We start from the raw sequence: 113,065 nt of genomic DNA, 5'->3' as shown, positions 1-113,065 counted from the left end.
ACGCAATGCGTGGAGACTCGCGATATCAGATAAGGGGTGGTGGGCATTGTCGAAAACGCCTCAACTTCATCAAGCGTTACCTGATAGTCGATTTACTGAACAAGGATTATACTCACTGCTAGGTGGGGATGAAGCATTAAAAATATATTCGAAACCGCCGTATGCGACCCACGCTTGTACGGTGGTGTGAGAGGACGGAGGCCGTGAGGTCTCCTCCTACTCGATTAGAAAACGCTCGGATTATCCCCGGAGCCTCGATGAGCTCGATTTCCTTCCTTATTAAGTAAATTACGCTGTGGTGCATTGGCCGCGCTTAGCCTGAGTACCTTTCTCAAGACGAGCGGGAGGGGTGTAAGGGGCGATCATGATGTAAACGCCTACCTTATCAGTTTGTTACCTCTTGCCTGTGTGTTGTTTCTTTATTTGTATTCCTCTTGTTGTCGCCCTTAGCGTGGTGAAGGCCATTATCCTTATTGCGTCCTTGCGGGGTTGATTACCTCCCCAGTGGCAGCTGTATTGCCTTGTTCATAATCTTGAAAAGCTGCAAAAGACGATATATTAAGCAGGGCAACCCCCCAATTACCTGAAATTCTCCTCAAAAACCAGCCTGAAACTCCCCATAAAAACGCCAAATCTTGATGATTTTCATCACAGCAGAAAATGACTAAATAATTGAGTTAAAACGAGAACTCAGCTATGGTTTGGTACATCACAAAAATATATTTTAAAACGAGTGACTTTACAGGCTTGTTTGCAGGCCTTCCATTCAACAAGAACACAATTAAAGGAAAACAAGTTATGGAATACACGAAGAGATTACTTGGCGCACCCGTTTGGGCGGCGCTGAGTAGCGCGTCGGTGGATAGTTCTAGAGAGTTAATTTCGTCGATAAGAACACTCAGCGCGAAAAGGTTACTGGTCATCGTAGCTATCGGTTGGGCGCTCTGCATGCAGGTCGCTCAGGCGAGCTCATCTCAGAAGCCGGAAGCGGTTGCCGAACGGGCTTACCTCTATGGGCTTCAGCAGGCGATCTTTTATGGCCAGCGCTGGATTTATACCCAGAATGATGCCGAGACGAATGACATCTATTCGGGGTTGAACCGATTCTTCTGGGTGCGCAAGCAGATCACCCCGGACTTCCCCGTCGTCACGCCTAATGCGACAACACTATACGGAACCGGGTTTCTGGACATGCGAGACGGCCCGGTTGTTATTGAGGTGCCCGAAATCACCGATCGCTATTTCAGCGTCCAGATCATGGACCAATATGGCATCTTCCGGATGATCGTCGGCTCGCCCTTCAACGGCACCAAGGCTCGAAAATACATCCTGATCCCGCCGGACTTTGCAGGCGAGGTGCCTGCTGATTTCCCGACCACGGACATCGTACAGTGGCCATCGAAAACGGCATATGGCGTTGTCCGGATGGCGGTGATGACCGGTGCGGAAGCAGAGATCAAGAAAATCAATGCTTATCAGGACCAAGTCACGATGACCCCGATGGCCGATTGGCTTGCAAACGGCCACAAGGGGGTTGCTCAGGCAGATCGGGACATCGTGCCGGGTGATTATGTGATTCCCGCCGGGTTGCCGGACTATGCAGTGGGTCAGGTCGACAAGCAGACAGCCGAGCAGTACTTCACGCTGCTGCACACCATCCTGAACGATCCCACCATGCCGGTGCTGGAGGATTCGCTGCTCGAAGCTGAGATGCTCGATCAACTCAAGTCGATCGGCATCGGCAGCGGGCTTGCCTTCGACTGGTCAAAGCTGACGTCTGAGAAACGGGCCGCACTTGAGGCCGGGTTCAAGGCCGGCTTCGAAAGCGTCCGCACGACGCTGAAGACGAACCTGATCAATATGAACGGATGGGGAGTTGTGCGCAATGCCGGCGGGTTTGAGACCCGGTGGATGGACCGGGCCATAATCGCCGACGCGGCGTGGGCAGCGCCAGACAAGAACATCTCGCACGGCGGAGCATTTCTCTTCACTGATGCCGATGGCAAGCCGCTGTCGGGCGCCAACAAATACACCATGACGTTCGACATGAACGATCTGCCGCCGGTGACTCAGTTCTGGTCAATCCCGATCTACGACGCCAACGGCTATTTCGTCGCCAACGAAATCAACCGCTACACCGTCAACAGTTTCATGCTGGCCGCCGGCGACCTGATGACGACCGATGGGAAACTGGTTATTTACATTCAACACGAGAAGCCCAGCGATCCGGATCAACTGAAGAACTGGCTGCCGGCTCCTGCGCAAGGGTTTCGGTTCACAACGCGTTACTATGGGCCATATGCACCTCTGACCAACGGTACATACAACATGCCGAAGGTCGTGAAGGTGAAATAAGATCAGGGCAACCGCCCAACGGTTTCATGTTTGCTCTGCTTAGAGCAAGCATGACACCACAAAGAAGGCACGAGCATAAAAATTTGCAACGTACCATCCTTACCGGCCTGCGGCTGAAGCCGGGCGTTAGCTGACTGAATTTATAGTATTTCATCTATTGTTTTACAATTTTGGATGACCAAGGGAAATACAACCATGAAGAAGTTCAACCCACTTACATTGTTTTTTACATCTGCTGTGCTGGCTTTATCAGCCTTGTCGACGGTTCAGGCTGAAGTATCGTCAGAAACACTGAAATCTATCTCGATTCCTGACAGGATCGAGACATCAATCGGCACCCTCGATTTTTTCGATGGCGTCCCTTCCGACACCACGATCAATAAAGTATATGACAACCTCGACCGCACTCGCGCCCTTGGTGTCTATCTGGACAATATGGGCGGCGTTTCAATCAACTCCGTTCTTGACGGTCTTGCAGCAGCGGGTGCCAATGCGACCAACAAGGTGGCCTTGTTCGAGCAACTAATGGACTCCCAGACGCTGGTGCTCACTGCCAACACGTCGACACTTTACGCCTACTCAGGAACAAACCTCGATAAAGACGGACCAACCGTTATTGAAGTGCCGCCGGGCATGCTTGGCTTCCTTGATGATGGCTGGCAGAGATTTGTTGGTAATATTGGCGTAACCGGCCCAGACAAAGGAAAAGGCGGTAAGTATCTTGTATTACCTCCTGGTTATGACGGCAAAATACCTGAAGGGTATTTCTTGCTAAAACCTAGAACGTACCGGAATTTCCTGTTCCTTCGAGGCTCAATTAAAGACGGTGTAAAACCAGCTGTTGCGAACATTAAATCTGGACTCAAAATTTATCCTCTCAAGGACGCAGCAAAACCCGCAGCGACTGAATTCGTTAATATGTCCCAAAAAGCATTTAATACTGTTTTCCCGAATGATATACGTTATTTTGAAATTCTTAATGACATGATTCAACGCGAGCCTATCGATGCGATTGGGCCTGAAGTGCGTGGGGCGATTGCCTCCATTGGTATTGTAAAGGGCAAACCTTTCAAGCCAAATGCACGAATGAAAAAACTATTAGTTGAATCAGCTGCGCTAGGTAATGCAACGTCGCGTGTTATTACGGTACAGCCTCGCTTTGATGGCGTAGCCATTTACCCTGATAGTGACAGCGGCTGGACCATGGCTTATGCGAATAAAAATACTTCGTTCGAAGATAATGGCAAAATGAATTTAGATGCACGAACGTTGTTTTACTTCAACGCTGGCGGAGTAACGCCTGCCATGGCAGTCACTAAAGCGGGCGCAGGCTCTGATTATGCATTAGCTTTTCTAGATTCAACAAAAAAAGCCTTCGATGGTGCTAAAACTTACAAGCTTCATCTTCCGCCGAACGTACCCGTGAACAACTTTTGGGCCATTACGCTTTATGACACTCAAACGCGTTCACAGCTTCAAACCAGTCAGCCTTTCCCTACTGTTGGCAGTTTAACTGATGGCGTGAAGAAAAATGCAGATGGTTCATACGATGTATTTTTCGGCCCTAGCGCACCCAAAGGTAAGGAAGGTAATTGGTTAGCAACAGTTCCTAATAAAAGCTGGTTCATGATTTTAAGAATGTACGGCCCACTTGAACCATGGATTAACAAGACTTGGCGACCAAGTGAGATCGAACTGGTTGAATAACCCTGTCAACTAACAAGTAAAAAACACTCGGACGCAGCAAAGCTGCGGCGGTGTTTGAGGCCTTAGTGCGTCAAGCGAAGCTTGATGCATCGTCCCTGTCGGGTAAGGTCTAACTCACCACCCGTATTGGACTCTGCTCGTATTCACTGTTAGTTATGGGAGGTTTTTTATACTATTTGATAATAGCAGTCTCTGCTAGCGGTATCGCGGTAACTATTAGCAATCAGAAGAAAGCAATGGCTTGGTTTGTATATACCCAATCAAGTTGAAGATGCATGTTTCAGAGCGCCACCGTGTTTTCAATACTAGGCACGCTCATGCAGGAAACGCACCTTTTAAATTAGCGTAACAACGCCCTTGATTTTAAATCAGGGAAACACGGTGGCTTTCCCAAAGGGCAATTTTTACAGGCGTTTATGCCGCGTTATTGATGTTGATAAGGGGAAAGCCATTACCTGCTCAATGCCTTGCCTAAACGCCTGTAAACGCTTGCTGAAATCAAGCAGCTCTAGGTTGATTGGGTATATATAGGAAGTTTTTTCTTTGCTTGTATAGGGTTTATTATTGGGGTACTGGTTCTTTTTGGCTTTCTTGGTGCAAACTTGAATGGATCGCAATCAATATTGATGGGGCTAGGTATTTTGGTCTTCTTTGCTTTACCGTTCACTTTGAATGCCTTTTTCACGAAAATTAGATACTTCCCAAAAAAATTAAGGACGCAAGTGCGGAGTATTGAGCGCTTACGGTAACAGGGGCAAGTGCGCAGTTTCTCGATGCCCAACAGCTGTTGCAGTAAACTTTTCGAAGGCATCAAAGTCAAACGGTCAAACAAGCTCAACACTTGGATGCCCAAACGGAAACGCAAACTGACGGGATACCGAAATCACCTTGACCTGCCAGACAATAGCAGCCTAGATAGACAATACCCAAGTTACCTCAAGATGCTTGTTCAGCGAGAATTTGTAGGCTGTTAGGCGCGACGCTGATTTGAGGCATAGTTATTCTACGTTGAAAATCTGCAACAAAGCATAACAGCCTACAAAACTCGCCCTTTGGGAGCCGCTCATTATGTTCATTTTTTCGTTAAAAAGCCTCGCAATGGACTCAGTCCGTAGGTCACCATTACTTCGTCTTTTTGCCTCAAACTAAACAGAATGAGCGGCTCTGAATCCTGCATCTTGAGGTATCTTGGGTATATAACCCGAATCTTAGATAAGCGAAATAGTATGCTTTCCTGCAAAAACGCTGTGAATACTTCCCTATACGCTTTGCGTTTTCATCCCTGAAAACGAAATTTTGCCGTAAAACATACTTTATCTTTCTGCGATAGGCTTAAACAGAACTGAGGTTATATACAATTATGTGCTGCACAGTTTGTATTAATGGTTGAATAGGCGAAGTGGCAGGCGCAGTTACAATTGTAGTAATTTCAAGTACGATTATTCATAAAGCTAAAAAATCCGTACTTTCTCCGTACAATTTTTACTTTGGTTGTTTAAATCTTATACTCGGGTTAATTACGGAAATGCTCCGTACGAATGGAGGTTTTATGACTACTGCAAGACTTGATATTCGTTTGGATGAGGAAATCAAAGCTAAGGCTGAGAAAGCGTCAGCTTTACTTGGTTTAAAAAGCTTAACGGAATATGTTGTTCGTTTAATGGACGAAGATTCAACTCAGGTGATTTCTGAACATGAAAGTATCACTGTTGAAGCAAATGTATTCGACCAATTCATGGCCGCTTGTGAAGAGGCTAAGGCTCCGAATAAAGCATTACTTGAAGCAGCTGCATTTACTAAAAGTGGTGAGTTTAAGTGAGTTATTCCAAAACTTTCAAAGAATTGGATAAATCACAGCACGATAGAGTGTCATTTGACTGCGGTGAAAAAGAGTTAAATGATTTTATTCAAACTCAAGCTGCTAAACATATGCAAGCAGGTATTAGCCGCACAATGGTTTTGCCTGCTTCTGTGCCTTTACCAAATCAAAAATATCCAATCTGTTCATTGCGCCAAGTTTGATTAGCCGTGATACGTTGCCACAAGCGATAGCTAAAAAATTACCACGTTATCCAGTTCCTGTTTTCCTTTTAGCTCAACTTGCGGTTCATAAATAATTTCATGGCAGTGGGCTAGGTAAAGTTAGCTTAATCAAAGCTCTCGAATATCTTTGGGAAATTAACTCTCACATGAGAGCTTATGCCATTGTTGTTGATTGTTTAACTGAAAAAGCTGAGTCATTCTACGCAAAATATGGTTTCGAGGCTCTTTGTGAAATCAATGGCCGAGTAAGAATGTTCATTCCAATGAAAACAGTCGGCCAATTATTCACTTAGACGTAAAAGTGAATATAACAACGGACTATGGCATCAATAGTTTATCCTAGGCTTTATCGCTTCTACATAGCACTTTTACCGACGACGTTGTCGCCAAGCCACCACAAAAAACACCACGCCACCAATCAAACCTGAATATAAACAAAACTGATGTAAGGCTTGGTTACTGAGTAGGTTTAACAGTGGGTTGGTGAGGCTAATGGGGAAAAACGGCTCAACATCGTGATGCATGATGGCGTCGAGTACTACGTGGCTGGCACAGCCAATGGCGGCACTGAAAAAAGCGACGGGCCAGCTTATTTTTGTCGGCATAAATCGGTCTAGCTCGAGCCATCTCAAGCCCCATTCTGACAGATGTTTACCGCTGAGGGTCGCAACAACGGTGAGCAAGCTGGCGCCAACAAAGGTATGACTAAAACCATGTAAATGCCCCTCACCAGTGATCATCACTATCAAGGGTTGTATGTCCATGATGATTTGCGCCCAGCCAAATACCATTAAACTAAAGCTGCCTTGCAGTAGCGCTTTAATAGCGATGCCGGGTCCCATGTGAAAAGGCGTAAAGGGCATAGGGTTTCCTTAATTAATATCAGTTTTGCTTAAGTCCACCACAATCGGATAAAGTATGTTTTTACTGAAAAATTTCGTTTTCAGGGATGAAAACGCAAAGCGTATAGGGATATATTCACCGCGTTTTTGCAGGAAAAACATACTATTAACTCATCAAGCACTTGGGTTGCTTATTAAGCGTCTTATTGCTCCAGCGTCTGAGCCAATTGTTCGATGTCTTGTGCTATTAAGTCTAAGCTTTGCTGCCAAAAATCGGCTTGGCGAATATCCATGCCTAAATGTTTTTGCACTAGGTCTTCGGCGGTCATGGCGCCGGTATCGGCCAGTAGCGCCTTATAATCCGCGTAAAACTCATTGCCTTTGGCAGCACGCTGGGCATAAACCCCTTTGCTGAATAGGTAACCAAACAGGTAAGGGTAATTATAAAAACTCACCGAGCCAATGCTAAAGTGTAGTTTGCTGGCCCAAAACATCGGGTTGGTTTCGTCCATGGCATCGCCATACCAATCGGCCCAGGTATCAGACATTAGTTGGCTTAGTTGCGCTGGCGAAAGTTCACCTTGGCTGCGTTGGGTGTAAAAGGCCTGTTCAAATTCAAAGCGCACGGGAATGTTATTTAATAGGGCCAGTGCTGATTGCGCTTCTTCCCATAACATTTGTAATTTAGCCTGCTTATTAGTGGCTTGCTCCATTAATGCTGATCGCACTACGTTTTCGGCAAAAATAGAGGCGGTTTCTGCCAAGGTCATTGGGTAGTTTGCTAAAGTACGCGGTTGGTCCTTAAGCACCCAGTTATGAAACGCATGGCCGAGCTCGTGGGCGAGGGTGATCACATCTGACATGCTGTTGCCCCATGTCATAAACACCAATGGGGTACGACTATTTGCAAATTGGGTACAGTAAGCGCCCATGCGTTTATTCGGAGCAGGAGCTGCGTCGATTAACTGGTTTTCTACCATGTAGTCAACAAACTCGGCCATTTCTGGGTCGATCCCTGTAAAAGCTTGTTTAATGATGGTGATGGCTTGTTCGAAGCTGTATTGCTCTGCAATTTCAGCTTCTGATGCGGGCATCGCGGCTTGCTCTTGCCAAGGTTTCAGGCAGGTTTGACCATAACATTGCGCCATTAATTTACCCGCGCGTTGGCCTAAGGCACGATTGTTTTTCGTCACGCTGATCATGGTGTTTAAGGTTTGCGCTTCAATGCGGCTGTCAAACAAGGAGGGGTCTAAAAAATGCACTGGCGCTTGGCCTTTACTCACGGCAACGTCGCTGCGCTTGGCGTATTCCGTTAAGCGATCGCCTGCTAAGGCATTTAAGATGGCGGCAAAACTTTGCTGATGCTGAGTCATTGCTTGATTAATGGCGCGCCAAGCAGCTTCGTGGCGCAAGGTATCGCTGCCGTACAAAATGCTGGCGGCTTGGGATAAGCCCATGGTTTCTTGGCTATTATCTGGCAAGGTTAAGGTGACTTGAATGCTGCCTGTGAGGTTGTCGTATAAACGTGACCAAGCGTTGCGGCCATTGACTTGCATGGCGCTGAGCAATTGCTCTTCTTTTACACTGAGTGAGGTGGCGCTTTTTAAACGTTCGCGCTGATAAGCAAAAGCAAAATGCGTCAAGTTGCCGGTTTGTTCATTACCTGCTAGCACTTGCGCTAGTTGCTCTTCACTACCGTGGATCAGTGCGTGTTGAATAGGGCTAAATTGCTGCTGCAGCTGAGAATAGAGACCGTCCATTTTCACATCTAAGGCTTTGGCTGGCTCGTTACTGGCATCCACAGAGGTAATGCAATTAGCAAAGCTAGATAAGGTATGCAGCGTAACGCCGATGGCCTGCGCTTTAACTAAGGCTTGTTGTAGGTGTTCAATATTGCTTGGGTCTAACTGGGCTAAGGCGGTAATGCCTTGTTCAATTGCCGCAATGTCGCGATTGATCTGGGGATCAGTTAGGCCGTTATAAGCAAGGGATAGGTTCCACGTTGGCGCAGTGATAGAAGTTGGCGCGGTCATAAAATGCCTCAAATCAAATAAATACGGTGAGTTAATATTTTGATATGAACACAAAGCTGTCAAGGTTGACAAGTTATCGAGGATAAAAACAAAAAGGCCAATATTAGATTGGCCTTTGGGTATCACTTGGTAAGCTTTTTAGGGGTGATTTACACCTTGAACGTAGCCACTAAGGTATCAAGGCGATGAGATAACTCGGTGAGCTCTGAGCTTGCCTTCGCCGCTGCTTGCGCTGTGTTCGCGGTGCGGTGAGTAATATCATTGATGTCATTGACATTGCGATTGATATCTTCAACCACGGTAGACTGCTCTTCGGTGGCTGCCGCCACTTGCATGTTCATGTCACTGATCAACGCAATGCGCTCACTAATGCTGATCAGAGAGTCACTGACAGCATCGACTGAGCTGACACCTTCATGAGAGCGACTTAAGCTTAATTCGGTGGCTTTAACGGCCTTAGCCGCTTCACTTTGTAATTTGTCGATCATGGCTTGCACTTCATCTGTGCTTGATGCGGTACGTGATGCGAGGTTTCGTACTTCATCTGCTACTACGGCAAAGCCGCGACCCGCTTCACCGGCACGGGCTGCTTCTATGGCTGCATTAAGTGCTAGCAGGTTGGTTTGCTCTGAGATTGCTCGGATCACATCTAAAATAGTGCCAATAGATTTAGTGTGATGGGCAAGAGATTCGATCACTTTCCCCACATCAGAGACGTCGTTAGACAAGTTACTAATTGTTGCTTTGGCTTGATCCGACAGTTGCTGACCATCACTTGCTTGGCTGTCAGCGTCTCTTGCCTCAATGGCGGCATTTGCTGCATTGCTGGCAATTTCATTAACGGTGGCGCCCATTTCATTAATCGCAGTGGCCACCATGACGGTACGGTCTTTTTGCAGCTCACTGTCATTTAAAGTTTGTTGGGCTTGGTTGGCAACATCACTGGCTGAGTTGTTAAGTAACTTGCTGGTACTGGCTACTTCAATCATTGATTGTTGAATTTTTTCGATAAAGCTATTAAAGCCACTGGCCAGTTGGGCAATTTCATCGTTACCGTTAACGGGTAAGCGCTGGCGTAAATCACCGCCACCGGCACCGATGTCTTGTAGCATATTAGCCACTTGAGCGATGGGTTTACTGACCGAATTCGCTAATACGGCTGCTAGCGCAATAAACACAGCGGCAATCAGTAGGGTCCAAATTAGGATTTGATAGGCTGATTGATCGAGCATGGCAAAAATTTCATTCGCCGGCACAAAAGCAACCAAATACCAATCCATCGTTGGAATGTAACTGCTTGAAACTAGCATATCCACGCCGTTCACTTTGGTTTCAATGATGTTGAAATCATCTGGTCTCAGCAAGCTTTGCGTGTTGGCGTTAGGGTATAGTTGAGCAAGACTCTGACCACTTGCTTGGCTGTCTTGATAGTGAATTTGTACATCACCTTTAGCATCCACCAAGAATACGCGACCCGATTTTTCGATGGTGAATCGTTGCAGTAAGTTCACCATGTCATCAAGGGATTTAGCTAAACCGACTAAGGCGCGGCCATTGGGTTGTTGGTAGTTAATGAATAATTTTACTTCGCCACTGGCTTCGGTAAAGACATTGAGCATGCGCTCTTCACGGCTGTCGCGATAGTCATAAAACCAGCTATCTTGTTGCTTGTCTAATAAGCGTAAAAAACCCGACTGGGTGTAATAAGCGCCCGTTTCTTTGTCGGCATAAGAGGTTTGTACTAGACCATATTGCTGTTGTAATGCCACTAGCTGCTCGATTACCAGCGGCGTTTGCTCTTCGGGGCGACCATTGTTGAGCCAATCTTGCAACATAGGGTCGTTGGCTAACTGCTCGGCGGCATTCATTAATCCGGTGATCTCATGATCGACTTGATCGCGAATTTGCATGGTAATACTGGGCATTTCTGAATTGAGCATGCGTTGCTGAACCACTTCCTTAGCGCTTCTTTGGCTCAGTAAACCAACGAGAGCGGTGGACAGCAAAATAGCAATGACAACCGTCATTAATATTTTTTGTTTGATGCTAACATTATTCAGTTTCATTTAGGTACCCTAAGGGAGTAGATAATATATTGAAGAGTATAATAGCGCAGCTTGCTGTGTTTGCTAGTTTATTGTTCTTTGATTTAATCTAGGATTATGTATATATAACTATAATCTTATGCATAGATTATTAATTGATGGTTGTCACTAGGCTAATTTGAAAGCCAGAGAATGGTTAACACCTGGACTTATATTCTAAAAAATAGAATATTTTAGCTTAATTTTAGCGCTATTATTCTAGATAGTGAAGTTATAAAGTTGGTGCATAGTCGTTTCAGGATATCAACAAAAGGGCGCCAACCATGAAAAAAGCATTACTATTACAATCAAGTATTTTAGGTGAACACTCACAATCTTCGCTGTTAGTAGCGCATTTAGCGGCGCGCTGGCAGGCACAAGGTGTGCAGGTAACGCTACGTGATTTAGCCGCAGACCCCATTCCCGTGTTAGATGGGGCCATTGCTACAGCATTACGCGGTGGTGATAATTTAGATGCACACCAAGCTCAGGCCGTGGCGTTATCAAATCAGCTGGTTGAAGAGTTGATGCGGCACGATACGTTAGTGCTTGCCGCGCCAATGTATAATTTTAGTATTCCGACCCAGTTGAAAAATTGGTTCGATTTTATTGCCCGTGCTGGTGTGACATTTGCCTACACTGAGAAAGGGCCGCAAGGGCTGGTTAAGGGTAAAAAAGCGATTGTGATCACAACGCGCGGTGGCGCCCACAAAGACAGTCATCATGATCATGTGACGCCTTATTTGAAAACGGTGCTGGGTTTTATTGGCATTACTGAAGTGGAAGTCGTTTACGCAGAGGCGCTTGCGATGGGGCCTGAAAGTGCAGAGCAGGGAATTGCCCTAGCTAAGCAACAGTTAAACGAGATTGCCGCGTAAGAGTTTAATAAGGCGAGTTAACAAAAATTGTTATCTCGCCTAGTGCAATACTAGCCGTCTTTCATTGTTACCCAAAGTGCATGCACCACACCCGGGAAAAATACCAATAAACACAGCACTATGTTGATCAGCAGATCAACACCTACACCTTTTTTCAAAAATACCGCAATCGGTGGTAATAATAACGACAAGATAATTAGTAGTAACTTGTTATCCATTTCTCTTTCTCTCCATTCAGTAATGTCTGAGCCAGTGTATAGGCTATATCAAATAAATGACATCTGTTAGGCTAGTCCAATGTAGATTTTGTTGCGTATAAACGCGTTAGCGAGTTATTTAAACCAACTTTAGATCATTGATGATTATTCAAATAATACAGGCTTGATGTAGCGCTAATGAAAACCAACCTCATAGAAACGGAGTAAGTAGATACAATGGAAACAATACTGATCACTGGTGCTAACCGCGGTATTGGTTTGGCCCTGACTGAAGCGTGTTTAAATAAAGGTTATGCGGTACTGGCCACTTACCGTGATGAAGGTAGCTGCGGGGCATTAAAGGCGCTAGGCGGGGATCATGCTGAGTTAAGTTTGATGACATTATCCCTTGATGATGAAGCGTCAATTCTAGCCTTTGCTAAGGGTTTACGGGGCCGCAAAATTGATGTGCTGATCAACAATGCGGGCGTAATGGGACCGGTTAATCAATCACTGACGGACATGGACAGTGCGGGTTGGTTAAATGCCTTTGCTATTAACACCATCGCACCTTTCACTCTAAGTCGATTGCTGTTAGATAATTTGAGCCTCGCTGAACGGCCTCGTATTGTGACTGTTTCAAGTCAAATGGGCTCGCTTAACCGCGTGAGTAAGGGCGCATTTGCTTATCGTAGCTCTAAGGCGGCGGTGAATAAAGTGATGCAAGTGATGGCGCTAGAGCTCCAAGAGCAGGGCATTATTGTGTGTCCAGTGCACCCTGGTTGGGTACAAACCGATATGGGCGGCAGCGAAGCCGAGATTACCTCGGAGGAAAGCGCGGCCGGGATCCTTGAATTAGTAGAAAAGCTGCAACCTGAGCACTCAGGGCGTTTTTGGACCTGGCAAGGAGAAGAACATCCTTGGTAATGGTTGTTAAAATAGAGGGCGCGCCGACTTGGCTGCGCCTTATTTGACTTTAGTAACCTGATTATTCGAATAGATAGTAATAACCATAAGCGACCACAAAAGCGGGAATAGCAGAATAAAAAGTGGCGACCAGTGCCGCTTTGGGTGCTAGCGCTAAGGCCGGAAATAACGCATCACCATCGTTTGATATGCCATTGGCAATTTGACTTGAAAGGGGCACCGCGCCGCTGATGTATAAACTCGACACCAAGATTTGCGGCCCGCAACCGGGTAATAAGCCAATGATTAATCCCATTAATGGCATCCACGGCCCCCAGCCAGTGAGAAACTCAGAAAGATTAACGTCTGCGAAATGAATTGTTAACTCAAAGCTGAGTAGCGCCACAATAACCCAAGCACTAACAAAGTGGGTATCTTGTGCAACTTTTTCCATTGGATGTATGCAAGTTTGTTTATCACTCTCAGCGACGGTGGATTGATAGTCACAGGTTTTTTTAGTTAATGCCCATAAGCTTAATGTGAGAAGCGACAATATTGCGCCAACCCATTCAATGCTATTACTCGGCAATGACAGTAACTGATTGATGTTGATTTGAAACGAGCCGAGCGCGGCAATGATGACGGCCGGAATCATAATTACTTGCCAAAAACGACCTTGTAAGTTGATGGCACGACTGATATTTGACGTGACATTTTTCCCCTTTGTGGCGTTTGCTAATTGGGCTGAGTTTATCGTTGGCCGCAAAAAATCGTCGCTGTGGAGCAAGTTAATGAGCATTCCAGATAGTATGCCAACCACAACACCCAGTATGATCATAAACAGCCCTATTTGGGGCTTACTTGCCAGTAGTAAAAAAGCCGCGTCGCCCATAGTGGCGGTTAATACCGCGACCATGGCTGAAAAGCCTACCTTACGCTGAATAAATTGGGTGGTGACGATGATAGCGCCGCCGCAGCCCGGCAGTGCGCCCATCAATGCGGCGAAAAATACTTGGTTTTGGCGTGAGCGCCGAAATAACTGGCTGAGTTTGCCGGTGTGATTAAATAGCCCAGACAAATAATGATAAAGGGTGAGAGTGAAAGCGACATAGCAAGATACCGCCCAAAAAGCATCGGCAAGGGTTGCTACGATGGTCGTTCGCAAATCGTCTTGGAGTAATAATGTGACCAGCAAAACTGGAAGTAGTAAGCGTTTATGAGAAAGGGTAAATTGTTTTAAAGAAAAATGCGTTACAGTGTCGGTAGCGAAAAGTTGCATTGAATCTGTCTCATAATGGATGATGAATATCATTATATGCAAATGATAACTATTATCAATTGGTTTTTTGAGACGGCTTTGCATTCGGGCTATTAGTTTGATATTTACTGCCAGCCTATGCCAAGGTTTTATCTTAACTGCTTTATGGAATTCACTATGTTTAATCATCACACTCAATATGTAGACGAAACATTTGATCAACTGATATCGCCAGATAGTTATCATTCATTGACGTTTGAAGACTGCAGTTTTGAGCGATGTGATTTCTCAGAGGCGAGTTTTAATCGCTGTCAGTTTATTCGATGTAACTTTTTACAATGTAATTTGAGTAATATCTCGATATTGGGTTGTCAGTTTAATCAGGTCAGTTTTGCGGCTTGTAAAATGCTAGGCATTGATTGGACTCAAGTACTGTGGCTTGACTATGTGTTTGATCAGACAGTGTCTTTTAAATCATGTTTGGTATCTGATAGTACCTTCTTCGGCTTAAGTCTTGATGAGCTAACGCTGAAAGATTGTAAGGCGCATCGGGTTGATTTTCGAGAGGGGAGCTTTTGCCGTGCTGATTTTAGCGGGTCAGATTTTCATGGCAGTCAATTTGGTCAAACAAATTTAACCCAAGCTAACTTTGTTGGAGCAGAAAACTACCATATGGATATTACCCATAATCGCTTACATAAAGCTAAATTTAGCCGCTATGAAGCAATCTGTTTATTGTCTCATTTGGACATTGAGTTGGTGGATTAGTCGCACCATGACATCGATAAACTTGTTGTGGGGCTAACAATTAATCATGTTAAATCATGAAGATCTTCACGTTGTTGGGGCATAACTCTTGGGTTATCTTGACCATCGGGTATGATAAAAATTAGTTGCGAACACGGATGTAGATGAAGACTTCATGGCTGGTTTATTTGATGATGAGTATGTCCAATACGCAGCGCGTCAGCTGCTTAAAGGTCATGAGGTTAATTTGTCGGCTAAGCGGTTGTCCGAGTTAAAAGGATTATTGACTGATAACCACTTTACCCTATCAAAAGGCCAGCGATTTTGGCTTAATCCACAAGGCAAAGAATACATCAGAAGGCAATTAGCACAGGCCAAGCCTATTTGTGCTCCCGATCCGGAACTGGATATTCAACAACTCAACATTCACCTTCCCGCTCAAGTTAACCAGCATGTACTACAAGCATTATTGAAAAAGGATGCAAAAAAGCCATTAGATGAAGCCGATCGTCAACGGTTAGTCGAAGCTGATATTAGTGTCACCAAAGATGAAACGTTACGCCTTCGTTCGGCCCATGGCTTTAGTTTATATCTTCAGCAGGGCAGCTTACTCGATTTATCTGGTGTTTTTGCGCTGTCGAATGAATGTATTTTACCGGAGCGCTTATTGAGCACGGTGACAAAACTGCTGCCTGGTGAGGTGTCTTTTACCCATGTGATCACAGTTGAAAACTTAGGCGCATTTATTGAAATAGAATTAAAGCCGCAATGTTTATTTATTTATGCCCCTGGCAATAACACGCGATTAGCGGAATTATTAGTGGGAATGTTACCCGCTAATATTAGTTGGGTGCATTTTGGCGACTTAGATCAAGCAGGTATCGATATAGGCTTACGCATGGCTGCCAACTTAGCCCGCCCATACAAGCCGTTATTGCCGAGAAATTTACATGACATAGCGGCACGTTATGGTAGACCTGTTGAGAGTAACCAGCCTGCTCTGGAGAAAAGTAAAAGAGGTAAGGTACCTTGGCAAATAGCTAAGTTAAATCCTGAACTTGCGGCGCGCTTGGCGCCGCTAATTGAACAAAATTTGTGGCTAGAGCAAGAGGTAATAGTGATGTGTTTGTGAAAGAAAGGGGATTACCACTTCTTTTTTGGTTGAAACAGCACATCGAGCTCGTCCACTTCTTTTTCTTGACGTTCTTTTAAGTCTGTATCACTGGCTGTTTTAAGCTGTGAATTCATTTCCGCTTTCATCGCTTCCATCTGTTCAAGCTTAGATTGTAAGTAAGCATCACGGTCTGGTACGCCAGACAAAGTAGTAATGGCTTTGTCTAATAATTGTTTTACGGTACCAAATTGCCTATTCATTTTTGCCGTTTGCGCGCGCGCGATAGCATTCTCAAGATTAATTTTCAGCTGCATTAATTCTAAGCGGCGGTTTTCCATGACATAAACAGGGGTTTCAACTTTACCTTTCGAGTGCTCAGAGCGAACAATGGCACGTATTTTTTTGATCACTTGTAGCATTAATAGCGCTTGCTTGTCGTTATCTGGTGAACGATATGAGTCAGTTGGCGGCGCTTGGTAATTTTGCTGAATATTACTAATTTGCCCGGTAATATCATTTAATCTTTGTTTGACTTGGCCCAGTGTTGGATCAACCTGAGCGATGGCTTGCAAGGCGTTATAAACGCGTTGGTGTAAAATTAACAACAGCTCTTTGCTGAAGGGTAAGCGCGATGCTTGTAATAGCATCTCATCGGTTTCTTCGATTACCGCTTTTTGTTTGACGATGGTCGCGCGTTTTTCCGCTTCCATCTTTTGTCGATATTGCTGGAGGACGTTGTAACCTATGATTACAAACAGAAGTACACCGGCTAGAATTAATATTAATGGAAGAACCATAGTATCCTCAGGTCGAGATTAAAATGCGAATCGCCGAATATTTGAAATATTACAGTCATATATCTTATCAGGGTAAGGTTAGCATAAACTGACTACCGCCTAACTCACCGCCATTTTTCAAGGAAATGTGACCTGTATTGTTTTTTATCTCGTGGGCGGCGGCGATTTTTTTCGCAAAAAACAGGCCTAAGCCAGTTCTGCCACGCGTTACATCAAAATCAGCCAACGTGTTTTCACCTATCTTAAGCATTTCATCGGGATAACCTTGGCCATTATCTTCAACCAAAATCTCTAATTTCATGTTATGAATTTTGGCAGAGACGCGAACTTTATCTTTAGTATAGCGCAGCGCATTGACGAGAATATCGTTGATTAAGTAGGCGATTAGCTCGCCATCAAAATACCAGGAGAGATCGGGGTCAACATTCAGGGATATGTCGACATTTTTATTTTGGTAAAAAGTTTGATTGCGGCCTACTTGCTCTTCCAAAATATCGTAGACAAAGTGCTCGGCGATATTTATAGGCAGTTGTTCGCGCTCGTACCGGTAGAGTGCCAAAATTTGCATTAAACCACTATTCAAACGTGATGCTTCATAATGCAGCGTCGCAATTTGCTGACGTTTTTCTGGCGGGTCATTTTCGCTGTCTGCAGACAGGGTTTCAATGGATTGCAGCAACATAAATAATGAATTTTTCATGTCGTGTACAGCTGTTGCCAATACTGCTGCAAAATCTAAATTATCGTTTTGGGACATAAAAATTCCATAAAATTAATCCAAATCAATTAGTTTCAGCTTACCTTTTGCCATTAATGGGGTAAAGTAAAACCGTTTTTTCCTTATTCTGTTAAAATTTAGCAGAAGATGATCATTTTTATATGGTGAAATAATGAAACTGCAGCAGCTCAGATATATTGTCGAAGTGCTCAATCATAGTTTAAATGTTTCCGCGACCGCAGAAAGTCTGTACACCTCGCAACCCGGCATCAGTAAACAAGTGCGCATGTTAGAGGACGAACTCGGAGTGCAAATATTTGAGCGCAGTGGTAAACACCTTACTCAAGTAACACCTGCGGGTAAGGATATCATTCGGATCGCTTCTGAAATATTAGGCAAAGTTGAAAGTATAAAATCCGTTGCTAGTCAGCACACTCACCCTGATGAAGGGACCTTAAATATTTCAACTACCCACACCCAAGCGCGTTATGCGTTGCCTGATGTCATTAAAGGGTTTATTAAACGCTACCCTAAAGTGTCACTTCATATGCATCAAGGTACACCGTCGCAAATTAGTGAGGCGGTGGCGAAGGGTACGGCTGATTTTGCGATTGCCACCGAAGCCCTGCACTTGTATCACGATTTGGTGATGCTGCCTTGCTATCACTGGAATCGCAGTGTTGTGGTGCCACGCAATCATCCTTTGGCCGATAAAAAACGCATTACGGTTGAAGACGTTGCTCAGTATTCTCTGGTTACTTATGTGTTTGGTTTTACCGGCCGCTCTGAGCTCGATGCGGCTTTTAACGCAGCGGGGCTTGAGCCGAAAATTGTGTTTACTGCCACCGACGCAGACGTGATCAAAACGTATGTTCGTTTAGGTATTGGCGTGGGAGTGATTGCCACTATGGCGATTGATAAACATCAAGACAATGATCTAGTTGCCCTTGATGCCAGCCACTTGTTTGATTCCAGTACCACTAGTATTGGTTTTAGAAAAGGCACTTTCCTGCGCGGTTACATGTATGATTTTATGGAACGTTTCGCGCCGCATTTAACGCGCGATGTGGTTGATAAAGCGATTATGTTGAAGAGTAATATTGAGGTTGAGAATATGTTTAAGGATATCGAGTTACCCCTTAAATAAAGGTTGTTTTAAGTGGTGATTAACTCAAGTGGCGGTATAAATTATCCAATATCGCCGCAGTTGCCCCCCAAATTAAGCGTTGCTGATAGCGAATAAAAACTAAGTCATGTGGTTTATTTGCTAATGTCATTTGGCAATGATGTTTCTGTTTCACCTGATTTAAGGGCATAAAGAATATGTCTTTAACTTCATTTGGATCGGCAGTCAATGTAAAACCAGACTGCAATTGAGCCAAAATTGGCGTGACGGTAAACCCGCTGCCAGTGTGAAACGTAGGTAGGGTGCCTATCACTTTGACATACTCAGGTGTTAAGCCGACCTCTTCCTCACTTTCCCGTAGAGCTGTGTGAACTAATGAGGTATCCGTTGGTTCTACTTTGCCGCCGGGGAAGGAGATTTGCCCCTTGTGATGGCGCAGGTGTAAGGCTCGCTGAGTCAGTAACACTTGCCATTGGTGCTGATGTTGATGCAAGCCCACTAGCACGGCTGCAGAGCGGCCATGTGGTGCTTGGTGTCCATGGGGAAGAGCTTGTTGTAGCGCAAAACGATGAAATATATGGCGCACCTCATTTTCCTCCTATATCACTCGGGCTCAGTTATTACAGGGTCAGTAAGGGTAATATCTTCGCCACTTTATCAAAGGTTTCTTGATATTCTGCCGCGGCCTCTGAGTCTGCCACTAAGCCCCCGCCGGCCCAACAATAAAGCTGGTTTTGATAGCAAACCACAGTGCGAATAGCGATGTTGGTATCCATATTACCGTCTGCACTAATATAGCCCAAGCTACCACAATAATAACTGCGACGATGAGGCTCTAATTCTTCAATTACCTCCATCGCACGTATTTTTGGCGCGCCAGTAATAGAGCCACCTGGAAAGCATGCTCTAAGTAAGTCTTCTGCTTCATAGTGTGCTGCTAGCTCACCGGTTACCGTGCTCACTAAATGATGTACGGCGGGGTAGCTTTCTATGGCGAACAGTTGTGGCACCGCGACACTGCCTGGGCGACACACTCTGCCAATATCATTGCGCAATAGATCGACTATCATCAGGTTTTCAGCCCGATCTTTCTCTGCCGTAGCCAAAGCGTGCTTCATGGCGATATCCGCCTGTGGCTCAGCCATACGTGGACGAGTGCCTTTAATGGGTTTTGTTTCGACCTTGTTGCCTTCGAGCTTTAAAAAGCGCTCCGGAGAAATAGATAAAACGCATCCTTGGGGTAGGCGCATAAAACAAGAAAACGGTGCTTGATTGGCCTGCACTAATGTTTGATAGGCTTGATATTCATCACCTTGATATTGAGCATTAAAGCGTTGTGCTAGATTGACCTGATAACAGTCGCCACTTTGTAGGTAACGCTGTACCTGCTCAAATTTTGCCTGATATTGGCGTTGGCTCATGTTGGATTGCCAATCAGATTCAAGAGCGAACGGTACTGTATTTGCTTTATTAACGGTTAATTGATGCAACCAAGCTAAGCGCTGTTCAATAATCTGTGTTGCCTTTGGTCCATTAGCCACCAGATGAACTTGTTGTATTTGATGGTCGATAATTAAGGCCCAATCATAGAGACCAACCGCCATGTCAGGTAAGGGCAAATCATGCTCTGCTTGGCTTGGCATTTGCTCAAATTGACGGCCCAAATCATAGCTAAAACAGCCCATGGCACCGCCCTTAAAAGGCAATTCTGTTAGCGGGAGGGCGTCATCAATTAAGCAACAAGGCTGGCCTAAATCTTGGCTAAATAATTTTTTGCGCCAATGCTGCACTATCGCTAATGGGTCTTGATTGGTGGTTAGCCGCTGCTGCTGATAAGTGACTTGGCTGGTTTCACCATAAGTCTCAATGTAAGCAATGGGCTGTGCGCTAATAATTTGGTAACGATTATGTTGGCTAAGTGGCGGTTGGCCGCCCAAAATAATGGACCAAGGTTGTTGAGATAGCACGTTTTTTATGCGATTTAACGCAGACTCAGAGAAAGATAAGTTTTTTTTAACAACTAACGACATCTTTTTTCAAACCATACCAGAGTTTTTAACACACTTGCTGGATGCAAGGTTCGCGCAAGAGTATCATAAGGGGTATAACAATAAAGCTAATTATGCTCCTAGGTTGGAGCAAGGAACAGTGAGGCAACGTCGATGTCAGTGATAAAAAAAGAACACCTAATTGAAAGTGTAGCGGATGCACTGCAGTTTATTTCTTATTACCACCCGCTGGATTTTATTCAAGCGTTAGAAAAGGCATATAACAAAGAAGAAAGCCAAGCGGCTAAAGATGCGATGGCGCAAATTCTCATCAATTCGCGCATGTCGGCTGAAGGTCGCCGGCCAATATGTCAAGACACCGGCATAGTGACTGCATTTGTTAAAATTGGTATGAACGTGCAATGGGACAGTGATTTAACCGTACAGCAAATGATTGATGAAGGTATCCGCCGTGCCTACAACAATGCTGACAATCCATTGCGCGCTTCCATTGTGGCCGATCCTGCTGGCGCACGTAAAAACACCAAAGACAACACCCCAGGCGTGGTACACATTGAAATGGTGCCGGGCGATAAAGTGGAAGTAATGGTCGCGGCTAAGGGGGGCGGCTCAGAAAACAAATCGAAAATGGTCATGCTCAATCCCTCCGATGATGTCGCGGCTTGGGTTGAAAAAACCGTACCGCTGATGGGCGCAGGTTGGTGTCCACCGGGTATGTTAGGTATTGGCATTGGTGGCACAGCAGAAAAAGCAGCGGTAATGGCAAAAGAGTCGTTAATGGATCCAGTTGATATTCATGAGCTTCGTGAGCGCGGTGCGCAAACCACAGATGAAAAGCTACGTCTAGATATCATGGATAGAGTGAATAACCTTGGCATTGGCGCACAAGGCTTAGGTGGCTTGACGACTGTTCTTGATATTAAAATCAAAAGTTGCCCAACTCACGCCGCCTCTAAGCCGGTGGTGATGATCCCAAACTGTGCCGCCACGCGTCATACGCATTTTACCCTTGATGGCAGCGGTCCTGCGGAACTTAAACCGCCACGTTTAGAAGACTGGCCTGAGGTAACATTTGAGGTGGGCGAGAATGCTCGTCGGGTTAACGTAGATACGTTAACCAAAGCCGAAATGCAAGAATGGAAGATGGGGGAGACAGTGTTACTGTCAGGCAAAATCCTTACTGGCCGTGACGCTGCCCATAAGCGTATTAAAGAATTGATGGAGTCGGGTAAAGGCTTACCTGAAGGAGTTGATTTCAATGGTCGCTTCATTTACTACGTTGGCCCCGTTGATGCGGTAGGCGAAGAGGTAGTTGGTCCAGCAGGTCCAACCACGTCAACGCGGATGGATAAGTTTACGGACTTCATGCTTGAAGAAACGGGTTTAATGGGCATGATAGGTAAAGCAGAGCGTGGTCCAGCAACAGTTGAATCAATCAAAAAACACCAAGCTGTGTATTTAATGGCGGTTGGCGGCGCTGCATATTTAGTCGCTAAGGCGATTAAGCGTTCTCGTGTTGTTGCGTTTGAAGATTTAGGCATGGAAGCTATTTATGAATTTGAAGTTGAAGATATGCCAGTAACGGTTGCTGTGGATTCCAGCGGCGCTAATGCCCATGAGCAAGGCCCGGCAATTTGGCGTGCTAATATTGCTGATGCAAACGCATTAAAGTAGCCTAAAGAAGAATAGTTATGCAAAAAGCCGGCGGAAGTCGGCTTTTTTGGTCGTTCAATACGATTTTACATTGTGTATTATTGTTATTGGTTTGTTACTAACATTTTATTTTTCAGTTTTTTTGCCTGAAAAATAAAAAAAAGCAGTCAAATTACACCAAAATGTGACTTTCTACTTTGTTCGGAATTGGCGCAATGGTATAACGGGACTGCAACTTTTAGTCAATTTTATTGAGGGATTACAATGTTTGAGAAGGTCGTTGAAGCTGCTGCAGATCCAATTCTTGGTTTAACTGAAGCGTTTAAAAAAGATGAGCGCGCAGAAAAAATTAACCTAGGTGTAGGTATTTACAAAAATGAAGATGGCCAAACGCCAATTCTAGAAACAGTTAAGAAAGCTGAAGCGCGCCTATTAGCTTCAGAAACGACTAAAAGTTACTTAAGCATTGAAGGTAATGCCGCTTACGGTAAAGCGGTACAAGCACTGCTTTTTGGTAAGGACAGCGATATTGTCGTTAATCACCGAGCATTTACTGCACAAGCACCAGGTGGTACCGGTGCACTACGTACTGCGGCAGATTTCGCGGTTAAGCACTTACCATCAAACAAAATTTGGGTAAGTAACCCAACTTGGGCTAACCACGGTAATGTGTTTAAAACAGCTGGCTTAGAAGTAGTCACTTATGATTACTACAACGCTGAAACGCGCGATTTAGATTTTGCTGCCATGCTCGCGTCACTAGAAACTGCGCAAGCGGGGGATTTAGTGTTATTCCACGGTTGTTGTCATAACCCAACGGGTATTGATCCAACGGCTGAGCAGTGGGAAATTTTAGCTAAGCTGTGTGCGGTTAAAGGTTTACTGCCATTATTCGATTTTGCTTACCAAGGTTTCGCTAAGGGCGTTGAAGAAGATGCGCAGGGTTTACGTATTTTCGCGCAGTACAATCAAGAGCTATTGATTGCGAACTCTTTCTCGAAAAACTTTGGTTTATACAACGAGCGCGTGGGTGCGGTAACGTTAGTTGCAGCGACTACGCAAGTGGCTGAAGTGGCCTTCAGTCAAGTTAAGAGCGGTATTCGTGCTAACTATTCAAACCCGCCAGCACACGGCGCGGCTGTGGTAACTGAAATACTTAATGACCCTGAGCTTTACGCGTTATGGGATAAAGAAGTTGCTGAAATGCGCGACCGCATTCAAGAAATGCGTACCTTGTTTGTGCAAACGTTAAAAGACAAAGGCGTGCAAGGCGATTACAGCTTTATTGAGCGCCAAAATGGCATGTTCTCTTTCTCTGGTTTAACGCCTGAGCAAGTGGCGACATTAAAAGATGTTCACGGCATTTATATTGTTGGCTCTGGCCGTATCTCAGTTGCCGGTATGACCAAATCAAATATGGATGCATTGTGTGAAGGCATCGCTAAGGTGGTTTAATTCACCTTAGTACGAAAATTAAACGCTGCTAAATGCAGCGTTTTTTTTGCCTGATGTTTGCCAGAGTGAAGCGTTAAAGTAATGTAAACGTAAATATATGTAATCGGGGTGTAAATAACATTAGCATTCGTCTACGTTAATTCCGTTAATTACGTTAACCTAAGCGGGGGTGAGGCTTTAAAAGTCAGCTGAATCAACCATGTAGACTTTGTGAAACATTAAGAAATACAATGCTTTAATCTTGAGTTCTTTAGACTAGGTGACAGCTATCACAGTATCTAAGAACAGAGCCCTTGAATGCCTATTCGCGCTTTGTTTCGGTGATACAATGTGGTAAAAAACACGGCGTTAGAAAAGGATTTTTTCACAGGGAAGCTATCAGGTTGTTGGGCCTTGTGAATATCAGCTTTCATTTATTATTGAAAAGTTGTTATCTCACGGTGTTTTGATTTAAACACGAATTAAAAGCAACCATTATGATACAAAGTGATTTTTAACTTTTAGTTTTATTTTTTTGCGAGTATCACATTTTGGTATTTTGGAAGCACCAAAGTACGCAACATAAGTAAGGATGGATAATAAATGAAATACGGTTTTTTTGATGATGCAAATCGAGAGTACGTGATCACGCGTCCGGATACACCGGCACCGTGGACGAACTACTTAGGTACGGAAAAGTTCTGTACTGTTATCTCTCACAATGCTGGCGGTTACTCTTTCTACAATTCTCCTGAGTACAACCGTGTTACTAAATTCCGTCCAAACGCGTCATTTGACCGCCCAGGACATTACGTTTACTTACGTGATGATGAAACAGGTGATTACTGGTCTATCTCATGGCAGCCAGTAGCGAAAAGCCTAGACGAAGCGAAGTATGAAGTTCGCCACGGTCTTTCTTATTCAAAATTCAAATGTGAATATAACGGCATCACAGCGACTAAAACATTATTCGTACCAAAAGGCGAAGATGCAGAAGTATGGGATGTGGTTATTGAAAATACGGGCGATAAGCCACGTACTATTTCAGCTTTCTCTTTTGTTGAGTTCTCTTTCTCTCATATTCAGTCAGACAACCAAAACCATCAGATGTCTTTGTACTCTGCAGGTACGGCTTACACTGAAGGTGTGATTGAATACGACCTATACTACAACACTAATGATTTCGAAGGTTTCTACTACCTAGCATCAACGTTTAGCCCTGACTCATACGATGGTCAACGTGATAACTTCCTAGGTGCATACCGTGATGAAGCTAACCCAATTGCGGTTGAAAACGGTAAATGTTCTAACACAGTTAAAACTTGTTACAACCACTGTGGATCTCTGCACAAGCAGTTCGTTATCCAACCTGGTGAGAAAGTACGTTTTGCCTTTATTCTTGGTATCGGTAAAGGTAACGGCGATCGTCTACGTGAGAAATACCAAGACCTAGCCAATGTTGACGCAGCTTTCCAAGGTATTCTTGATCACTGGGAAGAGCGTTGTAGCAAGTTCCAAGTTCAGTCACCAAATGCTGGTCTTAACTCAATGATCAATGCTTGGACCTTATACCAAGCTGAAACTTGTGTGGTTTGGTCACGTTTTGCTTCTTTCATTGAAGTCGGTGGTCGTACTGGTTTGGGTTACCGTGATACTGCGCAAGACGCTATCTCAGTACCACATGCTAACCCGAAAATGACACGTAAGCGTCTTGTTGACTTATTACGTGGTCAAGTTAAAGAAGGTTACGGCCTACACTTATTCGATCCAGATTGGTTCGATCCAGAAAAAGCGGACGTTAAACCATCTAAATCACCAACGGTAGTACCTACACCGTCTGATGATGACAAAATTCACGGCATCGAAGATACGTGTTCTGATGACCACTTATGGATCGTACCTACAATTTGTAAATACGTAATGGAATCTGGCGAAGAAAGCTTCTTCGACGAGCAAATTCCTTACGCAAACGGTGGCACAGCGTCTGTTTACGACCATATGAAAGCAGCGTTAGACTTCTCTGCTGAATATGTTGGCCAAACGGGTATCTGTAAAGGCCTTCGCGCCGACTGGAACGACTGTCTAAACCTAGGCGGTGGTGAGTCAGCCATGGTTTCTTTCCTTCATTACTGGGCATTACAAGAGTTTATCGACCTTGCTAAATACCTAGGTAAAGAAGATGACGTTGCTAAGTACACTGCAATGGCAGAAGGCGTACAAAAAGCCTGTGAAGAGCACCTATGGGACGAAGAGGGTGGCTGGTACATCCGTGGTCTAACTAAAGACGGTGACAAAATTGGTACTGCGCAACAAGCTGAAGGTCGCGTTCACTTAGAGTCAAACACACTGGCTGTTCTTTCAGGTGCGGTTTCGCAAGAGCGCGGTGAAAAAGCGATGGATGCGGTTGATGAGAACTTATACTCAGAATACGGCTTACACCTAAATTCACCTTCGTTCTCAACGCCAAACGATGACATCGGTTTCGTTACACGCGTTTATCAAGGCGTTAAAGAAAACGGTGCAATCTTCTCACATCCAAACCCATGGGCTTGGGTAGCGGAAGCGAAATTAGGTCGTGGTGACCGTGCGATGAAGTTCTACGATGCACTAAACCCATACAACCAAAATGAGAATATGGACAAACGTGTTGTTGAACCATACTCATATGTACAATTCATCATGGGTCGTGATCATGAAGATCATGGTCGTGCTAACCACCCATGGTTAACAGGTACTTCTGGTTGGGCTTACTTTGCGGTAACTAACTTTATTCTGGGTGTGCGTTTAAGCTTTGAAGGCCTAATTGTTGACCCATGTGTACCAACTAACTGGCCTGGATTTGAAGTACAACGCGAATGGCGCGGTGCTAAGTTCAACATTAAAGTTGAAAATCCAAATGGCGTAAGTAAAGGTGTGGCATCTGTAACACTTAACGGTGTTGCCGTTGAAGGTGCGATTCCTGTTCAAGCGCAAGGCAGCGTGAACGAAGTTGTTGTGGTAATGGGCTAAGCCTCAGCCTCAATCATAATGTGATTTTTAAGGGGCGGGCAGTAATGCAGCGCCCCTTTTTTGTTTTTATTTTTTAGAGTGTAGGGAAAGTAATGATTAAATTTGGAACAGGCGGCTGGCGTGCATTTATTGGTGAAGAGTTCACTAAAGACAATGTACGTTTAGTTGGCCAAGCACTATCTAATATTATTAATACAGAAAATGCAGCGGGTAATGGTTTTGTCGTTGGTTTTGACCGTCGTTTTATCTCGAAAAAAGCGGCGACTTGGCTAACGGAAGTGCTTGCTGGTAACGGTATTACCGTTAGTTTCATCGATAAATATGTACCGACTCCGATCGTGATGTTTAAGTGTCGTGACATGGGTTGTCAATATTCAGCCTGTATTACTGCATCCCATAACCCAGCCGATTACAACGGTATTAAAGTGTTCATTGAAGGCGGTCGCGATGCAGATGAAGTGATCACCCAAAAAATTGAAGCGCAAATTGACAACTTAACCTTAGTCGATGTGAAATCATTGGATATGGAAGTCGCGATTGCTGACGGCAAAGTATTGGTTATTAATCCAATGAATGAGTTTGTTGACTCAATTTTGAATTACTTAGACGTTGAATCAATCAAAAAAGCGAACCTAAAAGTTTTGATTGACCCTATGTTCGGTGTAGCAAAAAATGCACTGCAAACGGTATTGATTTCAGCTCGTTGTGAAGTTGACGTGATCAACGATGGTGAAAACCCAGGTTTCGGTGGCTTAATGCCAAGCCCAAGTGCTGCCACGTTATATCGTCTAAAGCACCTTGTTGCTCATGAAGGTTACGACATTGGTATTGGTACTGATGGCGATGCTGACCGTTTAGGTATCATTGATGAGAAAGGTAACTTTATTCATCCAAATGAAGTGCTGTTGCTGTTGTATTACTACTTACTTGAATACAAAGGCCTTAAAGGCTCTGTGGTTCGTAATATCGCAACCACACATCTACTGGACAAAATTGCAGCGGACCACGGTGAGAAAAGCTTCGAAGTACCAGTGGGCTTTAAACACATTAGCTCACAAATGGAAGCTGACGATTCCCTTATCGGCGGTGAAAGCTCGGGCGGCCTGACTATTCGCGGCCATATCAAAGGTAAAGATGGCGTATTTGCTTCTAGCCTATTAGTTGAAATGATCTGTGTAACAGGTAAAAAACTAGGTGAGTTGCTGCAAGAGATTTACGCTAAGTACGGCTACGCTTACACTGCGGAAGGTGATTGTACGTTCAAACCTTCGGCTAAAGAAGCGCTATACAAGCGTATTTATGAAGACAAAGAGCTGCCAGAGTTTGCTTACGAAATCGAAAAAGTAAGTTATGAAGACGGCGCGAAAGTATACTTCAAAAATGGTGGTTGGGTGATCGCACGTTTCTCTGGTACTGAGCCTTTACTGCGTATCTTTGCTGAAATGGAAGACCAGCCAACGGCAGAAGCTGTGGTTGCGCAAGTAAAAGCATTTTTAAATGTTTAATCGTTAACATTGTCAAAAAGCTCCGTAAGGGGCTTTTTTTTTAACCAAAACGGCCTAAAAAGTCATATTTGTTTTGGTAATTTGCGATAATGGCGAACAGTTAAACAGATGATTTGTAAATAACTTGGTATAATATTGGCGCTTTTACAACATAGAGTATAAGAATTTTGGGCATGATGGACAGAATCAATCGAAGTTTAACGTTTATTGCTGAGCAACCCTTTCTGATCAGTTACATCAGTGATATACAGTTTTTGTATCAGGCTGCTGAGTTCAGGAAGTGCATTCTCGCTTCGATCGCTAATGCCAAGCATCGTATTTATTTGACTGCTTTATATCTGGAAGATGATGAAGCAGGACAGGAAATTTGGCACGCACTGAATCAAGCGAAACAAAATAATCCAGCATTAGAAGTGGTGGTGCTTGTTGATTATCATCGTGCTCAACGTGGTCTCATTGGCCAAGCTGCGGACTCAACCAATGCAACTTTTTATCAGAAATTTGCGCAAACCTATCACAGTGACTTTAATATTTACGGCATCCCAGTTAAAAGCCGTGAGCTATTTGGTGTGTTGCATTTAAAAGGATTTGTGTTTGACGACCAAGTACTTTATAGCGGCGCCAGCTTAAATAACATCTATTTGAATAAGAAAGACCGTTACCGCTACGATCGTTATTGTCTTATTAAGCACAATGAATTGGCAGATAGTTTTGTTAACTATATCGACAATCTCATCAAGGGTGACTATGCGGTCGTACCGTTAAATATTGCGCCGATCCCCACTTTAACTGAGATGAAAGGGCAACATAAGCAGCTACGCCGCCATTTGAAAAGGGCGCAATATCAATATTCTGGACATGTATTACCGAAGAAACCCGAGCCGGATTGCATTGGTATTGCACCATTAGCAGGTTTTGGCGCTCGCGGTAATAAATTAAACCAAATGATCCGCCATATTTTTCATAGCACTCGACGTGAATTAATTTTATTTACGCCTTATTTTAATTTTCCTGCGGCGTTGTCGCGTGATATTGCCGCTATGTTAAGACGTGGGGTGAGTATCACATTAGTGGTTGGCGACAAAACCGCCAATGACTTTTATATTCCGCCATCAGAGCCGTTTAAAACCATTGCCGGCTTGCCATATTTATATGAAGTTAATCTGCGTAAATTTGCCAAACGACATAACAAATACATTGATCAAGGCAGTCTTAATATTCATTTATGGCGCCATGAAACCAACAGTTTTCATCTCAAGGGGATTTATTCAGACAGCCAAACCATGTTGCTGACAGGTAATAATCTTAACCCTAGGGCATGGCGGCTAGATTTGGAAAATGGTCTGTTACTGCAAGATAAAAGCGGTGCTTTAGCCGATATGCAAGAAAAAGAGTTGGCGCTAATTTTAGCTAACACCACCAGAATTAACCATTATAAACAAATAGAAACCTTAGAAGATTATCCTCAGCAGGTGCAAAGGCTGCTGAGCAGAATGCGGGTATTTCGTGCTGATAATATGGTTAAGCGCATTCTTTAAATGCGCTTACGGCCTAAGCTAAGGTATTAGCTAACTTAGGCTGCGTCAGTCACAGGAACATTTTTGTCGTTACTGGGCTTAACTAACCACAGGTAACTTGTAATAGAGAGCACTGCGCAGACAAACATTCCTCCTGCCATCGAATCGGCATTATTACTATGAAACAGGCTGACAATGGCACCGGCCACTGCGCCCATACCAAATCTAAGGGTACCCGTTAGGGCGGTTGCTGTTCCTGCCATGTCACTGAACTCGTTTAAGATTCCAGCCATACCATTTGAGCCTATTAAAGACATGACGCCAACAAAGCTCACCACCGCAGCAACGATGAACAAGCGACTATCCACATTAAATAGCATAATGAATAACATCATTAATGCGGCAAAACCTAGCAGGCTTAAGCCAAGTTGCAACATGAATACATAACCTTTACTTTCAACAAAGCGGCCGTTTGACCAAGTCAAAATCATCATAAATACAATATTCAAACCAAAGTAGTAACCGTATTGTTCAGTGGGAATGCCAAGAAACTCAATATAAACATAGGGAGAAGTCGTTAAAAAAATAAACATACCCGAAAAAGAAAAGCCACTGGTTAGGATAAAACCTAATACTCTGCGATGCTTGAGTACTTTTATGTAATTACGTGCCACACTGCCAAGTCGTAATGGGATCCGGTTTTCCTTAGGCAAGGTTTCTGGAATATATACCATAACCGCTATTGCAGTGAGTAAGCCTGCGGTTGACAGTAAATAGAAAATCGCGCGCCAGTCAGCAATGAGCAGAATTTGGCCTCCCAGTAAAGGGGCCACTAGCGGGGCTATCGTCATGATTAAGATCACAAACGACATCACTTTAGAAAAAGCATCCTTAGCAAACATATCGCGCAATAAAGCGCTGACAATAACCGCACCGGCACCGCCACCAATGGCTTGAATAAACCGTAATATCATCAGTGTGGTAATGTCTTGCGCAAAATACACCAAGGCATTACTGACGACAAAAATGAATAAGCCAGATAGCAGTACTTTTTTACGACCCAAGCTGTCGGAGAGGGGACCGTATATCATTTGGCCAATCGCAAAACCAACCAAAAATACACTTAATGTTAGCTGTACCAAACTGATTCTGGTGTCTAATGCTTGGGTTATGCTTGGGATCGCTGGGAGATACATATCAACTGCAAGAGGGGTCAGTCCAGACAAAGATCCTAGGATAATAAGCAGTAACAGGCTTGGCTTAGTTGGATTCATGGGTAATTGCCAAATAAAATAGTGGGTTAAATAAGGTATTAGATAATTGTTGTGAAGTCCATCAAACTATTACATAACCAAGATGAAATTACATTATGATTGCTATAGGGCTTAACCATTGGTGATGGAATTATATTTGGTACTAATTTTACGCTCACTATTAAGCCTTTATGGCATTTGTAGTAATATTTGTGAAATAACTTAGAACAAATTGAGAGCGCCTTGATGAGATTGATTAACATATTTTTTGCTAGTATTTTTATGCTGTTCCTTGCTGCATGCTCACCTGAAGTTGGCTCAGAGCAATGGTGCCAGCAAATTAAAGAGAAATCAGCCGGTGACATAAGCGCAAATGAAGCCACCGACTACGCCAAGCACTGTGTATTTAAATGATCATTAAGCAAGCAGAGTTTGAGCAGGCCATTTGGACCTGGTTAGAGCAAGTGGTCATAGGTTTAAATCTATGCCCTTTTGCCAACAAGCCGCACCGAAATAAGCAAATTCAAGTACTATTGAGTGATGCCAAGAGTCCTGAACAATTTTTAGATGATTTAGCGCACGCATTTGGATTGCTTGATAGCACTGACGCTAAGGTGTTAGATACCGTATTATTTGCCACCCCAAATCTGTTTGCAGATTTTATGGATTTTAATGATGCACTTGATTGGGCTGATGCCTTATTAGCCGAGCAAGACTGGTATGGGGTTTATCAGATTGCCAGTTTTCATCCCGATTATCAGTTTGCAGGTACTGCCCCTGATGATGATGAGAATTTAACCAATCGCGCCCCTTACCCTATATTTCACCTGATCAGGGAAGAGAGCATGAATCGAGCATTGGATAGCTATCCGGAGCATGATCAGATCCCTGAACGTAATATTGCGCGTGTTAGCGCATTAACAGACACCGAAAAGAAACACCTTTTTTCATATTTATATAAGGATTAAACGATGAAAAGTATCATGCTGGCAGTTACCGGCGTTTTAGCAGTAGCAGCACTTTCAGCTTGTTCTAAAGCGCCAGCAGGTGACAAGTATGTCTGCCAGGATAAGGTGGAGTTTTATATTGATATCAATTCAGACAAAACTGCAACTTTGCACTTCAATGGTGCTAACAAAACCTTGGCATCGGTGCCTGCTGGCTCTGGCGAAAAATACGTCAGTGACGAGCATATGTTTTGGGCTCATCAAAATGAGGCCATGCTCGGCGAGGGACAAAATTTGCACAAACAATGCATCAAGCAAGGCTAAACGTGATGTTAGAGAGTGCGAACTAAGCATATGCATGCAGTAAAGTGCATAAAAATACCAAAAAAATTAATAAATATTCAAACAAAACGACTTTCATATTTATAGTTTATGTTTCTGAACATAAGTGTTTTTAAGGTTTAATGTTCCAGTTTTATACAAAAAACCAGTTGTATGTTCTTATTTTGTTTGCTGGCTCGCGCTTGAGTTAGCATTTTAAACTGCAAAATTGGCTTAATTTATTATTTCTAGCTTGAGCCAATTCTAGCGATCATTTAATATTGCGATTTTCAGCTGATCCACCGAAATGATGGGTAAGATTTTAATACTATTATCAACGGTTGATTTGCGTGGTAACGCAAAGTGAAGAGTGGTAAGGGAAGCAATGAATAGAACGATGTATGAAAAGATATGGGATAGTCATTTAGTTCACGAGCCAGAAGGCGGTACGCCTCTGTTGTACGTTGACAGACAACTCATGCACGAAGTAACCAGCCCACAAGCCTTTGAAGGCATGAAGCTGAAAAATCGTAAAATCCGTAACCCACATAGTGTACTTGCTACCATGGATCACTGTGTGCCAACAACAAAAGCTGGCCGTGCTACGCTTGTGGATCCGATTGCGAAAAAGCAAATCGAAACCATGGCTGCTAACTGTGATGAGCACGGTTTGAACCTTTACGATATGGAAAGCCCAAATAACGGCGTAATCCATATTGTTGTTCCTGAGCATGGCTTTGTTCATCCAGGGATGGTGGCATGTTGTGGCGATAGTCATACTGCGACCCACGGTGCCTTCGGTGCATTGGCATTTGGTATTGGTACTTCTGAAGTAGAACACGTTATGGCGACACAAACGCTGCAACAGAAGAAATCTAAAACCATGCAAGTCAAAGTGGATGGCAAGCTAACCAAATTTGCAACCGCTAAAGATATAGCACTGGCGGTAATCGGCAAAATAGGCACAGCTGGTGGTACTGGTTATGTTATCGAGTTTGCTGGTGAAGCGGTTCGTAACCTAACCATGGAAGGGCGCATGACCCTTTGTAACATGGCGATTGAAGGTGGTGCTCGTGCAGGCTTGATCGCGCCAGATCAAACGACATTTGATTACCTTGAAGGCAAAGAGTTTGCGCCTAAAGGTGATGATTGGGATGCGGCTGTTACCTACTGGAAATCTCTAGTTTCTGACGAAGGCGCAACATTTGATGCTGTGGTTGAACTTGATGCTGCTGAAATTGCACCACAAGTGACCTGGGGTACGTCACCTGAACAAGTAATTAATGTTAATGCGCCAATTCCTGGCCCAGATGACTTTGATGACAAAATCAAAAAACAAGCCGCTGAATCAGCGCTTAAATACATGGGCTTAGAAGCAGGCCAATCGTTAACAGATGTAAAATTAGACATCATCTTTATCGGCTCTTGTACCAACGGTCGTATTGAAGATTTCCGCGCCGCTGCTGAGTTGTTAAAAGGTAAAAAAGTGGCGCCAGGCATTCAAGCCATCGCGGTACCAGGCTCTTACTTAGTGAAGAATCAAGCGGAAGCCGAAGGCCTAGACAAAATTTTTGTTGAAGCTGGTTGGGAATGGCGTGAGCCAAGCTGTTCAATGTGTTTAGCGATGAATGGTGACCAATTAGCACCAGGACAACGCAGTGCGTCTACATCAAACCGTAACTTTGAAGGTCGCCAAGGTAAAGGAGGTCGCACACACCTACTTTCACCGGCCATGGCCGCAGCTGCTTCTGTAGCGGGTACGTTTGTTGATATTCGTGATTGGGCTTAATCCTTAATCGCCTCACTAAGTTGTTTGGAGTTATAAATGCAACCATATAAAAAACACACTAGTATTGCGGCATTAATGGATCGCAGTAACGTAGATACAGACCAAATCATTCCAAAGCAATTCCTGAAAAAGGTTGAGCGTACTGGATTTGGTATCCACTTGTTTCACGATTGGCGTTATTTGGATGACGGCATTACGCCAAATCCAGATTTTGAACTGAACAAGCCTGCTTTTAAAGGCGCTAAAATTTTAGTCGCTGGTGACAACTTCGGTTGTGGTTCATCTCGTGAGCATGCGCCTTGGGCAATTGAAGATTACGGTTTTAACACGGTTATCTCAACTAGCTTTGCAGATATCTTTTTCAGTAACTGCTTCAAAAACGGCATCATTCCAATCAAGGTAACGCCAGCTGAATTAGATGCCTTAATGGCTGAAATCAGTGGCAATGAAGGTGTTGAGTTCACTGTTGATTTAGAAGAAGAAAAGCTGACTACGCCGGGTGGCATTGTGATCAATATAGAAGTTGATCCGTTTCGCAAGCAAAGTCTGCTAGAAGGCCTAGACGACATTGCTTGGTCACTTAAGCATGAAGATAAAATTACAGCTTTCGAAGAAAAGCATAAACAACAACTGCCTTGGTTGTGGAAATAAGTTACGCGCTTATGCAACCATAGTTGATTAAGGGCGCGGCATTCGCTGCGCCTTTTTTACACCCAACGTTAGGTGTAATCTTTTACGTGAAACAAGGACCGTGCCGCATGGGACAATCAAACCGCCGTGTACTCTTAATGGACACCACCCTTCGTGATGGTGAGCAAACCCAATCTGTCTCCTTTCCTCCGACTGAAAAAGTCAGTATTGCTAAAGCGCTGTTACAAAAGCTGAAGATTGACCGTCTTGAAGTCGCTTCTGCTCGCGTATCTGACGGTGAAAAAGAAGCGGTTAAAAAGCTAAATGAATGGGCTAAAACTGAAGGTTTAGTTGATCGCATTGAAGTATTGGGTTTTGTGGATCACACCTTGAGCGTAGATTGGATCACCGATACTGGTGGTCAAGTGCTCAATTTGTTAGCCAAAGGCAGTTTGAAACATTGCAGTGAGCAACTTAAGAAATCCCTTGATCAGCATGTTGCCGATATAAAGCAAACCGTTGACTATGCCTTAAGCCAAGGCTTACGGGTGAATATTTATCTCGAAGATTGGTCTAACGGTTATAAAGATAGCCCGCAGTATGTTTATGACATGGTGACAAAGCTAGTTGATAGTGGCATTGAACACTTTATGCTGCCTGATACCTTAGGCGTGATGTCGCCAGATGAGGTATTCGATAGCTTGTCAGATATGCTAACTCGCTTCCCCGACACCAAGTTTGATTTTCACCCACACAATGATTATGGCTTAGCTACTGCTAATGCTATGTTTGCGGTTAAAGCGGGTATCAGCTCTATTCATTGTACTGTTAATTGTTTAGGTGAGCGTGCCGGTAATGCTTCTCTGGCTGAAGTAGCGGTTGTATTAAAAGATAAACTGGGCTTAGAAGTGGGCATTGATGAAGGTCAGATCCATCATATTAGTCAGTTAGTGGAAAACTTTTCCGGTAAACGCATTGCAGATAACACACCGATTGTTGGCGCTGATGTATTTACCCAGACCAGTGGCATTCACGCCGACGGGGATAAGAAGGGCGGCCTATACATGTCAGCCTTAACCCCGGAGCGCTTTAACCGTGAGCGCAGCTATGCGCTGGGTAAAATGAGTGGCAAAGCGTCGCTGGCGAAAAACCTAGAAGCGATGGACATTGAACTCAGTGAAGAGCAGCAAAAAATGCTGCTCAAACGCATTGTTAAACTAGGCGATCAAAAGGCCAGCATTACACCAGAAGACTTACCGTTTTTAGTGGCAGATTTGCTCGAGCGTAAAGATTATAACCACGTTCAGTTGCTTAATTGTTCGATTACCTCTGGGATGGACCTAGAGTCTGTTGTTAGCATTCGGGTATCGGTTAATGGCAGCATTCGTAAATCAGCAGGCAGTGGTAATGGTGGTTTTGACGCCTTCATCAGTGCCATGAAGCAAGTGTTAAATGAACAAGAGCAATTTGATTTTCCTGAATTGTTAGATTACGAATTGCGTATTCCACCAGGCGGACAAACCAGCGCCTTAACCGAGTGTATTGTCACTTGGCAAGACGAAGGCAAGATATTACGCACCCGTGGGGTTAACACCAACCAAGTCTTGGCGGGGATTGGCGCAACGTTACGAATGATAAATATTAAGTTGCACAGTAAACAAACCTCAGACGTTTAAGTACTGGTGAGCCACCACGACTTTCGTTAAAATCGCCTACGGGCGATTTTTTATTTGGAAATGCGATGACTACCTATAATTTGGCACTGCTACCTGCCGACGAAAAACAAGCGATAGAGTTGGATAAACAAGCTGCATACGATGTTTGGAAGGTGAGAAACGGTCAAGAGCCGGAATTTTATCTGGAGCAACAAAAAGCTAAAATGAACGACCCTGAACAATTAAACAGCTACCTGCAAGCTGTTGACCTATATAAAACATTAATTTAATAAAACCCCAAATATAACCCCTTGAGGATCTATGAATTTAATTGAATTGGGCGAAATGACAGACTGCGAATATGACGCAGAGCATCAATGCCAACAAAATGCTTACCCTAAGTTTGATCGCTTAGTACATTGCAGCGTCAGCCAAGATGAGCCAGTAGACGCATGGCAACTGCACGGTATTCACTATGCCGATGAAGAAGAAGTGGCAATGGGCGAAGCAGAAGCCGTTGGTGAGATCATTTACCACAGCATGATTTTAGTTAACTTTTGCCCATTTTGCGGCGCGCAGCTAAAAGTGGAGTAGCGATCCTTACTTGTTTTGTACCAGCTGACTTAATAAGCAGGCCAAGTGTTCAATTTTACGATTAGACAGTTGCCTATAGTCAAAGTAAGGGCAGACAATGAGTTTGTTTTGCATATCAATGGCAAATTGTTCATCCAGCCACACTAAATTGGCCTCCATTTTACCTGATTTGAGTAATTCCTTGGCGTAGGTTTTGCCACAAATAATGTGCAACACAGCGCTGTCTTTACTTAATGTTGGCGGGCTAAATAACAATGCGGTAGCACTGCCTCGTTGCAGTAAATACTGCTCTCGATATGCCTGCCACGATGGAGCGGCGCAAGAAAATTTAAACTGATCAGCGTCAAGGGCGTATAAAAGCTTGGCATAGACATTGAACACCTTGCGCCATCCATTGCCACACTCCAAGCCAATATGTTGTATTTCACCAGTGCTCATTGGTTTGACGTGATCCAACTCTCGATACGCCACCATGACAGGCTTGTTCTCAATATAAACTGCAAAACTAAAATCGGTGCAGCCCAAGCCAACGTCGCTCATTTTTCCTCCATAACCCTTACTACAGCAAGTTAATGATGAAGCAGTAGCTAACCAGATTCAATCAACTTAGATGGTTAACCCGAGTTATGGATAAGCAAAATAGTATATTTTGCCTGCAAAAACGCGATAAATAGACCCAAACAAGGCCTAAATTGAAAACGAAATTTTGCAGTAAAAACATACTTTATCCGCTCGTAATAAGCTTAAGCAAAACAGAGGTTAGTTAGCACGATAAAATCCTTTTTAACTGCGTAAGGTTGCTTCGCGAAATGAATTTCAATGTGAGAATGTGATTTTATCTTGTGATCAACTCAGCGTTCATGATGAATACTTCTTATTTATGCTAAAAAGGTAACCCTAAGTAAGGTTCGATCTGTTAAATACGATTACGCTTATTTTCTACTCATTTACATCTTCAATTTAAAGGATTTTTGAGATGCGATTAATTCGCTTGTTGCTTGTTTTTATCACCTTGTGCAGTTGTTTATTTAACCTTGCTCAGGCTGCCAATGGTTCAGCCCTTATGCCTAGCTGGCAGCAATGGGTGCAACAAAGGCATCCTGACCTCGACTGTCCGTGGTTGATGTCAGTAAATAGACAACGCGTATGTAACTGGCCCGCGCAATTTAAAGCTGAGTTAACGGGCAAGGGAATGCGATTTGAAATGACAATTGAAGTGTTTTCTCGTGTCGGAGAGGTACGCTTGCCCGGTAATCAATCTCATTGGCCGAGCCAAGTAACGGTCGATCAGCAACCTGCTGTGGTGATTGATAAAAAGGGCAAGCCTTATATACAGTTAAAGCAAGGTCGTCACCTGATCAAAGGTCAATATTTCTGGTCGCGCTTGCCCTCCGGTGTTGAGCTACCAGATGACTTAGCCTTGATCAGTGTGGTAGAAAATGGCCAGAAAGTGCCAACCAGCATCATCAACAACCAGCTGATTTTCGCACAAAAGCCAGCGGTGACTGAAAATGCCAAAGATACTTTGCGCGTAGAGGTGTACCGGATGTTAACAGATGATGTGCCAATGCGGTTAACCACTCAGATAAAACTGTTCGTCAGTGGTAAGCCACGTGAAGTTGAAATCGGACAAGTGTCATGGGATAACATTAACACCCTTCAATTAGCATCAAGTTTACCAGCGCGATTAGAAGAAAATGGCATGCTAAGGGTACAAGTTAAACCTGGTATTCATGACATTACCTTGCATAGCCGTGTGGTTGGTAATATCACGGCGTTTCAAACCAATAAGCAATCCACGGTTTGGCCTGACAATGAATATGTTAGTTTTACCAGCGATCCTCGTTGGCGCGAAGTCTCGCTGACGGGGGCAACAAGTGTTGATACATCCTTAGTGGATATTCCTTCGCAGTGGAAAAATTTGCCGACTTACCGATTGCAACCAAATCAAACATTACAGATCACTAGTAAAGACTCGATGGTGAATCTGCAGCACAACAACACCATTAATATAAGTCGTGAAATTTGGCTCGCCTTTAATGGTCAAAGTGCAGTGGTCAAAGATTTAGTGCGCGGTGAAATGAATCAAGGCTGGCGGCTTAATGCCGATAGTGAGATGCAAGCTGGGCGAGCCTTAGTCAATGGTCAGGCGGTACTAATCACCGATCTTGATGGGCAGCAAGGGGTCGAAGTGCGCAGCCCACAGATCAACCTTGAAGCAGTTAGTTCCATTAAAGATGTTCACCATTTTAATGCGGTTGGCTGGCAAAGTGACGTGACGGATTTTAGAGCCAGTATTCATTTACCTCCGGGTTGGCGCGCACTCCACGCCAGTGGTGTTGACGGGGTTGAGGGCACTTGGATCCAGCAATGGAATTTATGGGACATATTCTGGCTGATGATCCTGATTGCAGTAGCAAACAAGTTATTGGGTGTGAAAGGAGCAATCTTGATGGCGTTGACGTTAATATTGAGTTTTCATGAAGATAAAGCGCCTAATGCATGGTGGGCAATATTGCTGTTGTTGATTGGCTTAATTTCACTGCCGATAGGAAAATATAAAGTGTGGGTGTCGCGAGTAGCCTTAATACCTGTTTTCATTTTGGCCCTTAGCGTTATTGTATTTAGTGTGTCATCACTGCGTTTGGCGCTGTATCCCAGTTTAGAGCATTCTGGCACGGGTTCTTATTCCACAAGTGCTTTGCTCGAACATGAGTCTGTTGGCGTTGCGCACTTTGATGAAATAGAGCCATTACAAGAGCTACAACAAAAAAGTGCTAGCCCGATGGCGGTAGAACAGCAAGCAATCAGCCGTGAAGTCGATAAGTTGCAACGTCACGAACAGCAAACAAGTAATGATGGAGTTAAGGTGAGATCGCTCTATCAAGTAGGCGAAAATGACCGCGTGCAAACGGGGCCAGGAGTGCCGACTTGGCGGTGGAACCGTTTTGATATTCAAGCCACGGGGATGGTGACGGCTGCACAGAAAATTGATGTGATTTACTCCTCTCCTTGGATGACGGCGCTATGGCGGGTGCTGAACGTATTATTGCTTAGCGCCATGGCGCTAGTGGTCGTGACTAAATTAGTTAACGTTGCCCGATTTAAATCATTAGCCGATGAACACGTAAACAAGCCTAACGATATGACTAAGCCAACAAGTTCAATGGCTTCGGTTGCATTGGTTATCGTGTTAGGCCTCTCTGGTGGGCTCATAAGTCAGCCAAGCCAAGCACAAGAATTTCCGCCAGAGTATTTACTGACGGAATATGAGGCTAGGTTGTTGGCTGCGCCAGATTGCTTGCCTCACTGTGTGTCTTTAGACCAAGGGCATTTGCAGATAAGTGATGGGCAATTACGCTTATCGTTCACTGTCATTGCCAGTGAGCGTGTGGCTATTGCGCTGCCAACAGCTGGCAATACATGGCAAGCTGAAACAATCACGCTTGATAATCAAGAGGCGGTATTGCGTAAATATCAAGGTCGCCAGCTTATTTATGTCGCTAAGGGTCAGCATCAGGTCTCACTGCAAGGGCCGATTATAAATGATGAGATGGCAATCAGTTTACCTTTAGCTATTCATAATTTTACCACTTACACACCGGATTGGTTGGTTGATGGTATACGTGATGGCGTGGTGCTGAAAAACAATATCGGGTTAGTGTCTAAGCAGGCCATGGCGGTTGAAAACAATGATACTTTGGCGCCATTGCCAGTGAAATCATACGCCATTGTTCACCGACAAATTAGTTTAGGCAATCAGTGGCAAGTAGAAACCCACGTTGAAAAGATATCTCCGTTGGGGGAATCGGCTACGTTTACCGTCGCTTTATTACCGGGTGAGCAAGTGCTTTCATCAGGCCATCGTGTGAATGATGATGGCTCAGTCACCATACAAATCCCTAAAGGCCAACGCAATTATGTTTGGCATTCTGCTTTACCAATAACGCCATCAATTAGCTTGCAGGCTGCTAAAAGCAGCGCATATTCCGAGCGTTGGCGTGTTATCCCGTCCTCGATTTGGCATGTTAGCTTCAGTGGCATCGCAGCGGTGAAGCCTGATGGCGCAGCCGCTCAATTGCAACCACAATGGAAACCTTGGGCGGGTGAGCAATTAGACATTCAAGTGCAGCGCCCGGCAGGTATTGCCGGTAGCGTATTTACCACAGAAAAAGCCACCTTGTCGCAAGTGGCAGGTAAGAATAGTCAGACGGTGACCCTTAAGCTTAATGTTCGCGCCAGCCAAGGAATAGATTACCAGATAGATCTTGCTAATGACGCTAACATTACGGCTTTAATGCATGATGGTCAGGGCCTGAGTATCAATAGTGCTTCGAGTGTGGTCGTGCCATTGCATCCCGGTGAGCAGGACATTGAGCTTAAGTTTCAATTACCACGTGCGTTAACATGGGCGGAAACCAGCGCGGAAATTCAACTACCGGGCAAGGTCTCTAATATCGATATTGAGTTTGAGTTGCCCCGGGATCGTTGGTTACTCTTTCTCAACGGCCCTTCGTTAGGGGCATCTATGTTGTACTGGGGCATGTTATGTGTAGTGGTATTAGGGGGATTAGCCTTGCCTTTGCTCGCGAGAAAATTGCGTTTAACATTACCGGTGAATACCATGGCTTGGATTTTAGTCGGACTGGGCTTTTCAACCGTGAGCAGTTATGGCGTCGTGATATTTGCACTGTTTTTTTTCGCGATGGCTTATCGCAACCAGTTTATAACGCCTAACAAGCTGGCGCATTGGCAGTTTAACATGCTACAAGTAGGGCTTTTGCTTCTGACCTTGATTTGTCTAATCTCTTTGCTGTTGGTTATTCCTGTTGGATTATTAGCAACTCCCGATATGCAAGTGGTGGGTAATGGTAGTAGTTCGTATTTATTTAACTTCTTTCAAGACCATGTCACATCCGGCGCGTTACCTTCAGTGCAGGTTTATAGTTTACCACTTTGGGTTTATCGTGTGATGATGTTGCTATGGTCACTATGGATAGCCACCCAATTGATAAAATGGGGCAAGTGGTGGTTTGTGAGTTATACCCAAGGCGGCGCTTGGTTGGCAACCGCGCCGATGCTGTCAGCAATAGTCAATCAAGAAAATAGTACTATTCCCAGTGATAAGTCAGAAAAATAGCATAGCCAATAGATAAGAAAAAGCCGGCCATAAATGGCCGGCAAACGCTTAGATTGCAGTCTTTTGCGTTAAAACTAAAGTTGTTTTTCTAAACGCTTCGCACGCTTAGACGGTGCTGGGTGACTTGAAGTAATACTGTCCACGTCGCCAAGGCTGGCAAGTTTTTTAAAGCTGCTGATCAATGCTTCGCGTTTGTAGCCATGTTTTTTCATGAACTTAAATGAGTAATCATCCGAGCCTAACTCATCCGATTGAGAAAATTGCGCTTTCATCACTTCATCGGCTAAATCGACCAGTTGTGATTTGGCGAGCTTACCAGCCATACCACCTTGAGAGGCTACGCCTTTACGCGCGGCACTGGCGGCATAAGCTTTTTGAAATTGAGTCTTGGTATGCTGCAATTTAACGTGGCCAATTTCATGACCGATCACACCAATCAGCTCTTCATCAGTCATCATGTCCATCAAACCAGAGTAAACACGGATACTGCCATCGGGGAGGGCGAAGGCATTTACATTCTCATCTTCATACACTTTAAAGTTTAGGTTTAAGCCGTCTTCTTTTAAGTGCTTTTTTGTCAACTTGGCTAAGCGTTTGCTGTATTGTGAGCTAGCTGGCGATACTTTGTTTTGTTCATCATAGGCGGTGGCAGAGTCACGTCCCATCGCCACAATTTCTTCATCAGATAAGGTGACTGCTTTACCTGCATCTTTGGCGGCATCAATTAGGCCAGTATTTAATTCGAAGGCAAGGGCTGGTGCTGAGCTAATGGCTAAGCTTAATAATGAATAAGTAAAGAATTTACGCATGATGTTTCACTCATCTTAAAAATTTAGCCAACATTAACAGCGATGTAACACCTGCGCAATATTTCATATGATAATAACTTTATATACCTTTCAATTTAATGATAAAAAACTGAAGCATTACCATTGGTTTAATCTTATCTGTCAAAAACTCCTCACTTTAATGTAGAATTTGCCACATTATTAAACTAACTGATTAACCTAGCCATGTATCATGTTATGGCTAGGTATTTAATTAAGGGAACACTATGAAAAAGCTTTGGCAATATACTGGCGCCTTGCCGTATTTGTTTGCTGTTTTTTTGAATTCATTTGTCGATTTAGGGCATAAGATCATCATTCAAAATACGGTGTTTAAGGTTTACGATGGCCAACAGCAAATTATTCTAACAGCCATTGTTAATGCACTGATTTTGCTTCCCTTTATTCTATTACTTTCGCCCGCGGGCTTTCTATCAGACCGCCACCCTAAAAATAAGGTGATGCGCGGGGCTGCTTGGGCTGCAGTCGCTTTAACCATTGGCATCACGGTTTGCTATTATCTTGGCTTATTCTGGCCTGCGTTTGCCATGACATTCTTACTAGCGGTGCAATCAGCACTGTATTCTCCAGCCAAATTCGGCTATATCAAACCCTTGTTTGGTAAAGAGCGATTAGCGCAGGCTAACGGTATCGTGCAGGCGGTATCTATTGTCGCTATTTTAGCGGGTACTTTGGTGTATTCGCTGTTATTTGAAATCTTTTACCAGCCTGACGCGACCACACCTGAAGCTATTTTATTACTCATTGCGCCATTAGGTTGGATTTTAATCGCCAATGCCTTGATTGAACTAGTGATGGTTTATCGCCTACCACAGTTAGAATCTGACGACCAAACACGCGATTTCGATTGGTCTGCTTATCGCAGTGGTCGCTTGATGCGACAAAGTTTAAGCCCGTTGCAAGATCGCATGGTGATCCGCTTATCTATTATTGGTCTGGCGATGTTTTGGGCGATAGGTCAAATGTTGCTTGCTGCATTTCCCGCCTATGCCAAAGCGTATTTTGACGTGACCAATACCTTAGTGATCCAGGGCACCATTGCGACGACTGGGGTTGGTATTGCACTGGGCTCATGGCTGGCTGGTCGTTGGTCTAAGTCTCATATTGAAACTGGATTAGTCCCGATAGGTGCGGTGGGTATTTCTCTGGCGCTGTGGGCCTTGCCTTACATGGACTCTTCTTTAACCCAAGCGCTATGTTTCCTTGTGGTAGGCACCATGGGGGGGATTTTTATTGTGCCACTGAATGCCTTGATTCAGTTCCATGCCGGTGAGCATGAAATGGGCCGCGTATTAGCGGTGAATAACTGGGTACAAAATGTGGCAATGGCGAGCTTTTTGCTGATCACTGCAGGCGCCGCAGTTTATGGTTTAGACAGTAAGTTTTTACTTGGTTTTACTGCGGTCGTCGCCGTTATTGGCGGCGCATATACTATTTTTAAATTGCCACAAAGTTTACTACGAATCTTAGTGCGCTGGGTGTTATCTCGGCGTTATGAAATATCCGTTCAGGGCATTAAAAATATTCCAGGTGAAGGTGGGGTATTACTGCTTGGTAATCACATTAGTTGGATCGATTGGGCCATTTTGCAAATTGCCTGTCCACGTCCGATTCGTTTTGTGATGCTTAAAGCGATTTACCAGCGCTGGTATTTAAAATGGTTTTTCGATTTAGTCGGGTGTGTGCCCATTGAATCAGGCGCATCAAGTGTTAAATCGTTAAAAATTATTGCTGAACTCCTTGATGCCGGTGAAGCGGTGGCTTTATTCCCAGAAGGAACCATTAGTCGTACTGGCCACTTAGCCGAGTTTAGACGCGGTTACGAAAAAGCCTGTGAAGCTTGTGAAACTGAAATAAAAATTGTGCCATTTTATTTGCGTGGTCTTTGGGGCAGTCAATTCAGCCGTTCGTCTGAGCGATTAAAGCGCACCAGTGCCCAAGGTATGTCGCGTGATTTAATTGTGGCGTTTGGTCCGGCATTAGGCAAAGACACGCCGGTTGATGTGCTTAAACGTCGCGTGTTTGATTTATCGGTGCATTCTTGGCAAAGCCACGTTGAAACCTTACCCAGCATTGCTAGCGCTTGGGTCAGTAGCGTGAAACGAGTCAAAAATAATACTTCATTAACCGACAGCATCAGTGGTGATGTGTCGGCATACAAAGCGTTAACCGGGGCCATTTGTATGTCGCGGCGAATGAAGAAACAAATTGTTGGTCAAAACGTGGGTATTTTAATGCCTACCAGTGTCGGTGGCGTGCTGGCAAATATGGCGGCCTTATTGCGCGGTAAAACCTTAGTTAACTTAAACTACACCGCCAGTAGTGACGCGTTAATGGCGGGCCTTGCTCAAGCAAGCGTAAGCACGGTTTACACTGCGAAACGTTTTTTGAAGCAGCTGGAAAAACGTGGCATTGATTTAGCCCCTGTGCTGGAAGGCAAAGATGTGATTTACCTTGAAGAGCTTAATCAAGGGATCAGTGTTCGTGAAAAAGCGTTGACCTTATTGTCTGTGCGTTTGTTCCCGGCTTGGTTGCTGCGGTTGCTGTATTGTAAAAGTGTCAAATCTGATGCGACGGCGGCCATATTGTTTTCAAGTGGCAGTGAAGGCACACCCAAAGGCGTGATGCTGAGCCATAAGAACATTATGGCGAATCTTAAACAGATTTCAGATGTGCTTAACACCCAAGAAAGCGATGTGGTAATGGCGTCATTGCCGTTATTCCATGCCTTTGGTTTGACGGTGACACAATTTATGCCGTTGGTTGAAGGCTTGCCGATGGTGTGTCATAGCGACCCAACGGATGCCCTTGGCATCGGAAAGGCCGTGGCGAAACATAATGCGACTATTATGTGTGGCACTTCTACATTCTTGCGTATCTACAGTAAGAGTAAGAAGCTTCATCCGTTAATGTTTAGTTCATTACGCTTAGTGGTGGCGGGCGCAGAGCGCCTTAACCCTGAGGTTAGGCAAAGTTTTGAGCTTAAGTTTAATCGCCCTATTTTAGAAGGTTACGGCACTACCGAAACAACCCCTGTGGCCAGTGTGAACTTACCGGATCAATTGGATACCCAGTGGTGGCAAGTGCAAATAGGTGGCAAAGTTGGCACTGTTGGCATGCCGTTACCGGGTACCAGTTTTAAAGTGGTTGACCCGAACGATTATACCGAGTTGCCGACCGGGGAGGCCGGAATGATTTTGATAGGCGGTGCACAAGTGATGCAAGGCTATCTTAACAATCCGGATAAAACCGCTGAGGTTATCAAAGAAATCGATGGTGCTCGCTGGTATGTGACGGGAGATAAAGGGCAAATCGACAAAGATGGCTTCTTAACCATCATCGACAGGTATTCACGTTTTGCGAAACTAGGCGGTGAAATGGTGAGCTTAGGCGCCCTTGAGCAAGCCGTTGCTGTCCATTTGGCGCCCGATCAGCAAATTGTTGCAGTCGCATTGAGTGATGAGAAAAAGGGCGAGAAAATTGTCTTACTGTATGAAGGTGAACTCGCTACTGATCAGGTTCGAAAGGCGATGCTAGAGGCGGGTATCAACCCGCTGATGATCCCATCCAGTTGGATTGCGGTTGAACAAGTGCCAAAACTGGGCTCAGGAAAAACCGACTTTAGCCAAGCTAAGGCCTTAGCAATGGCAAACTAATCCTCCGGGAGTGCTTCAAAGATTGAGTTAATAAAGCCCATGGTGTTTACACTGTGGGCTTTTTACAATTTTGCACAGTTGTTTATCCCCAATCAACCTATGATGTTGACAGCTAATTGAAAGAAAACGCGGGATAAAAAAATGCAACGCTATTTTATTGGCGTAAGGTACCAATAAAATGAACGTTGCAATTTGCGGTGTAGATGGCGCTTTAACTCTTGACTGACTAACAACAGTGCATTAACCAAACTAACGAGCTCCACTCTTTTTCTTATTATTCGCGTGGGCGCATAACACAAAGATTAAATCCGACATGGATTGAAATCAATTTTATGTTGGATAAAGCGTTAACTGTCACCGTTTTTCTCATCACAACTGTGAGCTAGCTAACGAAGCCTGCGAAATAAATGGTTGAGCAGCTAGGAAGTGGGCGGTTTTTTAATCGCAATAGCGTGCTCGAGTTTCTGTAACGTATCAAAACCGCTATAGAGACGAATAGCTGCGGTGATAAAGCAAAGAGCGGCGAAACTATAGGCAATAGCAGCGAAATGCTGTGGCAGTAAGCAGCAAACTACAAACAGTAAAATAGTCTCAGTGCCTTCAGTGATGCCACCGATGTAATAAAAGCCTTTATTGGGGTATGTAATATTAGCTAACTGATGTTTTTGCGCAAAAATGGCAAAGCCTAAAAACGTTGCCCCAGTGGCCATAAAACTGAGGATCAGCGTTGTCGCTGCAATACTGTTTTCGCTTGGGCTGGCAAGAGCAAACCCCAACACAACTGCTGAGTAAAAGATAAAATCGCAGCTGATGTCTAAGAAAGCGCCTGCACTGGTTGCGCCGTGACGCCTTGCCAGTGCGCCATCTAAGCCGTCGGCAATACGGTTTAAGGCGATAAAAAACAAAGCGATTAGGTAATACTGAAATGCTAGTAAGGGAACCGCAATTAAGCCGAGTATAAATCCGATTAAAGAGACTTGATTCGCGCTTAATCCTGCTTTATCCAGCTGGCTAGCGCTCCACTTAGTGATGGGGTTAACGAGCTTTAGCGCATATTTATCTAGCATTAAACTAATCATCCTTTGTTAAGTGGATAGCCATGTTGTCCGTTTAAGCACGATTTGGTGATGATGCCTTGTGCTGTTGCTATAATCTTCAAGTTGGTAACAGTCAACACTCCCACGAGGTAGTGTTGACTGTTAAGCAAGCTAGTAAACTTTAACGACTAGGCCTTTTAAATAAAAGCCTTCAGGATAATTCGTTTTGACGGGATGGTCGCCTGCTTGTGACATTCGCTCTATAATGTAGGCATCTTTTCCTGCGTCCACTGCAGCATCTGCCACTACCTTTTGAAACAGTTCACCCGAGATCAAGCCAGAGCACGAAAACGTCAGTAATGTACCCCCTGCGTTGAGCAGTTGCATGGCGATCATATTAATGTCTTTGTAACCCCGGCACGCTTTAACTACTTGTGATTTGTTTTCGGCGAACTTCGGCGGATCGAGAATAATGGTATCGAAGGTCCGACCTTCATTACGATAACGACGCAGCAGAGAAAATACGTCTTCATTAATAAATTCGGCTTTTGATAAATCCAGCTGATTAAGCTGGGCATTTTCTTTGGCGGTAGCCAGCGCAAGATCGGAGACATCGACGTTTTGCACGTGTTTAGCACCGCCTTTTAATGCATAAACACCAAAGGTGCCGGTGTAACAGAAGCAATTGAGTACGGTTTTGTCTTTGACGTATTTTGCTGCGATGGCGCGATTATCCCGTTGATCTAAGTAAAAACCCGTTTTATGACCATTAACAATATCCACCTTGATTTTAACGCCATTATTCTCGCTGATGATAATATCACCTTCGGGCATAGTGCCAGCGAGTAAGCCTTGAGTCAGGGCTAAGCCTTCTTTTTTTCTCACCGCTACGTCTGAGCGCTCATAGACGGCGCAGTCTGGATAAAGCGCTTGCAAAGCACCCACTATTGCTGGTTTTTGAAATTCAGCGCCGGCCGACAGCAGTTGGCAAACCATGACAGCGTTATAGCGATCGATAGTAATGCCGGGCAAACCATCCGCTTCTCCCGCAATGAGGCGGTAGCCAGTGAGGCCTTTTTCGGCAATCAAATCATCGCGTAATGTTTGTGCTTGTTTGATTTTGTTGGTGAAAAAAGCTAAGTCGATGGACTCATTTTGATCAAAACTCCACACCCTTGCGCGAATTTGTGAGCTATCAGACCAAGCTGCTTTTGCTAGCCAGTTGCCATGGGCATCAACTATGTCTACAGTTTCACCTGACAGGGCTTTTCCTTGGGTAGATTTAATCGCGCCAGAGAAAATCCATGGGTGACGGCGCAATAACGATTTTTCTTTGCCTTTGGCAAGGGTAACAGTAAGGGACATAGTTGGGGCCTTGAAAAAATTTGCCCAATTCTACGACTTGGCAGGCATTTTTAATAGGCAAAAGAGCAATAAACTGTGGCCAAGGTGCAGGAAAAATGTTCCTTAATTGCATAAACTAAGTAAAACAGGAGGAGTGATATGTCTAAAATTGGTGTCCATGTGGTGGTATCAGGTACGGTGCAAGAGGTTGGCTTTCGTTTTTTTACTGTCCGTGAAGCAGAGCGTTTAGGCATTGTTGGGCATGTACGGAATTTGGAATCTGGTGAGGTTGATATTGAAGCATTTGGTGAGCCTGAAGCGATTAAAAACTTTTTGGCATTTTTAGAGCATGGCCCTAAAACCGCCATGGTTGAGCATTTAGTGGCCAAAGAAATTCCGGTTAAACACCTTATTTCTTTTACCTCAAGTTAAAAAGCCAGCGATCATACGCTGGCTTTTATTGGTTTAGTATAAGTAACTAAGCCTTATTTTTTACATGATGCGCATGCCCGGTTGAGCACCGTCATCTGGGCTAAGAATGTAGATTTCTTCTCCGCCAGGGCCTGCTGCTAGTACCATGCCTTCAGAAACACCAAATTTCATTTTACGTGGTGCTAAGTTTGCCACCATCACCGTCAGCTTGCCTTCTAACTGCTCTGGCTCGTAAGCGGATTTAATGCCGGCAAATACTTGGCGTGTCTCACCCCCTAAATCTAAGGTAAGTTTAAGCAGTTTTTTCGCTTCTTTTAGACTTTCAGCTTTAACGATGCGCGCAACACGCAAGTCGACTTTAGCAAAATCATCAAAGCTGATTTCTTCTGCTATTGGCTCTTTGTCTAGTTCAGACTGCGCAGCTTGTTGTGCTTTTTTAGCCGCCGCGGCTTTGGCTTCATTCGCCGCTTCAAAACTGGCTCTTTCTTCGGCAATCATGGCTTCAACCTGCTTAGGATCAACACGTTGGAATAGTGCCTTGAATGGGCTGATTTGATGCGCAGTAAGGGGCGTTTGAATACCATCCCAAGTTAACACTTCATTCAAAAAGCCTTCAGAGCGTGCAGCAAGCTCAGGCATAACCGGTTTCAAATAACCCATTAAAATGCGGAATAAGTTAATGCCAACTGAACATACAGCTTGCACTTGCGCTTCTGCGCCTTCTTGCTTGGCTAATACCCACGGCGCTTTTTCATCAACGTAACGGTTAGCGACATCGGCTAAGGTCATAATTTCACGAATAGCTTTACTAAACTCACGCGTTTCGTAAGCGTTAGCAATCACTTCTGCTTTATCAGCAAACTGCTTGTATAACTCAGGCTCAGCAAACTCTGCGGCTAACATGCCATCGAATTTCTTGCTGACAAAGCCGGCATTACGTGACGCTAAGTTAACTAGCTTGTTGACCACATCTGAGTTTACACGTTGCACAAAGTCATCAAGGTTTAAGTCTAAATCATCCACGCGACTGGAAAGCTTGGCGGTGTAGTAATAGCGTAAGCATTCAGGCTCAAGGTGCTTCAGATAGGTTGCAGCATTAATGAAAGTGCCTTTTGATTTAGACATTTTCTCGCCATTAACCGTGACATAACCATGCACGTTAACAGCGGTTGGTTTGCGAAAGCCTGCGCCCTCAAGCATGCCTGGCCAGAATAGGCAGTGGAAGTTAACGATGTCTTTACCAATGAAGTGGTAAAGCTCTGCATCGCTTTTCGCGCTCCAATACTCATCAAAGTTAAGGCCATCAGTACGATCACATAGATTCTTGAATGAGCCCATGTAGCCGATAGGTGCATCTAGCCAAACGTAGAAAAATTTGCCTGCAGCGCCGGGGATCTCAAAACCAAAGTAGGGCGCATCACGGGTGATATCCCACTGTTTTAAGCCGGTTTCAAACCATTCTTCTAATTTATTTGCTACTTCCCCTTGTACCGCGTCTGAGCGTACCCAGCCTTTTAGCATGTCGGTAAACTGTGGTAAGTCAAAGAAGAAGTGCTCGGTGTCTTTCATCACCGGGGTGGCACCAGAAACGGTCGAGCGGGGGTCGATTAGCTCGGTAGAGCCGTAGGTTGCGCCACAAGAGTCACAGTTATCGCCATATTGATCTGGCGCTTTACATTTAGGGCAAATGCCGCGCACAAAACGTTCTGGCAAAAACATTTCTTTCTCGGGATCATATAACTGAGAAATCGTGCGGCTGCTAATGTAGCCTTTGCCTTTAAGCTGCTCATAGATGTAGCCAGATAGTTCACGGTTTTCTTCACTATGAGTGCTGTGATAGTTGTCAAAGCTGATGTTAAAACCGGCGAAGTCACGTTGATGATCTTCACTTACTAGGGCAATCATGGCTTCAGGCTCAATTCCAAGCTCTTGCGCTTTTAGCATCACTGGCGTGCCATGGGCATCGTCGGCACAAATAAAGTGAACTTGGTTGTCACGCATTCGTTGGTAACGAACCCACACATCGGCTTGGATGTGCTCTAACATGTGACCTAAATGAATTGAGCCGTTTGCATAAGGCAAGGCGCAGGTAACTAAAATTTTGCGTGCTTGATTCGCCATAATATCCGTACTAACTTCCAGTGATTAATCTGATCTGAATGTTACCTAATAGAGCCTATAAATCCCAGTGATGACATGAAAATAGCGGGATTTTTGCTACACTGGCGCAAATTTCCAGCGAAGTGATCAAAATGAACGGTAAATTAGATAAAGCTATTGCGGTTTTAGCTGCCTCGGGTGGCAACGATCTTATTCAAACCTTGCAATCTCGAGGTGCTTTTAAATTGCACGACGGCGTATTAACGTTGCGATTGCCGTTTTATGCGCCAGCATGGTTTAACAGCTTACAAGCCAAAACTCAGGTAAAATTGGCCGCCCTTGGCATAACCTTACATTGCACCAGTCAGGTAGCTACCTTGCAGTCAAATATTGCCAACCCCATTGCGGGTATTAAAAATGTGCTGGTGGTTGCGTCTGGAAAAGGCGGTGTCGGTAAGTCGACGGTGTCGGTGAATTTGGCGTTGGCGCTCGCTGCTAAAGGGGCCAAGGTGGGTATTTTAGATGCCGATATTTATGGCCCTTCGATGCCACTGATGTTGGGTCAGTCTGATGCACGCCCAGAAAGTCATGACGGCAAAACGATGTTGCCTATTAAAGCCCATGGCGTGGTTGCCAATAGCATCGGTTTTTTGGTGGATAAAAACGATGCCACCGTTTGGCGCGGCCCGATGGCCAGTAAAGCATTAGCGCAAATTTTGCGAGAAACCCAGTGGGGTGAACTCGATTATCTCGTTGTGGATATGCCACCGGGGACCGGCGATATTCAACTGACCATGGCGCAACAAGTGCCCGTTACCTCGGCACTGATAGTGACTACGCCGCAGAATGTGGCACTGGCTGACGCGACCAAAGGCATTAATATGTTTGCAAAAGTTAACGTGCCAGTAGTGGGATTAGTCGAAAACATGAGTATGCATGTGTGTAGTCAATGTGGCCATGAAGAAGCCATTTTCGATCAAGGCGGCGGCGTTAAGCTTGCCGATGCCCATAACAGCGAATGTTTAGCGCAATTACCGCTGCACCGACAATATCGTGAAGATACCGACGCAGGTACGCCAACGGTGACCAAATCCGTTGATTCGCCACTGAGCCAAGCTTATCTCGAATTAGCGGAGAAAGTCGCTATTAAACTATACGTAGATTGCCCGTTAGGCGTGCAGACAATTCCAATTGTTTCAGTGAATTAATATCTATACCCAAGACACCTCAAGATGCGGGATTCAGAGCCGCTCATTATGTTCAGTTTGAGGCAAAAAGCTGAAGCAATGGTCAGCCCTTTCGATGCTTTTTAACGAAAAAATGAACATAATGAGCGACTCCCAAAGGGCGAGTTTTGTAGGCTGTTATGCTTTGTTGCTGATTTTTAACGTAGAATAACTATGTCTCAAATCAGCGTCGCGCCTAACAGCCTACAAATTCTCGCTGAACAAGCATCTTGAGGTAACTTGGGTATATGTGGGGCGAGGAGGGTTAAATAGCAGTAGAAGCTGCTTTAAACTTGACTTGCCCCAAACAGATCTAACTTTCTATAATAAAGAGAAATTTTTTATTACCTTAACCATATAATGAGCTCCCATGTCTAGTCATCAAAATGAAGCCGTTGTTATTGCCATTGCTGGTGCGTCAGCCTCAGGTAAAAGCCTAATAGCGCAAACTATTTATCGAAAATTAAGAAAAGACTTTAGCTCACAAGAAATAGGCGTGATCTCAGAGGACAGATACTATCGAGATCAAACTCATTTGCCGATGGAGGAGCGGGTGTTAACCAATTATGATCACCCTAATGCCATGGAGCATGAATTATTGGTTAAGCATTTGACCGCGCTCAAAGCGGGCCATGCCGTTGAACTGCCTAATTATTCCTATACCGAGCATACGCGTATGGCAGAAACGACAGAGTTTAAGCCAAAAAAAGTCATCATCCTTGAAGGTATTCTATTATTGAATGTACCGGAATTACGTGAATTGATGCACACCAGTGTGTTTATGGATACGCCACTGGATATTTGCCTCATTCGCCGTTTGAAAAGAGACGTTGCCGAGCGAGGACGATCAATGGAATCCGTGTTGGCACAGTATCAAGCAACAGTGCGGCCAATGTTTATGCAATTCATTGAACCATCGAAACAATATGCTGATATCATAGTGCCTCGCGGCGGTAAAAATGTGATTGCTATTGATTTATTAACAGCTCGTATCCGCCAATTTTTGAAAAATTAATAAGCGTCATCTTTGCACTTAGATTCTTGCCCACATTGGTGGGCGTTTTAAGAGGAGTGTCAGAGGGCGGTTAACTGCTTTCAATTCAACTAGCTAGATTGAAAAGGACCATCATGAAAAAACTCCTCTATGCCTTCGTGGCCATCGTACTCTTGATTATCATTTCTATCGTTACCATCACCAGTTTAGTTGACACCGACCGGGTTAAAGCGATGCTGTCTGAACAGGTTAAGTCGGCCACTGGCGCCGATTTAGTGGTGTCAGGCGATCTGTCGTGGCGGTTTTTCCCCAGTTTAGGCTTTACCTTGGGACAAACTGAACTGCGTAACGTTGCCGGTTATTCGGAGCAAAACTTGGTTGAGTTCAAAAGTGCGAGCATGGACTTGGCGGTTAAACCTTTGTTCGATAGAAAAATCCAAGTAGGCCAAGTGACGTTATCGGGCGTCAAAATTAATATTTTGACCAAAGCCAATGGTGAAACGAATTTAGATGAATTTAGCCAAGGCATCACTAAGCAAAATGAAAAAAAACCCGTTAAAAAGCAGCCAGAAGAGACAACAGAGTCGACTGTAAAGCCTGATTTTATTATCAGTGTTGCCGGGATCAACATCGAGCAGGGCCAGCTTTTATTGCGTGATGAAGCCAGTAAAAAGCAGCAGCTAGTATCAAATATCGACTTTAGTACTTCAGACATTGCGTTAGAAAAAGCGATCCCTGTAACGGCTTCAGCTGACTATGCGGCACAAGGCTTGGTGGCAAGATTTGAAAGTAGTTTTAACCTACAAGTTAACGCTAAGCTTGATGTATTGGATATCACTACCATGAAAACCAAGGCGGAGTTAGCAGGAGACGCCATTCCAAGTGGTGAGCAGACTTTTCTAGTGGATGCTGATATGCGCTATGAGCTAAATAAGAATTTAGCCACCATCAGCCAACTCAGGTTAAACGCTTTTGCGCATGAGTTAACTGGTAGTGCGTCGCTGCAGCAGGCTAAGATCCCAAGAATACGTTTTAATCTTTCGGCTAAGCAACTTGATGTTGATAATTTGCTTACGCAATTTACTACCTCAGATAAGCCTGCAGCAGCGCAGCCTACGGTCACTGAAAAAAGTGCTGCTGGTAATGATCAAGGCAAGTCGCAAGCATCAACAGATCTGTCAATTTTGTCCGCGATTGATTTATTGGGCGATTTATCCATCGGTAAAGTGTTGGTGTCAAATGCGCAAATTGAACAGGTTAAGATGAAAGCTAAAATTAGCCAAGGCATCGCGCAGTTGTCTGGTATTCAAGCGCAGCTTTATCAAGGCCAACTCAATGGCAATCTAACCCTTAATGGTAAAACCAAAGTACCCACGTTTAAGGTGCAACAAAATTTGACCGGAGTGCAAGTGCGACCATTAATGACGGCGGTTGCAGAAATGGACAAATTGGCGGGCGCGATGAATGCTAGTATTAATCTCACTGGTACAGGACTAACGGATCCTCAAATCAGAAAAAGTCTGGCCGGAGAAGCCAAGCTTAAGTTTACTGACGGCGCGTTGCACGGCATTAATATTGCGCAAATGGTGCGTAAAGGTAAAGCGCAATTAAAAGGGCAAAGTGTTGATGACGTTGCGGAAAAGAAAACAGATTTTTCCGCGCTAACAGGCAGCTTTCAAATTGCTCAAGGGGTCGCTCGCACGCAAGATATTAAAATGGATTCGCCGGCACTACGAGTGAACGGTAAAGGTCAAACTAACTTGATCAATGAAAGCTTGAACTTTCTTGTTGATGTTGCTGTGGTAGGCACGTTGAAAGGGCAAGGCGGTAAGTCAGAAGATGAGTTGACTGGCATTAAGGTGCCATTAAAAATAACAGGCTCTTGGCAAGCGCCGGCTTTTGCATTAGACATGGAAGCATTACTTAAGCAAGAGATGAAGCAGCATGGCGACAAATTAAAAGAAAAGCTTGATCAAGCTATCGATGAAAAAATTAAAGATGAAGGTACGAAAGAATTACTGAAAAAATTGCCACTTAAAGGCTTGTTTGACTAATACGTGAGGCATTCATGATTAAAAAAATCTTAGTCGTTTGTTTAGGCAATATATGCCGCTCGCCAACAGGCGAAGCGGTGTTACGGCATAAGGCAAAACAGCGAGGGTTAGATTTGATTATTGACTCTGCGGGAACGATTGCGGCACATGCGGGTGAAGGCCCAGATAGTCGCAGTGTGATTGCTGGTGAAGGGAGGGGATATCAGTTTACTGGCATTTACTCGCGTAAGATCACCGCGAACGATTTTACAGATTTTGATCTGATCCTTGCTGCGGATAAGCAAAATTTAAGAGACTTAAAAGCCATTTGTCCGGTTCAGCATCAGCAAAAACTAGTCTTGTTTTTAAGTTATGCCAACGGTGATGAAGCAGAAATCCCTGATCCTTATTACGGCGGAGCCGGGGGCTTTAACAAGGTGATTGATTTGATTGAGCAAGCCAGTGATAGCTTGCTTGATCAGCTGCGGCTTGCTACTTCGCAAACGGTAGTGAGCTAATAAGTTCAATAGCTTACTGCTGCAAAAATTGAGTGCACTTAATAACACCAAGCCAGCCAATAAGGCAGGCTTGGTGTTATAAAATTAAAACGAAGTGCGTCGGTATTGGCGATATTCAGGTCGCCAAAATTGATTTACAAGCTCTTGATCTAATACTTCTTCTGCAACAGGCAAAGCTAACCCATCCTCAATGGCTTGCATGGCAACCGCCTTAGCAATTTTTTTACTAACGGTTTGAATTTCTGCTAACGGTGGCAATAACCCATCCGTTTCTTGGTAAGCCATTGACGCATCCGCTAATGCTTGACTGGCCGCCATTAGCATATTGTCACTGATCGACTTAGCTGCAACCGCCAATACACCTAAACCAATGCCGGGGAAAATATAGCTGTTATTACATTGCGATATTTCGATGGTTTGTTCTTGGTATACCACCGGCGGGAACGGACTGCCCGTCGCTACGATTGCTTTACCTTGGCTCCAGTTAATAATATCAGATGGCGTGCCCTCAACGCGTGAGGTGGGATTGGATAAAGGTAAAACAATCGGTTGCGGTGTGTTAATACAAAGTTGTTCAATGATTTCTTGTGTAAATAGGCCCGGCTGACCACTGACGCCGATTAATACGGTGATCTTGCCTTGCTCCACTACTTGCTGTAATCCTAATGGCGCAGGGGTCGACCAGTTAGCAATCCGAGTTTGCGCTTGTACTAAAGGCTGTTGGAAGCCTTGTAGATTAGGCATGTCATCCGTTAATAGACCATATCTATCTACCATAAATACTTGCGACCTTGCTTGTTGTTCAGAGATCCCTTCACGTTGCATTTGTTTTACTATGTGCTCGGCGATGCCACAACCTGCTGAGCCTGCGCCAAGAAAGGCGATGTTTTGCTCACTGAGCTTTTGTCCTTTGTTTTGGCATGCGGCAATTAAGGTGCCGACTGACACTGCCGCAGTGCCTTGAATATCATCGTTAAAACAACATAACTGGTTACGGTATTTTTGCAGCAATGGGGTGGCGTTAGCTTGCGCAAAATCTTCAAATTGCAATAACACTTCTGGCCAGCGACGTTTCACAGCTTGAATAAACTCGTCAACAAATTCTGCGTATTGTTCACCATCAATGCGTGGATTACGCCAGCCCATATACATAGGGTCGCCGAGCAATTGCGTATTGTTGGTGCCGACATCCAGTACGATGGGCAAACAATAAGCGGGGCTAATGCCACCACAAGCAGTGTATAGCGCTAGTTTTCCGATCGGAATGCCCATACCACCAATGCCTTGGTCGCCAAGACCTAAGATCCGCTCGCCATCCGTTACGACGATCACTTTTACATTTTGCTTGGTCGCATTTTGCAGCATATCGTCTATCTTGTCGCGCTCAGGGTAAGAGATGAATAGACCCCGTTTACGGCGATAAATTTTTGAAAACTTCTGACATGCAAGACCAACAGTGGGGGTATAAATCAGCGGCATGATCTCTTCAAGATGATGATCAATGAGACGATGAAACAGGGTTTCATTGGTATCTTGAATGTTGCGTAAATAAATGTGCTTGTCTAAGTCGGATTTAAAAGACGAAAACTGTTGATATGCTCTGGCTGCTTGCTCTTCAATAGTCTCAATATTATGTGGCAATAAGCCGGTTAAATTAAAACTGTCGCGCTCTTCTTGAGAGAATGCACTGCCTTTATTGAGTAAAGATGTTTCCAACAATGCAGGGCCAGCAAAGGGAATGTATAACGGGCGTTGAAATGGCATAGATAGGGCTCAAAGTAATGAATAAAAGAGGTCTGTCACTTGGTTATTTATTGTGCCGAATAACCAAGCATTTACAACCGCTAATTGTATAAATTGAGGGCGCTAGCATGGCGCATGCTAGCGGTGCTAATTTTTTCTGCCAAATTGGCTTAACGTTGCCTTGAGTATGTCGATATCAATGGGTTTGGCAATGTGCGCACTGAAACCAACTTCTATCGCATATATCTTCTCGTCTTGCATCACATCTGCTGTTAGCGCAACAATAGGCAAATTTAAAAATTCTAGGTTCTGACGGATAACTTTTGTCGCCTCATAGCCATCTAATATAGGCATTTGGCAGTCCATCAGTACGATATCAAAGGCCCGCTGTTTGACAGCATCGACGGCTTGCTGGCCATCGGACACAATCACTGGCTCAATACCCATATTGTTGAGCATGCCTTTGATGACCATTTGATTGACTAAGTTATCCTCAGCAACAAGCACGGCTAAGTGCGCTAGGGACGCAGACCGCGTTTGAACAACATTACCTAAAGACTGCGGTTCACAAGTCGCTAAGGGTAGCGTTAAGCAAAAGCAGGTACCCTTACCAACATCACTTTTGATGTTAAGTTGCCCATGCATTAACTCGGTTAAGCGCTTGCTGATGGCTAAGCCTAACCCGGTACCGCCAAAGCGACGAGATGTCGATGAGTCTGCTTGTGTAAAGGCTTCAAATAAGTGAATTTGCTGTTCTTGGGATATGCCAATACCACTGTCTTTGACACAAATTGTCAGTGCTGATGGATGGTTTTGGTAGGGCGTCAACTTGGCAGATAATTCAATGTATCCTTGGTTGGTAAATTTAAACGCATTAGAGCACAGGTTCATTAATATTTGCTCTATTCGCAATGGGTCTCCGATAAACCACTGCTCAGTTGTAACATGATTAATGACGTCCCAGGTTAATGTCTTATTGATGGCATTAGGTTCAAACAGTGTCGATATTCGCGATAAAATTGCCTGTAAATCAAAAGGTATGGATTCGAGCTCAAGTTTATCGGCTTCAATTTTAGCAATATCTAAGATGTCGTTAACAATACTAAGTAAGGCAGTAGAGGATTTTTGTGTTTTAACGAGATAGACTTTGATTTCTTCTTTATCATCACTTAATTCGGCCAATTGGGTAAAACCTATTACGGCATTCAACGGGGTGCGAATTTCGTGACTCATATGAGCAAGAAAACGACTTTTCGCCTGATTGGCGTTATCTGAGTCTTGTTTGGCTTTTTCTAATTCAAATGTGCGTGCTTTCACCATTAAATCAAGACTATGCCGACGATTATTCATCAATAAAAGTAATAACATGACAAAGGCAATGATGATCAGCTGTATCACTAACAGAAGTTGTGACCATTGGTTTTGGTACTGTTGAATAAAGCTAGATTTTATTGCCAAATTAAGATGCCAGGTTTGTCCTGCCACATTAAAGATAATGACATGTGGCAGGGGGGAATCGACAAGGTTGAAGGCTGGCCCTTCGTTATGCTCAATAAAAGGCTCATCTGCATCTTTTTCATAAAGTTGATAATTAAAGATCGACGAGTGAGTCTCATTAAAGGCATGCTCGATCATCGGTTGAACCAAGAACACACCAGTCGCATAACCATTGGGCGCGTGGCTATCATCACTTGAATTGTGCTGGTAAACAGGCGCGAATAATAAATAGCCGGGCTCAGGGTTAACAGACTGAACCAGTTGAATAATTGGTGTGGCAATCGGGCGATAAGGCAATAAATCACTATTGAGAACCGACTTACGAGCAGGATTTGAGTAAACATTGAAGCCTATGGCTGCTTCATTCCCCTGCTCTGGGTAAATTAATCCTATTACGACTATCGGATCATCAGGTTGCAGTGGTTCGCCGTAAATGTTGATATCCCGTTTATAGTAACTGCTGATTCGTTGTTCTATTTCAGCTTTACTTGAAGAGGGCACCAAGAGATTCCAAGATAGCGCCTTAATACCTGGTTGTTGTTCGAAGAGCTTACTGGCAAACCGATTAAATTCATGATGGCTGATATGATCCGTATTTTGCAAGTAACTGGATAGGGTTTGTATTGTCGCTAAACTGTTGTTGAACTGTCGATATAAGCTGTTTTCAAGTACCCGAATTTCTTTTTTAGCTAGCATATAAGCACTTTGCTGGCTGTTGTGGACAAAAAACAAAGTGGTAAATGAAGCAGAAATAAACAGCACGGTGGCAGCCAGTAAGATCAAGCTGCGTGACTTTTTAGTTTGACTATCAAGACGATTTAAATGCAGTAAAGAAAGCAGCAAAGGGGTGGCGATCAATACGCCCAACGAATCACCTAACCACCAGTTTAAAACGTTACGCCAATGATTAGAAAAATCATAATTAGGGCTAAATAAGCTCAGCGCATAAACGCCAATATTACTAGAAATAAGATTTGTCAGTAGGCCGACAATCACGATAAAGGCAATTACTTTAACATCAGAGCGGCAGTTAAGCGGGCTACCAATCCAATAAATGAGTAAGCTGGAGCCGACCAGAGCTTGTAGTGTTGCCCCCGATGCGATCATGCCCACTTCAAGCATTAAATCGATAGTGACGTCTGATAGCGCAAGTGGAAAGTGGCTATACAGATTAAAACTCATTGATGCGATAAAGACGGCAGGTAGAAACCGCCAACGCCAAACATAACAGCCATATAAGGCAATACCAGCGGGCAACCAAACAGGCACGACTTGTGACTGAGAAAAGAAATCCGCAAGTAATACGCCACAGAAGAAATAACTCAGGCAAAGGGCGAGGTATAGTACAATATTGCGCGAATAGATAGAGATGGAAACCAATTCAGGCCCCTCATTTTGATGAAAAATAGCAACAATTCAATCAATGATAGATGAGAAAAGTGCATAAAGCATGTAGGTAACCATATATTTTAATAGAGAAAAGTGTTTGGAGTGATAAATGAATATTTGGGTTGATGCTGATGCTTGTCCGGTGGTAATTAAAGAGATAATTTTTCGTGCCGCGCAAAGAGCTTGTCTTCATACTACCTTGGTGGCTAATGCTAATATGGCAACCCCCCCTTCACCGTATTTGCATACTCTGCGTGTTGCTTCAGGTTTTGATGTGGCAGATGACGAAATCGTTGAGCGTGTTAATAAGGGCGATATTGTGATCACGGCAGATATTCCGTTGGCAGATGAAGTGATTAGTAAAGGTGCTTGGGTACTTAGCCCTCGAGGAGAGTTGCTTACGAAAGAGAATATTCGCCAACGCTTAAATATACGCGACTTTATGGACACATTGCGAAGTAGCGGGGTGCAGTCGGGCGGACCGGCGCCGTTAAATAATAAAGATAAAATGACTTTCGCTAACGGGCTAGATAAATTGATTAGCCAGTATCAGAGAGGCAAGAAATAAGCTTGAAGTGCTTTTGAGAGTTCGGAAGTTAAAAAGCGCTCAGATGTATAAATACCTGAGCGCGAGCTAGATTAGCCTAAGCTATCGGTCATGACTTTATAATTTGGATCTTCAATCATATTTACCTCTACTAGATCACCAGCACGGGTGAGTAACTGACGACATTCTGGGCTTAAGTGCTTAAGGTGCAATGTTTTACCTTGATTGATGTAGCGCTCGGCGAGGGTATCAATCGCTTCTAGTGCGGAGTGGTCTACCACGCGAGAACCAGCAAAATCGATGATCACATCTTTCGGATCATTTTTCACATCAAACAGTGCTAAGAAGTGACTTACTGAGCCAAAAAACAGTGGGCCATGTAGTTGGTAAACTTTATGTTCCGTATCAGGTTGTGAGCTATCAGCATAGATGTGTTTCGCGTGTTGCCAAGCAAACACCAACGCTGACACAATTACGCCAACAAATACCGCGATAGCCAAGTCGGTTAATACTGTCACAACGGTGACTAGTACAATTACAAAGGCATCGTGCTTTGGCACTTTACGCATCACTTTAAAAGAAGCCCATTCAAAAGTGCCTAATACCACAATGAACATCACGCCGACTAAGGCGGCCAGCGGCACTACTTCAATTACACTTGACGCAAACAGGATAAAGGCAAGTAAACCTAACGCAGCTGTAATACCTGATAAACGGCCACGACCACCGGAATTAATGTTGATCATCGACTGACCGATCATGGCACAACCGCCCATGCCGCCAAACACGCCATTTGTCATGTTCGCAACACCTTGCGCCACACATTCTTTGTTGCTGTTGCCGTGGGTATCTGTCATTTCATCGATCACAGTTAATGTGAGTAAGGATTCAATTAACCCCACCGCCGCTAAGATCAGTGAATAGGGCAATATGATTTGTAAGGTTTCCCAAGATAACGGCACCTCTGGTAATGCGAAACTCGGCAATGAACCTTGTACAGTTGCATTGATATCACCTGTCATGTTGATCAGGTAATCTTGTACGTTACGGGTATCTAGGTCTAAACCAATAGCAATTAATGTGACTGAGGTAATGGCCACCAGTGATGAAGGCACCGCCGTGGTGAGCTTAGGTAAGAAATGAATAATGGCCATAGTAAGGATAATCAGAGCGATCATAATACTGAGCTGTTCAGTCGCTAGCCATTGGTAGATGTTGTCGCCATTTTCATCGACGCCAATTTTTTCTTTAAATTGACCAAACTGGGCCAAGAAAATAACAATTGCTAAGCCATTAACAAAGCCAATCATCACCGAATGCGGGACAATGCGGATAAATTTACCGAGGCGAAATATGCCTGCTAAAATTTGCAGCAAGCCAGTCAACAAAACCGCAGCAAATAGATATTGAACGCCGTGGCTAGCAACGAGTGACACCATCACCACAGCCATTGCGCCAGTAGCACCGGAAATCATTCCAGGTCGACCGCCAAAAACCGCAGTAATTAACCCCACCATAAAGGCAGCATAAAGGCCAATCATCGGGTCGACACCAGCGACAAAGGCAAAAGCTACCGCCTCAGGGACAAGGGCGAGGGCAACGGTAAGGCCAGACAAAACGTCGTTTTTCACGCTGACCTTAGTAAATTTGGGAAACTCAAACATGCTGTAAATCTTCTTTTTCTGAGGGTGAGGTTAATTTCATATCAACCAGATTTTAGATGAAAAAAGACCGCCTAATGCGGTCTTTTTAGTTTTACGTTAACAGCGCATCTTATGACTGCTGTGGTCGACTCATCTCGCTACTCGCACTGCTTGAAGCATTTATGCTGCCAGCTTGCTTAACGGATTTTGTAATAGACGCTCGATTAGCGGCAATACGCGTTTCTACTTTAGCTGCATTCGAAGGTGCAAAGTTTGGCTTAGTCATACCTGATGTGGCGTGGCCTTTGGCTAAGATAACAGGCCTAACGGGTGCAGTTTTTGCTACTGGCGCCGCTGTTGGCTCGGTTTCGGTGACAACAGGAGCGACTGTCTCTTCTACGATAGGAGCAGGCGTTGCTACTGCAACCGGTTGCTCTTGGCTATCTTGAGCGACAGGCTCAGGTGTAACGTCAACGTTAGCGTTGCTTGCTGTCGTTACTTTCTCTGCGACGGCCTGAGCAATAGGCTGTTGTGTTGAAACGGCTGGTGTCGATTCAACATCCGCAATTTCAACAGACTTAGCTTCAACCGCTTTAGCTTCAACGGGTGCTTGTTGATCCTGTTCCGTTTGCTCAGGGTAACGAGAAACAACTGGGTCATCTGTTGTGGTAACAACGGGTGTATCGGTACTTGCTTCAGCTTGCTCTGCTTGTTCACGTTGGTCACTAAAGCGTTTACGACGGTAGTTACCAGTACGAAGATGGCGAGGTGTACGACGAGAGCGCTTACCTTCATCTTCTGTTTTTTCTACCTCGGTTGTTTCCGTTGCAGATTCAACGACCGCTTGTGATGAAGTGTCATGTGATACCTCTTCACCACTTTGCGGTGCTTCTACTGCTGGTGCTTCTGTATTAACAGCTTCATTGGCAGTTTCAGCTGCTTGTTCTGTAACCGACGTTTTAGCAGCTAGCGCTTGATCTTCTATCTGCTTTTTCTTAATCGGTTTACGACGTGGTTTTTTCTCTGGTTGCGTTGTCGTTTGTACCGCCTCAACATTCACTTGCTCGGTCGAGGTCTCAGCTGTATCAGAGGATTCTTGTTTCACACGTACTTTCTTACGCATGTTACGGCGTTGACGACGCTCAGCAACCACTTGCTCTTTGCCTTCAGGGCGCTCTTGGCGTTGACGCTGTGGCTTGTCTTGACGTTCGGCTTTAGCTTGTTGTGCTTGGTTTTCGCTATCAACCTGTTCAGTCTTCGCCTTAGCACGACGCTTTGGACGTTCGCTTCGTTCTGTGCGCTCGTTATTACCGCGCTCAGCATTATTACGCTCAGAGGTGTTACGCTCTGAGGAACTTTCATTGCGGCGGCCACGACGACGTGAGTCGTTGTTACGGCGTGAGCGTTGTGGTTTATCTTCTTGTTGTGCTTTATTTTCTTTTGTCGGTGCTTGCTCTTCTACCGCAGGCTCTGCGGGTGCAAAGAAATCACCAACGGTTTTGCATAAACGGCTAAATAATGAAGGCGCTTGAGGCACAACTTTAGCAGCAGTTGCAACTGGCTTAGCTGCGACGCTTGTTGGCTCATTGTTGGTTACAAAGCCGTGCACAGCGGGCTCTTCAGTTGAGCGATGCGAGCTGATTTGACCCGGTTGATATACTTCAGCGGTGCGCTCTAAACTGTTGTAATCAATCACTTCAACTTCATCGTTCTTACGCAAACGAGAAACTTCAAAGTGTGGGGATTGCAGGTTTTCATTTGGAATAATGTATACTTCAACATTGTGGCGTTTTTCAATTTTGGCCACCGCGCGACGTTTTTCATTCAGCAAATAAGCTGCTACGGCAACAGGCACCATGGCTTGAATTTGTACTGTGTTTTCTTTAATCGCTTCTTCTTCAATCAGGCGAAGAATGGCCAGAGCCAGTGATTCATTATCACGAATGGTGCCTTGGCCATTACAGCGAGGACAAACGTGAGAAGCGGATTCACCTAATGACGGACGCAGGCGTTGGCGCGACATTTCCATCAAACCAAAGCGTGAGATACGACCAAGTTGTACGCGAGCACGGTCTTGACGTACTGCGTCGCGCATGCGGTTTTCAACTTCACGTTGATGGCGCACTGGTGACATATCAATAAAGTCGATCACCACTAAACCACCTAAGTCACGTAGACGTAATTGACGGGCAATTTCGTCTGCAGCTTCAAGGTTGGTATTCAGCGCCGTTTCTTCAATATCTCCGCCGCGGGTAGAGCGCGCTGAGTTAATATCAATTGACGTTAAGGCTTCGGTTGGGTCAATAACAATTGAGCCACCTGAAGGTAAGCGCACTTCACGTTGGAAAGCAGATTGAATTTGGCTTTCTACTTGGTAGTGAGTGAACATCGGTGACTCTAACTGATAGAATTTCACGCGACTTAAAAAGTCAGGGCGAACCATGGCAATGTGCTGTTTAGCTAGTTCATAAGTCTTCGCGTGGTCAATCAGAATCTCGCCAATATCACGTCGTAGATAGTCACGGATTGCACGTACAATGACGTTTGATTCACGGTGTAATAGACAAGGCGCGGCGCGTTTATCTGACTCTTCAGTAATGTGTGACCAGTGGTTGATCAACATTTTCAAATCATGCTCAAGTTCTTCAGCTGATTTGCCAACACCTGCTGTGCGCACAATTAAACCCATGCCATCAGGCAGGGTGATATTGCTTAGCGCTTCTTTTAGTTGAGTGCGTTCATCGCCTTCAATGCGGCGAGAAATCCCCCCTGCACGAGGGTTATTTGGCATTAATACCAAATATGAACCCGCTAAGCTGATAAAAGTAGTAAGCGCAGCGCCTTTATTGCCGCGCTCTTCTTTATCAACTTGAATGATGACTTCTTGGTTTTCTTTTAATACTTCACGAATATTAGGACGACCTTTGTAAGAGTAGTCTTTTGGGAAGTAATTTTTGGCAATTTCTTTTAGTGGAAGGAAACCATGACGTTCTGCACCATATTCAACGAATGCTGCTTCTAAACTCGGTTCAATGCGGGTGATTTTACCTTTATAGATGTTGGCTTTCTTTTGATCGTGTCCAGGGCTTTCTATATCTAAATCATACAAAGTTTGCCCATCAACTAGGGCAACGCGCAACTCTTCTGCTTGAGTTGCGTTAATTAACATTCTTTTCATCTTTTACTCTATTAAATTCGGTGTCATAAATCATCGCACCCTTTGGCTGCTTGGCCCCGGGTCGTTAGCATGGATGCAACCTCACGGTTGGAATGCATGGGGCGCTGTTTCGGCGACATAAAACCTTTTGACTGTTTTATAGTGGTTTTATGCTGTTTTGCCTAGCAGGCTCGTTCTCTTCTCGGAATGCGACGCTGTTACAGCTGTTTCATTACTACTTAAAATTCTTTCAGCCTGTATTTTTTTTGATTTTTACCGTTTTGGCGGGAAAAACCTGCTGATTATCCCACTTTTTTAGTGTTTTTAGCAAGGTATTATTTCTATTTGATCTGGCTGCGCTTCTGGTAGAATGCGCGCCATGAATGAATTATATAAAACAGTCCAGTTCCTTGACATCGATGATGAATATCAAGGCCAGCGGATAGACAATTTTCTTATTGCGCGTTTAAAGGGTGTGCCAAAAAGCTTGGTATACCGCATTGTGCGCAAGGGAGAAGTGCGAGTAAACAAAAAGCGGGTTAAACCAGAATATAAACTGCTAGTGGGTGACGTGGTACGAGTGCCCCCGCTACGTGTTGCTGAAGCTGATGCGCCGCCTTCTGTTAAACTAAACAAAGTAGCTGCATTAGAATCACAAATCTTATTTGAAGATGATTGGCTGATTGTACTGAATAAACCTTCCGGTTTAGCGGTTCATGGCGGTAGCGGTTTAAGCTTTGGTGTGATTGAAGGGTTACGAGCGCTACGGCCACAGTGTCGTTTTCTTGAGTTAGTGCATCGGATCGACCGCGATACCTCAGGTTGCTTATTAATTGCTAAAAAGCGCAGTGCTTTGCGCTCATTACATGAGCAGTTGCGCAATAAAACTATGCGTAAGCGTTATCATGCATTAGTGCAAGGGTCTTGGCCAAAATCTATTCGTGTTGTCACTGAGCCACTGTTGAAAAAGGCAGAGCAGTCTTTGGTGCAGGTGCACCCCGAAGGCAAGGCGAGTGAGACGCGGTTTAAAATTTTGCAGCGTTATCAGAACTGCACCTTAGTTGAAGCAAGCCCAGTAACAGGACGAACTCATCAAATTCGTGTGCACACGGCTTGCAATAGTCACCCGATTGCCGGTGATGATAAATACGGTGATGATGTGTTTGCCGCAGAGATGAAAAAACAAGGATTAACAAGGTTGTTCTTACATGCTGCTCAGCTGGATTTTTTTCATCCTGGTATTGAGCAGACCATGACGGTAGAAGCGCCATTGAGCCCTGAATTGGTCGCTGTGTTAGGTCAGTTAAAAAGAGCTTAATAGTGTAAGCTCTTTTTAATATCTTTTAACTGCTGGCTAAGGAAATTAAATCACTCTTAGCCCAGCTTCATCTAATATCTCTATTAATGAAATAAGCGGTAAGCCAATTAAGCTATTTGGGTCTCTTCCTTCGAGCTTATCGAATAAACTAATGCCAAACCCTTCACTTTTAAAGCTGCCAGCGCAGTCATAAGGCTGTTCGGCCGTCAAATAATGGTCGATCATTTCATCGGTCAATTGACGAAAGTGGACAATGTAAGGTTCCACTAGGGAGGTTACTTGCTGGGTCTCACTGTCGATCACCGCAAGACCAGTATAAAAAGTGACTTTATTTCCACTGGCCGCTTTTAATTGGGCAAACGCATTTTCATAGTTACCCGGTTTGCCAAGAATGTCGCCATGACTAACACAGACCTGATCTGAGCCGATGATAATGGCATTGGTGTGCTGTTTAGCGATGACCTGCGCTTTTGCGATGGCTAAACGTTCGACAAGCTCTAATGCGGTTTCATCAGCTAGGGGGGTTTCATCGGTATCTGGTTTAGCAGTAGAAAAAGGAAGATTTAACTTTTCCAGTAACGCTTTTCGGTATGGTGACGTTGAAGCCAAAATAAGTTTTTTGTTCATTTTAGAATCATTCTGTTAGGGAGTTTTAGGCTATTGTATTTTAACCTGTGCGTAGAAAGCGAGAATAAGCGGAAAAAAGAGGTTTTTCCTTTGACTCTATTTCACCGAATCTATATTATGCGCGCCTTATGCAAAGACTTAAGATTCAAATTAGCGTTGACCCTGTTCGCGCTGCTCAAAAAAAACTGGATATTCAGGGCATTGTTCCTGCAGCCAACTTGAGTAGACTTGCAGAATCAACAAAAGGTATTTGCAATGATATTGAAACAAACTTGAGTTTCGATTTCGATCTGCAGAAGCTTCCTACTATTCGTGGGACGGCCGAAGTAGACGTAATACTTGAGTGTCAGAGGTGCTCAGACGCATTTCAGTATACTTGTAAAGCCGAGTTTTTATACACACCTGTGCGCTTCGGTGCAGAGGATACCGATTTACCTAGCGCTTATGATGTCATTGAACGTGATGAAGAAGGTGAAATAAACCTTCATCAGCTTGTAGAAGATGAATTGATTCTTAACCTGCCATTGATTGCTATGCATGATGTTGCAGATTGTGGACTCAAGGAATTTGACACCTCATTCGGTGAGATTGTAGAAGAAGAGCGCGTTAACCCATTTGCAGTTTTAGAATCTCTAAAACGCAAAAGTAAGTAAGGAGTCAGCCATGGCTGTTCAAAAGAGCAAAAAATCTCGTTCTAAGCGCGGTATGCGTCGTTCACATGATGCACTAGTACCTACACAACTTTCTGTAGATGCTACTTCTGGTGAGTTACACCTACGTCACCATGTAACTGCTGACGGTTACTACCGTGGCCAAAAAGTAGTTAACCTGTAAGGTTATCTGCATTGCACGATCTTACGATCGCGCTAGATGCCATGGGGGGCGACTTCGGCCCCCAGGTTTCGGTGCCTGCAGCTCAGCAGGCACTAAATTTATTCCCTCAATTGCATATTATTTTAGTTGGTAATCAAGCTGAAATAGACCCTCTGATCAAACACTGTCAGCTGTCTCAACACCCAAGACTTAGAGTTATTCATGCGAGTGAAACTGTCGCGATGAATGACAAGCCATTGCTTGCCCTGCGTGGCTTGAAAGACTCGTCTATGCGTGTTGCGCTTAATTTGGTGAAGTCAGGTGATGCTCAAGCGTGTGTTAGCAGTGGCAACACCGGTGCGTTGATGGCGTTATCGAAAACCATATTAAAGGTTTTACCGGGTATTGACAGGCCAGCACTCATTACGGCTTTGCCTAATGTGCAAGGTGGACATACTTACTTATTGGATTTAGGTGCAAATATCAGCTGTGATGCGGATACCTTATTTCAATTTGCGTTAATGGGTTCAGTACTTTCTGAAAAAGTCGAAGGACAGGCTTTTCCAAAAATTGCTTTACTCAATGTTGGCGAAGAAGAAACTAAGGGTAATGATCAAGTAAAACGTGCCGCGCAATTACTATCAGCTTGTTCACAAATTAATTACACTGGTTTTATTGAAGGTCATGATTTGTTCAGTGGTAAGGCCGATGTCATCGTCGCTGATGGTTTTGTCGGCAATGTCACCCTAAAAACGTGTGAAGGGTTAGCAAAACTCTTTAAACAACAACTGATTTCGAGTATAAATCAAAATTGGTTCACCCGCTGTGTTGGGTTTTTGTTAAAACCCTCTCTAAAGCCACAACTGGCTCATATGAATCCAGATCTGTATAATGGCGCGAGTTTAATAGGCCTCCGGGGCATCGTAATAAAAAGCCATGGCAGTGCGCAAAGCAAGGCTTTTTTAAATGCAATTAAAGCTGCCATCAAAGAAATTGAACGACAGGTCCCGGCGCAAATAACGGATAAATTAGAAGCAGTACTACTAGAAAGAGATTCTTAATTCCTTATGTATACAAAAATTATTGGAACCGGAAGTTATTTGCCAACGTCTGTTCGCACTAACGAAGATTTAGAAAAAATGGTTGAAACCAGTGATGAGTGGATCACTGCTCGCACCGGGATTAAAGAACGTCGTATTGCCAATGATCAAGAAACAGTGGCATACATGGCTTATAAAGCGGGCGAGCAAGCCTTAGATGCGGCAAGTATTCCAGCCAGTGATGTTGAATTAATCATTTTAGCGACCACGTCTGCCAATAATGCCTTTCCTGCTGCGGCTTGTGAAGTGCAGGCCTTATTAGGTTTAACCAACATTCCCGCTTTTGATCTTGGCGCGGCTTGTGCTGGCTTTACCTACGCATTAAGTGTTGCGGATAACTTTATTCGCAGCGGCATGTATAAAACAGTATTAGTGATTGGTGCTGACGCTCTCTCGCACACTTGCGATCCTGAAGATCGTGGCACCATCATCTTATTTGGTGACGGTGCGGGGGCTGCTGTTGCACAAGCCAGTGAAGAGCAAGGGATCCTCTCTACGCAAATTAATGCAGATGGCCGTTTTGGTGATTTGTTAAAATTGCCAAACCCTAAACGTGGCTTATCAGGCAGCGAGCTTGAGTCGTACATGTTTATGAAAGGTAACGATGTATTTAAGGTTGCGGTAACCAAGCTAAGTGAGCTGGTGACGCAAACGTTAGAAGCGAATAATATCGATAAGTCTGAGTTAGATTGGCTGGTGCCGCATCAAGCTAACTTTAGAATCATCAATGCGACGGCAAAAAAACTAAATATGCCACTAGAGCGTGTGATTTTAACATTAGAGAAACACGGTAATACCTCAGCAGCCTCGGTGCCTATCGCATTAGATGAAGGGGTGCGTGATGGCCGTATTAAAGCGGGCGATTTAGTCTTATTAGAAGCCTTTGGCGGTGGTTTTGCCTGGGGCTCAGCACTGATTCGAATGTAGTAAGGAATAATAATGACAACATTTACACTTGCATTTCCTGGTCAAGGCTCACAAAGCGTGGGTATGTTGGCGGAGCTGGCAGCAGAATTCGCTACGGTTGAAGCAACATTTGCACAGGCCAGTGAAGTTTTAGGTTACGATCTTTGGCAGCTAGTGCAACAAGGTCCGGTCGAAGAATTAAACAAAACCTTCAAAACGCAGCCTGCTTTGCTAGCTGCATCAGTGGCTATTTGGCGAGTATGGCAAGAACAAGGCGGCTTAGCACCTGTTGTTATGGCCGGTCACAGTTTGGGTGAATACTCTGCGTTAGTATGTGCCGGGGTGATTGACTTTAAAGACGCGATCAAATTAGTGGAATTGCGCGGTCAATTGATGCAACAAGCCGTGCCGGAAGGCATTGGCGCGATGGCGGCCGTTATTGGCCTTGATGATCAATCGATTGCTGATGCTTGTGCGCAAGGCGCTCAAGATGAAGTGGTTTCGCCAGTCAACTTTAATTCACCGGGCCAAGTGGTGATCGCTGGTAATAAAGCAGCGGTAGAGCGTGCAGGCGTATTATGTAAAGAAGCGGGCGCAAAACGTGTACTGCCTTTACCTGTGAGCGTGCCATCGCATTGCGCATTAATGAAGCCAGCGGCGGATGAGCTTGCTAAGGCATTAAAAAATATTCAATTTAACACGCCTGTCATACCTGTGATTAATAATGTTGATGTGGCTCAAGAAACTAACCCTGAAACGATTAAAGATGCACTTGTGCGTCAGCTTTATTTACCGGTACGTTGGACTGAAGTCGTAGAGACGATGGCGAAGCTTGATGTCACCCTAGAAATCGAGGCCGGTCCGGGTAAAGTATTATCAGGTTTGGTCAAAAGAATTAATAAAACCATCGCAGCACAAGCGATAAATGATGTTGCTGGCTTGAATGAAGCCTTAGCAGCGACGAACGAGGGATAAATGATGAACTTTGAAGGCAAAATCGTACTGGTAACAGGGGCGAGCCGCGGTATTGGCCGTTCAGTTGCAGAAAGTTTTGTAGCTAAAGGTGCCACAGTAATAGGAACTGCCACTAGCGCAAATGGCGCAGCTGCTATTAGTGAATACTTAGGAGAAAACGGTAAAGGCCTAGAGCTTAATGTGACCGACTCCGCTTCAATTGAGCAGTTATTTGTAGATATTAAAGCAAGTTATGGCGATATAGATGTGTTGGTGAACAACGCTGGAATTACTCGCGATAATTTGATGATGCGCATGAAAGATGATGAGTGGCAAGATATAATCGACACTAACTTAACGTCTGTATTCCGCCTTAGTAAAGCAGTACTACGTGCCATGATGAAAAAACGCCATGGTCGTATTATTAGCATCGGCTCAGTGGTGGGTACGATGGGCAATGCGGGCCAGGCGAACTACGCAGCGGCGAAAGCCGGTGTTATTGGCTTTACCAAGTCACTTGCTCGCGAAGTCGCGTCACGCGGTATTACCGTGAATGCAATTGCGCCAGGATTTATTGAAACTGACATGACTAAAGCCCTTAATGATGAACAAAGAGCGGCAATTTTAGGTCAAGTTCCAGCGGGTCGTTTAGGCGATCCGAAAGAGATTGCGGAAACTGTATGCTTTTTAGCGTCTGACAGTGCTGCATATATCACCGGCGAAACGTTACATGTTAACGGCGGGATGTATATGGTTTGATGCCATATTGTTACCGAGATGTGCTTTCGGCCCATTTTTTCGATAAAAATCACGAAAAAATTGGTTAGACCAGTCATCTCGGGGTTGAAACTTTCGAGCGATGGAATACACTATCGCGACTAACGCAATTAGCGTATTTTCTAAAGGAAAAAATTGATCATGAGTAATATTGAAGAACGCGTAAAAAAGATCATCATTGAGCAACTTGGTGTTAAAGAAGAAGAAGTGAAAAACGAATCTTCTTTCGTAGATGACTTAGGCGCAGATTCACTAGATACAGTTGAACTTGTTATGGCTCTTGAAGAAGAATTCGATACAGAGATCCCAGACGAAGAAGCTGAAAAAATTACTACAGTTCAAGCAGCTATCGATTACGTAGTGAACAACGCAGAATAATTGCAGCTTAACTTAAACAGTTAATTTTATGGGGCGGTCTTTTGACCGCCTTTTATTTATCTACTTATTTTATCTACCATCCGGAGATTTTGACGTGTCAAAGCGCAGAGTAGTTGTGACTGGTATGGGAATGTTATCCCCTGTCGGTAATTCAGTTGACGATTCTTGGCAAGCCTTGTTAGCGGGTAAAAGTGGTATCTCAAATATCGATCATTTTGATACCGAGGCTTATTCAACTAAATTCGCCGGCTTGATCCGAGACTTAAACGTTGAAGATTACATGAGCCGTAAAGATGCTCGTAAAATGGATTTATTTATCCAATACGGTGTCATTGCGGCCGAGCAAGCCTTCCAAGATAGCCAACTAGAAGTGAATGAGCAAAACGCTCGTAGAATTGGTGTGGCGATTGGTTCTGGAATAGGTGGTCTTGGTTTAATTGAGTCGAACGCTATTAATCTACAAAAATCGGGTCCACGTAAAATTAGCCCATTTTTTGTCCCTTCGACCATTATCAATATGGTATCAGGCCATGTCTCAATCAATAAAGGCTTGAAAGGGCCGAACATTGCTGTGACCACTGCTTGTACCACTGGCTCTCACTGTATTGGTTTAGCTGCGCGCATGATCCAATATGGCGACGCAGATGTGATGTTAGCAGGCGGCGCGGAAAAAGCCTCAACAGAACTAGGCATGGGCGGTTTTGGTGCGGCGAAAGCACTTTCTACTCGTAATGATGACCCGACTAAAGCCAGTCGCCCTTGGGATCAAGACCGTGATGGTTTTGTATTGGGAGACGGTGCTGGTGTTATCGTGTTAGAAGAATACGAGCATGCAGTAGCACGCGGCGCAAAAATTTACGCTGAATTAGTTGGCTTTGGTATGAGCGGTGACGCTTACCACATGACGTCGCCTCCATCTGACGGTGAAGGTGCGGCGGCTGCGATGCAAAATGCCATTGAAGATGCCAAGATTGAAGCAAACCAAATTGGTTACATCAATGCTCACGGTACTTCAACCCCAGCGGGTGACATTGCCGAAACGCAGGCGGTTAAGTCTGTGTTTGGTGAGCACGCTCAATCAGTGCTAGTGAGTTCAACTAAATCGATGACCGGTCACCTATTGGGTGCGGCCGGTGCAATTGAAGCGATCATCACGGTATTAGCATTGCGCGATCAAATCGCGCCACCAACCATCAACCTAGAAAATCCTTCAGAGGGCTGTGATTTAGACTACGTTGTTGACGGTGCGCGTAAAGCTAACCTTGAGTATGCTTTATCAAATTCGTTTGGTTTTGGTGGCACGAACGGCTCACTCATCTTTAAACGCGTTTAATGCCATAAAGTGTATTTTCTGGTATAAAGCCTGATAATTATTTATCAGGCTTTTTTGTATTTATTATGATGCTAATTAACGGCGAGCCTAATCGTCAAATTTCGCCTGCTGATAGAGGCCTAGCTTACGGTGATGGTTTTTTTACCACCGCTAAAGTGGTACGAGGCAAAGTTGAGTTTTGGCGTGATCATGTCGAACGCTTGATGCTGGCGAGTAAAAAGTTTGCTATTGAGCTGCCAAGCTTGCTGACTTTATTTAGCGAAGTGCAAACGGCGATAGCTGGAGTTGAGTTAGGTTGCTTAAAAATTCTGATCACTCGCGGTGAAGGAGGCAGAGGTTACAGCGGGGCGGGTTGTGAAAACCCGACGCGAATTATCTCTGTAACGCCATGGCCTGCCCAGTACCAACTATGGCAGCGTTCAGGTATTGCACTTGCTCCTTGCCAATATCAACTTGGCTTAAACCCTCAGCTTGCTGGCTACAAAACATTGAATCGGCTCGACCAAGTGTTGATTAAACAAGAGCTTGAATCTCTCGATGTAGATGATGTGATTGTTTGTGATATCAATGGCTATGTTGTTGAGTCCAGTGCTGCTAACGTATTCTGGTTCGAACAGGGAACTCTTTATACGCCTGACTTATCTCAAGCCGGTGTCAATGGCGTGATGCGTAAGCAAGTGTTGCGCTGTGCTGAGCAACTTGAAATACCGGTTAATATTGTAAAGTTCAAACTTGATCAATTGGCTCAAGTGGATAGCATGTTCATCACCAACACGTTAATGGGTCTAGTACCTATCAAGCAATTTCAACAACGTGTCCTAACGGATTTCTCCTTAGTACAAAGACTTCAACAAGAAATAAAAGATGATTAAAAAAATATTTTTGCTGTTTCTCTTTTTATTACTGATTTGTGCAGCCGCCATTAGCTTTTTGTGGCATCAGCTACAAACGTATCGAACCACGCCTGTAGTGAAAGAGGACACGGTATTTACTGTCCCTAGTGGCAGTCATTTTCGTCAGTTAGAGTCGAAATTGGTGTCCGCAGGTGTTATACAACCTAGCCCTTATTATGTTTGGTTAGGGCGCTTATACCCTGAGTTAACGCCATTGAAAAGTGGCACCTATCACCTTGAAGCCAATTGGACAATCGAGCAGGTGTTGCGGCAATTTGTGAAGGGGAAAGAGTATCAGTTCAAACTGACGCTCATTGAAGGCAGTACCTTCAAACAATGGAAGCAGCAAATTGAACAAGTTAAGGGGGTTACCTTAACAGGTGTGCTTGATGATGAAGCGGCTCTAGCGAAAAAACTTGGCCTATCGAGCACTAAGCTGGAAGGTTTTTTACAACCGCAAACCTATTTGTTTCCTTACCATGCGACAGATTTAGAAGTGATAGAGCGCGCTTATGCCGCGCAACAAAAAGATTTAGATGAGGCATGGCAAAACCGAGCCAAAGACTTACCTTTGAAAACCCCTTATGAGGCGCTTATTTTGGCGTCTATTATCGAGAAAGAAAGTGGTCATGCTCCTGAGCGTAAAACGATCGCATCGGTGTTTATCAACCGACTAAATGCCAATATGCGCTTACAAACCGACCCGACAGTGATCTATGGTATGGGCGATCGCTATGATGGCAATATTAGACGAAAAGATTTGCGAGAAGCAACGCCTTACAATACCTACGTCATTGACGGACTGCCACCGACACCGATTGCGATGCCGGGAAAAGATGCCATTAATGCTGCTTTAAACCCGGCGAACACGCCTTATTATTACTTTGTGAGCATGGGCAACGGTGAGCATTATTTTTCGAAAAATCTGGCTGAACATAATCGTGCGGTTAGAAAATACATATTGAAAAAGTGAACTTATGAAAAGCGGCAAATTTATTGTTATTGAAGGACTCGAAGGCGCAGGTAAAAGTAGCGCTGTCGCAGGCGTTAAAGCTTGGCTTAGCGCCAATGGTGTGCAAGAAATTGTATGTACACGTGAGCCGGGTGGAACGCCATTAGCGGAAAAGATGCGTAGCATTGTTAAGGACAATACCGACGAAATCTTGAGTGACAAAGCTGAATTATTGTTGATGTATGCCGCCCGGGTACAACTGGTTGAAACCGTGATTAAACCTGCTTTAGCGCGTGGTGCTTACGTCATCGGCGATCGCCATGATTTATCTTCGCAGGCATATCAAGGCGGTGGCCGAGGCATCGATCTGACGTTGATCCAGCAAATTAAAGGGGCGGTACTAGCAGGTTTTCATCCTGATCTGACCTTGTATATGGACATTGACCCGGTGCTAGGCTTGCAGCGGGCCAGTGCCCGAGGTGAGTTAGATCGCATTGAGCAGCAAGCCATCGACTTTTTTCAGCGCACCAGAGCGACGTACTTAAGCTTAGTCGCACAAGACCCCCATGCTTACGTCATTGATGCCAGCCAAACCTTGTCTGAAGTGGCCACGCAAATCGATCAGCAACTCACAGAGCTCGCGGAGCAAATATTGTGATCTATCCTTGGCTTGATGGTTTATCACAGCAACTGTTTATCCAAGCGGACAAAGGCAAGCTGCATCATGCCTTATTGGTTTCTGGTATTGCAGGCCTAGGTAAGCATGATTTAGCTAAGCATCTTGCGCAACGTTTATTGTGCACACAACCTCATCACAACGGCAGTTGCGGCGTTTGTCATAGTTGCCAATTGTTTTTGGTTGGTAACCACCCTGACTTTCATCAAATTAATGAAACCGAAAAACGGCTGATTAGCATTGATACCGTGCGCCAACTTAATAAGGTTGTTGCCGAGCGCGCGCAACAAGGTATCGCAAAAGTCGTGGTGTTTGACAACGCTGAAAGTTTTAACGAGTCATCAGCCAATGCCTTATTAAAAACCTTGGAAGAGCCGACCGATAACAGTTATTTTATTTTACTTTGTGAAAGTGTCGGCCGATTAATGCCAACAATCACCAGTCGCTGTCAGAAAATTATGCTCCATGCGCCTGTTGATTGTCTGCCATGGCTAGCACAACAAGGATATAGTGACGTGCCTTCAGGCCTAATTCAGCTTTACCAAGGTGCGCCATTAGCGATACTAGAGGCAATGAAACAAGAAAATGCCACCGAATACGAGCAAATTGCCGTCGAGTTCGAGCGATTTATCCAAGGCCAATGTACCAGTTTCCAGCTCGCCGACTTTATTAACCAAGATCTCGATAGGCGAATGGATTGGTTTTATTACTTGCTGCACGACATGCAAAAAGTGCAGTTAGGGGTAGCGGGCAATAAACTCATTTTTAGCAAATTCGAAGCATTATTAGTACGCTGCAGTGAACGATGGTCTGCCGTTACGGGCTACCATCTTGCACAAGCTTGGCTAAACCTTAAACAGCAATTTGTCTCTCATTCAGGTTTGAAAAAAGACCTGTTGCTCAGCCAATACTTTATTGACTTAAAAAATAAGCCCGGAGGTTAGTGTGCTTGTTGATTCCCATTGTCATCTCGACAAATTAGACTACGAAAATAAACACCTTAATGTTGCCGATGTGATAGCGAAAGCCAAACAACGTGGTGTTAGCCACATGCTCGCAGTCGCGGTCGAGTTAGGTGAGTTTGAAGCCTTGGAGTCTTTGGTTGCGCCGTTTGATAATGTTTTTCTGTCTTGCGGAATTCATCCACTCCATCAGAATTCAGATCAAGATGAAGCCAAATTATTGCGTTATTGCCAACAGGACAATGTGGTCGCTGTGGGTGAAACGGGCCTCGACTATTTTTATTCCCCCGATGATAAAGCGCAGCAACAAGCCTGTTTTCGTCGCCACATTCGTGTCGCTAGGAAGGTGAATAAGCCGTTGATTATTCATACGCGCGACGCACGAGAAGATACCTTAGCCATCTTACAACAGGAAGGAGAAGGTCAAGTCACTGGTGTATTACATTGCTTTACGGAATCACTAGCCATGGCGAAGGCTGCAATTGAAATGGGTTTTTATGTTTCAATTTCAGGTATTGTTACCTTTAAAACCGCCAATGAGCTACGAGAAGTGGTTCAAGCGCTCCCCTTAGATAGATTGCTAGTAGAAACGGATTCTCCCTACCTAGCGCCAGTGCCTTATCGCGGCGAACAAAATCAGCCCGCTCATACGCGCGCAGTCGCAGAATTTGTAGCGCAATTAAAAGGGGTTACGCTGGACGAATTAGCGCAGCAAACCACGGCTAACTTTTTTCGCCTGTTTAACACCGCAGCCCCTGTTGAGTAATCAACAACTGATGAGGTAAATGGATTAACATGCTTTACTTCTTTGGCTTACTTGCGGTATTTGTTTTTTCCGCAACTGGCGTGTTAGCCGCCAGTAAAAAGCGGGTTGATTTAGTCAGCGTATTACTGACTGGGATGATCACTGCTCTTGGGGGCGGTACACTGCGTGATTTATTGATAGGCCAACCAGTGTTTTGGCTTGTTGATGAAACGTATCTGTGGGTTGCCTTACTTGGATCGTTGATTACCTTCATAAGCGAGCCGGTTATGCGTAAGCGCTACCACTGGGTGTTGTACTTAGATGGTTTAGGTATCGCGCTGTTTGCGGTTCAAGCCATCGATAAAGTGCAAGGTGTCGGATATTCTGCGGTGGTGGCGGTATTAATGTCAGTGATCACCGCGATCATGGGCGGGGTAATGCGCGATGTAATGACCGGCCATACTACCTTACTATCTACCAAAGAGTTATATGCAACACCCGTTTTAGTAGGCAGTATTTGTTACGTGCTGTTAAAAGAAACTAGCTTGGCCCCGGGGCTACCTGGAACGATTGGCTTTTTAGTTGTCGCGTGTTTTCGGTTTATTGCGATCCGATTTAATATCAGTTATCCAGAGCGCTTTATGATCGGCCCAAGGTAAAAAAGGGCTCGGGACAATTCCTACGTACCCGAGCTAGGGGAAGTAAACGATGATATGACTAAAATATTAGTATAAAAAACTAGATCTGCGAGCCTAAAAGTCAAAAAGATGGTAATCCCGTACTAACTCTCTTGGATAACTATTCTTAATTCTATTGTTAACCCATTTCCCTAAGCCGATGGGGGCGCCGCGGTAAAGCAAGATCACCTCACCTTTGCCTAGTACTTGATCTAAGTGGATATCCCGGCCCATATAGTATTCTTTACATTGAGCCGCACTTAGCTCAAAGGTATTTTTATCAGCGACTTGTCCGATCACTAGGGCTAATTCGTGGGTAATCCGAAAACTCTTCTTAATCGCTTCGGCTAGTTTAATGCCCACGCGGTCATATTTCATCTTGCCTTTAATGCCAGAGAAGGCTTTTGGGAAAAGCCAGTACTCGGCCTCGCGTATGCAAACATCACCGTTGAGTTGGTCGGCGGTGACGCCAAATTGACTACTCAGATAATTGAAAAAGTTTTCGGTTTTTTCCTTGGTTGCAAAGCTAAATGGAAATTTGCCGCGATGGCGATTTTTTTCGTCAGGCTGAGCGGATTCAAGTTTTCTAAAGCCAGCGACAAAGAAGCCTTCACTGTCGAACACTTGTGGCCAAACATGCAGATAGCCTTGCGGGGTTGCCACGCTTGCTGCTTCAGGGAATAAATCCGTAAGGGGCAGTACCGCAACGGCATCGCCGAAAGTTTCTAGCAGGTGTTGGCACACCTCTTGGTTTTCGGTTTCGTTTAGGGTGCAGGTTGAATAGATCAACGTACCGCCGGGTTTGAGGGCATAAAAAGCACTTTCTATGAGCGCTTTTTGGGTATTTGCGATATCTGTGACCGAGCTTTCGCTCCAGTTCTTCATCGCATTGTCATCTTTACGCACGGCGCCTTCACCTGAGCAAGGCGCGTCTAATAAAATGGCATCGACACTTTCTGTCAGCCAGCTACCAAACACGCGTGCGTCAAAGTGGGTAAGGGCGGTATTTTTAATGCCACAGCGCATTAGGTTACTGTGTAACACTTTAACTCGGCTAGAAGAAAACTCATTGGCAATCAACAAGCCTTGGTTATTCATCAATGCTGCTATTTGCGTGGTTTTAGAGCCGGGGGCCGCCGCTGCGTCAAGTACGATAGGGTCTACTATCTCTGATTGCCACAAGTGAAACAGCGCGGTCACAGGCATCATCGAACTTGCTTCTTGAATATAAAACAGTCCCGCTAAATGCTCAGCGGTGTTGCCAAGGGGGATAGATTCATCCTCTCTGATAAGCCAAAAGCCATGATCACACCAAGGAATAGGGCTGAGCTGCCATTGGTGCTCTAATGCGCGTTGTTTAAATGCGTCAACACTAATTTTTAATGTGTTAACCCGAATGCTTCTGCGCAATGGCTGGTTACAAATCGCAATAAAGTCATCCATGGATAACGTATTAGGCATGATTTGGGCCATGCAGGATAAAAAAGCATCGGGTAAGTAAATTTGATTCGCCACTGGTCGCCCCTTATAAATAGAGGCGACATATTAACATGATTAACGCGGGATCTTAGGCTGCCAATCAAGCCATTTCTCTTTAAATTCTTGCTCAAGGGTAAATCGTTGCCCGGTTTTGGCTTTAACTTTAATTTTACCGTCGGGGGTAGCAAAAGAGATACCGCCGCGAATAATTGCTTCAAGGGACTCGGCTTTCAAGCTAGCGCCGGTAATGCCAACATCCATGTTGAACCCAGAAGCTTGCCAAAAAACAGTATTCGCCCTGACCAAATGTTGATATGGGGGCTCAATATTGATACTGATCTCAACTGCGTCGCCCGCGCTGGCCACTGCAAATTCAGTTACTTCACCGACTTGTACTTGTCTGAAATATACTGGACTGCCTAAGCTAAGGGAGCCGGCTCTTGGCGCGGTTAAGGTTAGACTTAATCCTTTTTGTTCACGTGATATTAACGGTGCTTGCTGACCCGCAGTGAAACTCGTTTGCATTTTACCTGAGCCGGGGAGCGCCTCAATGTAGGGGCCTGCTAGTACTGTGTCTAAGTTTTCAGCTCCGGCTAACGACACTTTGGCATTAACCAACCAATATTGACTGCCTTGGCGCCGAAAACGCTCGGCAAACCCCTGTTTTATTTTGACTCTGGCTTGTACGTTGTCATTTCTTTCATTTAATGCAAGGCTTTCTACTTCGCCAATGACAATACCTTTATAGCGAACTTGGGTGCCTGATTTAACATTATCAGCCCTCGAAAAGCTGAGATAAATGTTGTAATTAACTTCTGTCGCATGTTCAAAGCTTGAATAAAGAGGAAAATGTCCGTCTACTCTTGGGGTTGGTGTGGTTTTATTGTCGAAGGCTATTCCGCCCGCAGCAATCGCCAGCAGTGAATCGGTTTTTATTTCGAGGCCAGAAAGGCCACCTTTAATATCGATGCCACTGACATCCCAGAAAAAACTATTTTTATTGATTAAATGTCGATATTGGCCTGATATCTCAAGTTCAATCGCCACTTTACCTTGCGGGGTTAAATCGTAATGGCTGACTTCGCCTACAGGAAGTTTACGGTAATAAACGGGCGAGCCCAACGTTACTGAGCTCATCTTATTACTGATGACGGTTACCTTAAGGGGTTTGGCAAATGCGGCACTGCCTAGCTCTGCCAAGGCACGGTCGGGATAAAGGCGATACTGGGAAGCAGGTTTTCCCTTAGCTTTATTGTCTGGATTATATAAGCTAATGCCGCCTTTAAGCAGGCTAGGTAAAGGCTCGGCATTAAGTTCCATACCTTTCAATGACGCTTTAAGAGAGAGCCCGCCCGTTTTATAAAAGCGGGTGTTACCAGCAATAAGGTGTTGAAAACTAGGCTCTATAGTTAAAGATATGGCCACGCCATCAGCTTGTTTGTTGAGGGTAATACTATGCACTTGACCCACAGGTACACGGCGGTAATAGACGTCATCGCCTTGCTCGACACCACTGGCATCCTCGGCAAAGAGCGCTACGTGTGTCGCCGTATCCGAGACATCCTTATTATCCGACACAGTAAAGGTACGCATCGGGTTACCATTGGCCGGGGCAAAGGCAATAAAATCACCGCGGACTAAATTACTTAAGTTTTTAACTCCAGATAAACTTAGTTCGGCTTTTTCGGTCCAGAATCGAGTGTTTTCACTGAGCTGCTCTCTAAACATCGGCTCAATCACGGCATTTGCCACAAATAAGTCTTGCTCTTTACTTAATTCTATTTGGGTGATCTTACCGGCTTTAAATCCTTTATATACGATAGGGGTGCCGACATTGATACCATCAATGGACGTTAATTTGAGTTGGATTTTTGCGCCACGACCAGCAGCTTCTATATCGTCATAAAATTTGAATAAGAAATTTGATGGTGCTTTATTTCCTTCTATGGGAGAGTCAAACGCGATGGCGCCAGAAATAATGGAGGCCAAACTTTCGGTATTAACTTTAATACCCGACAGAGAAAAGTCTGCATTAATGCCGCTGACATTCCAAAAGCGAGAGTTCTGTTTCACTAAGTCGGCGTATTTTACATCAATACTAAGCTGTATTTCGACTTCTTGAGCGTCACGTACCAAGCGGAAATTATAAACTTCGCCGACCTGAATTTTTTTATAATAAACCGGTGAGCCAATAGACACACTGCCCATATCTTGCGCCAGTAATTTAACGGTGAGCCCCCGTTCAGGTTTACTTAGTGGTTGCTCATCGGCAGCAATAAAGTTATTGGCTGGCGCCCCTACACCGGGGCGCATGTTAATGTAACTACCAGTAAATAAGGTATCTAGACCGGATATTCCGCTTAAGGAGGCTTTTGCGGAGACCAGCCAAAATTGTGTATCTGATTTGAGCATGTGGGCGGCTTGATGTTCAATTTCAGCAATCACGTATACCCCTGAAATATCCTCATCCAGTTTTATATCCGTTACTTTACCAATATCGACACCTTGGTACTTAATACGCGTTTTGCCCACTAAAATCCCATTGGCATTTTCAAAATGAATGCGAATTTCAGAAGCGGCATTAGACAGATGTTGAAATAATAGCCAGCCACCGAGCAGTAAGGCTAAAAAAGGTAAAAACCAAATAGCCGACAGATTTCGTTTATTGCTGACTACGGGTGTTGCCGGCTCAATTTGTCCAGTCATTATCTTTTTCCAAATCCCACATTAATCGTGTATCAAAACTTTTTGCCGCTAACAGGGTCAATATTACTACCGATGCAAATGCCGTTGCGCCGGGACCCGGCACAATAACCAATAACTGGCCTTTATCGATAACCGCCACCATAATCGAAATAACAAAAAGGTCCAGCATAGACCAACGGCCGACCCAATCAATAAACTTAAACATAATAAAGCGCATTCTGTGGCTCATGTTTAATTTCAATTGCAGTGAAATTAAAATAAACCCCATGCCGAGGATTTTAGCCAAAGGCACCACAATTGATGCGACAAAAACAATGATGGCAATCCCTGGGCTGCCACTTTCAACTAACGTTATTACGCCCGACAAGATGGTATCGGGTGTTTCCTTTCCTTGACTAATGAGTACGGTAATAGGCATAAAATTAGCAGGAATAATAAAAATACAAGCCGTAAGTAAAAATGCCCAAGTTTTCTGCAGACTATTTGTTTGTCTGAAGGTTAAAAGTGCATTGCACCTTGGGCATCGGCTATTTTTTTGAAAAGAGCACACCAGCGCGCATTCACTGCAACGTACTAATCCGGCATCCTTAGCTGACTGCATCAATGGGTACCCTTTGCCAGTAACTATTTGAATCGTAATAAGACAATACTAGGCTGTTAATGATCATTAATAAACAAAAACAAACTAACCCAACACCTAATTCAATGTCTGCCAGATCAACAAGTTTAATTAACGCCACAAGAAAAGAGACTAAGTACACTTCAAGCATGGACCAATGAGTGAGGTAATCGACCCACTTTAAGAGCTGCTTTAACCATCGAGTCTGAAGATTGAAACTGATAACAAAACTTGCACAGCAAAGGGATAACAACATTAAAAAGGGGGCAATCGTTGAACAAAAAAAGATTAAGAATGCAACAAAGTAGTTACCTTCATGAAATATTTTTAGTGTAGCTTGGCTTAAACTCGCGGTTTCGGTGCTGCCTACCATGGTCATGGATAATAGTGGATATAGGTTGGCGGGGAAGAGCAGAATTAAGGCTGTTAAGGTTAGTGCTAGCATACTCATTGGAGAGCAGCTGGAATTGAAATATAAACGGCTACCACAGCGTGGGCAGGTGGCGATTTGACCTAATTGTAGCCTTTGTTTAACCTGTAATAAATCACAATGCTCACACGCAACTAAAGTTTCGTTATATTTATTCATTGCCATAACAGTCACATCCTTTGCCCAAAGTATATCGAAACTGTGAGCAATAAACGAATTAAATGGTTGGCGATAAATAAAGATAATGATACTGTATAAAAAAACAGTTAATGGAGAAAACCTGTGGCCGTTGTCATTAAGTATATTGTTGAACGAAATGGTGAAGAAAAGATGACCTTTACGAGCAAAAAAGAAGCTGATGCCTACGATAAAATGCTTGATACTGCTGATCAATTGTCAGATTTTCTTGCCACTGGGCCGGTTGCACTCGACGATGCTCAACTCGAAGAGTTAGGCCTCTTTTTAGCAGCGAATAAAAATGATGTGATGAATGTCTTAAAAGGCGGTAAGGCGGTTAGTGAAAAAAAGCCTAAAGCTAGCCCGGCTAAAAAGTTACAGTTAGCTGATGATCCTGCGGCATAGTCACTTTTAGTTATCTAATGAATGGCCTAACGACCTATCTTGGTAGATAGCATATTGCGCTCTACCCGCTGTTTTTGCTTGGTATAGTGCTTGATCAGCATGTGATAGAAAGTCGCTACAATCAATTGGTGCTTCAGCTAGATAACTAAATATTCCCACACTGACTGAAACAAAGTGCTCTGGTCCAATACCCAAATGCGGGATCGCGAGCTCCCGCACAAGGTGATTAATGCGATTGGCGACCTTAATTGCACCGGTTTGGTCGGTACTTGGCAATATAATGCAAAACTCTTCACCGCCATAACGACTAACAGAGTCAGTTGGGCGTTTGCATGCTTGGCTTAGTGCTTGAGCAATCCTTTTTAAGCAGTCATCACCATCAAGGTGGCCGTAATAATCGTTAAACTTTTTGAAATGATCGACATCAATTAGTAAAACGCTCACTGCTAGTCTGTCACGAAAAGCCCGAGTAAGCTCAAGCGGTAAGACTTGATCTAAATAGCGGCGATTGGCTATCCCTGTTAAGCCATCACTTAAGCTTAATTTTTTTAATTCAATGTTGGCCTGTTCCAGTTGCGTGGTAGTGTCAATTAATTGTGTACGCATTTTGGCAATGCGATCCATTGCTTGTAGTTTTGCGCTAAGCACTAAGGGATCCACGGGTTTGGTTAAATAATCATCCCCCCCGGCGTTAATTCCCTCAACTAAATCTTCGGGACTGGTTTTACCACTGAGGAAAATTATCGGTACCCAAGGCTCTTCAGAGGCTCGGATCCGTTTGGCAACCTCGTAGCCATCAATGCCTGGCATCATCACATCGAGTAAAATTAAATCGGGTTGCTCAGTTAAAAATGTTTGTATCCCTTCCTCACCAGAAGACACGATGATTAACTCATGAGCGTTATGATCTAAAAAAGAGTTGATCACCATTTGTTCAATTTTAGAATCATCAATTAATAGAATTTTCATAAATGTTAGCGATCGACTCGAAATAAATTGATTGTATGCAAAAACGGTTCATTATGTGGGGGTAATATGTATTAGCTACATATGGATGTATCGGAGTGAGAGCTTGCTCTCACTCGTTATGTTCGCTTAGGCTTCTTAGAGGAAAAAAGTAAGGCTAATAAAACGAAAAATAACCGCTAATAATAGAAAAATAACGCCTGAGCGAATGAATTTGTATTCAGCCACACTAAGATCATCTACTTGATTAAAAAATATTTTAACCGGGGCAAGGTAATCCGATTTTCTGCGGCTATAAGTAAAGCAGCCAATGAGTACCAAAGCTACGCCAAATAAAAGCGCAACAGGCTCAGCTATTGTTAAGATTTCAGTCCACATAATATCTCCTTTTTAAACATGTTAAATTAGTACCCTATGCTTGGCCATTAGCGGAAAGTCTAAACAAAAAAAGAGCCATAGGCTCTTTTTAATCATTAATAATAGCGAGCTACAAGATTATTTTTTGTAAGCATCATTGTGTACGCCAGCTGCACGACCAGAAGGGTCGGCATTGTTTTGGAATGACTCATCCCAAAGCAGAGCTTCTGGTGTAGAACAAGCAACCGACTTACCATGAGGCACACATTGTGCTGCAGACTCAAGAGGGAAGTGCTCTTCAAAGATACTGCGATAGTAGTAAGCTTCTTTAGTATCTGGCGTATTGATTGGGAATCTAAATTCCGCACTGGCTAATTGTTGATCGGTTACTTGAGTGGCAATGAACTCTTTTAAGCTGTCAATCCAGTTGTAGCCAACACCGTCAGAGAACTGTTCTTTTTGACGCCATAATACTTCATCTAATAGCTTGCCATCAAAGGCTTCGCGTAGAATGTTTTTCTCGATACGGCCATCTTTGATCATTTTAAGCTCTGGGTTGGTGCGCATTGCAACATCCATGAACTCTTTATCTAAGAAAGGTACGCGCGCTTCAATTCCCCATGCAGCCATGGATTTGTTGGCACGTAGGCAGTCGAACATATGCAGCTTATCGAGTTTACGGTTAAGCTCTTCGTGGAATTCTTGTGCGTTTGGCGCCTTATGGAAATACAAGTAGCCGCCAAAAATTTCATCAGCCCCTTCACCTGACAACACCATTTTAATCCCCATGGCTTTGATCTTACGTGCCATTAGGTACATTGGGGTGGATGCACGTATTGTTGTTACATCATAGGTTTCTAAGTGGTAGATCACTTCACGTAGCGCATCGATACCGTTTTGTACCGTAAAGATGATAGGGTGGTGAATAGTACCAATCGAATCCGCCACTTTTTGTGCAGCTGCAAGATCGGGTGAGCCTTCAAGACCCACAGAAAAAGAGTGCAGTTGTGGCCACCAAGCAGCAGACTTATCATCATCTTCAACGCGCTGTTTAGCAAAGCGTTGAGTGATTGCAGAAATCACAGATGAATCTAAACCGCCTGATAACAGTACGCCGTAAGGGACATCACACATTAGTTGACGTTTTACCGATTCTTCTAATGCTTGGCCAATTTCTGCCGCGCTGCCACCATTGTCTTTAACCCCTTCATAGGTCATCCAATCACGTTGATAATAACGTGTCAGTTTACCATCTTCGCTATCAAGGTAGTGTCCTGGTGGAAATTCTTGCACTTTTGCACAAACTGGCGTTAATGCTTTCATTTCAGAGGCAACGTAAAAGTTACCGTGTACGTCCCAGCCCATGTAAAGCGGAATAATACCGATGTGATCGCGACCGATCAGGTATTTGTCTTTTTTCTCATCGTATAGGCAGAATGCGAAGATACCATTAAGGTCGTCTAAAAATGCGTTACCTTTTTCTTCGTATAAACCAAGAATAACTTCACAGTCAGACTTAGTTTTAAACTGGTAGCCACAAGTGAGCTTAGCTGCTAAGTCTTTATGGTTATAAATTTCACCGTTCACTGCGAGAATGTGTGTGTTGTCTTGGTTATACAAAGGCTGCGCACCTGTATTAACGTCAACAATAGACAAACGTTCGTGCACTAAAATCGCTTTGTCACTGGCGTAAACACCTGACCAATCAGGGCCTCTATGACGGAGCAGTTTAGACATTTGAATCGCTTGCTCACGCAGCGCAACCGCATCACTTTTGATGTCGAGAATACCGAAAATCGAACACATAGACTTCCCTTCTTATCAGTCTTTGAGCCTGATAAAAAAATCAGGCTCGGTTACTACATATTTGCATCGAGCAAAGAAAATTGACACAGATAATGCCACTTTATTGCCAGTTATATTTTTAATTCATGGTTTTAACAAATATCCAACACAAAGTCACTGCCCAATTAAGCAAGCAATGACACAGTGCAACAGATTTAAATATTGAGTCGGCTGGCTACAGGTGTAGACATATTCTGCATTTCGCTGCAAACATGGCGCGCAAACCCTGCACCCGCTTCGTCGTACATATTAAATACCGCATTAACGCCTAAGCCTTTTAATTCTTCAATATCTTCGGCAAAGCGGGCAATGGCCGCAATTTTCATACTGCAGTTACGATTGCGTAACTGAATAGCAGCATAGTGGTTACCATTATGATCTGGCATCGCTAATAGGATGAGATTAATTTGGTCGGTGATCTCTAACTTGTTCCAAAAGTCTGAGTCCATAGCGTCACCGGTAATGACGCGTCTACCTAATTCACGGTGCTTAACTGTTTTCTCATGGCTATTGTCTATGCCTAAAACGGTGTCGCCAAACACTTCTTTTAGCTCATCATACGCACCGGTTCCAATACGGCCCATGCCCATGACTAAGACTTTTGCGTCACCAACACGGATCGGTCTATCTTCAACATGTAAGCGCAAATGCTGAAAACGCTTTAACCGAGGAGACAGTTTTTGATAAATAGCATCACTGCTTTTATTCAGTACCGATGCCAAGATAAAACTAAAGGACAGGGCAATGGCCGTCACAATAAGCCAATCGTTGCTTAGCCAGCCTTTGCTAGCCGCTAACGCTGCAACAATTAAGCCGAATTCACTGTAGTTAGCGAGGGAAAACGAGCCGAGTAACGAGGTGCGCGCTCGTAACTTAAATAGATTGAAACAAAAGAAATATAAAATGGTTTTTAACGGTAATAGCAACACGAGTAACGCAGCAATAATCAAATGATCGCCAGTAGGTAGACCGTTTAAGCCAATGTTTAAAAAGAAACAGACTAAGAACAGCTCTTTTAAATTGAATAATGACTTGGCCATGCCACCAGCACTAGGATGCGCGGCAACGAGCATGCCAGCGATGAGTGCGCCCAAGTCGGCTTTCATTCCTACCATTTCAAACAGGCCCGCGCCAATAACGAGGGCAAGGAAAAAACCGTATAATACAAGTAGCTCACCGTGGCCTACTTTATCCATTACCTTAAACAGTAAAGGGCGTAGAAAGGGTAATAATAGCAAGCCTAAGGCATAGTATTCGGGTAATTTTCCGGTAGAAAACGTTAAAAACAGTACAGCAAAAATATCTTGCATGATCAGTACACCAATGGCGATACGACCATAAAGGGAGTTCATTTCACTTTTTTCTTCGAGTATTTTTACTGCAAATACAGTACTGGAAAAGCTCAACGCAAACGCGACAATGAAAAAGCCATTACTGTCTAAGCTTTCTACTAAGCCGAGTCCCAGGAATTTCAATAAAAACAGCGCGCCAGCAAAAAACAATACTGAGCCAGTGATATGTAAGGATGCCGCGCCCCACACCTCACTTTTAAACAAGGTACGTATATCAAGCTTAAGGCCAATAGAAAATAACAGCAGTGTCACACCAAGGTCAGCAATGGTAGAGAGGCCTTCAGAAGACTCAAACCCCATGGCATTAAGCACAAAGCCAGCTAATAAAAAGCCGACCATAGGGGGCAAGCCAATAGCATTTATTGCCATACCACTAGCAAAGGCGATTCCGATAAGGGTAATTAGAGTACTGGGTTCCATGATAATTATATTTCTTATGTTGTGGTGTTCAGAGTTTTGATAAAGCGATAATCAATACCTGCATTATCGCTTTGAGTCAATAGAATAGCACTATGGCAATGGATTCGACTTATAAAAAATCGATGTCTTGAATCGAGTTAACAATGTGGTTTGGTTTAAATGGCACGTTATCAATATCGGCTCGGCTGCTGACACCAGAGAGCACCAAAATTGTCTCGAGGCCGGCTTGAAAGCCCATTAAGATATCCGTGCGCAGGTTATCGCCAATGATACAAGTGTCTTGAGAATGTGCGCCAATTTTATTTAAGGCTGCGCGGATGATCCAAGTGCTCGGCTTACCCACATAAAAGGGCTCTTTACCTGTCATGCGCTCAATTGGGGCACATAACGCGCCACATGCTGGACTCATGCTCGGGCCATGGGTGTCTGGATTGGTAGCAATAAATCGTGCACCATCAGCAACAAAGCGGGCCGCCTTTTGGATCATGCTCCAGTTATAGCTAGTGGTTTCGCCAACGATGACAAAATCAGGGTCAATGTCCGTAATCGTAAAGCCTGCTTTATACAGCTCGTGAGTGAGGGCGCCTTCGCCAATCACAAAGGCTTTATTTCCTTCTTGACGCTCCATAAAGGCGGCTGTTGCCATGGCGGAGGTATAGAAGTATTCGGGGGGCACATTAATACCAGCTGATTTAAACCGATTGTGCAGATCATTTTCGGTCATGGCTGGATAGTTAGTTAAAATAACCAGCTTATTGCCTTGTTCAATGATTCGATGAATAAATGTATCGGCACCAGGGATCAAAGAATTGTTATGAAGTAAAACGCCGTCGATATCGCAAATAATGCTTTTTTGCATGCTCTGTTCCATGATGAAATAAATACTAATTAATAGTAACCAGTTAAAAATATTATGTATAGATACAATTGCCTGTGTTCAACTTTTGCTAGAAGAGCAAGTTACATGGCTGATTCTAAGTTCAGAATAAGCATGATAAAGGGAATAAAATGAATACTAATGAATATGAATCAGTACTGACATATTGGTTCGGTGACTTAAGGGATGGCTTATCGGACGCCCTCCATCGAAATCGCTGGTTTCAAGGTGGCGAGTCAGTTGATGCTGAAATAAAAGCAAAATTTGCTGCACTGCATCAAGGCATCGTTGCTGGCGAATATGCGCATTGGCTAAAACAAGACTTAGGCATCTTAGCGACAGTGATCGTATTGGACCAGTTTAGCCGCACCCTGTTTCGTGGCAGCAAAACAGCATTTGCCTATGACGGACAAGCGTTAGCGCTGGCCAAAGAGGCGGTGGCGCGTGGCATTGATTTGCGTTTGCCGTTAGATTATCGACTTTTCCTATATTTGCCTTACGAACATTCGGAAAACATGCAAGATCAAGAGCAATGTCTTGCCCTTATGCAAGGAATGCTTGAAGACGCTCACTCCCTTGAGGCGCAGCAGTTAGTGCAACAGTACCTGCAATTTGCAGAGGACCATTATGCTATTATTCGCAGGTTTGGCCGTTATCCACATCGAAATGCGGTGTTAGGAAGACCTTCGAGGCAAATTGAGGTACGCTATTTGGCAGATGAGCCAGCTCGTTTTGGCCAGTGAACCTTTTTATCTCTCATTAATTAACAAGGATGTTAAAGTTGAAACAGTTTTCAAAAGTAATTAAATCTATTTTTATCAGTGGTCTATTTTTTGTAAGTTCAGCACATGCCAGCGACTCAGGACTTGATGAGTTTTATGCGCAGCCAGCCAATCAAGCCGCTTACAAAAAAGCGGTTAAGGCGGGTGCATTAGTGAAAGCACGACAGTTTTTTGTCAATACTTGTCAAGATGCCAAAACAAAAGGTGTTGAGCAAAACTTAGACTGTTCTTGTGTAAAAGAGCAAATTGGCAAAATATCCGATAAAGCGTTTTTTTACGAAACCATTCAATCCTATCATGAGTTTCAAGCACGCGCGCAATTGCAAGGTGATGCTGAGAAGCTTAAGGCGCTGAAAGTCGAGCAAAGTAAGCGTCAAAGTTTGACCAAGCAATTAGGCAAAGCGTGTGGCTAGTCGTTCGGTTTGACTATATCGGGGTGGAGATAATCTGCTCACCCCGATCATGATGCAATACTTGCTGGGCTTTTTAATCCACTCTTCGTAACTTAAACCTTCGCCTTGTGTCGATGATAATGGCCAAGGTGACTAAGCACATTAGCCACGCGATGATGTCACCGTTACGACTATAAAAGGTTGAATCGGGATGAATACTGCTGGTTCCCTGGATCACCTCTCTTTGATTAAAATGACTGCGCGCTGTTATTTGGCCATAAGGATTGATCACCATGCTTACTCCACTGGTGGTACCCAAGCCATAGGTCACGCGATTTTCAATCGCGCGAAAGACACTGTCGGTGGCGTGCAGCAAGGGCAGCTGCTTATTGCCCTTAAAATCATCATCAACGGGCATTAAGATAATATCAGCGCCGTGCTGTTTTAAGGCGCGAGAAATCCACAATCGATGGCGATCAAAGCATACGCCAAGGCCCACATTACCAAATGGTGTTGCCACTACTTTCATGTCTTCCGCTTTACCGGGAGTGAAGCCAAATTGCTTTTCTCTGAATGTAATCGCGATTTTAGGGGTTCTTAATACCTCGTTGCCTTTGGGATCAAACATTACCGCGGTATCGTATTGATCGTCTCCTTCACGCCACACTAAATCGGCCACAAGATAACTGTTTTGTTGCCGTGCTAAGGCTTGTAATTGAGAAACAATCACAGTGTTATCAATGGTGGCCATTTCATTTTCAGGCCAAACAATGAAGTTAGAAGGCTGCTTTAGTGTCTTGGTCAGTGCGGCATTAACATCAAAAATAGCTTGGGACATGGCTTGGGTATCGGCCCAATAACCTTCACCGTCCATGGGTTTGAGCGCTAAAGCTTGGATGGTGGGGTCTTGATTGGTTAAGTCCACCGTCGCGGCAATATTGACCGTGGCAGGCAAGTTTGCGGGAATTTGCTGCTGGCCCCAGTATGCCAAACCAGCAATCAATATTAGGTAAGCAATTGCGGGTTTATGTATGGCTTTACGCTGCCAAATAGTCAGTATCAGCTGCGTGATGGCGGTGTTACTGAGTACGACTAAAAAGCTCACGCCGACAAATCCGGTAATGGACAATATTTGTAACAAATCGGTTTGTTGCCATTGGCTTTTGGCAATCAATACAAACCAAATATCTTCCAAATAAGGTAACACATAACGCAGAAACTCAACGCTACACCAAGCAAGGGGGAGGGCAAATAGGCTCAATGCCGGCCGACAATGGCGACTGAGTACGATCCCCCAATGGATAACGCGGGCAAAGAAGAAGCCCACCCCGATCATTAAAAGACTGCCAATGATGGTGCCGAATAAATCTTGAAACCAGCCATGAGCGAGCCAAGACCAGATAATAGTCGTTGGCAGCAGTAAGCGAAAAGGCTTCACATCCGCTCGGGCATGGATCAGTAGCAGCACAGGCACCAAAGCAAACCAAGCTAGATAACCGACGTTATGTCCTGGCATCGACAGGCCCATCAATAAACCCGAAGTGGCGGCAATTAAGATACTGAAAGTGCGAGAGAAAACAGGAGTCATTTATACGGTCTTCCTTAATGTTGAATCGGCCAGTGAATCAAATTAACTTGCTTTATTGTTTGCTGGGCAGTCAGTGCAATACTCAGTTTTTTCGGCGATAACTGCGCCAAGTCATGATTGGTTAGTGGTATTAAGTAACTGTATAAATTACCTGAGTCAAATACATGAGATGCAAGCTCCCTAACACCTTTTACCCATCCTACGCCGCTGGCTTTTAACCAAGATTCCATTAGGGCCCACCTATCATAAAAATATTCTGGAGCGTTTTGTCGATGTAGCTCGTCAGAGGTTAAGCATATTTGAGAAAGCCGCTTCACTTTAGCGGCACTAAAGTGATGCTGGCAAATGTCCAACCCCAGAGGATTAGCATCACTAACGGCAATCATCATGATCTCCGCGCAATGTGACAGGTTAAATTCAATCGCACTATTTTTAACCGATGGTTTCCCAACTGGGCCCCTTTGAAATTCAAGCTCTAGGCCTGCAAGGTGCCGTTTTAACACTTGATTAAGCATGACTCGTTGCTTAATAAATTGCAGACGGGTTGCATTCGTTTTTTCCCTTACTTTTAACCACTGATCTTGAGTTAAAGCTACGCTGGCTAACTGTTGTTGGGTTGTATTGTCGTTATCGGTATTATTATCAATAATCGCATAGTAAAGGTTAATAACGCCTGGCGAAAGGGGAGGCGATGCATCGGCATTAAGATGGTTGCAGTTGATCACAGATTGAAACATATCGATCACTCCTTAGGCGGTTTGAGTGGTTTGGGTATAACCGCCATCCATGATCAAATTTTCTCCAGAGTAGATCATCGGATGGGTCGCTAAACAATATGCCGCATGCGCTATTTCTTCAGGCTGGCAAAAACGGCGTAAAGGGATCCGGTTAAACGCATTTTTTTCCTGATACCAAGGTGCGTTAACGATCATGTCGGTTGCTACGGGCCCCGGTGAAATAGCAAAGCTGTTAATTTGTGGGTATTGCTCTGCAAGCCAATGGGTCCATGCAATCAACATGCTTTTAGTGACGCTATATGCACTTTGCCCCGCCCGTGGGCGAACCCCAGAAATACTGGCCATATTGATTACGCAACCCTGTTTTGATTTTAGTAAGTGCGGTTTGGCCAACTCAAACAGCGCGCAACTGGCCTCGTAGTTGGTAGCCATGCACCGTTGCCAATCTGTTAATGGCGTTTGCACCAATAAGTTATCGGCTAAGCATCCGGCATTGTTGATTAATACATCAAGGGAGGGGCATTGCTTCATGTATTGTTCGCGCGCGAGCTTATCGGTGATATCAAATATCGCCAGTTCAGCTACGCCGCCTTGCTGCTTTATCGTTTGTAGCAGCGCATCACTGTGCTGATTTTGCTGTCGCACGTTAATCAAAACTCGATAACCTTGCTTAGCAAAATAACTTGCCATGGCATTGCCGATGCCCCTCGATGCGCCAGTAATTAATACCGTTTTCATAATAACTCCTCTAATTTCTCTAATTGCGATAATGGGGCTTCTGGCAGTGAAAAGGCTTGCGCGGTGCAGTAATGAGCAAACTGCCAATGTAACAGGCACTGCCGCTGGGGTTCTGACAAAGCGTGATGCTGATGAATAAAATTAATGCTCACTCCTTTACGTGCCAACTCCAACGCGGCAATTTGGCATAGCGCCTGCGCGCCAGCTCTAATTATCGATTCGTCACTGTGGTGCCAAATCACCCAAACCTGTTTATTTTTACCACGCATTAATGGTCGATACAGGCCTTGTAATAAGACAAACAATTGTTCCAGCAACGCTGAATTTACTTGGCTTGCGTCAACTAAAATATGTAATGAGGTCAGCTCATCTTGCGTACATATTTGACTCAGTGGCTCGATGGGCAGAGGCGCTTCAGTTAAATTAATATCGAGTTGAGCCATGAGATTGAGCCCTTGATAACTGCGAAGCTGAATCGGAATATTAGATGATGGCTGCATGGGGCGCTCCTATTAGTGTTTGTTCAGGTTCAGGTGGCGTGTGTTCTGGAATAAATTGTTCGATGTGCCGATTCACAGCCGCGGCGGCTTCAAGATTGGCAACGTGGGATTGCAGCTCAAGATCCACCTGGGTAATGTTTGCCTTTTGCTGGCAAAAAGCAGTGGTAATGTTTGGTGGAAACAAAGGATCGCCAGAGCAAGTGATAACCAGTATCGGAATGGTTAACACTGCCTGCTCACTATGTTGTGCAGGCGCAGATTGGGAGCCATTGCCATCACTAGCGTGCCGGCGATGACAAGCGTGCAAAAATGCAGTTAAGCCTTGGCTGTCTTGGTTGTAGTTAGCGTAACTTTGCAGCACATACTCACTCATACTATCGAGCTTCTGCAGATAATCATCACTGAAAAACCACGGATAAACTTGGCTAAACAAGGTGGGCAATGGAATACTAAGCTCGAGCATATGCTGCACATTTTTCATCATCCATTGGCCCTTGATACTGATCTGGTCAGCACTGTTTATGAGCACTATTTTTTCTAGACGAGGAGCTTGGTGGTTTGGCAACGTCGTGTGCGCTGGCCACTGTTTGGCCATTTCAAGGGCAAGCATGCCACCGAGTGAATAACCCACTAACATCACCCGCTCAAGAGCTAAGTGTTGAATCAGCTCTACAATGGCATTAGCAATATCACTAAAAGTAAAATATTGTTGTTGCTCAGTGAGTTGATTGCCGCCGCAGCCTGGATAATCAAGGAATAAATGTTGGCAGTTTTTAAAGCCTTGATAACGCTGCTGCTTAACCCAAGATGCTTCGCCATGAAAGAGCCCATTAAGAAAAACCAACGTAACCGTTGACGCTTGGTTTCCTTTTAAATTGTATTGCAGCGGTAAGTTGGGCGACTGTGTGGCATTAAAGATCATGTCCCGCCTCCTGCACTTTAGGCTCATCTACATGGCATGCCACCGTGATGTTTTCAAGCCAGCGCTCAAATAAACTTAAGTCAAACGCCCCGCCTTGATGGCTTTGCGCTATCGCTTGTTTGACATCGAAAATAATCCGGTTGTATCGATCAAATACGGTCACTTTGGCTTCGGTTCTGCCGACATCTTGCTGCACCAGTTCAATTAAGGCGCGACAAGGTTGATCCATTGGGTGTGCTCGAAACAGATTAAGTTGGCCTATGAACACCGGCAACCTGGGCAGCCCGTCTTGTAAAATCGCCAGAAAACACAGTAGCTGCAAACAGGAATCTAATCCCAAAGGCGACAAAATAAAGTGGCCATTACCGCTATTTAGCCAAGTGCTTTCCTTATTTTGGCAATCATAAGAAGCGAGGATCTGATTGCGTTCACCATTAATGTAAAGCTCGCCAGTAATGCTTTGCATTTTGTCACCGTGGCTAGTGAGCACTTTGCTGTATATTTGTTGTTCGGTGGTTTGATAGTGGTGAACTAAGCCATTCAGCAGTGGCACTTTATTGGTGGCGCGCACGCTGGGATCAAAACCAATCGTGACACTGGCATGGCATTTAAGGCCAAGATATTTCCCTTGCTTGTTAAATCGGGGGCTGTGTAAGCTAAGTTGTATTTCATGCCCATGAGGGCCGATAAAGCGTTTATTAACATGAATTTCAATATCAATTGAGGCCGTGCCTTCAGGTAAAATTAGCACGCGGTCGAGTTTTAGCTGGCTCACTTGCAGCGGGTACCATTGCTGGTGGCCATGGCTTTTTTGTTGTAGCCATGACGCGGCTTCAACAAAATACTCTAAGATCACCGTGGCAGGCATAATGTCACCCATGGGAAAGCGGTGATGGCGCAAATAGGGCGAATGTTGTTCACTGATTTGGCAATGGAATTGGCATAAACCGTGTTTATCCCAATCAACCCTGGCCCCCTCCAGTAGAGGCAGGCTCACTTGATTGATGGTTTCTTGTGCTGGTTGGCCAGGAATATGCGGCCATTTATATTTAATGCCACGGGACTGCTGACTGAGTCCTTGCTTAGCACCATCGAGCCATTTACTTAGGCGTTGTTTATTTTTAATACTTAGCATAAAACCTCCACATCAGGTTTGCTTTGTTGGTCTGTTAATAAAAAATGGCGATAGTCGCGTTCAAATTGACAAGCGAGACGAGGCTCATTGGGGGCGCGGTGTAACGTAATGCGATCAAAGTAAGCGACGAGCTGACCTTGTTGGTCTTTTACCCACGCGCGCAGTGTTTGGGTTTGGTCATCTAACGCGACCAAATTCAACACACATTGATAACGATGATTGAACTGGAAGGGTTGAAAGAATTGCACTTGATTCAGCGCAACCGGTAGCTTACTGAGAAACTGCTGATGCTTTACGCTCTCGATCTGGATACAACTGAGTACACATGCTTGTAATACGCTGTCTATTGCCAAGGGTGAGCAGACAAAAGGCAACTCGTCCACGCAGCTATAATGTTGCTCTTTTGCTTGAATATTAAATTCAGATATCAGCCATTGCAGGCTGTTGGATAATGTACATTTACCTGTCAGACTTTGAAAAAGCTCGCCGTGGCTGGGATTGATCAATTTATAATAGTTAGCCTGACCAAAATCAAAGTGTTTACAAGGCCCCTCAATAGCGCATTTTACTAGCGTCCCAATGTGTAAGTTGTTCGGTAAATGGATGGCTGTCTCAATGCGGATCACGCTTTGTGCGACCAGCACATCACGGCGCAGTAATTTACCATTGGCATGATAAAGATGACGGCGTAGAGATACCTTATAACCGTTATCAGGCAAGCGAATGGCGCTAACAAATAGCTTGATCTGCTCATCACAACCCAGCGCAAGTGGCCGTTTAATGTTGAATGACTCAATCGAAATTTTTGGGTAGCCAGTTTGTGCGGTGTCTGATGGCGGTGTAATAAGGGCTAATTGCATCGCGGCTTGAATACACAGCTCAGTCGAAATGGCAGCAGGTACTAAGCATTGGCCTGAAAAAATATGATGCTGCAAAAACACTTGTTGTTGTGGATCAATTAGCCATTCAAAGCTTAAATCGTCAGAGGTTTGCTGCAGATGTTGTGCAAAGTGAATAAAAAACCATTGATTCATGCCGCGCTCCTTGCACTTAATCTCGGTTGTAATTGATAGCCTATTAATAAAGCTACCGGATGCAGGTTATCTTGCCGCATCAACAGAATATCGACGTGGTGCGGTTTGGTTGACGGTGTGATTTGGCTGATCAATTTTCCTTGATTATTCTCTTTATCTTGCCAGCCAGGCAGGTAAATAAGTTGGTCTATATTGGCGGGTATCGCGACTTGACCTTGTAAATAACCGTAAAATGGCAAATGCTGAATAGCAGACATACAGGCCAAAACAGGACCAACAAAAAGGGGGTCGGGCTCGCTACTAAAGCAATATTGTGCGCTGTTGCTGATATCGGAATAAGCCCATAGGCAATCCTTTTGTTGCTGCCAGTAAAAACGGAACTCTAAGGTGCAAAATAAAATGCCGAGTTTACCTGGGGATTGGTGTTTATAGTCGTCGATTACTTGCCTTGGGATCAGATACGCGCCAGTAATTTCTTCTATTGTCGGCAGTGCTAAATGGGGTGTTTCAATTTTTGAGTGTTCTGAAATCAAGCTTGGTAACAGCAGTTGCGCGGTTAATACGATGAGTGCCGGCCTGATGCATAGGCCTTGCTGGTTTAATTTATCGTAACAAATGCTCAGCGTTAAATTGTCAGTATTACGATGCCAGCGCACCTTTAGGTGTTGCTGAGTAGGGCCAACGAGATAAGCTAATCTTGGCGCAGTGATATTTTGCCAACACAAGCTTTGTTGATTGAGTGGCATTTGTTTCAGGCTCTGGCCAAGTGATGTGCGAGATAAAACGCCAAGTGCCATTTCCAATAAGAATACAGTTGGGATCACCACTTGATCATTAATCTTATGAGAATAGAGGTATCTATGTTGGCGTAAATCAAGCCAAACATCTGCGCTGAACTCATCGGGCCCTTCGCTAATATTCAGTTTGGATAAATCGATTAAGGTGCTGTTCATCTGGCCTTCCTTATTGAGCGACAAAGCGGGAATAGATCACGCTGGCGTTTTGTCCGCCGAAGCCAAAGTTATTGGATAAAACATGGTTTAGCGTCAGTTGCCGAGCGCCTTCAGCAACATAATCAAGATCAAGCTCAGGGTCGCGGTGCTGATAATTGCGGGTACCGTGTATGGTTTGATCGCGCAGCGCATTAATGCAAGCCACCGCTTCCAGCGCACCTGCGGCCATAATACCGTGGCCGATCATCGACTTAGTGGAAGAAATAGGGAGCTGGTAGGCATGTTCACCAAACACGGCTTTAATGGCATTGGTCTCGGTTTTATCATTCATTGTGGTTGAGGTGCCATGGGCGTTAATGTAACCAATTTGCTCTGGCGCTAACTGCGCAGTAGCTAATGCACCGCGTAAGGTGCGCTGAGCGCCCATTCCGGAAGGGTCGGGGTCAGTGGCGCGATAGCCGTCTGAATAAGACGCATAACCTGTAACCTCACAGAGAATGTCAGCACCGCGCGCTTGGGCATGTTCAAGTGACTCCATAATTAATACGCCGCAACCGCTGCCCATGACAAAGCCACTGCGCTTAGCATCAAAAGGTCGACACGCAGTATCAGGGCAGTTATGGGTACTTAATGCGCCAATGCGGGTAAAACCTACCATTGAGTTCATATCAAAATCATAGGCCCCGCCTGCTAACGCGCAGTCTAAGCGGCCATGACGAATTTTTTCAAACGCTTCGCCGATGCCATTGTTACCAGACGCGCACGCGGTGCCAATACTGAGCGTGGGACCGGTTAGTTGATAATAGCGGGAAACAAAATGATTAATGCTGTCGCGCTCATCGCAGCGATAGCTTTGTTTTAAATCATTATCATTTTGCAATGCCTGCCAGTATTGCAAGGGCGAAAGGCTGGCAATGTTTTCGTTAGTGAGACTTTGTTTAATAGAAGGCAAAAATTGCGCCATTAAGCTGGTGGGCGAAAAAGGCCGATCGGCAATCATGGTTGCCACCTTGGCTAGATTAAGCTCAGTGAAGTCGAGTTTTGCTTGCGTAACCGCTTCATGAACTGCTAGAAAAAATGATTTTACCGATGGGTCTTGGCAACTCATTGCAGCCAATTTAGGAATGGCCTGTATTTCTTTTTCTAAGTTTGGAATAGCGGCGCCAATGGCAACAATGTCACCTTGTAATGGCAAGTGCGATATCCGGGTAATGCCATTTTTACCGGCCAACAAGGCTTGCCAAAGTCGCTCGGTACCGGTGCCAAAGGCACTGACTGCGCCCATGCCTGTAATAACTACTCTTTTCATATTACCTCCTGCTTTAGATGGGGTGCGTGATGGTGTGCGGTGGTACGCAAAATTAGACTGACTTGGTTACCAAGATGGTCAATGTGATGACAAAAGAGGGTGGTGATACCGGCATCTAATTGACATTGTTGTTGGTAATTAAGTTGTCCGGTAAGCGGTTTTTTGGCTTGGTTTAACACCGGCGCTAAGTACTGATGTTGCAGCTGCAAGCAAGCATAGAAGAGGTTGGTAGCCGCGGCTGCACCTAATGCAAAGCCAGAGTAATCCGTGGCGCAAAGCACCGGAACAGTTGCGCTAAATACCTGTTGCGTCGCCTTCGCTTCACTTTGATCAAGGGCAGGGATCCCGGCCATTGTTAATTGAATAGCGCTGATCTCTTGGGGTGATAGTTCCGCTTTATCGAGTGTACGTAAAAAGTGGGCTCTGACTTTTTGTTCAAGCTCCGCTTCAGAAAGAGTGAGAATGTGTGGAATATAGCTATTTTCATAAGCAACCAGTTCAATGCTATTTGATACCTGGCGCGATTGAGCAAGGGCAAGGGGCTCAACAATAAAACTCACACCCGCTTCACTGATGGTCAAGCCCGCTTTTGATGGCGTCTGTGTGGCAAGCACACCGAGTTGATCGAGCGCAAAGAGCTGCTCAATGGTCGGATCCATTTCTGATGCACCAGTAACAAAGCGACGGGCTCTGCCGTCTTGTATGCATTCTAAGGCTTCACCCACTGAGATCATGCCGCCAGCGGGGCCATTTACCACACTGTAACTGAGTCCCCGCAGGCCATATTGAATCGAAATCTGACCGCCGGTGGTATTAGGCAGGCGTGGTAAGATCCACAGCGGTGGAAATTCGCGATAGTGACGTGCGCCAAACGCCTGATAGTTAATGGCACCTGAGCCGTCGAGTGCATTAAGATAAGGTTGGGCGGCATTGAGTACACCTTGACTGTAGAAGGCTCCGTAGATCACACCGTTTAGCTGGTCTTGCTCAGCGAGTTCACTGGCGTGGAGCTTTGCTTGATTGAGCGCTAACGTCGCACTGGCAATGCCAAGTAAACCTTGACGAGTGAGCATGCGACAAGATTTCTTATCTGGGAGCCACTGCTTGATATTGGGCTCAGAAACGTCGCCTTGTAAAAACGGTAACTCGTACTTGGCCCTTAGGCAGGACTCACCTTGCTGGTGGGCGGCAAGGTGTTCGTTAATGTCTGCGCCTAAGGGCGTTAATGCGCCGATGCCAGAAATAACGATAGGGGAAGTTTCACTCATTTTTCTATCCTCTTAAAAACTAAACTGGTGTTGGTTCCACCGATGGCACTAGAGTTAGACATGCAAAAGTCCAGACGAGTGCTCATGGCTTGCACGCCCACTAAGGTCAAAGGATTGACGTCTTTTGCTTGGGTACAAGGGCGGTTTGGGTGGAGCTTTTGCTGCTGTAAACTTTTAATGCAAACAATCGCTTCCAATGCGCCACTGGCGGCGAGGCTATGACCAAGAAATCCTTTAGTTGAATTTACCCAAGGCGTTGTTGCGCCAAAGACTTGTTGTATCGCTAAGGTTTCGGCGTGATCATTTTGCTGAGTAGCGGTGCCATGGGCGTTGATATAGCTAATGTTGCTGGCACTGATGTGGGCGTCTTGTAGCGCTAATGCCATGGCGCGAGCCTTACCTCGCGGGCAAGGCTCCGTCAGGCGATAAGCGTCTTGGCTACAGCCAAAACCGGCTACTTGCGCTAACGCTTTCACGCCACGTAGTGAGGCATGATGGGCGCTTTCTAATACCAACACGCCCGCGCCTTCCCCTAATACAAACCCGCTTCGGTGTTGGTCAAAGGGCTGCATGCTTAGCTCAAGATCAGCTGATTGACTAAGCATGTTCAAGCGTGAAAAACCGGATAAGAATGCCGGTGATATGCGACTATCAGCGCCGCCGACTAAGACAATGTCTAATAAGCCTGCGCGGATCATTTGCATACCTTGACCAATTGCTTGGCTAGCACTGGTACAGGCATTGACTATGGTGGTGGCAAACCCAGTAAGTCCGAGCAGCATCGATAAATGGGCTAAGTGTATGTTGGGGTAGCTTTGTAATAACCAGTTGGGGTTACGTTTCTCAGGTAGTAATTCGGTTTGCTCCTCACATAAGTTGACGCCTGCACCAATAATGGCGCCGACCTTGGCATTGTTCGATACCTCAGCACAAGATAGTTGCGCTTGCTCTAGTGCATCAAGGGCACTGTGGCAGAGCATCTTGGATACCGGTGACATTTGGCGTAACTGTTTTTTTGTCAGGGGCCACTTATCCATGTGGCCAGATAAAAAATCCAATTGTTGACATTTTGCTAACAGATGTACTTGTTCACAGGCCAGAGGATCATGCTGATCTAATGGCGAAAAGCCAGTGTTTCCAGCGAGTAAGGCTTGCCACATTTGTTCACTGTTATTACCTAGTGCGCTGGCGCACCCTAGGCCTGTTATCACAACATCTGTTTGATACATCTTAATTCCTCCCTTTACGCTGGCTCTACCGTTGGCGCTGTGGTTTGGGCTGCTTTGTCGCTCTGTTTATATTCAATAAAGTCAACGAGTACGCTTACTCTAAAAAATATACTGGCTTGTTTTGTTTCAAAAAATTCGTTTAAGCAGGCACTGGATAGGTGTGGGTATTGGCTATCTAATTTGCTACGTGTCTCAGCGCTAACTTCACCTTCACTGTCGATAAATTGCTCTTGCTGAAGGAATGCAGGAAAGATGTCGCCGGGTGCAATCGTTAAGTTATATTCCTGCTCCAAAGCATAAATAATATCGACAAAGTCGATTGACTCTGCGGCCAAGTCATCGACTAAGTTCGCCTCTAGGGTTATTTCTTGTTCTTCTACGCCGAGTACTTCTTCCAACATCTTGGTGATATTTTGCAAAATCATGGTCTCTCCTTTTGATTAAATGTTCTGCGCTAAAAAACATAACAGTAAATAAAAGCCTTTTAAAACAATTATTTAAATTATTTTTTTCATTAAGATAGGGGAGGCCCTCTCCTCAAATTGAAAAGATTTTTTATTTTTATAATTGGCAGTCGCATTGACTAAAAAAACGGTTTAATCGGTTCTACGAGATAGGCAAGCCTCCTTTTTTTAGTGATAAATGCTGATAAATGAGCTTGTTTGGGTGAGATGTATAAAGGTGTTTAAAATCAGTCTGTTAACAAGGTGTAACAGGTGTATATGACTGTATTTAAAAGAATTCTTGATTGATGTGTTAACAGCGGCAAAATATAGATAGTTGTAGTAAAAGAATGTTGTTTTGTGAGCTCAGTTTGAGTTGGTGGATTAATCCGCAGTGGTGAGACTTTATAGATTTGTGTGCGGCTACTGGTGCGGTAAGTTCACGAATAGACTTGCACGGTTAATGATGTGCCACAGACGACCAGCAGTTAGATGGGGCTGTTTTATTCATCAATCGTCTTGCAGGGTGGATTATTTTGCGATTTGCTTATGAACTTAACAGCGAGATATTGCAACGCAATGAAATGGCTTCATTCATGTGTCCGACCAAGGTAAACGCATGAGTGATTGATTATCTTTTTCCTTGTAATACCGGCCTTGATATATTTCTATAGGCGCTGCGGTAGCACCGCTGGTTGCTTATAAGATTGATTTCTTAAAGCTGATTAATCATTAATTATGAAGCAGTAAAAATGAAGGACTGGCCCTTGAGTTGTGGTGTTGAATTAGTAGCAAAAACCGATGGATTTATCGAGCAAATAGAGACAGTAGTGTTCCCCCGTTTTCCAAACTTAGTGATCGTGAAATGCCACTTTGCTATTGGCCGTTATCAGCAGGGAATGTTCGACCTATTAGGTGTATCGTGCCCTGAGGTTATCTTAAACTCTGTTAATAAACGCCAAGCTGAGTTTCTTGCTGGGCGGTTTTGTAGCCAGCAAGCATTAGGTTTATTGTCGATTGAGCAAACAAGTATTGATATTGGTAAGAACCGCGCACCAAAATGGCCAGATAACGTAATTGGCTCAATCACTCACAGTAACCAGGTTGCCATGGCTGCTGTAACGGATACTTCTTGTTATCAATATATCGGCATTGACTGCGAAAGAGTGATGGAGGAAGAGTTAGCAAACTCTATCGCATCAACTATAGTAACAAATGGTGAGCTTGATTTGCTGGCATCCGTAGCAGTGGCGTTTCCTATTGCGCTTACGTTCGCTTTTTCATCCAAAGAAGCCATGTTCAAAGCACTGTATCCTAAAGTTGGCTATTACTTTGACTTTACCGCAGCAGAAATAATCAAGGTAGATTTACCAAATAACTTGATAGTTATTCAGTTAGTCGACACTTTATGTTGTGATTATGTCAGGGGTGATATTTTTAAATGTTACGTTCACCTTGAAAATCATCATATTGTCTCAGTGATAGCGCAATAACCCCAAGTTAAGCCCTTCTTATTACTATGCAAATAGCCGTAGTCCTTAGCTAAGGTCTACGGCTATTTGCATAGTTGTGCTTACAATTAAGTGATGTTGATTTTATCGAATAGAGCGGTGTGGCATTGCGAAACTTCTTTATTTAATACTCAGAAAAATTATCAAAACGCTTTATCATTGTTTGCTATTGATCATTACATTACTAGTGGTTAATGGTTTTTTTGTTTTAAATTTTCACTAAGTAAAGTTTTATAATCTTTTAAATTTAATTTTAATGGTTCGTTTGACTAACAATGGCGCCACTTGTAATTGTTAATATTTGGTTAATCTAATGTTTTAAAAGGTGTATTGAATGATTAAAAAGTGTCGTTTAGTATACTGTGTATTGATTCTGTTGTGATTATGAATTGGTTGTTATGGGCTATTTAATTTATTTTTTATTGGCTTTTGTGGGTCGCATTAATTCAAAAATGTTCGCCTTATTTTCAATAATTTCTTACCTCTTTCTAAGTGCGAATAACGGTACTTGGCAATACATAATTGCAGACTGAAAGCATAATTACAGTACTGAAAATCTTTATTACTGATTTTTCTATCTAACCCCATTTGAAACTTTGACTGCTAAATATAAGAGCTTGATGATATGAACGTAAATGAAAATACAAATAGTAATGATATCGCTATTGTCGGCATGTCATGTCGCTATCCCGGTGGCGTAAATTCACCTTCTCAATTTTATGATTTCTTGTTAGCGGGTGGCGATGGCATTGTTGATGTGCCCGCCGATCGCTGGGACATCAACTCTTATTACGACAGTGATAAAGACAAAGTTAACCGCATGTATGTTAAGCGTGGTGGTTTCATTGCGGACATAGACCAATTTGATCCACAATTTTTTGGTATTTCACCGATAGAAGCCCCCCATATCGACCCACAACACCGCTGGCTACTTGAGCTGACTCACGAAGCCTTGGAAAATGCAGGACTAAAAGCGGGGACGTTAAAAGGCAGTGACACAGGCGTATTTATCGGTCAGTTCATGCATGATTATGAGCAAATTCAACTGGACTCAGCCGCCCATGGCATGATAGCTAGCCATTCTGCGACGGGGCCATCCATGACCCTGACTGCTAACCGCATTTCTTACTGTTTTGACTTTGTTGGGCCAAGTGTCACTTTAGACACGGCATGCTCTTCTTCATTGGTCGCCTTAGACATGGCCTGTAAATCTCTGTTAACCGGAGACAGTCGCGTCGCGATAGCCGGTGGTGTCAATATTCTACTTCGCCCAGAGTTAACCATGTCGATTTGTAAAGCATCGATGTTGTCTCCCGATGGCCAATGTAAAAGTTTTGATGCCTCTGCCAATGGTTATGTGCGCAGTGAAGGCGCTGGCCTAGTGGTGGTTAAAAAACTCAGTGATGCGATCGCAGATGGTGACAATGTATTAGCAGTCATTAAGGCTTCAGGGGTTAACCAAGACGGACAGACTAGCGGGATAACCGTACCTAATGGCGATGCACAGCAACGGCTGTTGAAAAAATCATTAGCTAAGGCGGGTTTTACTGGTGCCGATATTCAATATGCAGAAGCTCATGGCACGGGCACCGCCGTTGGTGACCCCATTGAAGTTAATGCACTCGGGCAGACTTTAGGGCAACGTCAGCAGGGGCAAGAGCAATGTGTTATTGGCTCGGTAAAAAGCAATATTGGCCACACCGAGGCAGCAGCAGGTGTCGCCGGATTAATCAAAACGGTAATGGCGATGAATGGGGGAGTGATCCCTAAAAACATTCATTATCACAATACCAATCCAGCGATAAATCTAGCCGAGTTAAACATTCAGATCGCCAGTGAAAATAAACCATGGCCTGTGGCACCGGGACAAACTAAAAAAGCCATTATCAATTCATTTGGCTTTGGCGGTACTAATGCAAACGTAGTACTAGAAGAAGCGCCTCAGGTCACTGTAAAAAATGACCAAGATTCAACCATTAAAGTCATTCAAAGCTTATGCTTGAGTGCTAAAACAAGCCAAGGGCTGAAAGGACAAGCACAAGCTTTTATTAACTATATTAACGCAAATGAAGCTGTCTCGATTGATAGAATTTGCGCCGAGGCGGCATTAAGTCGCGAGCATTTTAAACATCGTTTAGTGGTTAATGGTCAAGATAAAGTGCAAGTATTGGCAGGGCTCGCAGACTTTATTAACGATACCCCCGCGAATAATTATGCGCAGTATTCAGTGACGCCACAAGCTTCAGGGCCTTTGGCATTCATCTTCTCAGGCATGGGGACTACTTGGCCGCAAATGGGCATGCAGTTATACCAAAAAGAGCCTGTTTTTGCTGCCATGATGGACAAGTGTAGTGATGCAATACAAGCCTATACAGGATGGTCATTGGTTGAGCTGATTGCCGATGAGACAAAACCTAATGCTATTTATGATACTGAAATTGCGCAACCAGGCATTTTTTCTGTTCAAGTTTCACTAGTGGCGCTACTCGCTAGCTGGGGTATTAAAGCCGACGCTATTGCCGGACACAGCGCTGGAGAAGTAGCTGCCGCTTATTGTGCGGGCGCGTTAAGTTTTGACGATGCAGTAAAAGTTATCTATCACCGCAGTCAGCTGCAGCAGACCACCGAAGGGCAAGGGAAAATGCTCGCCGTCGCGCTAACAGAGCAAGAGGTGGCACCTTACTTAGCTAATGTTAGTGATAAAGTTTCCATTGCCGCCATCAATAGTGAAACTGCGCTTACCCTATCGGGCGATGCGGACTGCTTAACGGATATTTTTAATCAATTAGATAGCAAAGGAATATTTGCGCGATTTCTAAAAGTAGGCGTGCCTTATCACAGCCCAGTGATGGACCAATTAAAAGCGCCGCTGATCAATGCCCTTAACGATATTGTTGTGACAACGCCGCATACGCCGCTGTATTCAACGGTTTCAGGTAAATTAACGCAAGTAGGTGATTGGGATGCGGCCTACTGGGCTGATAATGTCCGAGAGCCGGTATTATTCAAAGCCGCCATTGAAGCGATGAGTCAAGATGGCTTGACTAGCTACATTGAAGTGGCACCCCATACCGCATTAGGAAGTTCAATCGAAGCAAACCTTAAAAGTGCTAAGGCGGTTGCGGGCATCGTGATCCCGACCATGAAACGCGGTGTGGATGATAATTTAATGTTGGCCAATACCTTAGCCACTTTACATTGTCATGGTGTTGAGGTTGATTGGCAGCTGCAATACCAAGCAATGGGATCGCCTGCGCAATTACCAAATTATGCGTGGCAACATGCAAGCTATTGGCAAGAGCATGAAGACGTGAAACAAGCGCGCTTGTATAACACGCAACCTCAAGGCGCCTTTGCGCGCAGCCTACATCCATTACTGGGTGGCCGACTAACCTCCACTGCTGCCCTTTGGCAAAACAAGTTAGATTTACAAGAGCAAAGCTACCTTATCGATCACCAAGTCGATAACGAAATTATCTACCCCGGTGCGGCTTATGTTGAAATGGCCCTCAATGTGGCGAAATCTCAACCTGATTCAAGTGATGCGGGTTTTTGTATTGAGAACATTGCATTCCTGCGCGCATTTTTTGTTTCACCGGAACAAACGCAAACCTTAGAAAGCGTTTATCAACAAGAGACGGGAGAATTTACCATTTCGGCCTGTCATCCAGACTCCGGTCAATGGTCATTGTATAGCCAAGGTCGCATCAGTAATGATGTTGTACCACATGGGCAACAAACTTTTGATTTAATTGCGATAAAAGGGCAACTTGGCGCCCAGCAAAGTAAAGCTGATTTCTACCAGCACTGTCATCAACTGGGCTTAAATTACTTAGATTGTTTTCAAGGCGTAGTACATGCTTGGCACGATGATATGGACAGTCTAGTTAAAATTGAGTTACCAACTCAATTACAAGAGCAGCTTTCGACTCACATGCTACATCCCGCTATTTTAGATGGCGCATTTCAAAGCCTATTCGCTACCATCAGCAGCGCGTATTTACCCGTGAAAATTGGCCTGATTAACTATTTACGCAAGCCAACAGAGATCAGCTACGGTTATTTGCAAACTAAATTTAAAGATGCCCACGAAATTAAAGGCGATCTTTACATTTTGAATGAACAGGGTGAAACGTTGATAGAGTTAATTGGCGTTGAGCTAAAAGCTAATACGTCACAACTGCAAGATCAGCAAGCGACACTCGCTTCTACCTATCACTATCAATGGCTTGAAGATAAGGCATCAGAAACGACCAAGATAGCGCCTGGTCATTGGTTAGTGTTTGCTGATGAGCAAGGTGTTGCCGCAGCGCTCACTCCGCAACTGGAAGCCCTTGGCCATCAAGTCACCAACGTACCTTACCAACAGCAAGCATCGGTTGAACTGAGTCAACAACTGCAAGTGATGTCGCAACAGGTGACAGGCATTATTTACTTGTGGGGACTTAATAGCGCGATTAATCAAGAGCAACATTTATCGCCTGATTGTTATCACAGTACGATCGTGCCGTTAGACGCTTTTCAAGGCATAAATAGCGTCAGCTGGAAGCAAGGTTTGCCAATTTACATTGCGACTCAAGGCGCGTATCAACTTCCGCAGGATGAATGCTTACCACGCCCAGAGCAGCTGGCATTATGGGGATTCTCTCGCGTATTGGCCTCAGAGCATCCTGAATATAAAGTGAGTTTGGTCGATCTTGATATTGCCACGAACGAGAGCGTGATAAATCTGCTGACAGATGAAATCAGTGGCCAACATTTTGAGCAAGAATTATCACTGCGCGAGAGTGGTCGCTTTGTGCACCGCTTGCAGCGAACTAAACACGAAACCATCGCGCAAAACCAATATTACGTTGCGCCGATGACAGACGCTACGCATTATCAACTGGGTCTTCACACCACAGAGCAAGGTAAAACCTTAATGCCATATTTGGCAGAAAAGCCGACGTTGCTCGCGGGTAACGAGCTGGTTATTGAATTGGAAAAAGTCGTGCTTGAATCAGCACAGCTATCCAGTTTGGTTGAGTCTAGTCAGACTAATGCGAGTAAAGCGCAAGTTTATGCTGTGCAGGGACGCATTGTAACAATGGGCGCAGAAGTGTCAGGCTTTAGCTTAGATGAGGTTGTTGTTTCAGTGACGACGCAGCCACCAGCATCATCGATTATTTGCCGTGCTGATTTAGTGATTAAGGCGCAATCTAGGCTCGATTTAGGTGCACTAAAAGCGGCACTGATTAACCAAATGACTCTAACCTCTTTAGCGGATGAGAAGGGCACCGTCCTTGTACATCAAGGCACATCTGCAGCTGCAATTGCTTTATGTCAGCAGCTCACTAAGCAAGGTGTGAATGTTGTTGTAACTGTTGCTGATACAGAGCAGCGTGCATTATTCAATCATGTAGACGTTGCTGGGGTATGCGAATCACATCAAACGCAAGCATTAGCCGATTTATTGCAAGGTTTTGCCGTTAGTCAGGTGGATGCCGTGATTAATTTTGCAACAGGGCCACAGCCGCTGCGCATTGCTCAATTAATCAAACCAGCAGGTTTGTTTGTTAATTTGACCGATAGCGGGAATATCGCGCTGTTTAATGCTTTACAAGAACATGACATTCGTTATGTGAAGTTGGATCTCGCAACATTAATCACGCATCGTCCTCGTCAAATTAGTCAAAGTATGCAACTGCTCCAAGCTGATGACAACGAGTTACATCAGGTGTCTGCGCCACTTGAGACCTTCACTTTAAACAACTTAGCTCAAGTAACGTTGCAGTTGCAGCAGCAAGATAGCCAAGTGCTGCTCGATCTAAGCCAACGTAGTGGCAAAGTGCTAAAAGCGGTGCCAGAGCCGGTGATTACAGGCGAAAAGAGTTACTTAGTTACGGGCGGTTTAGGTGGTTTAGGCCTAGAAATTATGGCTTGGTTGGCCCAGTCTGGCGCGAAGTCGATTGTGTTAATGGGCCGCAGCGCCCCTAAACCAGACGCATTACATGCCATTGAACTGGTGCGTGAATTGGGCGTAGAGGTGTTGACGTTGCAAGGGGATGTGAGTCAGCTGGGTGACGTTAAACGTGTTGTTGAGCAAATCAATGGCAGGGCATACCCACTGGGAGGCATTATTCATTCAGCGGGTGTCTTAGACGATGCCACTATTATGCAGCAGAGCCATGAAAAGTATCAGCGCGTGCTGCAGCCGAAAATTCAAGGCAGCTGGAACTTACATTTAGCTACCCAAGCCATTGAACTCGACTTTTTTGTTTGTTTCTCTTCCATTGCCGCCGTCGTTGGCTGGGCAGGGCAAAGCAACTATGCCAGCGCCAATGCCTACATGGATGGTTTGTGTGCTTATCGCCGGGCACAGGGAAAACCTGGGCTGTCAATTAACTGGGGACCGTGGGCTGAAGCTGGTATGGCAGCTAACTTAGCCAGTGAAGATATTAAACGGATGAATAATGCCGGTATGGCAGCGTTAGCACCTGATGCTGGGTTACATGCGATGGCGCACTTGATGCAATCATCCATGGCGCAGGCTGGGGTGTTTGATCTTGATTGGTCAAAAATATTCAATCAACAGGTTAATCCTAGCCAAGCCACGGTATTTAGTCAGTTCTTTGATTTAGCCGACGCCAGTCAGTTAGATGATTTCTTAGGCCGATTCAACAGCAGTGAAGGGGATGAAAAGCGCCAAATCTTATTGGAAAAGGTAACTGACACCTTGGCCATGGTGCTTGGCCTTGATTCAAGTGAAAACTTAGAGCCTAACGTCAATGTGTTTGAATATGGCTTGAACTCATTAATGGGCATGGATTTAAAAAACCGTTTACAAGCAAGTGTTGATTTACCTTTACCAGCCACTTTGATTTTAAAACACCCCAGTGTGGATGCGATGACCGACTTTATTCTCGGCCAAGCCACGCCAGAGCAAGAGGCGGCGCAAGAGGCGATTTCAGTCGTGCGTGAGTCGCAAAAAGTGAAGGTGAGCATATGAGTATGAAAGCGTTAGTCGAGCGTTGTTTAAGCGAAGCTATCTCGCTGTCACTCAACGATGATGGCGGCATTGATATTCATGCCGAAAGTGAAATATCCAGTGCCACGATTGAGCTTCTAAAGGCGAATAAAGCAGAGCTGATTGCATTTTTAACTTCGCAGCAACAGAAAGTTGTAGCCAAGCCGTTAAGTGCTATTGCGGCAACGGGACAGCCAGTTGGACCGCTGTCGTTTGCGCAGCAACGTTTATGGCTGATCGATCAAATTGATGGTGAAAGTAGCCAGTACAACTTGGCGACGGCTTTGCAGCTTAAGGGCATGTTAAATGTGGATGCGTTGGAGCGGGCAATAGCGAAAATTTGTGCACG

92 protein-coding genes and 1 pseudogene (1 of these 93 running past the window's edge) are annotated in these 113,065 nt (G+C 44.4%); 52 read left to right on the top strand and 41 right to left on the bottom strand.

Annotated features, from left to right (window positions below; genetic code table 11):
• The 5 genes and pseudogenes from K6Y31_RS10845 to K6Y31_RS10825 all read left to right on the top strand — a co-directional run.
• A partial coding sequence (locus K6Y31_RS10845; protein WP_233052798.1) for a hypothetical protein occupies positions 1-190 on the top strand: 190 nt, incomplete at its 5' end.
• Between the two features lie 608 nt (positions 191-798).
• On the top strand, positions 799-2,355 hold the full coding sequence (locus tag K6Y31_RS10840) for a DUF1254 domain-containing protein (protein WP_233052797.1): 1,557 nt from the start codon (positions 799-801) through the stop codon (positions 2,353-2,355).
• 195 nt (positions 2,356-2,550) lie between these two features.
• Positions 2,551-4,062 (top strand): DUF1254 domain-containing protein, encoded by a 1,512-nt coding sequence (locus K6Y31_RS10835; protein WP_233052796.1) that lies wholly within the window; start codon positions 2,551-2,553, stop codon positions 4,060-4,062.
• Between the two features lie 1,549 nt (positions 4,063-5,611).
• Positions 5,612-5,881 (top strand): type II toxin-antitoxin system TacA family antitoxin, encoded by a 270-nt coding sequence (locus K6Y31_RS10830; RefSeq protein ID WP_233052795.1) that lies wholly within the window; start codon positions 5,612-5,614, stop codon positions 5,879-5,881.
• Positions 5,878-6,398 (top strand): annotated as a pseudogene (locus K6Y31_RS10825) (GNAT family N-acetyltransferase). The gene K6Y31_RS10830 and the pseudogene K6Y31_RS10825 overlap by 4 nt, the downstream one beginning before the upstream one ends.
• A 75-nt stretch (positions 6,399-6,473) precedes the next feature.
• Here K6Y31_RS10825 and K6Y31_RS10820 read toward each other — a convergent pair.
• The 3 genes from K6Y31_RS10820 to K6Y31_RS10810 form a co-directional block, all read right to left on the bottom strand.
• Positions 6,474-6,968, bottom strand: coding sequence for a hypothetical protein (locus K6Y31_RS10820; RefSeq protein WP_233052794.1), 495 nt, complete (start codon positions 6,966-6,968; stop codon positions 6,474-6,476).
• A gap of 182 nt (positions 6,969-7,150) precedes the next feature.
• A complete protein-coding gene (locus K6Y31_RS10815) occupies positions 7,151-8,980 on the bottom strand; it encodes a M3 family oligoendopeptidase (protein WP_233052793.1) in 1,830 nt (609 codons plus the stop codon).
• Positions 8,981-9,129: 149 nt separating this feature from the next.
• Entirely contained in the window at positions 9,130-11,046 is a 1,917-nt protein-coding gene (locus K6Y31_RS10810) for a methyl-accepting chemotaxis protein (protein WP_233052792.1), read from the bottom strand.
• A 302-nt stretch (positions 11,047-11,348) separates the two neighbouring features.
• Here K6Y31_RS10810 and K6Y31_RS10805 point away from each other — a divergent pair, with 302 nt between their 5' ends.
• Positions 11,349-11,942, top strand: a complete 594-nt coding sequence (locus K6Y31_RS10805) for an FMN-dependent NADH-azoreductase (RefSeq protein WP_233052791.1) — start codon at positions 11,349-11,351, stop codon at positions 11,940-11,942.
• A 50-nt stretch (positions 11,943-11,992) separates the two neighbouring features.
• On the opposite strand, the gene K6Y31_RS10800 is transcribed toward K6Y31_RS10805, so the two are convergent.
• Positions 11,993-12,160 carry a YqaE/Pmp3 family membrane protein gene (locus K6Y31_RS10800; protein ID WP_233052790.1) on the bottom strand — a complete coding sequence of 56 codons (168 nt, stop codon included), beginning with the start codon at positions 12,158-12,160 and terminating at the stop codon, positions 11,993-11,995.
• A gap of 216 nt (positions 12,161-12,376) precedes the next feature.
• Here K6Y31_RS10800 and K6Y31_RS10795 point away from each other — a divergent pair, with 216 nt between their 5' ends.
• Positions 12,377-13,066, top strand: a complete 690-nt coding sequence (locus tag K6Y31_RS10795; RefSeq protein WP_233052789.1) for an SDR family oxidoreductase — start codon at positions 12,377-12,379, stop codon at positions 13,064-13,066.
• Between the two features lie 61 nt (positions 13,067-13,127).
• Here the strand turns inward: K6Y31_RS10795 and K6Y31_RS10790 are convergent, their stop codons facing one another.
• Positions 13,128-14,324: a putative manganese transporter gene (locus tag K6Y31_RS10790; protein WP_233052788.1), complete on the bottom strand. Its 1,197-nt coding sequence runs from the start codon at positions 14,322-14,324 to the stop codon at positions 13,128-13,130.
• 156 nt (positions 14,325-14,480) lie between these two features.
• Here K6Y31_RS10790 and K6Y31_RS10785 point away from each other — a divergent pair, with 156 nt between their 5' ends.
• Together K6Y31_RS10785 and K6Y31_RS10780 are read left to right on the top strand one after the other, a co-directional pair.
• Positions 14,481-15,071 (top strand): pentapeptide repeat-containing protein, encoded by a 591-nt coding sequence (locus K6Y31_RS10785; protein ID WP_233052787.1) that lies wholly within the window; start codon positions 14,481-14,483, stop codon positions 15,069-15,071.
• Between the two features lie 154 nt (positions 15,072-15,225).
• Positions 15,226-16,182, top strand: a complete 957-nt coding sequence (locus tag K6Y31_RS10780; protein WP_233052786.1) for a Wadjet anti-phage system protein JetD domain-containing protein — start codon at positions 15,226-15,228, stop codon at positions 16,180-16,182.
• Between the two features lie 11 nt (positions 16,183-16,193).
• Here the strand turns inward: K6Y31_RS10780 and K6Y31_RS10775 are convergent, their stop codons facing one another.
• Both K6Y31_RS10775 and K6Y31_RS10770 read right to left on the bottom strand, forming a co-directional pair.
• Positions 16,194-16,961, bottom strand: coding sequence for a hypothetical protein (locus K6Y31_RS10775; RefSeq protein WP_233052785.1), 768 nt, complete (start codon positions 16,959-16,961; stop codon positions 16,194-16,196).
• Between the two features lie 67 nt (positions 16,962-17,028).
• Entirely contained in the window at positions 17,029-17,718 is a 690-nt protein-coding gene (locus tag K6Y31_RS10770; protein ID WP_233052784.1) for a sensor histidine kinase, read from the bottom strand.
• A gap of 133 nt (positions 17,719-17,851) precedes the next feature.
• On the opposite strand from K6Y31_RS10770, the gene cysB reads away from it, so the two are divergent.
• The gene (cysB, locus tag K6Y31_RS10765; protein ID WP_233052783.1) at positions 17,852-18,826 is read left to right on the top strand and encodes an HTH-type transcriptional regulator CysB; all 975 of its coding nucleotides are present in this window, start codon (positions 17,852-17,854) and stop codon (positions 18,824-18,826) included.
• A gap of 19 nt (positions 18,827-18,845) precedes the next feature.
• On the opposite strand, the gene K6Y31_RS10760 is transcribed toward cysB, so the two are convergent.
• A complete protein-coding gene (locus K6Y31_RS10760; protein WP_233052782.1) occupies positions 18,846-19,391 on the bottom strand; it encodes a CoA pyrophosphatase in 546 nt (181 codons plus the stop codon).
• Positions 19,392-19,425: 34 nt separating this feature from the next.
• Positions 19,426-20,835, bottom strand: a complete 1,410-nt coding sequence (gene pabB / locus K6Y31_RS10755) for an aminodeoxychorismate synthase component I (RefSeq protein WP_233052781.1) — start codon at positions 20,833-20,835, stop codon at positions 19,426-19,428.
• 132 nt (positions 20,836-20,967) lie between these two features.
• Here pabB and K6Y31_RS10750 point away from each other — a divergent pair, with 132 nt between their 5' ends.
• The 5 genes from K6Y31_RS10750 to pssA all read left to right on the top strand — a co-directional run bounded on the left by K6Y31_RS10750 (position 20,968) and on the right by pssA (position 29,953).
• Positions 20,968-22,488 carry a fumarate hydratase gene (locus tag K6Y31_RS10750; protein WP_233052780.1) on the top strand — a complete coding sequence of 507 codons (1,521 nt, stop codon included), beginning with the start codon at positions 20,968-20,970 and terminating at the stop codon, positions 22,486-22,488.
• Positions 22,489-22,731: 243 nt separating this feature from the next.
• Positions 22,732-23,922, top strand: a complete 1,191-nt coding sequence (locus K6Y31_RS10745) for an amino acid aminotransferase (protein WP_233052779.1) — start codon at positions 22,732-22,734, stop codon at positions 23,920-23,922.
• A gap of 582 nt (positions 23,923-24,504) precedes the next feature.
• Positions 24,505-26,910, top strand: coding sequence for a glycoside hydrolase family 94 protein (locus K6Y31_RS10740; protein ID WP_233052778.1), 2,406 nt, complete (start codon positions 24,505-24,507; stop codon positions 26,908-26,910).
• A gap of 92 nt (positions 26,911-27,002) precedes the next feature.
• Positions 27,003-28,415: a phosphoglucomutase/phosphomannomutase family protein gene (locus tag K6Y31_RS10735; RefSeq protein WP_233052777.1), complete on the top strand. Its 1,413-nt coding sequence runs from the start codon at positions 27,003-27,005 to the stop codon at positions 28,413-28,415.
• A 173-nt stretch (positions 28,416-28,588) separates the two neighbouring features.
• Positions 28,589-29,953 (top strand): CDP-diacylglycerol--serine O-phosphatidyltransferase, encoded by a 1,365-nt coding sequence (gene pssA, locus K6Y31_RS10730; RefSeq protein WP_233052776.1) that lies wholly within the window; start codon positions 28,589-28,591, stop codon positions 29,951-29,953.
• Positions 29,954-29,988: 35 nt separating this feature from the next.
• Here pssA and K6Y31_RS10725 read toward each other — a convergent pair whose 3' ends face one another.
• Positions 29,989-31,206, bottom strand: a complete 1,218-nt coding sequence (locus tag K6Y31_RS10725) for a Bcr/CflA family multidrug efflux MFS transporter (RefSeq protein ID WP_233052775.1) — start codon at positions 31,204-31,206, stop codon at positions 29,989-29,991.
• 225 nt (positions 31,207-31,431) lie between these two features.
• On the opposite strand from K6Y31_RS10725, the gene K6Y31_RS10720 reads away from it, so the two are divergent.
• The 8 genes from K6Y31_RS10720 to K6Y31_RS10685 all read left to right on the top strand — a co-directional run bounded on the left by K6Y31_RS10720 (position 31,432) and on the right by K6Y31_RS10685 (position 37,121).
• The gene (locus tag K6Y31_RS10720; RefSeq protein ID WP_233052774.1) at positions 31,432-31,599 is read left to right on the top strand and encodes a DUF3012 domain-containing protein; all 168 of its coding nucleotides are present in this window, start codon (positions 31,432-31,434) and stop codon (positions 31,597-31,599) included.
• A complete protein-coding gene (locus K6Y31_RS10715) occupies positions 31,596-32,153 on the top strand; it encodes a DUF1415 domain-containing protein (RefSeq protein ID WP_233052773.1) in 558 nt (185 codons plus the stop codon). The genes K6Y31_RS10720 and K6Y31_RS10715 overlap by 4 nt, the downstream gene beginning before the upstream one ends.
• A 3-nt stretch (positions 32,154-32,156) precedes the next feature.
• Entirely contained in the window at positions 32,157-32,456 is a 300-nt protein-coding gene (locus K6Y31_RS10710; protein WP_233052772.1) for an MliC family protein, read from the top strand.
• 382 nt (positions 32,457-32,838) lie between these two features.
• Positions 32,839-34,242 carry a 3-isopropylmalate dehydratase large subunit gene (gene leuC, locus K6Y31_RS10705; RefSeq protein ID WP_233052771.1) on the top strand — a complete coding sequence of 468 codons (1,404 nt, stop codon included), beginning with the start codon at positions 32,839-32,841 and terminating at the stop codon, positions 34,240-34,242.
• Positions 34,243-34,278: 36 nt separating this feature from the next.
• On the top strand, positions 34,279-34,893 hold the full coding sequence (leuD, locus tag K6Y31_RS10700) for a 3-isopropylmalate dehydratase small subunit (RefSeq protein ID WP_233052770.1): 615 nt from the start codon (positions 34,279-34,281) through the stop codon (positions 34,891-34,893).
• Between the two features lie 107 nt (positions 34,894-35,000).
• Positions 35,001-36,548, top strand: coding sequence for an alpha-isopropylmalate synthase regulatory domain-containing protein (locus K6Y31_RS10695; protein ID WP_233052769.1), 1,548 nt, complete (start codon positions 35,001-35,003; stop codon positions 36,546-36,548).
• Positions 36,549-36,613: 65 nt separating this feature from the next.
• Entirely contained in the window at positions 36,614-36,817 is a 204-nt protein-coding gene (locus K6Y31_RS10690; protein WP_233052768.1) for a DUF3283 family protein, read from the top strand.
• Positions 36,818-36,848: 31 nt separating this feature from the next.
• The gene (locus K6Y31_RS10685; RefSeq protein WP_233052767.1) at positions 36,849-37,121 is read left to right on the top strand and encodes a hypothetical protein; all 273 of its coding nucleotides are present in this window, start codon (positions 36,849-36,851) and stop codon (positions 37,119-37,121) included.
• A gap of 6 nt (positions 37,122-37,127) precedes the next feature.
• Here the strand turns inward: K6Y31_RS10685 and K6Y31_RS10680 are convergent, their stop codons facing one another.
• Complete coding sequence (locus tag K6Y31_RS10680; protein ID WP_233052766.1) at positions 37,128-37,661, bottom strand: DUF6942 family protein; 534 nt, start codon at positions 37,659-37,661, stop codon at positions 37,128-37,130.
• 436 nt (positions 37,662-38,097) lie between these two features.
• Here K6Y31_RS10680 and K6Y31_RS10675 point away from each other — a divergent pair, with 436 nt between their 5' ends.
• On the top strand, positions 38,098-42,261 hold the full coding sequence (locus tag K6Y31_RS10675; protein WP_233052765.1) for a hypothetical protein: 4,164 nt from the start codon (positions 38,098-38,100) through the stop codon (positions 42,259-42,261).
• A gap of 74 nt (positions 42,262-42,335) precedes the next feature.
• Here K6Y31_RS10675 and K6Y31_RS10670 read toward each other — a convergent pair whose 3' ends face one another.
• Positions 42,336-43,070, bottom strand: coding sequence for a M48 family metallopeptidase (locus K6Y31_RS10670; RefSeq protein ID WP_233052764.1), 735 nt, complete (start codon positions 43,068-43,070; stop codon positions 42,336-42,338).
• A 245-nt stretch (positions 43,071-43,315) separates the two neighbouring features.
• Here K6Y31_RS10670 and K6Y31_RS10665 point away from each other — a divergent pair, with 245 nt between their 5' ends.
• Positions 43,316-46,765 (top strand): acyl-[ACP]--phospholipid O-acyltransferase, encoded by a 3,450-nt coding sequence (locus K6Y31_RS10665; protein WP_233052763.1) that lies wholly within the window; start codon positions 43,316-43,318, stop codon positions 46,763-46,765.
• Positions 46,766-47,184: 419 nt separating this feature from the next.
• Here the strand turns inward: K6Y31_RS10665 and K6Y31_RS10660 are convergent, their stop codons facing one another.
• Positions 47,185-47,832: a CDP-alcohol phosphatidyltransferase family protein gene (locus K6Y31_RS10660; protein ID WP_233052762.1), complete on the bottom strand. Its 648-nt coding sequence runs from the start codon at positions 47,830-47,832 to the stop codon at positions 47,185-47,187.
• A 141-nt stretch (positions 47,833-47,973) separates the two neighbouring features.
• A complete protein-coding gene (locus tag K6Y31_RS10655) occupies positions 47,974-49,167 on the bottom strand; it encodes a class I SAM-dependent methyltransferase (protein ID WP_233052761.1) in 1,194 nt (397 codons plus the stop codon).
• Positions 49,168-49,305: 138 nt separating this feature from the next.
• Here K6Y31_RS10655 and K6Y31_RS10650 point away from each other — a divergent pair, with 138 nt between their 5' ends.
• Positions 49,306-49,578, top strand: coding sequence for an acylphosphatase (locus tag K6Y31_RS10650; protein ID WP_232801286.1), 273 nt, complete (start codon positions 49,306-49,308; stop codon positions 49,576-49,578).
• 60 nt (positions 49,579-49,638) lie between these two features.
• Here K6Y31_RS10650 and metG read toward each other — a convergent pair whose 3' ends face one another.
• Complete coding sequence (gene metG, locus K6Y31_RS10645) at positions 49,639-51,699, bottom strand: methionine--tRNA ligase (protein WP_233052760.1); 2,061 nt, start codon at positions 51,697-51,699, stop codon at positions 49,639-49,641.
• Positions 51,700-51,830: 131 nt separating this feature from the next.
• On the opposite strand from metG, the gene apbC reads away from it, so the two are divergent.
• From apbC to K6Y31_RS10625, 4 genes are all read left to right on the top strand, one after another.
• Complete coding sequence (gene apbC, locus K6Y31_RS10640; RefSeq protein WP_233052759.1) at positions 51,831-52,886, top strand: iron-sulfur cluster carrier protein ApbC; 1,056 nt, start codon at positions 51,831-51,833, stop codon at positions 52,884-52,886.
• Positions 52,887-53,274: 388 nt separating this feature from the next.
• Complete coding sequence (gene udk, locus K6Y31_RS10635) at positions 53,275-53,919, top strand: uridine kinase (RefSeq protein WP_233052758.1); 645 nt, start codon at positions 53,275-53,277, stop codon at positions 53,917-53,919.
• Between the two features lie 113 nt (positions 53,920-54,032).
• The gene (locus K6Y31_RS10630) at positions 54,033-55,952 is read left to right on the top strand and encodes an AsmA family protein (protein WP_233052757.1); all 1,920 of its coding nucleotides are present in this window, start codon (positions 54,033-54,035) and stop codon (positions 55,950-55,952) included.
• Between the two features lie 17 nt (positions 55,953-55,969).
• Positions 55,970-56,449 carry a low molecular weight protein-tyrosine-phosphatase gene (locus tag K6Y31_RS10625; RefSeq protein ID WP_233052801.1) on the top strand — a complete coding sequence of 160 codons (480 nt, stop codon included), beginning with the start codon at positions 55,970-55,972 and terminating at the stop codon, positions 56,447-56,449.
• A gap of 84 nt (positions 56,450-56,533) precedes the next feature.
• On the opposite strand, the gene K6Y31_RS10620 is transcribed toward K6Y31_RS10625, so the two are convergent.
• Together K6Y31_RS10620 and K6Y31_RS10615 are read right to left on the bottom strand one after the other, a co-directional pair.
• On the bottom strand, positions 56,534-58,213 hold the full coding sequence (locus tag K6Y31_RS10620) for an NAD-dependent malic enzyme (protein ID WP_233052756.1): 1,680 nt from the start codon (positions 58,211-58,213) through the stop codon (positions 56,534-56,536).
• A 126-nt stretch (positions 58,214-58,339) separates the two neighbouring features.
• A complete protein-coding gene (locus K6Y31_RS10615; protein ID WP_233052755.1) occupies positions 58,340-61,069 on the bottom strand; it encodes an ATP-binding protein in 2,730 nt (909 codons plus the stop codon).
• Between the two features lie 118 nt (positions 61,070-61,187).
• Between K6Y31_RS10615 and K6Y31_RS10610 the strand changes: the two genes are divergently transcribed.
• Positions 61,188-61,646, top strand: a complete 459-nt coding sequence (locus K6Y31_RS10610) for a YaiI/YqxD family protein (protein WP_233052754.1) — start codon at positions 61,188-61,190, stop codon at positions 61,644-61,646.
• A gap of 71 nt (positions 61,647-61,717) precedes the next feature.
• Here the strand turns inward: K6Y31_RS10610 and K6Y31_RS10605 are convergent, their stop codons facing one another.
• Entirely contained in the window at positions 61,718-63,289 is a 1,572-nt protein-coding gene (locus tag K6Y31_RS10605) for a SulP family inorganic anion transporter (protein WP_233052753.1), read from the bottom strand.
• Positions 63,290-63,398: 109 nt separating this feature from the next.
• Positions 63,399-66,446: a ribonuclease E gene (rne, locus tag K6Y31_RS10600; RefSeq protein WP_233052752.1), complete on the bottom strand. Its 3,048-nt coding sequence runs from the start codon at positions 66,444-66,446 to the stop codon at positions 63,399-63,401.
• A 358-nt stretch (positions 66,447-66,804) separates the two neighbouring features.
• Between rne and rluC the strand changes: the two genes are divergently transcribed.
• Positions 66,805-67,743, top strand: coding sequence for a 23S rRNA pseudouridine(955/2504/2580) synthase RluC (rluC, locus tag K6Y31_RS10595; RefSeq protein WP_233052751.1), 939 nt, complete (start codon positions 66,805-66,807; stop codon positions 67,741-67,743).
• Between the two features lie 45 nt (positions 67,744-67,788).
• On the opposite strand, the gene K6Y31_RS10590 is transcribed toward rluC, so the two are convergent.
• Positions 67,789-68,370: a Maf family protein gene (locus K6Y31_RS10590; RefSeq protein ID WP_233052750.1), complete on the bottom strand. Its 582-nt coding sequence runs from the start codon at positions 68,368-68,370 to the stop codon at positions 67,789-67,791.
• 128 nt (positions 68,371-68,498) lie between these two features.
• On the opposite strand from K6Y31_RS10590, the gene yceD reads away from it, so the two are divergent.
• The 14 genes from yceD to K6Y31_RS10520 all read left to right on the top strand — a co-directional run bounded on the left by yceD (position 68,499) and on the right by K6Y31_RS10520 (position 79,518).
• Complete coding sequence (yceD, locus tag K6Y31_RS10585; RefSeq protein WP_233052749.1) at positions 68,499-69,023, top strand: 23S rRNA accumulation protein YceD; 525 nt, start codon at positions 68,499-68,501, stop codon at positions 69,021-69,023.
• A 10-nt stretch (positions 69,024-69,033) separates the two neighbouring features.
• Entirely contained in the window at positions 69,034-69,204 is a 171-nt protein-coding gene (rpmF, locus tag K6Y31_RS10580; RefSeq protein ID WP_232801272.1) for a 50S ribosomal protein L32, read from the top strand.
• 11 nt (positions 69,205-69,215) lie between these two features.
• Positions 69,216-70,244, top strand: coding sequence for a phosphate acyltransferase PlsX (gene plsX, locus K6Y31_RS10575; RefSeq protein WP_233052748.1), 1,029 nt, complete (start codon positions 69,216-69,218; stop codon positions 70,242-70,244).
• A gap of 6 nt (positions 70,245-70,250) precedes the next feature.
• Complete coding sequence (locus K6Y31_RS10570) at positions 70,251-71,210, top strand: beta-ketoacyl-ACP synthase III (protein ID WP_233052747.1); 960 nt, start codon at positions 70,251-70,253, stop codon at positions 71,208-71,210.
• 12 nt (positions 71,211-71,222) lie between these two features.
• A complete protein-coding gene (fabD, locus tag K6Y31_RS10565) occupies positions 71,223-72,164 on the top strand; it encodes an ACP S-malonyltransferase (RefSeq protein ID WP_233052746.1) in 942 nt (313 codons plus the stop codon).
• A complete protein-coding gene (gene fabG / locus K6Y31_RS10560; RefSeq protein ID WP_233052745.1) occupies positions 72,165-72,902 on the top strand; it encodes a 3-oxoacyl-ACP reductase FabG in 738 nt (245 codons plus the stop codon).
• A 159-nt stretch (positions 72,903-73,061) separates the two neighbouring features.
• On the top strand, positions 73,062-73,298 hold the full coding sequence (gene acpP / locus K6Y31_RS10555) for an acyl carrier protein (protein WP_232801267.1): 237 nt from the start codon (positions 73,062-73,064) through the stop codon (positions 73,296-73,298).
• A gap of 94 nt (positions 73,299-73,392) precedes the next feature.
• Positions 73,393-74,631 (top strand): beta-ketoacyl-ACP synthase II, encoded by a 1,239-nt coding sequence (fabF, locus tag K6Y31_RS10550; protein ID WP_233052744.1) that lies wholly within the window; start codon positions 73,393-73,395, stop codon positions 74,629-74,631.
• Positions 74,632-74,696: 65 nt separating this feature from the next.
• Complete coding sequence (gene pabC / locus K6Y31_RS10545; protein ID WP_233052743.1) at positions 74,697-75,503, top strand: aminodeoxychorismate lyase; 807 nt, start codon at positions 74,697-74,699, stop codon at positions 75,501-75,503.
• A complete protein-coding gene (gene mltG, locus K6Y31_RS10540; protein ID WP_233052742.1) occupies positions 75,496-76,497 on the top strand; it encodes an endolytic transglycosylase MltG in 1,002 nt (333 codons plus the stop codon). The genes pabC and mltG overlap by 8 nt, the downstream gene beginning before the upstream one ends.
• A gap of 4 nt (positions 76,498-76,501) precedes the next feature.
• A complete protein-coding gene (gene tmk / locus K6Y31_RS10535; RefSeq protein ID WP_233052741.1) occupies positions 76,502-77,134 on the top strand; it encodes a dTMP kinase in 633 nt (210 codons plus the stop codon).
• Positions 77,131-78,096 carry a DNA polymerase III subunit delta' gene (holB, locus tag K6Y31_RS10530; protein WP_233052740.1) on the top strand — a complete coding sequence of 322 codons (966 nt, stop codon included), beginning with the start codon at positions 77,131-77,133 and terminating at the stop codon, positions 78,094-78,096. The genes tmk and holB overlap by 4 nt, the downstream gene beginning before the upstream one ends.
• Before the next feature lies 1 nt (position 78,097).
• Complete coding sequence (locus K6Y31_RS10525) at positions 78,098-78,880, top strand: TatD family hydrolase (protein ID WP_233052739.1); 783 nt, start codon at positions 78,098-78,100, stop codon at positions 78,878-78,880.
• Between the two features lie 29 nt (positions 78,881-78,909).
• A complete protein-coding gene (locus tag K6Y31_RS10520) occupies positions 78,910-79,518 on the top strand; it encodes a trimeric intracellular cation channel family protein (RefSeq protein WP_233052738.1) in 609 nt (202 codons plus the stop codon).
• Between the two features lie 93 nt (positions 79,519-79,611).
• On the opposite strand, the gene rsmF is transcribed toward K6Y31_RS10520, so the two are convergent.
• The 4 genes from rsmF to K6Y31_RS10500 are packed head-to-tail and all read right to left on the bottom strand — an operon-like array spanning position 79,612 to position 84,935.
• A complete protein-coding gene (gene rsmF, locus K6Y31_RS10515; protein WP_233052737.1) occupies positions 79,612-81,051 on the bottom strand; it encodes a 16S rRNA (cytosine(1407)-C(5))-methyltransferase RsmF in 1,440 nt (479 codons plus the stop codon).
• 39 nt (positions 81,052-81,090) lie between these two features.
• A complete protein-coding gene (locus tag K6Y31_RS10510) occupies positions 81,091-83,721 on the bottom strand; it encodes an MlaD family protein (RefSeq protein WP_233052736.1) in 2,631 nt (876 codons plus the stop codon).
• Complete coding sequence (locus K6Y31_RS10505; RefSeq protein WP_282560162.1) at positions 83,705-84,322, bottom strand: paraquat-inducible protein A; 618 nt, start codon at positions 84,320-84,322, stop codon at positions 83,705-83,707. The genes K6Y31_RS10510 and K6Y31_RS10505 overlap by 17 nt, the downstream gene beginning before the upstream one ends.
• A complete protein-coding gene (locus tag K6Y31_RS10500; protein WP_233052734.1) occupies positions 84,309-84,935 on the bottom strand; it encodes a paraquat-inducible protein A in 627 nt (208 codons plus the stop codon). The genes K6Y31_RS10505 and K6Y31_RS10500 overlap by 14 nt, the downstream gene beginning before the upstream one ends.
• Before the next feature lie 117 nt (positions 84,936-85,052).
• On the opposite strand from K6Y31_RS10500, the gene K6Y31_RS10495 reads away from it, so the two are divergent.
• The gene (locus K6Y31_RS10495) at positions 85,053-85,352 is read left to right on the top strand and encodes a YebG family protein (RefSeq protein ID WP_233052733.1); all 300 of its coding nucleotides are present in this window, start codon (positions 85,053-85,055) and stop codon (positions 85,350-85,352) included.
• 6 nt (positions 85,353-85,358) lie between these two features.
• On the opposite strand, the gene K6Y31_RS10490 is transcribed toward K6Y31_RS10495, so the two are convergent.
• The 5 genes from K6Y31_RS10490 to K6Y31_RS10470 all read right to left on the bottom strand — a co-directional run bounded on the left by K6Y31_RS10490 (position 85,359) and on the right by K6Y31_RS10470 (position 91,151).
• The gene (locus K6Y31_RS10490) at positions 85,359-86,321 is read right to left on the bottom strand and encodes a GGDEF domain-containing response regulator (RefSeq protein ID WP_233052732.1); all 963 of its coding nucleotides are present in this window, start codon (positions 86,319-86,321) and stop codon (positions 85,359-85,361) included.
• 135 nt (positions 86,322-86,456) lie between these two features.
• On the bottom strand, positions 86,457-86,696 hold the full coding sequence (locus tag K6Y31_RS10485) for a hypothetical protein (RefSeq protein ID WP_233052731.1): 240 nt from the start codon (positions 86,694-86,696) through the stop codon (positions 86,457-86,459).
• Between the two features lie 117 nt (positions 86,697-86,813).
• Positions 86,814-88,481 carry an asparagine synthase B gene (gene asnB, locus K6Y31_RS10480; RefSeq protein WP_232801253.1) on the bottom strand — a complete coding sequence of 556 codons (1,668 nt, stop codon included), beginning with the start codon at positions 88,479-88,481 and terminating at the stop codon, positions 86,814-86,816.
• Positions 88,482-88,675: 194 nt separating this feature from the next.
• The gene (locus K6Y31_RS10475) at positions 88,676-90,292 is read right to left on the bottom strand and encodes a cation:proton antiporter family protein (protein WP_233052730.1); all 1,617 of its coding nucleotides are present in this window, start codon (positions 90,290-90,292) and stop codon (positions 88,676-88,678) included.
• A gap of 109 nt (positions 90,293-90,401) precedes the next feature.
• A complete protein-coding gene (locus K6Y31_RS10470) occupies positions 90,402-91,151 on the bottom strand; it encodes an HAD-IIA family hydrolase (protein WP_233052729.1) in 750 nt (249 codons plus the stop codon).
• A gap of 149 nt (positions 91,152-91,300) precedes the next feature.
• On the opposite strand from K6Y31_RS10470, the gene K6Y31_RS10465 reads away from it, so the two are divergent.
• Positions 91,301-91,912 carry a DUF924 family protein gene (locus tag K6Y31_RS10465; protein WP_233052728.1) on the top strand — a complete coding sequence of 204 codons (612 nt, stop codon included), beginning with the start codon at positions 91,301-91,303 and terminating at the stop codon, positions 91,910-91,912.
• A gap of 38 nt (positions 91,913-91,950) precedes the next feature.
• Positions 91,951-92,364: a hypothetical protein gene (locus K6Y31_RS10460; RefSeq protein ID WP_233052727.1), complete on the top strand. Its 414-nt coding sequence runs from the start codon at positions 91,951-91,953 to the stop codon at positions 92,362-92,364.
• A gap of 73 nt (positions 92,365-92,437) precedes the next feature.
• Here the strand turns inward: K6Y31_RS10460 and K6Y31_RS10455 are convergent, their stop codons facing one another.
• The 12 genes from K6Y31_RS10455 to K6Y31_RS10400 are packed head-to-tail and all read right to left on the bottom strand — an operon-like array spanning position 92,438 to position 104,181.
• The gene (locus tag K6Y31_RS10455) at positions 92,438-93,931 is read right to left on the bottom strand and encodes a nitrilase-related carbon-nitrogen hydrolase (RefSeq protein WP_233052726.1); all 1,494 of its coding nucleotides are present in this window, start codon (positions 93,929-93,931) and stop codon (positions 92,438-92,440) included.
• Positions 93,932-93,945: 14 nt separating this feature from the next.
• On the bottom strand, positions 93,946-94,668 hold the full coding sequence (locus tag K6Y31_RS10450; protein ID WP_233052725.1) for a 4'-phosphopantetheinyl transferase family protein: 723 nt from the start codon (positions 94,666-94,668) through the stop codon (positions 93,946-93,948).
• Positions 94,669-94,680: 12 nt separating this feature from the next.
• On the bottom strand, positions 94,681-95,406 hold the full coding sequence (locus K6Y31_RS10445; RefSeq protein WP_233052724.1) for an SDR family NAD(P)-dependent oxidoreductase: 726 nt from the start codon (positions 95,404-95,406) through the stop codon (positions 94,681-94,683).
• Positions 95,403-95,906 (bottom strand): hypothetical protein, encoded by a 504-nt coding sequence (locus tag K6Y31_RS10440; RefSeq protein WP_233052723.1) that lies wholly within the window; start codon positions 95,904-95,906, stop codon positions 95,403-95,405. Before K6Y31_RS10440 ends, K6Y31_RS10445 begins: the two co-directional genes overlap by 4 nt.
• Positions 95,890-96,828, bottom strand: a complete 939-nt coding sequence (locus tag K6Y31_RS10435) for an alpha/beta fold hydrolase (RefSeq protein WP_233052722.1) — start codon at positions 96,826-96,828, stop codon at positions 95,890-95,892. The genes K6Y31_RS10440 and K6Y31_RS10435 overlap by 17 nt, the downstream gene beginning before the upstream one ends.
• Positions 96,818-97,963 (bottom strand): polyketide synthase dehydratase domain-containing protein, encoded by a 1,146-nt coding sequence (locus K6Y31_RS10430; protein WP_233052721.1) that lies wholly within the window; start codon positions 97,961-97,963, stop codon positions 96,818-96,820. The genes K6Y31_RS10435 and K6Y31_RS10430 overlap by 11 nt, the downstream gene beginning before the upstream one ends.
• Positions 97,957-98,997, bottom strand: a complete 1,041-nt coding sequence (locus K6Y31_RS10425) for a polyketide synthase dehydratase domain-containing protein (protein WP_233052720.1) — start codon at positions 98,995-98,997, stop codon at positions 97,957-97,959. Before K6Y31_RS10425 ends, K6Y31_RS10430 begins: the two co-directional genes overlap by 7 nt.
• Positions 98,994-99,950 carry a hypothetical protein gene (locus tag K6Y31_RS10420; RefSeq protein WP_233052719.1) on the bottom strand — a complete coding sequence of 319 codons (957 nt, stop codon included), beginning with the start codon at positions 99,948-99,950 and terminating at the stop codon, positions 98,994-98,996. The genes K6Y31_RS10425 and K6Y31_RS10420 overlap by 4 nt, the downstream gene beginning before the upstream one ends.
• Positions 99,951-99,960: 10 nt before the next feature.
• Positions 99,961-101,259, bottom strand: a complete 1,299-nt coding sequence (locus tag K6Y31_RS10415; RefSeq protein ID WP_233052718.1) for a beta-ketoacyl-[acyl-carrier-protein] synthase family protein — start codon at positions 101,257-101,259, stop codon at positions 99,961-99,963.
• Positions 101,256-102,527 carry a beta-ketoacyl synthase N-terminal-like domain-containing protein gene (locus K6Y31_RS10410; protein ID WP_233052717.1) on the bottom strand — a complete coding sequence of 424 codons (1,272 nt, stop codon included), beginning with the start codon at positions 102,525-102,527 and terminating at the stop codon, positions 101,256-101,258. Before K6Y31_RS10410 ends, K6Y31_RS10415 begins: the two co-directional genes overlap by 4 nt.
• Positions 102,524-103,756, bottom strand: coding sequence for a beta-ketoacyl-[acyl-carrier-protein] synthase family protein (locus K6Y31_RS10405; RefSeq protein WP_233052716.1), 1,233 nt, complete (start codon positions 103,754-103,756; stop codon positions 102,524-102,526). The genes K6Y31_RS10410 and K6Y31_RS10405 overlap by 4 nt, the downstream gene beginning before the upstream one ends.
• A gap of 14 nt (positions 103,757-103,770) precedes the next feature.
• Positions 103,771-104,181 carry an acyl carrier protein gene (locus K6Y31_RS10400; RefSeq protein WP_233052715.1) on the bottom strand — a complete coding sequence of 137 codons (411 nt, stop codon included), beginning with the start codon at positions 104,179-104,181 and terminating at the stop codon, positions 103,771-103,773.
• 770 nt (positions 104,182-104,951) lie between these two features.
• Between K6Y31_RS10400 and K6Y31_RS10395 the strand changes: the two genes are divergently transcribed.
• From K6Y31_RS10395 to K6Y31_RS10385, 3 genes are all read left to right on the top strand, one after another.
• The gene (locus tag K6Y31_RS10395; RefSeq protein ID WP_233052714.1) at positions 104,952-105,692 is read left to right on the top strand and encodes a 4'-phosphopantetheinyl transferase family protein; all 741 of its coding nucleotides are present in this window, start codon (positions 104,952-104,954) and stop codon (positions 105,690-105,692) included.
• A 643-nt stretch (positions 105,693-106,335) separates the two neighbouring features.
• Positions 106,336-112,698 (top strand): type I polyketide synthase, encoded by a 6,363-nt coding sequence (locus K6Y31_RS10390; protein WP_233052713.1) that lies wholly within the window; start codon positions 106,336-106,338, stop codon positions 112,696-112,698.
• Positions 112,695-113,065, top strand: the start of a protein-coding gene (locus K6Y31_RS10385; RefSeq protein ID WP_233052712.1) for a non-ribosomal peptide synthetase. 6,238 nt of this gene lie beyond the right edge of the window; the window shows 371 of its 6,609 coding nt (coding positions 1-371); the start codon lies at positions 112,695-112,697; its stop codon lies off the right edge, out of view. Before K6Y31_RS10390 ends, K6Y31_RS10385 begins: the two co-directional genes overlap by 4 nt.

Source organism: Motilimonas cestriensis (assembly GCF_021295315.1).
Classification (GTDB): domain Bacteria; phylum Pseudomonadota; class Gammaproteobacteria; order Enterobacterales; family CBDFNC01; genus Motilimonas; species Motilimonas cestriensis.
The sequence above is the reverse complement of the archived record's forward strand: the minus strand, read 5'-3'. Positions and strand labels throughout refer to the sequence as shown.

Coding starts and splice junctions, on each gene's coding strand:
- K6Y31_RS10840 (WP_233052797.1), top strand. CDS start 799: ATGGAATACACGAAGAGATTACTTGGCGCACCCGTTTGGGCGGCGCTG.
- K6Y31_RS10835 (WP_233052796.1), top strand. CDS start 2,551: ATGAAGAAGTTCAACCCACTTACATTGTTTTTTACATCTGCTGTGCTG.
- K6Y31_RS10830 (WP_233052795.1), top strand. CDS start 5,612: ATGACTACTGCAAGACTTGATATTCGTTTGGATGAGGAAATCAAAGCT.
- K6Y31_RS10820 (WP_233052794.1), bottom strand. CDS start 6,968: ATGCCCTTTACGCCTTTTCACATGGGACCCGGCATCGCTATTAAAGCG.
- K6Y31_RS10815 (WP_233052793.1), bottom strand. CDS start 8,980: ATGACCGCGCCAACTTCTATCACTGCGCCAACGTGGAACCTATCCCTT.
- K6Y31_RS10810 (WP_233052792.1), bottom strand. CDS start 11,046: ATGAAACTGAATAATGTTAGCATCAAACAAAAAATATTAATGACGGTT.
- K6Y31_RS10805 (WP_233052791.1), top strand. CDS start 11,349: ATGAAAAAAGCATTACTATTACAATCAAGTATTTTAGGTGAACACTCA.
- K6Y31_RS10800 (WP_233052790.1), bottom strand. CDS start 12,160: ATGGATAACAAGTTACTACTAATTATCTTGTCGTTATTATTACCACCG.
- K6Y31_RS10795 (WP_233052789.1), top strand. CDS start 12,377: ATGGAAACAATACTGATCACTGGTGCTAACCGCGGTATTGGTTTGGCC.
- K6Y31_RS10790 (WP_233052788.1), bottom strand. CDS start 14,324: ATGCAACTTTTCGCTACCGACACTGTAACGCATTTTTCTTTAAAACAA.
- K6Y31_RS10785 (WP_233052787.1), top strand. CDS start 14,481: ATGTTTAATCATCACACTCAATATGTAGACGAAACATTTGATCAACTG.
- K6Y31_RS10780 (WP_233052786.1), top strand. CDS start 15,226: ATGGCTGGTTTATTTGATGATGAGTATGTCCAATACGCAGCGCGTCAG.
- K6Y31_RS10775 (WP_233052785.1), bottom strand. CDS start 16,961: ATGGTTCTTCCATTAATATTAATTCTAGCCGGTGTACTTCTGTTTGTA.
- K6Y31_RS10770 (WP_233052784.1), bottom strand. CDS start 17,718: ATGTCCCAAAACGATAATTTAGATTTTGCAGCAGTATTGGCAACAGCT.
- cysB (WP_233052783.1), top strand. CDS start 17,852: ATGAAACTGCAGCAGCTCAGATATATTGTCGAAGTGCTCAATCATAGT.
- pabB (WP_233052781.1), bottom strand. CDS start 20,835: ATGTCGTTAGTTGTTAAAAAAAACTTATCTTTCTCTGAGTCTGCGTTA.
- K6Y31_RS10750 (WP_233052780.1), top strand. CDS start 20,968: ATGTCAGTGATAAAAAAAGAACACCTAATTGAAAGTGTAGCGGATGCA.
- K6Y31_RS10745 (WP_233052779.1), top strand. CDS start 22,732: ATGTTTGAGAAGGTCGTTGAAGCTGCTGCAGATCCAATTCTTGGTTTA.
- K6Y31_RS10740 (WP_233052778.1), top strand. CDS start 24,505: ATGAAATACGGTTTTTTTGATGATGCAAATCGAGAGTACGTGATCACG.
- K6Y31_RS10735 (WP_233052777.1), top strand. CDS start 27,003: ATGATTAAATTTGGAACAGGCGGCTGGCGTGCATTTATTGGTGAAGAG.
- pssA (WP_233052776.1), top strand. CDS start 28,589: ATGATGGACAGAATCAATCGAAGTTTAACGTTTATTGCTGAGCAACCC.
- K6Y31_RS10725 (WP_233052775.1), bottom strand. CDS start 31,206: ATGAATCCAACTAAGCCAAGCCTGTTACTGCTTATTATCCTAGGATCT.
- K6Y31_RS10720 (WP_233052774.1), top strand. CDS start 31,432: ATGAGATTGATTAACATATTTTTTGCTAGTATTTTTATGCTGTTCCTT.
- K6Y31_RS10715 (WP_233052773.1), top strand. CDS start 31,596: ATGATCATTAAGCAAGCAGAGTTTGAGCAGGCCATTTGGACCTGGTTA.
- K6Y31_RS10710 (WP_233052772.1), top strand. CDS start 32,157: ATGAAAAGTATCATGCTGGCAGTTACCGGCGTTTTAGCAGTAGCAGCA.
- leuC (WP_233052771.1), top strand. CDS start 32,839: ATGAATAGAACGATGTATGAAAAGATATGGGATAGTCATTTAGTTCAC.
- leuD (WP_233052770.1), top strand. CDS start 34,279: ATGCAACCATATAAAAAACACACTAGTATTGCGGCATTAATGGATCGC.
- K6Y31_RS10695 (WP_233052769.1), top strand. CDS start 35,001: ATGGGACAATCAAACCGCCGTGTACTCTTAATGGACACCACCCTTCGT.
- K6Y31_RS10690 (WP_233052768.1), top strand. CDS start 36,614: ATGACTACCTATAATTTGGCACTGCTACCTGCCGACGAAAAACAAGCG.
- K6Y31_RS10685 (WP_233052767.1), top strand. CDS start 36,849: ATGAATTTAATTGAATTGGGCGAAATGACAGACTGCGAATATGACGCA.
- K6Y31_RS10680 (WP_233052766.1), bottom strand. CDS start 37,661: ATGAGCGACGTTGGCTTGGGCTGCACCGATTTTAGTTTTGCAGTTTAT.
- K6Y31_RS10675 (WP_233052765.1), top strand. CDS start 38,098: ATGCGATTAATTCGCTTGTTGCTTGTTTTTATCACCTTGTGCAGTTGT.
- K6Y31_RS10670 (WP_233052764.1), bottom strand. CDS start 43,070: ATGCGTAAATTCTTTACTTATTCATTATTAAGCTTAGCCATTAGCTCA.
- K6Y31_RS10665 (WP_233052763.1), top strand. CDS start 43,316: ATGAAAAAGCTTTGGCAATATACTGGCGCCTTGCCGTATTTGTTTGCT.
- K6Y31_RS10660 (WP_233052762.1), bottom strand. CDS start 47,832: ATGCTAGATAAATATGCGCTAAAGCTCGTTAACCCCATCACTAAGTGG.
- K6Y31_RS10655 (WP_233052761.1), bottom strand. CDS start 49,167: ATGTCCCTTACTGTTACCCTTGCCAAAGGCAAAGAAAAATCGTTATTG.
- K6Y31_RS10650 (WP_232801286.1), top strand. CDS start 49,306: ATGTCTAAAATTGGTGTCCATGTGGTGGTATCAGGTACGGTGCAAGAG.
- metG (WP_233052760.1), bottom strand. CDS start 51,699: ATGGCGAATCAAGCACGCAAAATTTTAGTTACCTGCGCCTTGCCTTAT.
- apbC (WP_233052759.1), top strand. CDS start 51,831: ATGAACGGTAAATTAGATAAAGCTATTGCGGTTTTAGCTGCCTCGGGT.
- udk (WP_233052758.1), top strand. CDS start 53,275: ATGTCTAGTCATCAAAATGAAGCCGTTGTTATTGCCATTGCTGGTGCG.
- K6Y31_RS10630 (WP_233052757.1), top strand. CDS start 54,033: ATGAAAAAACTCCTCTATGCCTTCGTGGCCATCGTACTCTTGATTATC.
- K6Y31_RS10620 (WP_233052756.1), bottom strand. CDS start 58,213: ATGCCATTTCAACGCCCGTTATACATTCCCTTTGCTGGCCCTGCATTG.
- K6Y31_RS10610 (WP_233052754.1), top strand. CDS start 61,188: ATGAATATTTGGGTTGATGCTGATGCTTGTCCGGTGGTAATTAAAGAG.
- K6Y31_RS10605 (WP_233052753.1), bottom strand. CDS start 63,289: ATGTTTGAGTTTCCCAAATTTACTAAGGTCAGCGTGAAAAACGACGTT.
- rne (WP_233052752.1), bottom strand. CDS start 66,446: ATGAAAAGAATGTTAATTAACGCAACTCAAGCAGAAGAGTTGCGCGTT.
- rluC (WP_233052751.1), top strand. CDS start 66,805: ATGAATGAATTATATAAAACAGTCCAGTTCCTTGACATCGATGATGAA.
- K6Y31_RS10590 (WP_233052750.1), bottom strand. CDS start 68,370: ATGAACAAAAAACTTATTTTGGCTTCAACGTCACCATACCGAAAAGCG.
- yceD (WP_233052749.1), top strand. CDS start 68,499: ATGCAAAGACTTAAGATTCAAATTAGCGTTGACCCTGTTCGCGCTGCT.
- rpmF (WP_232801272.1), top strand. CDS start 69,034: ATGGCTGTTCAAAAGAGCAAAAAATCTCGTTCTAAGCGCGGTATGCGT.
- K6Y31_RS10570 (WP_233052747.1), top strand. CDS start 70,251: ATGTATACAAAAATTATTGGAACCGGAAGTTATTTGCCAACGTCTGTT.
- fabD (WP_233052746.1), top strand. CDS start 71,223: ATGACAACATTTACACTTGCATTTCCTGGTCAAGGCTCACAAAGCGTG.
- fabG (WP_233052745.1), top strand. CDS start 72,165: ATGATGAACTTTGAAGGCAAAATCGTACTGGTAACAGGGGCGAGCCGC.
- acpP (WP_232801267.1), top strand. CDS start 73,062: ATGAGTAATATTGAAGAACGCGTAAAAAAGATCATCATTGAGCAACTT.
- pabC (WP_233052743.1), top strand. CDS start 74,697: ATGATGCTAATTAACGGCGAGCCTAATCGTCAAATTTCGCCTGCTGAT.
- mltG (WP_233052742.1), top strand. CDS start 75,496: ATGATTAAAAAAATATTTTTGCTGTTTCTCTTTTTATTACTGATTTGT.
- tmk (WP_233052741.1), top strand. CDS start 76,502: ATGAAAAGCGGCAAATTTATTGTTATTGAAGGACTCGAAGGCGCAGGT.
- K6Y31_RS10520 (WP_233052738.1), top strand. CDS start 78,910: ATGCTTTACTTCTTTGGCTTACTTGCGGTATTTGTTTTTTCCGCAACT.
- K6Y31_RS10510 (WP_233052736.1), bottom strand. CDS start 83,721: ATGACTGGACAAATTGAGCCGGCAACACCCGTAGTCAGCAATAAACGA.
- K6Y31_RS10505 (WP_282560162.1), bottom strand. CDS start 84,322: ATGCAGTCAGCTAAGGATGCCGGATTAGTACGTTGCAGTGAATGCGCG.
- K6Y31_RS10500 (WP_233052734.1), bottom strand. CDS start 84,935: ATGGCAATGAATAAATATAACGAAACTTTAGTTGCGTGTGAGCATTGT.
- K6Y31_RS10490 (WP_233052732.1), bottom strand. CDS start 86,321: ATGAAAATTCTATTAATTGATGATTCTAAAATTGAACAAATGGTGATC.
- K6Y31_RS10485 (WP_233052731.1), bottom strand. CDS start 86,696: ATGTGGACTGAAATCTTAACAATAGCTGAGCCTGTTGCGCTTTTATTT.
- asnB (WP_232801253.1), bottom strand. CDS start 88,481: ATGTGTTCGATTTTCGGTATTCTCGACATCAAAAGTGATGCGGTTGCG.
- K6Y31_RS10475 (WP_233052730.1), bottom strand. CDS start 90,292: ATGGAACCCAGTACTCTAATTACCCTTATCGGAATCGCCTTTGCTAGT.
- K6Y31_RS10470 (WP_233052729.1), bottom strand. CDS start 91,151: ATGCAAAAAAGCATTATTTGCGATATCGACGGCGTTTTACTTCATAAC.
- K6Y31_RS10465 (WP_233052728.1), top strand. CDS start 91,301: ATGAATACTAATGAATATGAATCAGTACTGACATATTGGTTCGGTGAC.
- K6Y31_RS10455 (WP_233052726.1), bottom strand. CDS start 93,931: ATGACTCCTGTTTTCTCTCGCACTTTCAGTATCTTAATTGCCGCCACT.
- K6Y31_RS10450 (WP_233052725.1), bottom strand. CDS start 94,668: ATGTTTCAATCTGTGATCAACTGCAACCATCTTAATGCCGATGCATCG.
- K6Y31_RS10445 (WP_233052724.1), bottom strand. CDS start 95,406: ATGAAAACGGTATTAATTACTGGCGCATCGAGGGGCATCGGCAATGCC.
- K6Y31_RS10440 (WP_233052723.1), bottom strand. CDS start 95,906: ATGCAGCCATCATCTAATATTCCGATTCAGCTTCGCAGTTATCAAGGG.
- K6Y31_RS10435 (WP_233052722.1), bottom strand. CDS start 96,828: ATGATCTTTAATGCCACACAGTCGCCCAACTTACCGCTGCAATACAAT.
- K6Y31_RS10430 (WP_233052721.1), bottom strand. CDS start 97,963: ATGCTAAGTATTAAAAATAAACAACGCCTAAGTAAATGGCTCGATGGT.
- K6Y31_RS10425 (WP_233052720.1), bottom strand. CDS start 98,997: ATGAATCAATGGTTTTTTATTCACTTTGCACAACATCTGCAGCAAACC.
- K6Y31_RS10420 (WP_233052719.1), bottom strand. CDS start 99,950: ATGAACAGCACCTTAATCGATTTATCCAAACTGAATATTAGCGAAGGG.
- K6Y31_RS10415 (WP_233052718.1), bottom strand. CDS start 101,259: ATGAAAAGAGTAGTTATTACAGGCATGGGCGCAGTCAGTGCCTTTGGC.
- K6Y31_RS10410 (WP_233052717.1), bottom strand. CDS start 102,527: ATGAGTGAAACTTCCCCTATCGTTATTTCTGGCATCGGCGCATTAACG.
- K6Y31_RS10405 (WP_233052716.1), bottom strand. CDS start 103,756: ATGTATCAAACAGATGTTGTGATAACAGGCCTAGGGTGCGCCAGCGCA.
- K6Y31_RS10400 (WP_233052715.1), bottom strand. CDS start 104,181: ATGATTTTGCAAAATATCACCAAGATGTTGGAAGAAGTACTCGGCGTA.
- K6Y31_RS10395 (WP_233052714.1), top strand. CDS start 104,952: ATGAAGGACTGGCCCTTGAGTTGTGGTGTTGAATTAGTAGCAAAAACC.
- K6Y31_RS10390 (WP_233052713.1), top strand. CDS start 106,336: ATGAACGTAAATGAAAATACAAATAGTAATGATATCGCTATTGTCGGC.